Below are 115,343 nucleotides of genomic sequence, written 5' to 3'. Positions count from 1 at the left end.
GTCGACCCGCCCTTCGAGGTCGCCGACACCACCCTCGAGACGACCGACGGTCAGCCGTTCACGCTGGCCACCGACGCCGACAAGCCGCTGACGCTGCTCTTCTTCGGTTACACCTCGTGCCCCGACATATGCCCGCAGGTGCTCAACTCCCTGGCCTCGGGGCTGCTCAAGCTCGACGAGGAGCAGCGCAGCGAGGTCGACGTGGTCTTCGTCAGCACCGACCCGAAGAAGGACACCCCGGCGGTCATCGACGACTACCTCGGCAACTTCGACCCCTCCTTCACCGGCCTCACCGGAGACCTCGACGCCGTCAACCAGCTCGGGGAGTCGGTCGGCGTCTACGTCGACGACGGCGAGGCGCTGCCCGGCGGCGGCTACGACCCCAACGCCCACGGCACCTACGTCATCGCCGTCGACCAGGACGGCGAGGCCCCGGCGATCTGGGGCCGCGAGACCTCGCCCAGCCAGTTCGCCGACGACATCGGCTTCCTGCTCACCGGCGAGGTCCGCCAGGGCTGACCCGGCCCGTACGCCGCACCGCACCGGCCGCCCGCCCGCCCGCGCCCGCCCGCGCCCGCCCGCGCCCGACCGCCCGCGCCCGACCGAGGCGGTCCGACCGTCCGAGGCGGCCTGCCCGGCCTCGACGTCCGGCGCCGCCTGGATGAGCCTCAGCCCGGCGAGGACGGGCTCGCGGCCGGTCGGCGCCGCCGCGGGGAGTGACGCCGCAGCAGCAGCCCGGTGACGACGGTGAGGCCCACGACGGCCGACAGGATGCCCGCACTGCCGAGCGGACCGTAGGCAGCGGCGAGCAGCACGGCGATCCAGGCCACGCTGGCGAGGGTGGCTCCGGCCACGACTCCGGCCAGGGCGAGCACGACCGGCGAGGTCCGTGTCCTCGCCGCTCGGGGGCGGGTGCGAGGGGTGGTCACGGCGCCCAGGCTAGCGGCGCGTCACGCAGGGTGACCGCGCCTCAGTGCCTCAGCGCCCGGGCACGTGGTCGAGCCCCTCGAGCACCTCGGCGCGCGAGTGGAACGGCCCGACGTGGACGGCCACCACCTCGCCGTCCGTGACCATCGCGGAGGCGGGCAGCCAGACCAGCGACGCCCGGCCGTCGAGGGAGCGCAGGAAGGACAGGTCGGCGTCCTGCCAGCTGTCGAAGGCGACACCGAGGTCGGCGATCAGGTCCTCGCCGTCGTCGGCGAAGCGATCGCGCGAGAGCCCGACGACCTGCAGGTCACCGGAGGCGTCGACCCGGTCGAGCAGCGGCATCTCCTCGCGGCAGGGGCCGCAGCTGCTGGCCCAGACGTTGACCAGGGTGGGCTCGTCGAGGTCGGGCGCCGTCGCCGGTGCCGCGCCCAGGGGCGCGTCGGTCGGCAGCGTCACCGCGATCGGGTCGACGGCGATCCAGCCCGACTGCGGGAGGTCGGCGGGGCGGGTGTCGGGGGAGGTGTCGACGTAGGTGGTGGAGCAGCCGGCGAGCAGGAGCGCGGCGCCGACCGTGACGAACGCGGCGAGGGCGGCGGGCCGGGGCCGCCGACCGGTCCTGACGGCACGGGCGGGGCGCGGCATCAGCGCGCGGGCACGTAGTCGAGGCCGTCAAGCACCTCGGCGCGGTCGCGGAACTCGCCGAGGTGCACGGCCACGACCTCGCCGTCGACCACCATGGCCGAGGCGGGCACGCTGTTGAGCGGCATCCGGCCGTCGAGGGCGACGGCGAACTCCGCGTCGGCGTCGAGCCAGCTGTCGAAGGTGACGTCGAGGTCGTCGATCATGGTCTGGCCCTGGGCGGCGGTGACGTCGCGGGAGAGGCCGAGCACCTGGAGGTCGCCGGAGCGCGACACCTCGTCGAGCAGCGGCATCTCGGCCTGGCAGGGCTCGCACCAGCTGGCCCAGACGTTGACCAGGGTGGGCTCGGTGAGGTCGGCGCTGGTGGCGTCGGTGCCGCCGAGGGGCTGGTCGGTGGGCAGCTCGGCCGCGATCGGGTCGACGCGGGTCCAGCCGGCCGCGACCGGGGCGTCCTCGTCGGCGCCGTCGGGGGTGGAGTCGACGTAGGTGGTCGAGCAGCCGGCGAGGGTCCAGACCGCGGCGGCGGTGAGGGCGGCGAGGGGTCGGAGCAGGCGGCGCGGCACGCCTCCACGGTACCGGGCCGCGCGCGCCCGGCCCCGCCCGCGCGCCCGGCTCAGGTGGGTGCGGGCCCCGTCGAGCGGCGTACGACGAGCGGGGTGGGCAGCCTGACGTCGCGAGGCCCGTTCCGGGGCCGGGGAAGTGCAGGCGCCGGCGTGCTAGGGGGAGGGGCACGACCGTGCCCCTCCCCCTAGCACGCGAGCAAGTCGCCCCGGGCCGGGTGCGGTGCGGCCCGCGACGCTGCCGTCCCGCCCTATGCTCGCCGCCATGAGCGAGCCCGTCCCCGACCCCGCTATCGCCGCGCCGGCGGGTCGGCGGCGCGGTCCGGGCGAGGACTTCGTGCAGTCCCTGGCGCGGGGGCTGGACGTGATCACGGCCTTCGACGCCGACCACGGCTCGATGACGCTCAGCCAGGTGGCGGCCCGCACCGGGCTGAGCCGGGCCACCGTGCGACGGCTGCTGCTGACCCTGGTCGAGCTCGGCTACGTGCGCCTCACCGGCACCAGCTTCTCCCTCACCCCGCAGGTGCTGCGTCTCGGCACGGCGTACCTGTCGGGCATGGGGCTGCCCCAGGTCGCCCAGCCGCACCTCGAGCGGCTCTCGGCGCAGGTGGGGGAGTCGACGTCGGCGGCGGTGCTCGACGGCGCGGAGATCGTCTACGTCGCGCGGGTCGCGACCCGGCGGCTGATGACGGTGGGGATCACCGTCGGCACCCGCTTCCCGGCCCACGCGACGTCGATGGGGCGGGTGCTGCTGGCGGCCCTGTCCGACGAGGCGGTCGCGGCCCACCTCGACGCTGCCGCCCTCACCCCGCTCACGCCGCACACCGTGACCGAGGCGAGCGTCCTGCGGGACCGGGTCGAGGAGACCCGCCGGCAGGGGTGGGCGCTGGTGGACCAGGAGCTCGAGCTCGGCCTGCGCTCCCTCGCCGTGCCGCTGCGCGACGCGCACGGCGCCGTGGTGGCGGCCCTCAACATCTCCACCTCGGCCACCGGGCCCGACCCGCTGACCCACCTCGAGGCCCTGCGGGAGACCGCCGCGGCCGTGGCGGCCGACCTCGCCCTCACGGCGGGTTGAGCGGCGGGCTGAGGCGCTTGCGCAGCTGCGTCGTGGCGGGCTCGTCCCACGGCCGGGCCCCGGTGGGTCAGAGGACGTGCTCGCCGTACATCTCGCCGAGCGGGTCGGCGATGAGCTCGATGCGCGCGCCGTCGGGGTCGCGGAAGTAGATCGAGACCCCGGAGTGGACCTCGTGCTCCACGCCGGCCTCGGTGAGCCGCGCCCGCAGCGCCTCCCAGCGCTCGGGCTCCACCGAGATGGCCAGGTGGTGCAGGCCGCCGAGCACCTCCGCGTAGGGGCCGACGTCGAGACCGGGGAAGTCGAAGAACGCCAGCAGGTTGGAGTTGCCGATGTCGAAGAAGAAGTGCGAGGAGCCGGCGTAGTCGCGGTTCTCGATCAGCTCGGTCAGCGGGAAGCCGAGGACGTCCTGGTAGAAGCGGACGGTGCGCTCGACGTCGCTGCTGATCAGGGCCGTGTGGTGCAGACCCCGTGCGGTGGAGGCGGGTCGCTCGGCGGCCGGACGCAGGTGGGTGTCGCGGATCCGGGTGCGCTCGGCCTCGATGGCGACGAGGTCGCGGTCCTGCTCGCTCACGGGGGGCTCCTTCTCTCGGTGCGGTGCGGTGCGGTGCGGTGCGGTGCTGGTGCTGGTGCGGGGGAGGTGTGGGGAGGGCGAGAACGCCCCGGACGGGCTCAGGCCGCGATCGTGGCGTGCATCTCCCACACCAGGATCTCGGCCGCCTCGGTGGCGGTCACCTTCTGGCCGCCCGTGGCGGTGAAGCGCACGGCGTCGCCGGTCGCGAGCGGGCCGGCGCCCTCGAGCACCACCTCACCGCGCGGCACGAAGAGGTGCAGGAAGGGCGCGTCGGGCATCTCGACGCTCTGGCCGGGCTGGAGCCGCGCGGCGTGGAGCGCGGCGTAGCGGTTGCGGATGCGGATGGCCGAGGCGCCGTCGTGCTGCTTCATCCCGGAGGCGACCGGCACCAGGCTGCCGCTCATCAGCTCGGCGTCGATCTCGAGCTGCTCGTAGCCGGGCACGACGCCCGACTCGTCCGGCACGACCCACATCTGCACGAAGTGCACCGGGTGGGTGTGGGCCTGCCCCTCGAGACGCCAGGAGTCGTTCTTCTCCGAGTGCAGGATGCCCCGCCCGGCGCTCATGCGCTGGGCCAGGCCGGGGTAGATGATGCCGGAGTGACCGGTCGAGTCCTGGTGGACGAGCGAGCCCTGCATCACCCAGGTGACGATCTCCATGTCGCGGTGCGGGTGGGTGTCGAAGCCCGTGCCCGCGTCGACCACGTCGTCGTTGTTGACCAGCAGCAGCCCGTGGTGGGTGTTGGCCGGGTCGTGGTGGTGGCCGAAGGAGAACGAGTGCTTGGAGTCGAGCCAGCCGAAGCTGCTCGCGAAGCGGTCGGAGGAGCGTCGGACGTCGAGGCCCTCGTCGAGCCGGGCGGCGCTGCTGCGGGGGGTGCTGCGGTCGCTCATGGGTGGTCCTTCCGGGGACGATGGGTAGATGATACGTCAACTACCAGAGGAGAACCTAGGTGATATGTCAACTATTCCGTAGGGTGTCCCCATGACCACCTCTGCCGCCGATGCCGACGCCGACGCTCCGTGGCTCGACGACCGCGAGCAGGCGGTCTGGCGCCAGTGGATCCGGGTGTCGGGCCGCCTGCCCGCGGCCCTGCACCGCGACCTCCAGCGCAGCAGCGACCTGTCCCTGCCCGACTTCGACGTGCTGGTGCGGCTGAGCGAGAGTGACGAGGGTCGCATGCGCGTCTCGGCGCTCGCCGCCTCGCTGCAGTGGGAGCGCAGCAGGCTCTCGCACCACGTGGGTCGGATGGGGCGCCGCGGACTGGTCGAGCGCGAGGACTGCGTCGACGACGCACGCGGAGCGTTCATCGCGGTCACCGACGCCGGTCGCGCCGCCATCGAGCGCGCCGCCCCAGACCACGTGCGCACGGTGCGCTCGCTCGTCTTCGACGCCCTGAGCGAGGACGAGGTCGCCGCCTTCGGCGAGGTCATGACCCGGATCCTCTCGCGCTTGGACGCCGTGGAGGGGTAGCCTGTTCGCAGAGCGAATTAATGTTCGTCATGCGAACGCCGCCGGACGTCGCGCTCGGAACAGGAGCCCGCCATGCCGTCCTCGCCCGCCCCGGCCTCCGGGGCCGCCACCTCCCACCTCTACGCCGCGGCCCGCACGCCCTTCGGCCGCTTCGGTGGCGCACTGGCCCAGGTGCGCCCCGACGACCTGGCCGCGACCGCGCTGCGCGGCGTGCTCGACCGGCTGCCCGACCTCGACCCCGCGCGCATCGACGACGTGCTGTGGGGCAACGCCAACGGCGCCGGTGAGGACAACCGCAACGTCGGGCGGATGGCCGTCCTGCTCGCGGGCCTGCCCGTCTCCGTGCCGGCCACCACCGTCAACCGCCTCTGCGGCTCCAGCCTCGACGCCGCCATGCAGGGCTCGCGCACCGTGGAGACCGGCGACGCCGACGTCGTGGTCGTCGGCGGCGTGGAGTCGATGACCCGGGCGCCCTGGGTGCTGCCCAAGCCCTCGCGCGCCTTCCCCGCCGGCAACGTCACCGCCGTCTCGACCACCCTGGGCTGGCGCCTGGTCAACGAGCGGATGCCCGCGGAGTGGACCGTCTCGCTCGGCGAGAGCAACGAGATGCTCGCCGAGGAGCTCGGCATCGACCGGGCCCGTCAGGACGCCTGGGCCGCCCGCTCGCACGTGCTGGCCGACGAGGCGTGGGCCGCGGGGCGCTACGACGACCTCGTCGTGCCGGTGCCCGGCGTCGACCTGGCCCGCGACGAGGGCATCCGCCCGGGCTCGACCGCGGAGTCGCTGGCGGGCCTCACGCCGTCCTTCCGCAGCGCCGAGGCGGGCGGCACGATCACCGCCGGCAACGCCTCGCCGCTCAACGACGGCGCCTCGGCCCTCGTGCTCGGCTCGGCGTCGGCCGCCGAGCTGCTCGGCGCGGAGCCCCTCGCGCGGGTCGCGGGCCGCGGGGTCCACGCGCTCGAGCCGCAGCGCTTCGGCTACGCCCCGGTGGAGGCCGCGCAGAGGGCCCTCGACCGCGCGGGCGTCGCGTGGGGCGACGTCGGCGCCGTGGAGCTCAACGAGGCCTTCGCCGTGCAGTCGATCGCCTGCGTCGACGCCTGGGTCGCGCGCGGCCTGCGCGACGCCGAGGTGGTCAACGCCTGGGGTGGCGCGATCGCGATCGGCCACCCCCTCGGCGCCAGCGGTGCGCGCATCCTCGGCACGCTCGCCCACCGCCTGCGCGCCAGCGGCGAGCGCTGGGGCGTCGCGGCGATCTGCATCGGCGTCGGGCAGGGCCTGGCCGTGGTGCTGGAGAACGAGCACGCCGGGACGGGCCGGGCGTGAGCGCGACGACCGTCCACGAGACCCACGACGAGGCCGTCGCCGGGGTCGAGGACGGGTCGACGGTGCTGATCGGCGGCTTCGGCATGGCCGGCATGCCCGTCGACCTCGTCGACGCCCTCATCCGGCAGGGCGCCTCCGACCTGGTGGTGGTGTCCAACAACGCGGGCAACGGCGACACCGGCCTGGCCGCGCTGCTGGCCGCCGGGCGGGTGCGCAGGATGGTCTGCTCCTTCCCCCGCCAGTCCGACTCGTGGGTCTTCGACGGGCTCTACCGCTCCGGGCGGATCGAGCTGGAGGTCGTGCCCCAGGGCACCTTGGCCGAGCGGATGCGGGCCGCCGGCGCCGGCATCGGGGCGTTCTTCTGCCCCACCGCCGTCGGCACGCCCCTGGCCGAGGGCAAGGAGACCCGCGAGATCGAGGGCCGCACCTACGTGCTCGAGCACCCGATCAGGGGCGACTACGCGCTGATCGGCGCCCACGTGGCCGACGCGATGGGCAACCTGGTCTACCGCAAGACCGCGCGCAACTTCGGTCCCGTCATGGCCACCGCGGCCCGCACCACCATCGCCCAGGTCTCCCGCGTGGTGCCCGTCGGCGGGCTCGACCCCGAGCACGTCGTCACCCCCGGCATCTACGTCGACCGCGTCGTCGCCGCCCCCGGGGCGGGCCCCGGCGTCACGGCCGGCGACCCCCAGCAGCAGGAGCAGGCATGACCCTCGAGCACACCGACCGCGGCCCGCTGGGCAGGGCGGAGATGGCGGCCGTCGTGGCCCGCGACATCCCGCCCGGCTCCTACGTCAACCTCGGCATCGGCCAGCCCACCCTGGTCGCCGACCACCTGCCGGAGGGCTCCGGCGTGGTGCTCCACACCGAGAACGGCATGCTCCACATGGGCCCGGCCGCCACCGGCGGACCCGACGACCCGGTCGACCCCGACCTCACCAACGCCGGCAAGGTCCCCGTCACCGAGCTGCCCGGCGCCTCCTACTTCCACCACGCCGACTCCTTCGCCATGATGCGCGGCGGCCACCTCGACGTGTGCGTCCTCGGCGCCTTCCAGGTCGCCGCCGGCGGCGACCTGGCCAACTGGCACACCGGGGCGCCCGACGCCATCCCCGCGGTCGGCGGGGCCATGGACCTCGCGATCGGCGCCAAGCAGGTGCTGGTGATGATGAGACTCTTCGCGAAGGACGGCTCGCCCAAGCTGGTCGAGGCCTGCACCTACCCCCTCACCGGCGCCGGCTGCGTCGACCGGGTCTACACCGACCTCGCGACCTTCCGCGTCGGCACCGGCCCCGACGGGCGCGGGGTCGAGGTGCTCGAGACCTGGGGCGCGACGTACGACGAGCTGGCCGCGCGGCTCGACGTACCGCTGGTGCGGGCCTGACCGCCCGGCCCCGACCGGGCCCGCGCGTCGGGCACCCGAAAGGGTGGACTTCGCCCGGAGGGGGTCCGATCGGCGGCGCGGTCTGGGACCATCGGCCAATGCCCATCTCCGGGGACGCGCCCCAGCGCGCGTCTGCGACCGCCTCCACGCCCGTCGACGGCACCCTCGGTCTCAGCGAGTCCAGCCACCCGCCGGCCACCGTGCTCGCCGTGGTGGGCGAGGTCGACGTCCGCACCGTCGGCTCCCTGCGCACCCGCCTCACCGACCTCCTCGTCGAGGGCAGCCCCCGTCTCGTGGTCGACCTCAGCGGCGTCACCTTCATGGACTCCTCGGGCCTCGGTGCGCTGGTCAGCGCGCAGAAGCGGGCCCGGGTCTTCCGGGGCACGCTCGTGCTCGTCGTGGTCAACGACGCGATCCTGCGGGTGCTGCGGCTGACCGCGCTCGACCGGGTCTTCACCGTGCACGCGACCCTCGAGGAGGCCCTGGCCTCCGCCCGCGAGGACGCACGCGAGCCGGTCGCGCCCGAGAGGGTCGCGGAGCCGGAGCCGCGGGGGTGACCCCAGAGGGGCCCGGGTCGACGCCGCCCGCCCGCGTGGCGCCGGCGGCCCTGCCGCCGGCCTGGTCGATGCGCGACGTGCTCGCCGCCGGGGGACAGGTCGGCCGCGACCTGCTCGACGTCGACTGGGCGACCACGTCGGTGGGCGAGCCCGACGACTGGCCGCTGAGCCTGCGCAACGCGGTGAGGATCCTGCTCACCTCGCGCTTCTCGATGTGGATGGCCTGGGGCGCCGACCTCACCTTCTTCTGCAACGACGCCTACCGCCGCGACACGCTCGGGGAGAAGTACCCCTGGGCGCTGGGTCGCCCCGCCGCGCAGGTGTGGTCGGAGATCTGGGCCGACATCGAGCCGCGCATCGACCACGTGATGACCAGCGGCGAGGCCACCTGGGACGAGGCCCTCCAGCTCTTCCTGCAGCGCAGCGGCTACGTCGAGGAGAGCTACCACACGTTCTCCTACAGCCCGCTGGCCGACGACGACGGGCTCATCGCCGGCATGCTGTGCGTGGTCGCCGAGGTCACCGAGCAGGTGGTCGCGGAGCGCCGGATGACCACCCTGCGCGACCTGGGCGTCCGCTCGGGCGCCGCGCGCACCGAGGCGGCCGCGGTGGCCGAGGCCTGCGCCCACCTCGAGAGGGGCGCCGCGTCGCTGCCCTTCGTGGCGGTCTACCTCTTCGACGACGACGGCCGCACCGCGGTGCGCGCCGGCACCGCCGGCATCTCCACCGACCACGCCGCCGCGCCGTCGGCGCTGGTGGTCGACGACCCCGCCTCCCCCTGGCCCGCGGCCGCGGCCCGGCGCGGGGAGACCTCGGTGGTCGACCTCGACCCCGCGGTCGACCCGACCTGGGCCGACCTGCCCACCGGCGCCTGGGCCGAGCCGCCGCTGCGGGCCCTGGTGGTGCCCGTCACCGCGCAGGGCGCGAGCGGCCACCCCTACGGCCTGCTGGTCGTCGGGCTCAACCGCTACCGCCCCCTCGACGAGGGCTACGCCGGCTTCGTGGAGCTCGTGGCCGCCCACCTGTCCTCCGCGATCAGCGACGCACGGACGATCGAGGCCGAGAAGGAGCGCGCCGAGGGCCTCGCGCGCCTCGACCAGGCCAAGACCGACTTCCTCACCAACGTCAGCCACGAGCTGCGCACGCCCTTGACCCTGCTGCTCGGCCCGGCCGAGGACGCCCTGGCCGACACCGAGACGCCGCTCGGGCCCCCGCAGCGCGACCGTCTCGAGGTCGTGGCCCGCAACGGCCAGCGGATGCTGCAGCTGGTCAACACCCTGCTCGACTTCTCCCGGCTCGAGGCCGGGCACACCACCGGGCGCTTCGAGCGCGTCGACCTGGTGCGCGAGACCACCGAGCTGGTGGGGATGTTCGCGTCCGCCACGGCCCGGGCGGGCCTCGCGCTGCGGGTGAGCGGCGAGGTGTCGTCACCGACCTACGTCGACCGCGAGCACTGGGCCACGATCGTGCTCAACCTGCTCAGCAACGCCGTCAAGTTCACCTTCGACGGTGCGGTGACCGTGACCCTCGTCGAGGCCGACGGCCGGGTCGAGCTGCGGGTCGCCGACACCGGCGAGGGCATCGCCGCCGAGGAGCTCGAGCGGCTCTTCGACCGCTTCCACCGGGTGCGCGGCGCGCGCTCGCGCTCCCACGAGGGGTCGGGGGTCGGGCTCGCGCTCGTCGCCGAGCTGGCCGCGCTCCACGGCGGCACCGTGGCGGTGGCCTCGGAGGTCGGCGTCGGCACCACCTTCACCGTCACCCTGCCGACGGGCTCGGGCCACCTCCCGCTCGACCAGGTCGCCCACGAGCCCTCCGGTGGCGACCACGCCGTGGCCGGCACCCAGGCCCGCGGCAAGGTCGCCGAGACCATGCGGTGGCTGGCCGAACCGGCCGCGGCCGTCCCGGGGCAGGGCGACGGGGCGCCCTCCGACGCCGACTCCCGGGACGCCCGGGACGCCCGGGACTCCGGGGCCGGCAGCGCCGAGGCGCAGGCGGGCGTCGCGCGGGTGCTCGTGGTCGACGACAACGCCGACATGCGCGGCTACGTCGGCGACCTGCTGCGCGGCGCGGCGTACGACGTGAGCGTGGCCGTCGACGGTGTCGACGCCCTCGAGCAGATGACCCGCGAGCGGCCCGACCTCGTGCTGACCGACGTGATGATGCCCCGCCTCGACGGCTTCGGGCTGCTGCGCGCGATGCAGGCCGAGCCGCTGCTCGCCACGGTGCCGGTGGTGATGCTCTCGGCGCGCGGCGGCGAGGAGGCGACGCTGGAGGGGCTCGAGGCCGGTGCCGACGACTACCTGGTCAAGCCCTTCTCCGCGCGCGAGCTGCTCGCGCGGGTGCGGGTCAACCTCGAGCTCGACCGCGCCGAGCGGGTGCGCGACGCGCTGCTGCGCAGCGAGGAGCTGCTCGACCAGGCGCAGGGCCTGGCGCGCATCGGCAGCTGGGAGATCGACCTCGAGCGCGACACGATCATGGCCTCGCGCACCTTCCTCGAGCTCATGGAGCACACCCAGGAGGACTTCGACCGGCTCGGCACGGCCGCGGTGATCGGCACCCTGGTGCACCCCGACGACCTCACGCGGGTCACCGCCGAGCTGGCCGGGGCCGTGCCCGGTCACCTCATCGAGTACGAGACCAGGATCGTGCTCCCCTCCGGCGGCGAGCGGCTCTTCCTGCTGCGCGGTCGGGCCGAGGAGCCCGGCGAGGGCACCCGCGTGCTGCGCGGCTCCTTCCAGGACATCACCGAGCAGCGCGCCACCCAGCGACGCCTCGTGGCCGCCGAGGCCGAGACCCGGGCCGCCGCCCGCGAGCGCCTCATCGCCGACGAGCTCCAGCGCAGCCTGCTGCCCGACGACACCTTCGCCGTCGAGGCCCTCGACCTCGCCGCCTTCTACCGCTCCGGCACCGAGGGCACCCACGTCGGCGGCGACTGGTACGACGTCGTCGACCTCGGCGCCGGCCGCACCGCCCTGGTCGTCGGCGACGTGATGGGCCGCGGGGTGCGCGCGGCCGCGGTCATGGGCCAGCTGCGCGCGGCCGTGCGGGCCTTCGCCCGGATGGGCCTGACCCCCGCCGACGTGCTCGAGCAGCTCGACGGCCTCGTGCAGGACCTCGCCGGCGAGCAGATCGTCACCTGCGTCTACTCCGTCTTCGACGCCTCCGACCAGACCCTCTCGTGGGCCAACGCCGGGCACCTCCCGGTCGTGCTGGCCCACCCCGACGGGAGCTCGCTGCTGCTCGAGGCCAGCGGCCCGCCCCTCGGCGCCGGCTTCTTCGGCGCCGAGACCCGCGTCGAGCAGGCCCACGCCGGCAGCACCCTCGTGCTCTACACCGACGGGCTGGTCGAGCGCCGCGACGGCGACCTCGACGCGACCATCGGCCACCTCGTCGAGCACGTGGTGGAGCGGGTGGTCGGGCAGGCGGTGTCCGACGGACCGCGGGCCGGGTCGGCGCGGGCCGCGTCGGCGCCGGCCGGGGCTGCCCCGGGCGGCCCGACCGAGCTCGCCGACGGCCTGGCCGCGCGCTTCGCCGGCGACGCCGCCGACGACGACATCGCGGTCGTGGTGGCGCGGGTGGTGGGCTCGCCGTACGTCGACGTGCTCCAGCAGCGCTTCGCCCACCGCGACGTCGCCCCGGCGCAGGCCCGTCACGCCGTCGCCGAGCGGCTGCGGGCGTGGGGTGTGCCCGCCGAGCGGGTCGACGACCTCGTCCTGGCCACCAGCGAGCTGGTCACCAACGCGCTGGTCCACGCCCGACCGCCCATCGACCTGCGGCTGCAGCGCACGGAGCACGAGCTGCTGCTCGAGGTCTCCGACCACACCGTGCTGCGCCCGCGGCGACGGCGCCCCGACGACGCCGACGAGCACGGTCGCGGGCTCAACATCATCGAGGCCGTGTCCGACGACTGGGGCACCCGGATCACCCCGGTCGGCAAGGCCGTGTGGTGCTCGGTGCGCTGGGCGGGCCCGGAGGAGCCCTAGGGGCACCCGGCCGGTCGCTCAGTCGGGGTGGACCTGCACCACGATCCGCCCGGGCTCGTCGGCGCGGTCGCCCCACACGGTGAGCCTGACCGCGCCGGGCTCGACACCGGCCGACTCGAAGCCGCGGTTGTAGACGTCGCGCACCGAGAGCTGTCCCTCGGTGACGAGGGTGAAGGTGCCGAGGTCGACCGTGGCGTCGCCCGGCGCGGCGCCGGCGAAGTCGACCACCAGCGGGCTGCTCACCACCACCGCGACGCAGTCGTCGGAGGCCGCGCAGGAGAGACCCTCGAAGGTGGTGGGGGGCGTGAACTGCTCGCTGCCCACCACCAGGACCACGGAGCTCGGGACGTCGATCGGCTCGCTCATGCCGCCCATCGTGCCCGCCCCCGCCGACAGCCCGGGCCCGCCCCGTCGTACCGCCGGCCGCGCTCGGTGAGCACGGGGGCTGACCCGGGCCGCCCGCGCTAGGTTCGGTGCATGAGCCACGGCGAGGACGAGCAGGCCGACCGCCCCGACGACGCGACCACGCCCGGAGCCGGGCACGACCCCGACCGGGTCGAGACCCGCGCCGAGCTGCTCCCCGAGGAGCAGGAGGCCGGCAGCGACGACCCCGAGGCGCAGGCCGCGGCGATCCTCGCCGACTCCGACGAGCGCACCGAGGCCCCCGAGGAGACCCGGCACGGCTCCACCCCGACCCCCGACTGAGCCCGGTCGGTCGCCGCCCGGTCGGTCGCCGCCCGGTCAGTCGCGTCTCAGCCCGTCGGCCAGCCGGTGTAGCACTCGGCGAGGTGGGTGGAGGCGGCGCGGGAGGAGGCGAGGGTCTCGAGCTCGGCGAGCTGGCGGCGCTCGTCGAAGGCGCTGGCGCCGGGCAGGCGGTGCAGCAGGGTGGTCATCCAGTAGGAGAAGTGCTGGGTGCGCCAGACCCGCTCGAGGGCGCGGGCGGAGTAGTCGTCGAGGGCGTCGGCGTCGTCGCCCAGGAGGGTCCGCTCCAGGGCCTCGGCGAGCACGCGGACGTCGGCCAGCGCCAGGTTGAGCCCCTTGGCCCCGGTCGGCGGCACGGTGTGGGCGGCGTCGCCGGCGAGCACGAGGGCGCCCCAGCGCATCGGCTCCTGCACGAAGCTGCGGAAGGGCAGCACCGTCCGCTCGAGGATGGGCCCCTCGGCCAGCGCGAGGCCGTCGTCGCCGGCGACCCCCGCCTGCAGGGTCGACCAGATGCGGTCGTCGGACCAGTCCTCGACGCGGTCGGCGGGGTCGCACTGCACGTACATCCGCTGCACGTCGTCGGTGCGCGAGCTCACCAGCACGAAGCCCTCGGGTCCACGGGCGTAGACGAGCTCGTCGAGGGTGCGGGGCGCCTGCGCGAGGATGCCGAACCACGCGAAAGGGTACTCGCGGAACGAGCGTCGCCGCGAGGCCTCCGGCACCAGGTCGCGGCAGATGCCGCGCGAGCCGTCGCTGCCCACGACCACCTCGCAGCGCACCTCGCGCCGCCGCCCCTCGGCGTCGGTGAAGGCGACGACCGGCCGGTCGGCGGGGTCGCGCGTGACGCCCCTGACCTCCACGTCGGTGACGCCCCAGCGCACGTCGCCGCCGTCGCGCTCGCGGGCGTCGGCGAGGTCGAGGAAGACGTCGGTCTGGGGGTAGAGCCACGTCGAGGCACCCACCAGGTCGGCGAAGTCGACGCGGTGGCTGGCGCCCCCGAAGCGCAGGTCGATGCCCCGGTGCTCGTGGCCGTCGCGCAGCACCCGGTCGAGCCCTGCGTCGACGAGCATCCGCACGCTGTCGCGCTCGAGGATGCCCGCGCGGTGGGTGCGCTCGATGACCGCGCGCTCGCGCACCTCCACCACGACGGAGTCGATGCCGGCCAGCGCCAGCAGGTGCGACAGCATCAGGCCGGCGGGCCCGCCGCCGACGATGCCGACGCGGGTGGTCTCGGGGGTGACGGCGTTCACACCGCGACCGTACGGCGCCTCCGGCCCGGCCCCCGTCGTCTGCTTCCGGTGGGTGGAAGCCGCCGCCGCCCGAGCCGCGGCGGGCGGCGCGCCCTTGCCGCCGTACCCGCCGCCGTACCCGCGGTCGCCCCGCCCGCCTCGCCCGTCACACCGGTCGGCCCGGAACCGCACCTGTCGGCCGACCAGTGCGGGTTTCACCAGCCGGCTGGCGAAACCCGCGCCCACGCGGCCAGCCGCCACCTCCCGGGCCGGGGCGGGCGGCGCGCCCTTGCCGCCGTACCCGCGGTCGCCCCGCCCGCCTCGCCCGTCACACCGGTCGGCCCGGACCCGCACCTGTCAGCCCACGCGTGGGCCGACCAGTGCGGGTTTCGCCAGCCAGCTGGTGAAACCCGCGCCCGGGCCCGCCTACTGCACGAAGCGGAACAGCGGGCTGTCGGGGGCGACGACCTCGACCCGCAGGGGCGAGGCATCCATGCGGGCGAGCAGGGCGGGCAGGTCGGCGGCGTCCTGGAGCTCGACGCCGACCAGCGCGGGGCCGGTCTCGCGGTTGCTGCGCTTGACGTACTCGAAGAGTGTGATGTCGTCGTCGGGGCCGAGCACCTCGTCGAGGAAGCGGCGCAGGGCGCCGGGCTCCTGGGGGAACTCCACGAGGAAGTAGTGCTTGAGCCCCTCGTGCACGAGGGCGCGCTCCACGATCTCGGCGTAGCGGCTGACGTCGTTGTTGCCGCCGGAGACCACGGCGACCACGGTCGAGCCGGGGGCGAGGCCGGCCAGCACGGGGTCGGCCAGCAGCGGGTCGGCGCCCAGGCGCAGCGCGGCGGTGGCCAGCGCCCCGGCGGGCTCGGCGATGATCCCGTCGGACTGGTAGAGGTCGAGCATCTCGACGCAGGCCAGCCCCTCGGGCACGGCGAGCAGGTGCGGGGCGTGGCGGTGCACGACGTCGAAGGTGTGGCGTCCGACCTGGCGCACCGCGGCGCCGTCGACGAAGCCGTCGAGGTCGGCGAGCTCCACGGGCTCGCCGGCGGCCACGGCGGCCGCCATGCTGGCCGCACCCGCCGGCTCGACGCCGACCACCTGCACGCCGGGGGCCCGCTCGGCGAGCACGGTGAGCACCCCGGCGACCAGCCCGCCCCCGCCGACGGCGACGACCACCGCGGCCGGGTCGGGGCGCCCCGCCGCGGCCAGCTGTGCGAGCACCTCGGTGGCCACGGTGCCCTGGCCGGCGATGGTGCGGGGGTCGTCGAAGGCCGGCACCGGGGTGGCGCCGGTGGTCTCGGCGAAGTGGCGGCTGGTGGCCGCGGCGTCGTCGTAGGTGTCGCCGCCGATGACGACCTCGACCATGTCGCCGCCCAGGGCGGCGACCCGGTCGCGCTTCTGCCGCGGCGTGGTGCGGGGCAGGTGCACCCGGGCGCGCACGCCCGCGCGGGCGCACGCGAAGGCCACGCCCTGGGCGTGGTTGCCGGCGCTCGCGCAGGTCACGCCACGGGCACGGGCGTCGTCGTCGAGCTGGCTGATGAGGGTGTAGGCGCCGCGCAGCTTGTAGGAGCGCACGGGCTGGAGGTCCTCCCGCTTCAGCCACACGTCGAGGCCGGTGAGCGCCGAGAGCCGGTCGCTGCGGTGCAGCGGGGTCGGGTCGACCACCGAGGCGAGGCCCACCGCCGCGCGGTCGACGTCGGCCGGGGTCACCGCGGGGGCGCCGCGCTCGCCCGGGGCGGGGGCGTCGGGGCCGGAGGCACCGGAGGTGCCCGGCGTCACAGGGGGCTGGCTCATGGGTCCATGATGTCGGCACGTGCCGCCGACCCCTCGGGAGGACCCCGTGACCACGCAGCCCCACTCCGCCTGGACGCCCCCCGCCGACCTGGTCGAGGCCAGTGTGCTGCGCGACTACCAGGCCTGGCTCGTGGCCCACGGGCTGCGGCCGGCGGGCGCGGAGACCGAGCCCTACGCCGACCTGCACCGCTGGTCGGTCGAGCGGCCCGAGGAGTTCTGGGGCTCGCTGGTCGACTACTTCGACGTGCCCCTCGAGCGGCCCCCGGGCGCGCCCGTGCTCGGCTCGCGCGCCATGCCGGGCGCGCAGTGGTTCCCCGGCAGCACCCTCAACTACGCCGACGTCGTCCTGCGCCACCGCGGCGACGGCGTCGCGGTCGTGCTCGTCGTCGAGGACGGCACCCGCGCCGAGCTCACCTGGGAGGACCTGCGCGGCCAGGTCGGCGCCGTCGCGGCCTGGCTGCGCGAGCAGGGCGTCGGGCCCGGCGACCGCGTCGCGGGCTACCTGCCCAACCTCCCCGCCGCCGTCGTCTGCTTCCTGGCCACCGCCGGCCTCGGCGCGACCTGGTCGGCCTGCTCGATGGAGTACTCCCCGGCCGGCGCCGCCGACCGCCTGGCCCAGCTCGACCCGGTCGTGCTCGTCACCGCCGACGGCTACCACTTCGGCGGGCGCCGCCACGACCGCACCGCCGAGGCCGACCAGCTGGCGGCCGCCCTGCCGAGCCTGCGCGCCCGGCTGCTGGTGGGCCACCTCGACCCGGCCGCGGGCGGTGCGCGCGGTGCGTCGTACGACGAGGTGGTGGCGACGCCGGTGGAGCCCGCGCCGCTCCCGGTGCCCTTCGACCACCCGCTGTGGGTGCTCTACTCCTCCGGCACGACCGGGCGTCCCAAAGGCATCGTGCACGGCCATGGCGGCATCGTGCTGGAGCACCTCAAGTGGGCCGCGCTCCACCTCGACCTGCGCCCCGGCAGCCGCTTCCACTGGTTCACCACCACCAGCTGGATGATGTGGAACGCCCAGGTCGCGGGGCTGCTGCTCGGCGCCACGATCGTGCTCTACGACGGCAGTCCCACCTGGCCCGCGCCCGACGCGACGTGGCGCCTCGCCGAGGCCGAGCGGCTCACCTACCTCGGCACGAGCGCGGCCTACCTCGCCGGCAGCCACAAGCAGGACCTCGACCTCGCCGGTCTCGACCTCGCGTCGCTGGTCGGCGTGGGGTCGACCGGGTCGCCGCTGCCGGAGTCGACGGCCGCCTGGGTCAACGAGCGGCTGCCCGCGGTGTGGCTGGCCTCGGCCACGGGCGGCACCGACGTCTGCTCGGCCTTCGCCGGCGGGGTGGCGACGCTGCCGGCCGTGCCCGGCGAGATCCAGGCCCCCCTGCTCGGCGTGGCGCTGGAGTCGTGGGACACCGAGGGCCGACCGGTCGTGGGCGACGTCGGCGAGATGGTGGTCACCGCGCCGATCCCCTCGATGCCGGTCCTCTTCTGGGACGACGCCGACGGCTCGCGCTACGCCGACGCCTACTTCTCGACCTACCCCGGCGTGTGGCGCCACGGCGACTTCGTGACCGTCACCGAGCGCGGCAGCCTGGTCGTGCACGGCCGCTCCGACGCCACCATGAACCGCTACGGCGTGCGCATGGGCTCCGCGGAGATCTACGAGGTCGTCGACGCCTTCGGCGAGGTCGCCGACTCCCTGGTCATCGGCCTGGAGGAGCCCGGCGGCGGCTACTGGATGCCGCTCTTCGTGGTCGCCGCGCCCGGGGCGGTCGTCGACGACGACGTGGTCGCCCGACTGCGCACCGCGATCCGCACCGACCTCTCCCCGCGCCACGTGCCCGACGACGTGGTGGTGGTCGAGCGGCTGCCCCACACCCTCACCGGCAAGCGCATGGAGGTGCCGGTCAAGCGGATCCTCTCGGGGCTCCCTTCCGAGGAGGCGGCCAATGCCAAGTCCGTCGACGACCCCAGCGCCCTGGAGCAGTTCGTCGGCCTGCGCCGCTGACGGGCCCCGATCGCCGGCCGGGGTCTGGGTGGTCCGAGCGGGTGGGGTGGGCCGGCGGGCTGCTGGAACGGCGCAATTGCGCGGGCAGTCATCGACCGGGGGTCGGGGTTTGCGCGGTCTCGACGGGTGGGTGGGGCGGTCGGCTGCTGCAACGGCGCAATTGCGCGGGCGGCCGCCCGTCGGGGTCGGAGTTTGCGCGGTTCGAGCGGACGGGCGGGCCGGCCAATTGCTGGAACGGCGCAATTGCGCGAGTGGTGCTCGACCGGGGTCGAGGTGTGCGCGGTCTCGACGGGCGGGCGGGTCGGCCAGTTGCTGGAACGGCGCAATCGCGCGAGCGGCCACCGCCCCGCCCGCCGCACGCCGACCGCCGTACCGCTGCGGACCCGGCCGGCGCGCTCAGGCCAGGGTGATCTGGCCGCCGGGGTCCTTGTCGAGCGAGCGGCCGATGACCATGCGCTGGATCTGGTTGGTGCCCTCGAAGATCTGCATGACCTTGGCCTCACGCATGTAGCGCTCGACGGGGAAGTCGCGGGTGTAGCCGTAGCCGCCGAGCACCTGGACGGCGTCGGTGGTGACCTTCATGGCCTGGTCGGTGGCGACCATCTTGGCGATCGAGGCCTCGCGGCCGAAGGGCAGGCCGGCGTCGCGCAGCCGCGCGGCGTGCAGGGTGGTGGCGCGCGCCGACTGCACCGCGGCCTCCATGTCGGCGAGCACGAAGGCCAGGCCCTGGTGGTCGATGATCCGCTTGCCGAAGGTCTCGCGCTCCTGGGCGTAGGCGACGGCCTTGTCGAGCGCCCCCTGGGCCAGGCCCACGGCGACGGCGGCGATGCCGAGGCGTCCGGAGTCGAGGCCGGCGAGGGCGATGCGCAGGCCCGCGCCCTCGTCGCCGAGGCGCCGCTCGACGGGCACGCGCACGCCGTCGAAGCGCATGGTGGCGGTGGCCGAGCCGGTGAGGCCCATCTTGCGCTCGGGGGCGTCGGCCGAGAGCCCCTCGGCGTCGGCGGGCACCAGGAAGCAGGAGATCCCGCGGGCGCCCTCGTCGCTGGTGCGGGCCATCACCTTGTAGAAGTCGGCCTGCCCGCCGTGGGTGGTCCAGGCCTTGGCCCCGTCGAGGACGTACTCGTCGCCGTCGCGCCGAGCAGTGGTGCGCATGGCGGCGGGGTCGGAGCCGGCGTGGGCCTCGGAGAGGCAGTAGGCCCCGAGCAGGTCGCCACCGAGCATGTCGGGCAGCCACTGCTCGCGCTGGGCGTCGGTGCCGAACTGCGCCAGGCCGAAGCACGACAGGGCGTGCACCGAGACGCCCACGCCGACGCTCGACCAGACCGCGCCGATCTCCTCGAGCACCTGCAGGTAGACCTCGTAGGACAGCCCGGCGCCGCCCTGCTCCTCGGGGTAGGGCAGGCCCAGCAGCCCCGAGCGGCCGAGCAGCCGGAAGACGTCGCGCGGGAAGGCCTCGTCGGCCTCGGCCTCCGCGGCGCGGGGGGCGAGCTCGTCGGCGGCGATCTGCCGCACGAGGCGGAGCAGGTCGACGGACTCCTCGGTGGCGAGGACGCGGCGTGCGGGCATGGGGGCCTCCAGGGCTGGGGTCGGGCGGGGGACGAGCGCTGCGTCGGGCGAGGACGCTGGTGAGTACCAGAGTACGCCGCTGAGTACTGATCGCCAGCCGGAGCGGCCGTCTCCCGGCGCTACCCTCGGCAGGTGACCCCGACCCGTGTGCAGCCCGACCGGGCCCGCGTGCGCCGCGACGAGCTGCTCGACGGCCTGGTCGACCTCTACCTCGCCGAGGGCTTCCTCACCCTGGGCGTCGGCGACCTCGCCGCCCGGCTGCGCTGCTCGCGCTCCACGCTCTACGACGTGGCCAGCAGCAAGGAGCAGCTGATCCAGGCCGCCGTGCGGCGCTACTTCCAGCGCGCCGCCGAGCGCATCGCCACCCGTGTCGACGCCGAGCCCGACCCCGGGGAGCGGATCCCGGTCTACCTCGCCGCGGTCGCCGAGGAGCTCGAGCCGGCCTCGGCGCGCTTCCACGCCGACCTCGAGGCCTACGCGCCGGCCGGCGAGGTCTACCGCGACAACACCCGCCACGCCGCCCGCCGCGTGCAGGAGCTCGTCGCCGACGGGGTCGCCGCGGGTGCGCTGCGACCCGTCGACGCCACCTTCGTCGGCGCCGCCACCGCGCAGGTGATGACCGCGATCCAGTCCGGCGCGATCGGCGAGGCCACGGGGCTCGACGACGCCTCGGCGTACCGCCGCCTGGCCGACCTGGTGGTGCACGGTTTGGAGCGGCGCGCGCTGCCTGGCTAACATTCCTCCCGAGGGGAGTACCCCACCCAAGGCCCATCCGGTCAGTACGACGTCCCCGCGGACGTCCCGGTTGGACGCCCGGAGCGATCCGGGCGGGGGAGACCTCAAGCCACCATGCTTGAGGAGACCTGTGTCCATCACCCTTCCCGCCGCACCCTCGGTGCTGGCCATCGACACGATCGGCACCCCGACGCTCTGGGCGGTCACCATCGCCGCCGTCGTCGGCCTGCTCGTGCTCGACTTCATCGCCACGCGCAAGCCCCACGAGGTCACGATGCGCGAGGCCACCCTGTGGTCGATCTTCTACGTCGCCCTGCCGCTGGCCTTCGGTGGCTACGTCTGGTCGCAGCACGGCAGTGAGCGCGGTGTGGAGTACTACACCGGCTACCTCGTGGAGAAGGCGCTGAGCGTCGACAACCTCTTCGTCTTCATGCTGCTGCTCGCCGCCTTCGCGGTGCCCAAGGCGCTCCAGCAGCGTGTGCTGCTCTACGGCATCGTGGGCGCGCTGGTCCTGCGCGGCATCTTCATCGCCCTCGGCGCCGCCGCGCTGTCGGCCTTCGACTGGGTCTTCCTCGTCTTCGGCCTCGTGCTGCTGCTCACCGGCGCCAAGCTGCTCAAGGACGCGCTGTCGGGCAACGAGCACACCACCGACGTCGCCGACATGAAGATCGTCAAGCTCACCAAGCGGCTGATGCCCGTCACCGACGAGTACGTCGGCCCCAAGCTCACCGTCAAGCAGGCCGGCAAGCGGGCCCTGACCCCCTTCGCGCTGGTCGTCGTCGCGGTCTTCGCCACCGACGTGGTCTTCGCCATCGACTCCGTGCCGGCCGTCTACGGCATCACCGGGGACCCCTACCTCGTCTTCGCCACCAACGCCTTCGCCCTGCTCGGCCTGCGCGCGCTGTACTTCGTGCTCGAGGGCGCCCTGGCCAAGCTCGTGCACCTGTCCTACGGCCTCGCCGCGATCCTGGGCTTCATCGGCGTGAAGCTGGTCCTGCACTGGGCCCACATGGAGTGGAGCTCGGTGCCCGAGATCCCGACCCTGGCCTCGCTCGGCGTCATCGTCGGCATCCTGGTGTTCACCACCGTCACGAGCCTGATCGCCTCCTCCAAGGCCGAGAAGGCCGCCGGGGAGAGCGCCACGGCCGACGCCGCCGCGACCGGCCCGGTCGACGAGTTCGCCGGCGACCTCGACGACCCCGACACGCTCAGCCGCCGCTGAGCCGGCGCCGGTCAGGCACCCCCGGACCGGCCCACCGCACAGCACGAGGCCCCGTCGACCGCAGTGGTCGGCGGGGCCTCGTGCGTCGTACGGGTGCGCCCGGCGGGCGACGGGCGGCGGGGGTCGCGACGGGGTCGCGCCCGGGTCAGAGCGGCAGGCAGATCGGGGGCAGCGGCAGGCCCAGCTCGGGCAGGCAGAGACCGGGGTCGTCGGTCGGGGTGGCCGTGGGCGACGTCGTCGGCGACGCGGTGGGGGAGGGCGGGTTCTGCTCCTCGCAGCGGCGCAGCTCCTTCTGCCGCTGCTCCAGGGCCTTCTCCTTCTGCCCGACCTGCACCTCCGACTGCTCGCGGTTCTTCCTCGCCTGCTCCAGGTTGGCGCGCGCGGCCTTCTTCTCCTTGGCCGTGTCGGCCGCCTTCAGCCGGGCCTTCGCGCGCACGACACGCTCCTGGGCGCGCTCGTAGCGGGCCTGCGCGGTGTCGTACTCGGTCTGGGCCCGGTTGACGGCCTCGGCCTCCTCGGGGCACGTGCTCGACGACGTCGGCGTGCTGGTCGCGGTCGCGGCGGCGCGCGGGCTCGACCCGGTGTCGGCCACCGCGATCGCGCTGACACCGCCGACGACCGCCCCGCTGAGGAGCAGGACGCCGAGCAGCGCCGAGACGGCCGCCGGCCGACCGGTGCGGCGCCGGAGGGCGACGGGTGCGATGGGTGCGTCCGGGGTGGGGCGGGGGGTCCGTGCGGGCTCTGGTGTCATGGCGCGGCTTCCTGGGGGTCGCCGCGCGACGTCGGACGCCGGCGGCGGTGGACTGGGGTTCTTCGCAGGGTAGGCCCGCCGGAGCGGTCGCGTGGGGCGTTCGGCCGGATCGGCCGGACACGCTGCCTCAGGTGTGGGGAGCGACGAGGAGGACGACGTCGTCGGCCAGCCGGTAGGGCTGGGTGGACACCAGGGCGCCGACGCTGCGGCGCAGGCGGGAGACCTCGGCGCGCACGGTGACGAGGTGCTCGGCGTCGCCGTAGAGCGCGGTGCTCAGGGCGGCGGCGGTGAGGCCGTGGGGGTGGCGGGCCAGCAGCACCAGGATCTCGGCGTGGCGCCGGGTGAGCGGGGAGCGCCAGGCGCCGCTGCCGGCGTCGACCTCGAGCACCGGCCGCCCGGCGGCATCGTCGACGAGCCGGGCCGTCACCGGGGCGGTGCCGCCGCGCGGCCGCACGAGCCAGCCGCCGGCCAGCCGCTCGGGCACGCACGAGCCCAGGCCCGGCACGGCCAGGGCGCGGTGGGCCACCGGCACCTCGATCCGGTCGCGGGCGGCGATGCCGGCGTGGTGGGCCACCCAGCCGTGGTCGTCGACCACCAGCAGCGGCCCGGTGAGACCGCCGACCACCGGCTCGACGGCGCGGCGCAGGTGCTCCAGCCCCTGCTGGTGGTGGCGCCACAGCTCGGCCTCGGCGAGGCGCACCGCGCTGTCGACCAGGGCGCCGAGCGCGGGGTGGAGGGTCAGCGCGGGCCCGGACACGTCGACGACGCCGAGCAGCTCGCCGGTGCGGGGGTCGTGCACGGGCGAGGCCGTGCAGTACCACGCGTGCTGCTTGTGCTCGAAGTGCTCGGCCGAGAACAGCTGCACCGGCGCGGCCTCGGCCAGCGCGGTGCCGATCGCGTTGGTGCCGACGACCTCCTCGGTCCAGGTGGCGCCCTCGGAGAAGCCGAGCCCGTCGGCGTGCAGCTGCACCCGGGCGGCGCCCTCGCGCCACAGGATGACCCCGTCGGCGTCGCAGACGACCACGAGGAACTGCGAGGCGTCGGCGACGCTGGTGAGCACCCGACGGACCTCGTCGACCACCAGCGCCAGGCGCGACGTACGTCGACGCAGCTCCAGGTCGGCCGTCGGCAGCGGGTCGCGCGCGTTGTCGCCGTCGGGGTCGAGCCCCAGGCGCATCACCCGCGACCACGAGCGGGCCACCAGCGCGCGGGGTCGCTGCGGCGGGCGCGACCCGCCCAGCACGGCGTCGTGGATGCGGGTCAGCGCGCGGGCCTGCTCGGCCAGGTCGGCTCCCGACGCCTGCGCGTGCACCACGCTCCACCTCCCACCCGGTCCGCCCCGTCACCGCGATCGTAGGTCGCGGGCGTGACGCGCGCCACAGGCCGGACGGCCCCTGTGGACGGGCCGGTGGACGTCCGCGCCGGGGCGGTGCCCGCTCCGCCGGGGGCGGTGCAACGCGCTGCAACCCTTCCGCTGCGCCGTCGCGCGCGGTGTGCTGTGGGTCACAGGCCCCACGCCACGCGTCCGGGACCCGTGGTCCCGATCCGTCCGCGCACCACCGGAGGCAGCATGACCCAGACCGTCGAGCCGGCCATCGAGCCGGCCACCGAGCCGCCCACCTCGACCGAGCCGGCCGGGGGCGAGGGCCAGCGCCTCGCCACGCAGTGGCTGCAGCGCTTCGAGTCGGCCCTGCGCGCCCGCGACGTGCGTGCGGCCACCGACTGCTTCGCCACGACCAGCTTCTGGCGCGACCTGGTCTCCTTCACGTGGAACCTGGTCACCGTCGAGGGCCGGTCCGGGGTCGCCGACCTGCTCGAGCGCAACCTCGAGCGCACCGACCCCACCGGCTTCACGACCGCCGAGCCCGCCGACCTCGCCGACGGCGTGGTGACGGCGTGGATCGAGTTCGAGACCGCGGTGGGCCGCGGGCGCGGCCTGCTGCGCCTGGTCGAGGAGGAGGGCGAGTGGCGCGCCTGGACGCTGCTCACCACGCTGCACGAGCTCAAGGGCCACGAGGAGCCGCGCGGGCTGCGCCGTCCGCCTGGTGCGGAGCACGGCGCCCGCAAGGACCGCACCACCTGGGCCGAGCGGCGCCAGCAGGAGGCCGAGAGCCTCGGCTCCACCGAGCAGCCCGCGGTGCTGGTGGTCGGTGGCGGCCAGGGCGGCATCGCGCTCGGCGCCCGGCTGCGCCAGCTCGGGGTGCCGAGCCTGGTCATCGACAAGCACCCCCGCCCCGGCGACCAGTGGCGCAGCCGCTACAAGTCGCTGTGCCTGCACGACCCGGTCTGGTACGACCACCTGCCGTACCTCAAGTTCCCCGACAACTGGCCGGTCTTCGCCCCGAAGGACAAGATCGCGGACTGGCTGGAGTCCTACACCAAGGTCATGGAGGTGCCCTACTGGTCCTCGACCGTGGCCACCTCGGCCAGCTGGTCGGAGGAGACCCAGGAGTGGACCGTCGAGATCGAGCGCGAGGGCACGCCGCTGACGCTGCGACCGAAGCAGCTCGTCCTCGCCACCGGCATGTCGGGCAAGCCCAACCTGCCGTCCTTCCCGGGCCAGGACGTCTTCCGCGGCGACCAGCACCACTCCTCGGCCCACCCCGGGCCCGACGCCTACGCCGGCAAGAAGGTCGTGGTGGTCGGCAGCAACAACAGCGCCTTCGACATCTGCGGCGCGCTGTGGGAGCACGGCGCCGACGTGACGATGGTGCAGCGCAGCTCGACCCACATCGTCAAGAGCGGCTCGCTGATGGAGCACGGGCTGGGCGACCTCTACTCCGAGCGGGCCCTGGAGGCCGGGGTGACGACCGAGAAGGCCGACCTGATATTCGCCTCGCTGCCCTACCGGATCATGCACGAGTTCCAGATCCCCGCCTACCAGGCGATGGCCGAGGACGACAAGGACTTCTACGAGCGCCTCGAGCGCGCCGGTTTCCGTCACGACTGGGGCGACGACGGGTCGGGGCTGTTCATGAAGTACCTGCGCCGCGGCTCGGGCTACTACATCGACGTCGGCGCCGCCGAGCTGGTCGCCGACGGCGAGGTGAAGCTGGCCCACGGCCAGGTCGACCACCTCACCGAGGACTCCGTGGTGCTCGAGGACGGCACCGAGCTGCGCGCCGACCTCGTCGTCTACGCCACGGGCTACGGGTCGATGAACGGCTGGGCCGCCGACCTCATCAGCCAGGAGGTCGCCGACCGGGTCGGCAAGGTGTGGGGCCTGGGCTCCGACACCACCAAGGACCCCGGCCCCTGGGAGGGCGAGCAGCGCAACATGTGGAAGCCCACGCAGCAGCCCGGGCTGTGGTTCCACGGCGGCAACCTGCACCAGTCGCGCCACTACTCGCTCTACCTCGCCCTGCAGCTCAAGGCCCGCCACGAGGGCCTCGACACCCCGGTCTACGCCCTGCAGGAGGTGCACCACCTGAGCTGACGCGCTGGGCCGACCAGCCGGGCCGACCAGCTGGGCCGACCAGCCGGGCCGGCTCCCGAGCCGGCGCCCGCGCGTCAGGGCCGGGTACGCCGCGAGCGCCGCCACCCCCTCGGGTGGCGGCGCTCGGTCGTGCCAGGTGCGGTGGTGCGGGTCGGTCAGTCGCTCACGGGAGCAGGTCGCAGACCGGTCCGAGGAGGGCGTCGCCCAGGATCGGCACGGTCTCCAGCAGCGTGCACGCGGAGTCGAGGCCGCCCAGCCCGCCCGGGGGCAGGCTCGGCAGGCCCTCGAAGCCACCGAAGGGATCGATCGGCAGGCCCGAGACGCCGGGGATGCCCGGCAGGCCCGGCAGGCTCGGCACGTCGCCGGCGGCGAGGTCGCAGATGGCCTGGGGCAGGCCGGCGTCGCACAGCGGCTGGATGGCCGCGGAGCCGTCGGGCAGGTTGGGCGCGCTGGCGGCGTCGCAGATGGCCTGCGGCAGGCCCAGGTCGCACAGGGCCTGGATCGGGCTCGGGCCCCCGGTGCCGCCGGGCAGCGGCAGCGTGGCCAGGGCGTCGCAGACGGCCTGCGGGATCCCGGCGTCGCAGACCGGCTGCACGGGGCCGGTGCTGGTCGGGGTGCTGGTCGGGGTCGCGGTCGGCGTGGTGCTGCTCGACGGGCTGCTCGACGGGCTGGTCGACGGGCTGGTCGACGGGCTGGTGGAGGAGGTCGGGCTGGTCGAGGAGGTGGGGCTGCTGGTCGGGCTCGCCGTCGGCGAGGCCTGGCAGGCCTCGAGCTCGCGCTGGCGCCGCGAGAGCTCGGCCGCGCGGTCCATCTTGGTGTCCAGCGCGGCGCTGCGGGTGCGCTTGGCCTGGGCCAGCTGCCGCTTGGCGGTGGTGCGCTGCTGCCGGGACTCGGCGGCGCGGACCTTCTTCTGGGCCGCCTTCACGCGCTTGGTGGCCTGGGCCACCGCCCGCTTGGCCTGGGCCAGGCGCTCCTGCGCGCTCGCGACGTTCTGCTGCTCGGCCGTGCACGACGCCGCGGCGGCGGTGGTGCGGCCGGGGCTCCCGGCCCAGCCGGCGGTCGAGACGGTGGCGAAGCCGACGACCATGGCGATGCCGAGCAGCGCCGTGACCACCGCCTTCGTGCTGGTGCGGATCATGGGGTTTCCCTCCTCGCCGACGTGTGCCGGCCCGTGGTGTCCCGAGACTGTCCGTGGTGTCTGAAGACGGTCTAGCGGCCCGGAGGCCGGTATTTCTTTGCTTTCGGGCGAGTCGCCGCACCGGTCTGGACCAGCGCGGGTCGCTCAGACCCCGGCGTACGACGACGCCGCCACCCGGTGGCGGTGTGGCGGCGTCGTCGTGGGTCGTCGTGGGTCGTCGTGCGTCGAACGGGGTGGATCAGGGCAGCAGGTCGCACACCGGCTGCAGGGCGGCGCCGACGACCGGGAGGTCGCAGACGGCCTCCAGACCCGGGAAGTCGGCCGGCAGCAGGGCGAGCAGCAGGGTGCTCAGCGCGTCGAGGTCCTCCAGCCCTGGGAAGGCCGGGAAGCCGGGGATCGCGGGCACGTCGGTGCCGTCGGTCGGGATGCCGGGCAGGCTCGGCAGGGTGGGGATGCCGCCCGCGGCGAGGTCGCAGATCTGCTGGGGCAGGCCGGCGTCGCAGAGGGCCTGGATCGGGCTGTCGCCGCCGCCCGGCGTGCTGGGCACGGAGGGGAGGCTGGTGGCGGCGTCGCAGATGGGCTGGGGCAGGCCGAGGTCGCACAGCGCCTGGATGGGGCTCTCGCCACCGGTGCCGCCGGGCGTGGGCAGGGTCGCGAAGGCGTCGCAGATCTCCTGGGGCAGACCGGCGTCGCAGGCGGGCTGGAGGGCGTTGGCGGGCTCCGGCTCGGTGCCGGCCTCGCAGGCGGCGAGGCGCCGCTCGGCCTGGGCCACCCGCTGCTGCTGGGCCTTCTTGCCCTTCGTGGTGGTGGCCTTGCGCTCCTTGGCCGCCGTGACCTGCTTGCGAGCCTGGGCCTTCTCGGCGCGGGTGTCGGCACGGTCGGCCCGGCGCTGGGCGCGCTCGACGGCGCGGGCCGCGCGGCGGTCCTTCGCCCGGGCCTCGGCCAGCTTGGCGCGGGCCTTGTCGACCTGGGCCTGCTGGGTGCTGCAGTCGGCGGCCCGCGCGGCGGTGAGGCCGCTGGGGGCGGCGGCCGGGGCGGCCGTGGCGGTGCTGGTGGCGGCGCTGAGCAGGCCGACGGCGAGCAGGATGCTCGCGCAGGCGGCCAGGCCCAGGCGCAGGATGCTGCGGATCATGGTTCTCCCTCTCCCGTCCGGCTCGGGGGGCCGGCGACCCGTCGGACGTTACGACCGCGTGACGGGGCGCGGGCGAGGTCGCCCACATCACACCGGGTGGTCTGGACCGCGCCGGCCCGGCGCGCGCCGCTGACGCGCCACGGCCCGGTCGCGGGTGCGACCGGGCCGTGGCGAGGGGCTGGCGGGAGGGGCGGCCGGGCCCCTCGCGGGGTCGGGCCGACGCGTCGACCAGGCGGGCGTCAGGCGGGGATCAGGCGGGGGTGAGGCTCTGCTCGTCGGTCATGGCGGCGAGCTCGCGCGAGAGGCGCTCCTGCTTGACGGCCCACACGATGCCGGCGATCCACAGCACGCCCACCACGATCGCGACGGCGACCACGGTGGTGCCGGAGGCGCCGAAGGACTCCACGATGGTCTTGGAGTTGGTGAGCACGATCAGGCCGCCGGCCGCGACGCCGAGCACGCGGGCGGCGAGCTTCTTGACCAGCCACGCGGCGATGGGGGCGGCGATGACGCCGCCGACCAGCAGCGCCGCGGCGTAGGACCACATGATGCCCTGCGAGCCGAGGGCCAGGATGAAGCCGAGCGAGCCGCCGACGGCGACGACGAACTCCGAGGTGTCGATCGAGCCGACGACCTTGCGGGGCTCCAGGCGACCCGAGGAGAGCAGCGTGGTGGTGCCGACCGGGCCCCAGCCGCCGCCGCCGATGGCGTCGAGCGCGCCGCCGACGACGCCCATCGGGGCCAGCATCTTGGCCGAGGGGCGCGACTTGAAGGTGGGGCGGCGCCCGCCGAGCACCAGGAAGCGCCAGATCACGTAGATGCCGAGGGCGAGCAGGATGCCGGCGACCCACGGCTTGGCCGTGTCGCCGTCGAGGCTGGCCAGGAAGGTCGCACCGACGAAGGCGCCGCCGAAGCCGGGGATGGCCAGGATCGAGACCGTGCGCCAGTCGACGTTGCCGAGCTTGTGGTGGGAGAAGCCGGAGACCAGCGAGGTGCCGATCTCGGAGAAGTGGACGGCGGCGGAGGCGGCGGCCGGGGCGACGCCCGCGGCGAGCAGGAGCGTCGAGGAGGTGACGCCGTACGCCATCCCGAGCGAGCCGTCGATGAGCTGGGCCAGGAGGCCCACGAATCCGAGGACCAGGAGCTTGCGCATGAGTGAGCCAATCGGTGAGTTCGGACCCGCACCCAGGCCCGACGTGGTCGATGAGAGATGTAAAGCGTAGTGAATTACTAATCATTATGCAGTGCATCGCTCCGATAGGGGAAATCCCTCGGCGCGTCGCGCCCCCGCCGCCTGCCGCTCCCGCGCCGTTCACCGACGTCGGCCACCGTGTCCGGATGCCCGTCACCCCCGCGCCCGTGCGCCGCGTCCTCGTGTCGGGCGCGGGCTGGCTGCTGGTCGCCCTCGGCGTCGTGCTCTTCCCGCTGCCCGGTCCCGGGCTGCTGCTGCTCGGTGTGGGCGCGGCGCTCCTGGCCCGCCACGACCCGTGGGCCGCGGCGCGCCTCGAGCCCTGGCGGCGCCTCGCGCTGCGGGAGGCCGCGCGCGGTGTGGCGACCTGGCCGCGCACGCTGACGACCGTCGCGGTCACCACCGCCCTCGGGCTCAGCGGGCTGCTGTGGCTCTGGGCGCCGCCGCAGCCCGCCTGGTGGGTGCTGCCGGCGTGGACCTGGCTGCCGGGCGGCGCCTGGGCGGGCGTCGGCCAGCTGGTGTCGGGCGCCGTGGCCCTGGGGCTCACCGTGCAGGCCCACCGCCGCTTCCACGGCGTCCCCGAGGCGCTCGGCGCGCGCGGTGCGGGGGCGTCGGGGGCGTCGGGAGCGCCGCAGGACGCGCCGCCGCACCGGTCGCCGGACCGGTCGCAGGGCCGGCGCAGCGGGGCGGTCGGGTGAGGTCGTCGCCCCGCCGTCGCACCCTTCTGGTGAGGTCGTCGTGACGGTCTCGGAGGAGAGGGGCGCGGGAGTTGGCCTCTTCTGGGATGCTCGTGCCATGCATCGTGCAGGAGTCAGGCCGTGAAGGGCGCCGCCAGGCGCGTCACGCTCGAGGTCGTGGGCTGGACCCTCCTCGTCGTCGGCATCGCCGCCCTCGTCCTGCCCGGCCCCGGGCTGATCCTGATGTTCGCCGGGGTCGCGGTGCTCTCCCAGCAGTACGAGTGGGCCGAGCGCCGCCTCGAGCCGCTGAAGTACCGCGCGCTCAAGGGCGCCGCGGAGAGCGTGGAGACCTGGCCCCGCATCGTCGCCTCGACCCTCGTGGCCCTGGTCGTCGGCGCCTGCGGCGTGCTGTGGATCAGCGATCCGCCGCCGCCGAGCTGGTGGACCCTCGCCGACAGCTGGTGGCTGCCCGGCGGGCTGGCCACCGGCATCACCCAGGTCGCCTCGATGTTCATCGCGCTCGGCCTCATCGTGTGGAGCTACCGCCGCTTCCACGGCAAGCCCGAGGCCGTCGAGGCCCTCGAGGGCGACATCGACGAGGCCGACAAGGCGTCACCGCTCACGAGCGGCTGAGCGGGCCCCGGACCGCTCGGGCCCGCACCGAGCCCGCACCGAGCCCGCACCGAGCCCGCGTGGAGCCCGGCCTCGAGCCTGCGTCGAGCGCTCGCCGACCGGTCCGCCCGGCCTGTCGGCACCGGCGGCTAGGGTGCGCCGCATGGCCCTGACCCTGCACCGTGCGCCCCGCGCCGACGTGCTGGCCGACGGCCTCGCCGAGCTCCTCGCGACCCCCCTCGCCGACCCCTTCGCCACCGAGGTCGTGGTGGTCCCGGCCCGCGGCGTGGAGCGCTGGCTGAGCCAGCGGGTCTCCCACCGGCTGGGTCGCGCCCCGGGCCGCGAGGACGGGGTCTGCGCTGGCGTCGACTTCCGCTCGCCGACCTCGCTGGTCGCCGAGGTGACCGGCACCCGCGACGACGACCCCTGGGCCCCCGACACCCTGGTCTGGCCGCTGCTGGCCACCCTCGACGCCTCGCTCGACGAGCCGTGGGCGCGCACGCTCGCGCTGCACCTGGGGCACACCGCCCCCGGGCAGGGCGACACGCCGGGCGAGGAGGGCGACCTGCGGCGCGGCCGCCGCTTCGCGGTCGCACGGCGGCTGGCCCGCCTCCTGTCGTCCTACGCCGTGCAGCGCCCCACCCTCGTCGCCGACTGGTCGGCGGGGCGCGACACCGACGGCGCGGGCCGCCCGCTGGCCCCCGACCTGGCCTGGCAGCCGGAGCTGTGGCGCCGGTTGGTGGCCCGGGTCGGCTCACCGCCGCCGCAGCGCCACGCCCAGACCGTGGCCAGGCTGCGCGAGGACCCCGCGGCCTGCGACCTGCCCCCGCGGCTCTCCCTCTTCGGCCACACCCGGCTCCCGCTCACCGAGGTCGACCTGCTCGCGGCGCTGGGGGAGCACCGCGACGTGCACCTGTGGCTGCCGCACCCCTCGGCCGCGCTGTGGGACGCCCTGGCCGCGGAGACCGCGGGCGGCCCGGTGCCCCGCGCGCTCGACACCTCCCACCGCCGCGTCGAGCACCCCCTGCTGTCCACCCTGGGCCGCGACACCCGCGAGCTGCAGCGCGTGCTCGCCACGGTCGACCTCACCGACACCCCACCCGCGCCCTCCCCGCCCGTGCTCCCGCCCGTGCTCCCGACGGGGTCGCGCCCGTCGCTGCTGGGGTGGCTCCAGGAGGACCTGCGCGCCAACGCCGTCGGCCCGGCGGGCGGGCGCGTGCTCGCCCCGGGCGACCGCTCCGTGCAGGTGCACGCCTGCCACGGGCAGGCCCGCCAGGTCGACGTGCTGCGCGAGGTGCTGCTCGGCCTGCTCGCCGACGACCCCACCCTCGAGCCGCGCGACGTGCTGGTGATGTGCCCCGACATCGAGTCCTTCGCGCCGCTGGTCGGTGCCGGCTTCGGGCTCGGCGACGTGGTGGGGGCCGACGGCCACCCGGCCCACCGGCTGCGGGTCAGCCTCGCCGACCGCTCCCTGGCCCGCACCAACCCGGTGCTGGGCGTGGCCACCCGTCTGCTCGACCTCGCCGGCGGCCGCGCCGGCGCGGGCGACGTGCTCGACCTCGCCCACAGCGAGCCCGTGCGCCGCCGCTTCGGCTTCAGTGACGACGACCTCCAGCAGCTGACCGAGTGGGTGCGCGAGTCGGGGGTGCGCTGGGCCTTCGACGCCGAGCACCGCGAGGAGTTCGGGCTCGCCGACTACGTCTCCGGCACGTGGCGCTTCGGCCTCGACCGGCTGCTCGCCGGGGTCGCGATGTCGGAGGACGCCGGCGCCTGGCTCGACCGCACCCTGCCCCTCGACGACGTCGGCAGCGGGCAGGTCGAGCTGGCCGGGCGGCTGGCCGAGCTGGTGGCGCGGCTGCAGCGGGTGACCGACGACCTCGTCGGCGTGCACCCCCTCGAGCACTGGCTCGACGTGCTCGCCTCCGGGCTGGGTGACCTCACCGCGGTGGCGGGCGACGAGGCGTGGCAGTCGGGGCAGGCCCTGCGCGAGCTGGCCCGGGTGCGCGAGGACGCCGCCGGCCTGGCCGCGACCGAGCTGCGCCTGCCCGACGTGCGGGCGCTGCTGGAGGACCGCCTCGCCGGGCGGCCCACCCGGGCCAGCTTCCGCACCGGCACCCTCACGGTCTGCACGATGGTGCCGATGCGCTCGGTGCCCCACCGGGTGGTGTGCCTGCTCGGGCTCGACGACGGCGTCTTCCCCCGCGCCGGGGCCGTCGACGGCGACGACGTGCTCGCCCGCGACCCGGTCACCGGGGAGCGCGACGCCCGCAGCGAGGACCGCCAGCTCATGCTCGACGCCGTGCTCGCGGCCACCGAGACCCTGGTCGTCACCTACGCCGGCGCCGACGAGTACTCCGGCCAGGCCCGCCCGCCCGCCGTGCCCCTGGGCGAGCTGCTCGACGCCCTCGACCTCACCGCCACCGTCCCCGCGGCCACCGGGGCGCAGGCCCGCCGGGTCAGCGACGTGGTGCGGGTGCGCCACCCGCTGCAGCCCTTCGACGCCCGCAACCTCACCCGCGGCGCTCTCGTGCCCGACGCCGGGTTCACCTTCGACCCCGCGGCGCTCGCGGGCGCCCGCGCCGCGGCGGGTCCGCGCCGCGAGCCCGTGCCCTTCGTCCCCGGCGTGCTCCCTGCGCGCGGCGCCGACGACGACGTGTCGCTGGAGGAGCTGGCCACCTTCCTCAAGCACCCGGTGCGCGACTTCGTGCGCCAGCGCCTCGACGTCGCGCTGCCCCTCGACGAGGAGCCGGTCGACGACGGGCTGCCGGTCGAGATCGACCAGCTGGCCCAGTGGGGGGTCGGTGACCGGGTCGTGCGCGACCTGCTGGCCGGTCTCGACCCCGCGCGGGCCACCGAGCGCGAGTGGCGACGCGGTGTGCTGCCTCCCGGTCGGCTCGGCTGGCGGCTGCTGCGCCAGGTCGTCGAGCGCGCCGCCCCGCTGGCCGCGGAGGGCCTGGCCCAGCGCCGAGGCCACGAGGCCCGGGCCGTCGACGTCGACGTCGACCTGGGCCGCGGCCGCCGCCTGCGCGGCACCGTGCCGGAGGTCTTCGGCGACCGGCTGGTGCCGGTGAGCTACTCCCGCCTGGGGGCCACCCACCGCCTCCAGTCGTGGGCGCAGCTCCTCGCGCTCAGCGCCAGCGACCCCGACCGCAACTGGACCGCCCACACCCTGGGCCGTCCCTCCAACGGCCGCTCGCGCGACGCGGTCGGCCGCTCGCTGCTCGGCCCCGTCGACCACACCGCGCTCACCCACCTGCGCGACCTCGTCGCCCTGCTCGACCAGGGGCGCCGCGAGCCGCTGCCGCTGCCGGTGAAGTCGTCCTTCCGCTACGCCACCCAGCGCCGCACCCGCGCCCCCCAGGACCAGGCCCTCGAGAAGGTGTCGTGGGACTGGGACGACGACCGCTTCCCCGGTGAGTGCTCCGACCCCGCCCAGGTGCGGGTCTGGGGTCCGGGGGCTCCGGTGCCGGGTCTCGACCAGGCCCCCCGCGAGGGCGAGGAGCACGACGGCGAGACCACCCGCTTCGGCGCCCTGGCCCTGCGCCTGTGGAGCCCGTTGCTCGACTCCGAGCAGGGCGCGTGGTGACCCCGGGCGAGGCCGGCACCCCGGCGAACGACCGCGCCGGGGCCGACCACGGCGTCGGTCCCGGCGTCGGTCCCGGGGCCGCCCCCGGGGCGGGCACGAGCGGTGCGATGGCCCCCTTCGACGTGACCGGCCCGCTGCCGACCGGCACCACCCTGCTCGAGGCCAGCGCCGGCACCGGCAAGACGTGGACCGTGGGCGCGCTGGTGACCCGCTACGTCGCGGAGGGCCTGGCGCGGCTCGACGAGATGCTGGTCATCACCTTCGGCCGCGCCGCCAGCCAGGAGCTGCGCGAGCGGGTGCGCGAGCAGCTGGTGGCAGCCGAGCGCGCTCTCGGCGACCCCGCGCACGTCGCCCCCGACGACGCCCTGCTCACGCTCCTGGTGCACGGCACGGCGTCGGCGCCCGTCGACGACGCGGAGCGCGCGGAGCGCCGCCACCGGCTGCGCGACGCCCTGGCCGGTTTCGACGGCGCGACCATCGCCACCACCCACCAGTTCTGCCAGCTCGTGCTGCGCTCCCTGGGGGTCGCCGGCGACACCGACACCGGCGCCACGCTGGTGGAGTCGATCGACGACCTCGTGGTGGAGGTCGTCGACGACCTCTACCTCGCCCGCTTCGGCCACCTCCCCGAGGCGCCGCCCTTCGACCGCGCCACCGCGCTCGAGCTGGCCCGGGCCGCGGTCGGCGACCCGCAGGCCCGGCTCGTGCCCGACGGCGGCCCCGGCTCCGAGCCCGCCCCCGACCCGGGCACGCCGGGCGGCGCCCGGCTCGTCTTCGCCGGCGCCGTGCGCGCGGAGGTCGACCGGCGCAAGCGCCGCCTGGGGGTGCTCGGCTACGACGACCTGCTCAGCCGGCTCGCCGGCGCCCTCGAGGCCGACGACGCCCCGGCGCGCGAGCGGATGCGCGCGCGCTGGCGGATCGTGCTCGTCGACGAGTTCCAGGACACCGACCCCGTGCAGTGGCAGGTGCTCGACCGCGCCTTCTCCGGCGCCGCCACCATGGTGCTCATCGGCGACCCCAAGCAGGCCATCTACGCCTTCCGGGGCGGCGACGTCGTCGCCTACCTCGCGGCCGCCTCCACCGCCACCCACCGCGCGACCCTCGCCACCAACTGGCGCAGCGACGACGGGCTCGTGCGCCGGCTGCAGACCGTGCTGCGCGGCGCCGCGCTGGGCCACCCCGAGATCGTGGTGCGCGACGTCGCGGCCCACCACGGTGCCGACGGCGCCCCGCCCCGCCTCGCCGGCGCGCCCCACCCCTCGCCCTTCCGGCTGCGCCAGGTCCTGCGGCCGGGCTTCCGGCTGCTGCGCTCCGGCGACATCCGTGCCGCCGACGCCCGCGAGCACGTCGCCCGCGACTGCGCGGGCGACATCGCCGCGCTGCTGGCCTCCGACGCCACCTGGGAGGGCCGCCCCCTGCGCGCCGCCGACGTGGCCGTGCTCGTGGCCACCCGCGACCACGGGCTGCTCGTGCAGCGTGCGCTGGCCGGTCGCGGGGTGGCCTCGGTGGTCGCCGGTGGCGGCCACGTCTTCGCCACGCCCGCCGCCGACGACTGGCTGGCGCTGCTGGAGGGCCTCGAGCAGCCGCACCGCTCGGGCCGGGTGCGGGCCGCCGCGCTCACCTGCTTCCTCGGCCACGACGTGGCCGACCTCGACGCCGACGGCGACCCCCGGGCCGACTCCCGGGCCGACTCCCGGGCCGACTCCCTCACCGACGCCGTCTCCGACACCCTGCGCGGGTGGGCGCTGCTGCTGCGCGGCCGGGGGGTGGCGGCCCTCGTGGAGGCCGCCGAGGAGCGCGGCCTGAGCGCCCGCGTGCTCGCCGGGGTCGACGGTGAGCGGCTGCTCACCGACCTGCGCCACCTCGCCCAGGTGACGCACGAGGTCGTCGTGCGCGAGCAGCTCGGGCTCACCGCGCTGCTGCAGTGGTTCCGCGACGAGCGGCGCCGCACCGCCGGCACCGAGCGCCCGCGCCGCCTCGACAGCGACCTCGCGGCGGTGCAGATCGTCACGGTCCACGGCAGCAAGGGGCTGCAGTACCCCGTGTGCTACCTCCCCTTCCTCTTCCAGACCTTCGTCCGCCCCGTCGAGGTCGCCCGCTTCCACGCCGGCCACGACCGCGCCCTCGACGTCACCGGCTCCGGGCCGCACTGGGCCGCGAGCGCCGCCGCCCACCAGCGTGAGGACGCCGGGGAGGAGCTGCGCGACCTCTACGTCGCCCTCACCCGCGCCCAGGGCCAGGTGGTGGCCTGGTGGGCCCCGACCAGGAACACCGCCGACGGCGGCCTGCACCGTCTCCTGCTCGGCCGCCAGCCCGGGGTGGCGGTGGTGCCCGACCAGCAGCCCGTGCGCGACGACGACTACGTCACCCGCGTCCTCGGGCTGCTCGAGGAGCTCGGCGGACCCACCCGCGAGGAGTCGGTGGTCGCCGAGGCCGCCGTCACGGCCCGGGCCACCGACGATGCGCCGCTCAGCCTGAGGCGCTTCGGGCGCGCCGTCGACGCCGAGTGGCGCCGCACCTCCTACTCCGGCCTGATCCGGGTCGAGGAGGAGCAGGCGGGCCCGGCCGGCCCGGCCACGCCGGGCGTGGTCAGCGAGCCCGAGGAGCCCGGTCTGCAGGACGAGGCGACGCTCGCCGGCGACGCCCTGGCCGCGGTGTCCGCCGCGGACGCCGCCGCGGCCCTCGAGCCGGGCGACCCGGTCGCGGACGCCGAGGCGGCCGTGGTCTCGCCGATGGCCGACCTGCCCGCCGGAGCCGGCTTCGGCAGCCTGGTCCACGCGGTGCTCGAGCACGCCGACCCCGACGCGCCCGACCTGCTGGCCGAGCTGCGCGGGCACACCGTCGAGCAGCTGCGCTGGTGGCCCGTCGACGTGCCCGCCGACGACCTCGCCCAGGCCCTCGTGCCGCTGCACCGCACGCCGCTCGGCCCGCTGCTCCCGGGGCTGACCCTGGGCGACATCGGTCTGGGAGACCGGCTGCGCGAGCTCGACTTCGAGATCCCGCTCGACGGTGGCGACGTGCGCGGGCGGCCCGCCGAGGTGCACCTGCGCGGCCTCGGGCGGCTGCTGCGCCAGCACCTCCCGGCCGACGACGCGCTCGCGCCGTACGCCTCGCGGCTGGAGCAGCCGCTGCTGGGCGGGCAGGTGCTGCGGGGCTACCTCTCGGGATCCATCGACGTGGTGCTGCGCGCGGAGGTCGACGGGGCGACACGCTTCGTCGTGGTCGACTACAAGACCAACCTGCTCGGCGAGCCCGGGCGCCCGCTCACCGCGGCCGACTACGCCCCCGACCGGCTGCGCGAGGCGATGCTGCACTCGCACTACCCGCTCCAGGCGCTGCTCTACTCCGTGGTCACCCACCGGTTCCTGCGCTGGCGCGTGCCCGACTACGACCCGGCGGTGCACCTGGGCGGCGTGGCCTACCTCTACGTCCGCGGCATGTGCGGACCCGGGACCCCCGTCGTCGACGGCCACCCCGCCGGCGTCTTCAGCTGGCGCCCGCCCGCCTCCCTCGTGGTGGCCGCCTCCGACCTGCTGGCGGGTGCGCCGTGATCGAGCTCTTCGACGTCGAGGACCCCCACGACCCGCGCCTGGCGCGGGCCGCCACGGGGCTGCTGCGCGACTTCAACCTCGCGGGGGTGCTGACCGCCGCCGACGTCCACGTCGCCGAGCGCGCGTGCGCACTGGCCGGGGAGACCGACGAGGAGGTGCGCCTCGCGCTGGCCCTGGCCGTGCGGGCCGTGCGTCACGGGTCGGTCTGCGTCGACCTCGCCGACCTGCTCGACCCCGCCGACCTCGTCGCCGCCCCCGAGGTGGCCGACCTGCCGTGGCCCGAGGCGACCGGGTGGGCCCAGCGGGTCGCGGCCGGGCCGCTGGCCGCCGCCGGGGTGGTGCGCGTCGAGGGCAGCCTGCTCTACCTCGACCGCTACTGGCGCGAGGAGGGGCAGGTGCGCGACGACCTGCTGGCCCGCGCCGGGCGCGCGGCGCCGACGGTCGACGAGCGCACCCTGCGCGCCGCGGAGGTGCGGGTCTTCCCCCACGACGGCTTCGACGAGCAGCGGGCCGCCGCACGCACCGCCGCCGGACGCTGGACCACCGTGCTCACCGGCGGGCCCGGCACCGGCAAGACCACCGCGGTCGCGGGCCTGCTGGCCATGCTCGCCGAGCAGGCCGAGGCCACCGGCTCCCTCCCGCGGGTGGCGCTCACCGCGCCCACCGGCAAGGCCGCCGCGCGGCTCCAGCAGGCGGTGGCCGAGGCCTCGCTGACCCTCGACGAGGAGGACCGGGCGCGCCTCGCGCCGCTCGCGCTCACCGCCTCCACCTTGCACCGCCTGCTGGGCTGGCGCCCGGGCTCGCGCACGCGCTTCCGCCACCACCGCGGCAACCGGCTGCCGCACGACGTGATCGTCGTCGACGAGACCTCGATGGTGTCGCTGACCCTCATGGCCCGCCTGGTCGAGGCCGTGCGGCCCGAGGCCCGGCTCGTGCTGGTGGGCGACCCCGACCAGCTGGCGTCGGTCGAGGCCGGGGCCGTGCTCGCCGACCTCGTGGGCGGGCTCGCCGAGCGCGACCCCGGCGCCGTGGTCGCGCTGCGCACCTCCCACCGCTTCGGCGCCGGCATCGGGCGCCTGGCGGAGGCCGTGCGCGTCGGCGACGCCGACCGCGTCCTGGCGCTGCTCGCCGACGGCGGCGAGGAGGTCGAGTGGATCGACCCGGGGCCCACCGCCGCCGGCGAGCCCCCCGGAGCCGCGGCGGCGCAGGCACCGGGGCCGGGGACGGCCCTGCTGCGTGAGGTGCTGCTGCGCCACGCCCTCGACCTGCGCGAGGCCGCAGCGGCGGGCGACGTCGAGACCGCGCTGGCCGTGCTCGAGCGCCACCGGCTCCTCTGCGCCCACCGCCAGGGCCCCTACGGCGTGCAGCACTGGAACCGTCAGGTCGAGCGCTGGGTCGCCGAGGCCACCGAGACGCCGGTCGGCCCCGGCTGGGGCCAGGAGTGGTACGTCGGACGCCCCCTGCTGGTGACCGCCAACGACTACGGCCTGCACCTCTTCAACGGCGACACCGGTGTCGTGGTCGCCGGGCCCGAGGACCCCGACGGGTCCACGTCGCAGGACCAGACCGCGGGGCGGGCCGACCGTCGCGGTCGGGGCGGGCCCGCCCTGCGCGCGGTCGTCGCCGGGGTGGGCGACCACCTCGAGCTCAGCCCCTCGCGCCTGGGTGACGTCGACACGATGCACGCGATGACGATCCACAAGAGCCAGGGCAGCCAGGCCGACGAGGTGACCGTGCTGCTGCCGCCGGAGGACTCCCCGCTGCTGAGCCGCGAGCTGTTCTACACCGCGGTCACCCGGGCCCGTCGGCGTGTGCGCGTGGTCGGCACGGAGTCGGCCGTGCGGTCCGCCGTCGAGCGCCGCGCACGGCGCGCCACGGGCCTGCGCCAGCGGCTGGCCGGTGCCGACACCCCCGCTGCGGAGGGGCCCGCAGTGCGGACAGCGGGAAATCCGCCGGCAACACCGACGCACTAGGGTCGCGGCGTGTCCTTCCTGTTGCGTGTCGAGCTGCCCGACGTCCCCGGATCGCTGGGACGCCTCGCGGGCGCCATCGGTGAGGCCGGGGGCGACATCGAGGCGATCGAGATCGTCGAGAAGCGCCACGACGGCACCGCCCTCGACGACGTGCTGCTCGAGCTGCCGCCCACCGCCATGCCCGACACCATCGTCTCGGCCTGCAACGCGCTCGCCGGGGTGCGGGTGGTGTGGATCAGCCGCTACGGCGCCGGTGGCAACCTCTTCCTCGACCTCGAGGCCGTCGAGGACCTCACCACCAACCCGAGCGAGGCCCCCGACCGGCTGGTCGACCTGCTGCCGGTGGTCTTCCGCTCCGACTGGGCCGCGCGGGTGCACCGCTCGCAGGGCGTCACCTACGCCACCGCGGCGGCCCCCGCCGTGCTCCCCTTCGTCGAGGTCGAGCGCGCGGCGCGCCTCGAGGTCGAGGGCGAGGAGACGACCATCCACGTCGGCGCCCGGCTCTCGGGCAACGAGATCGTCGTCGTCGGGCGCCGCGGCGGCCCGGAGTTCCTCGACTCCGAGGTCGCCCGGATCGGCCACCTGGCCGGCCTGGCCATGACCATCGCCCGGCCCTGACCCGGTGACCCTCACATGGTGGGCCTGACCCGGCCCGAGCGGGCCGGGTCTCAGTCGGTGCGCTCGAGCAGGAAGACCGGGATCTCGCGGTCGGTCTTCTCCTGGTACTCGGCGTACGGCGAGTAGACCGCCACCGCCCGCTCCCACCACACGGCGCGCTCCTCGCCCTCGGCCACGCGCGCCCGGTAGGTGTGGGGCTCGGGGCCGTCCTGGAGCTCGACCTCGGGGTGGGCCAGGAAGTTGTGGTACCACGTCGGGTGCTCGGGGGCGCCGCCCTTGGAGGCGACCGCGGCGTAGACGCCGTCGTGCTCGACGCGCATCACGGGGTTCTTGCGCAGCTTGCCGGACTTCGCGCCCCGCGAGGTGATCACCACGATCGGCCAGTCGGGGCGGTCGGGCAGCGTGTTGGCCTCGGCGCCGCCGGTGGCCTCGTAGCGCTCGACCTGCTCGCGGACCCATTTCTCGGGGCTCGGCTCGTACTCTCCACTCAGTGCCATGGGGCCAGGAGACCACGCGGCGCGGCGGTATTCCAGACCCCGGCGGGTCGCAGCGGCCCGCGGCGATAGCCTGCCCGCATGAGCGCCATCGACGGGGTGTCGGAGATCTTCGACGCCGAGGCCTGGGACGTCGTGCCCGGCTTCGAGGACCTGACCGACCTGACCTACCACCGCGCGCGGGCGCACGGCACGGTGCGGGTGGCCTTCGACCGCCCCGACGTGCTCAACGCCTTCCGCCCCCACACCGTCGACGAGCTGCTGCGGGTGCTCGAGCACGCCCGCACCACCAGCGACGTCGGCTGCGTCCTGCTCACCGGCAACGGCCCGGCCGAGCGGCACGGCAAGTGGGCCTTCTGCACCGGCGGCGACCAGCGCATCCGCGGCCGCGCGGGCTATCAGTACGCCGAGGGCGAGACCGTCGAGACCGTCGACAAGGCCCGCCTCGGGCGCCTGCACATCCTCGAGGTGCAGCGGCTGATCCGCTTCATGCCCAAGGTCGTCATCTGCGTCGTGCCGGGCTGGACCGCCGGCGGCGGCCACAGCCTCCACGTCGTGTGCGACCTGACCCTGGCCAGCCTCGAGCAGGCCCGCTTCAAGCAGACCGACGCCGACGTCGGCTCCTTCGACGGCGGCTTCGGCTCGGCCTACCTCGCCCGCCAGGTGGGCCAGAAGGTCGCCCGCGAGATCTTCTTCCTCGGCCAGGAGTACTCCGCCGAGGACGGCGTGCGCATGGGCACCGTCAACCGCGCCGTGCCCCACGCCGAGCTCGAGGCCACCGCCCTGGAGTGGGGCCGCCTGGTCAACGGCAAGTCGCCCACCGCCCAGCGGATGCTGAAGTACTCCTTCAACGCCATCGACGACGGCCTCGTGGGCCAGCAGCTCTTCGCCGGGGAGACCACCCGCCTGGCCTACATGACCGACGAGGCCCAGGAGGGCCGCGACCAGTTCCTCGAGAAGCGCGAGCCCGACTGGTCGCCCTTCCCCTGGTACTACTGAGCCGCGCCGCGATCGCGTCCTACTGATCGTTGCGACCACTGGCAGGGCGTCATGACTGTCAGGTAGAGGTCGCAACGGTCAGTAGGACGCGCGCCGCCCGTCCGCGGGCCGGCGCGGGGGACGGCTAGACCGGGTGGACCGGGCGCGGCGTTCGGGCCCGGCGGGGGCGCGGACGGCTCCATACTGGCGCGGGCCCGCGATCGCGGGCAGCCAGGTCGACCGCCGAGGTGTCCCGTGCCGCGTCCCACCCGTCAGCCCTCCACGTCGTCGCCCGCCCGTCGCGCGGGCCTCGCGCTCGCCGCGGCCGTCGCCCTGCTGGCCGCGGGCTGCAGCGGCTCGGTCAGCGCCGGCACCGAGACGGCGACGGTCGCCCAGGAGGAGCTCGAGACCCAGGTCGCGGGCTTCATCACCGGAGCCGACGCCGACACGATCGACGTCACCTGCGAGGGCGACCTCGACGCCGAGGAGGGCGCCTCGCAGGAGTGCGTCGCCACCGCCGAGGGCGACCCGCAGGAGACCAACATCCGTGCCACGGTGGAGACCGTCAACGAGGACGACGTCGACTTCTCCATCGACCTCTACGTCACCGCCGCGGCCCTGGCCGACTTCGTGGCCGACTACGTCGAGGACCAGGGCATCACCGTGGACTCCGTCGAGTGCTCCGACGACCTCTCGGCCACCCCGGGCGACACCTCGCGCTGCGAGATCGCCTCGCCCGACGGCGAGGGCGCCGTGGAGGCGACGTCGACGGGCAACGACGGCCTCCAGGTCATCTTCGACATCGTCGACGCGGGCTGAGCGGCCCACGCCCGGACGAGGGGGCTCCCGGGTCGGGCGCGGTCGCTCCGCGGACGCAGCGGGGCGCCCCGCGCGCAGGGACCCCCTAGGGTGGCGGCCGTGAGGATCGTCGTGCTGACCGGGGCGGGCATCTCCGCCGAGAGCGGGGTGCCGACCTTCCGCGACGCCGACGGGCTGTGGGAGGGCCACCGCGTCGAGGACGTCGCCACGCCGGAGGCCTACGTCGCCGACCCGGTGCTGGTCCACGAGTTCTACGACGCACGCCGCGCCGCGCTCGCCGGCGTCGTGCCCAACCCCGCCCACCGCGCGCTCGCGCGGCTGGAGGAGGCGCTGGGCGACGACCTGCTCGTGGTGACCCAGAACATCGACGACCTGCACGAGCGCGCCGGCTCCACCCGGGTGCTGCACATGCACGGCGAGCTGCTCAAGGCGTGGTGCCTGGCCTGCGAGGGCCGTCACCCCTGGGACGGCCCGATGGGCGGCGACCCCGCCTGCCCCGGCTGCGGGGCCCCGGCGCTGCGGCCCGACGTGGTGTGGTTCGGGGAGATCCCCTACGAGATGGACCGCATCCTCGACTCCCTCGGCCGCGCCGACCTCTTCGTCTCCATCGGCACCTCCGGCGCGGTCTACCCCGCCGCCGGCTTCGTGCAGCAGGCCGCCCGCCACGGTGTGCGCACCCTCGAGCTCAACCTGCAGCCCAGCGAGGGCACCGCGTGGTTCCGCGAGGCCCGTCACGGCCCCGCCGGCGTCCTCGTGCCCGCCTGGGTCGAGGACCTCCTCGGCCCCGCCGCCGACTGACCCGCCCCACGCCGCCACCGGTCACGCCGCGCCGCCCAGCGCTCACGCCCCGTCAGCGCATCTGCCGCCCGTCACGACGGGCCGGCAGAGGAGGCGACCCGGCGTCACAGCTGCGCGGGGGGAGCGGGCTCGGTGCCCGACCAGGCGGCCCAGAGGCGGGCGTAGGGGCCGCCGGCGGCCACGAGGTCGGCGTGGGGGCCGTCCTCGACGACGCGACCGGCCGCCATGACGACCACCCGGTCGGCGCTGGCGGCCTGGGTGAGCCGGTGGGCGATCGTCAGCGAGGTGCGGCCACGGGTGACGGCGAGGGCAGCGGCCTCGAGGTCGCGGGCGCCGGCGGAGCCGGCCTCGGCGGTGGCCTCGTCGAGCACGACCACCAGCGGGTCGGCCAGCACGACGCGGGCCAGCGCGAGCTGCTGGGCCTGGGCCGGGGTGAGGGGGTGGGCGGAGGCGCCCACCGCGGTGTCCAGCCCCTCGGGCAGCGCCCGCACCCAGCCGAGGGCGCCGACGGCGTCGAGGGCGTCGACCACCTCGGCCTCCTCGGCCCCGGGGTGGGCCAGGGTGAGGTTGTCGCGCACGCTGCCGGTGAAGACGTGCACCTCCTGGCTCACCAGCGCCACGGTCGGTCGGCCCGCGCGACCCGGCGCGACGACCCGGTCGGCGGCCAGGCCCCCGACCAGCACCTCCCCGCGGGTCGGGGCGAGGCGCCCGGCGACCACCGAGCCGAGGGTGGTCTTGCCCGCGCCGCTGGCCCCGACGACGGCCACGCGCTGCCCGGCGGGCACCCGCAGCGAGACCCCGTCGACGGCCGGGCGGCCCTCGGCGTACTCGTGGGTGAGGTCGCGGACCTCCAGGGTGGTGTCGGTGCCGGCGCGGGTGCCGTGGGGCGGCACGCGCGCGGGCAGCAGGGCGAGGCCGGCGAGGCGGGTCAGCGAGGCGCCGGCCGACTGGGCGGCGTCGAAGAGGAAGAGCACGGCGCCGATGGGGTTGAAGAGCCGGTGGAAGTACAGCCCCGCGGCGGTGACCTCGCCGACGCTGGCCTCCCCGGCGCGCACCAGCAGGAAGCCCGCGACGAGCACGAGCAGCAGGCCCACCAGCTCGGCGCGGTTGAGCCGCAGCCCGAAGCGGGTGAAGAAGCCGACCACGTCGAGGGAGATCCGCGCCGAGGCCCACGAGGCGGCGTCGACCTGCTCCTGGTGGGCGGCGGAGAGGCCGTGGGCGCGCAGGGTGCGGCTGCCGTGCACGCCGGTGAGGAAGGCCTGTGCGCGCACGCCGTTGGCCTCGCGCTCGCGCTGGTAGAGGGGGGCGGAGCGGGGGAGGTACCACCGCAGCGCCCGCACGTACGCCGGGGCCGTCAGCAGCCCGGCCAGCCCCAGCCGCCAGTCGAGCGCGAAGAGTCCGCCGGCGGTGAGCACGATCGCGAGCGCCGAGCCCACGAGCAGCGGCACCACCTCGGTGAGCGACTGCGCGACGAGGCGCACGTCGTCGCCGACGCGGCTGAGCAGGTCGCCGCTGCCGGCCTCCTCGACGGTGGCGCCGTCGAGGTGCAGCGCCCGGTCGAGGGCCTGCTCGCGCAGCTCGGCCAGCGCCGGCTCGCCGGCCCGTGCGAGGCGGCCCGTGGCGAGCGCGGTGCCGACCATGACCACGACGGCGGCGCCGAGGATCCACAGCGCCGAGCGCACGACGTCGTCGCGGCTGCCGCCCTCGGCGACGGTGTCGACGACGGCGCCGAGCTGCCAGGGCGCGACGAGACCGGCCAGCCCGACGAGCACGTAGAGCCCGGCGGTGAGCGCGACGTCGAGGCGACGACGGCGCAGCAGGGTCAGCGTCAGCCGGGCGGCCTCGCGGGGGGTGGAGCGGGGGAGCAGGGTGGTCATCGCAGCACCGCCTCGCGGTAGGCGCTGTCGTCGCGCACCAGCTGCGCGTGGGTGCCGGTGGCCCTCACCCGCCCCGCGTCGAGGTGCACGACGCGGTGGGCGCGCGCCAGCAGCACCGGGCTGCTCGTGAGCAGCAGCGTCGTGGGCGCGCCACTCGTGGCGGCCGCCGCCCCCTGCTCGCCCGGGTGGCGCTCCGCGACGAGGGCGGCGGCGATGCGGTGCTCGGTGACGGCGTCGACAGCGGTGGTGGGGTCGTGGAGCACGAGCACGGGGGCCGGTGCGGCGAGGGCGCGGGCCAGCCCGACCCGCTGGCGCTGCCCGCCGGAGAGCGTGGTGCCGCCGACCGTGACCGGCTCCTCCAGCCCGCCCGCGCAGTGGGCGACCACCTCGTCGGCGGCCGAGGCGACGAGCACGGCTGTGAGGCGCTCGTCGTCGAGGCGGCCGCCGGGGTCGACGTTGCTGCGCAGGGTGCCCTCGAAGAGGTCGACCTGGTGGTCGGCGACCAGCAGCAGCCGGCGGGTCTCGGCCAGGGTCAGGTCGGTGAGCGGTGTGTCGCCGAGGCGCACCTCGCCGCGGTCGGGTCGCAGCTCGCCACGCAGCAGCCGCACCAGGGCGGCGGCGTCGGCGGGGTCCTCGGCCACGACGGCGACCAGCTCGCCGGGGGCGGCGCGCAGGTCCACGCCCCGCAGCGTGCCGCTGTGGACGTCGTGGAGGGCGAGGTCGGCCGGGCCGGTGGCCGCGGCCTCGCCCGCGAGCAGCAGCCGGGGCGTGGCGAGCACCGTGACGAGGCGGTCGGCCGAGGCCCGCGACTGGGCGAGCTGGGCCACGAAGTAGGCCAGGGTCTGCAGCGGCTCGGCCACGAACTGCGCGAGGCCGACGACCGCGATGAGCTCCCCGATGCTCAGCGCCCCGTCGAGGGCGCGCGAGCCAGCGACCAGGGCGACCACCACCAGCACGACGCCGCTGAGCCCCTGGGTCGCGCCGTACAGCAGGCCCTCCCAGCGGGCGGCGGCGACGCTGGCCTCGGCGGCGCGGTGGCTCTCGTGGCGGTAGCGCGCCAGCGCGACGTCCTCGGCGCCGATGCCCTTGAGCGGGCGCAGGCCTGTGACGAGGTCGGTGGCGATGCCGGTGGCGCGTCCGAGCGCCTCCTGGCGCACCGCGCTGCGGCGGGTGAGGGGGCCGGCCAGCAGGTGGTTGACGAGCAGCGCGACCGGTACGCCGACCAGCACCACCAGCGTCAGCACCAGGTCGATGCGGGCCAGCACCACCGCGGTGACCGCGAAGCCGACCACCGCCGCCACCGCGAACCACGCCTGGCGCAGCACCGCCGCGGCCTGGTCGGCGTCGCCGGTGGCCACCGCGAGCAGGTCGCCGGGCACCTGGTCGGCGCGGGCGCCACGGGGGTCGAGCAGGTGGCCCGACACCTCCGTGCGCAGCCGGTGCCCCTCGCGCTGCAGCGCGCCCTCACCGACGATCGCGCCGCCGCGGTAGCTGAAGGCCAGGGTCGCGAAGAGCGCGCAGAGCACCCCGCCCCACAGCGCCAGCGCCGACCACGAGCCGGTGGCGACGGCGCGGTCGACGACCACGCCGATCATCACCGGCACCATCGCCTCGCACACCTGCCACACCGCGATCAGCGCCGACGCGCCGCCGAGCCGGGGGGCGTTGCGCCGCAGCGCCCGCCGCAGCAGAGCCCCGCCGGTGGCCGGCGCGGGAGCGGGGGTCGTCGGCACCGGGTAAGGCTAGCCTTACTTGTCCGCCGCCGAGCGGGTGGGGCGTGCCGAGGACGCGTCAGACCGGCTCGACCACCGCGCCCGCGTGGGCGGGCAGGGTGAGCGTGCCGGAGGCGTCGAGGACGACCCCGTCGGCGGTGGCCAGGAGCACCTCGCCCGGGCCGGTGGTGACCACGACGGGCCGGTCGCCGAGGTTGGCGACCACGCGCAGCGAGCCGCGGCCCATGGTGACCAGCCGGGCCGCCTCGTCGACCTCGCAGGTGGTGGCGCCGAAGGCGGGGTCGGTGAGCTCGGGCCGGGCCCGGCGCAGGGCGACGAGGCGGCGGTAGAGGTCGAGCACGCGGGCGTGCACGCCGTCGCCGGCCGCGGGGTCCTCGACCTGCGACCAGTCCAGCTTCGAGCGCTCGAAGGACGCGGGGTCCTGCGGGTCGGGCACGGCGTCGGGGTCCCAGCCCATCTTCGCGAACTCCGCGATCCGTCCCTCGGCGGTCGCCTTGCCCAGCTCGGGCTCGGGGTGGCTGGTGAAGAACTGGAACGGCGTGGAGGCCGCCCACTCCTCGCCCTGGAACAGCATCGGGGTGAAGGGGCCGGTGAGCGTGAGCAGCGCGGCCAGACCGAGGCCGCCCTCGTCGAGGTGCTCGGTGAGCCGGTCGCCGACGGCGCGGTTGCCGATCTGGTCGTGGTTCTGGTTGCAGACCACCAGGCGCCAGGTCGGCATGGTCGCGGTGTCGACGGGCCGGCCGTGGTCGGCCTCGCGGAAGGAGCTGTAGGTGCCGTCGTGGAAGAAGCCGCGGGTGATCACCTTGGCCAGGGCCTCGAGCGGGTCGAAGTCGGCGTAGTAGCCGGTGGTCTCGCCGGTGAGCGCGACGTGCACGGCGTGGTGGAAGTCGTCGCTCCACTGCGCGTCGAGACCGCGCCCGCCGCCCTCGCGGGGGGTGACCATGCGGGTGTCGTTGAGGTCGGACTCCGCGATGAGCGTGAGGGGGCGGCGCAGGTGGGCCGACAGCGCGGCGACCTCGAGGCCCATCTCCTCCAGCAGGTGCACCGCGGAGGTGTCCTGCAGCGCGTGCACGGCGTCGAGGCGCAGCGCGTCGACGTGGTAGTCCTCGAGCCACATCGCGACGTTGTCGAGGATGTAGCGGCGCACCTGCGCCGAGCCCTCCTGGTCGAGGTTGACCAGGTCGCCCCAGGTGTTGCGGCCCTCGGTGAGGTAGGGGCCGTAGAGCGGCAGGTAGTTGCCGGAGGGACCGAGGTGGTTGTAGACGACGTCCTGCACCACGCCGAGCCCGGCGGCGTGGCAGCCGTCGACGAAGCGCTGGTAGGCCTCGGGCCCGCCGTAGGACTCGTCCACGGCGTACCAGGCGACGCCGTCGTAGCCCCAGTTGTGGGTGCCGTTGAAGGCGTTGACCGGCATCACCTCGACGAGGTCGACGCCGAGGTCGACCAGGTGGTCGAGGCGTCCCAGCGCGGCGTCGAGGGTGCCCTCGGGGGTGAAGGTGCCGACGTGGAGCTCGTAGACGACCGAGCCGGCGAGCTGGCGCCCGGTCCAGGCGCCGTCGCCCCAGGCGTACGCCGAGGGGTCGAAGCTGCGCGAGAGGCCGTGGACGCCGTCGGGCTGGCGCCGCGAGCGCGGGTCGGGACGCGGGGTGTCGTCGTCGTCGAGCAGGTAGCCGTAGTCGACGGGTCCGGCGTCGGCGCCGGGCACCGCGCCGGCGGGGGTCCACCAGCCGTCGTCGCCGCGGGTCATCGCCACCGGCTCGGCGCCGGCGACGTGCAGCCGCACCCGCTCGGGCACGGGCGCCCAGACGTCGAAGGGCCCGCGCACGGGGGCGCGGGTCGTGCCGGTCGTGGATCCGGTGGTCCCGGTCATGTCAGTCCTCCCTCACCAGCAGCGCGACGGGGTAGGTCGCGAGCACGTCGTCGAGCGCGAGCCCCTGCTCGTCGGCGGTCACGACGCGGTCGGAGACCACGTCGCGCCACGCGCCGGCCGGCAGCTCGAGCCGGGTGTCCTGCCAGCCGCCGCGTCCGGCGAGCCCGGCGGGCAGCCGCGTGGCCACGGTGACCGCGCCGCCGCGGTCGAAGGCGAGCACGTGGTCGGCCGCGGGGCCGCTCGCGCGCACCCCGTCGTACGACGAGAAGAGCTCGGGCCGCCCGCGGCGCAGGCCGAGGGCGCGGGCCGTGACGCGGAGCTTGGCCGCGCCGTGGTCGTCGACCGAGGCGGTCAGCGGCGGAGCCCCGGCGCCGTCGGCGGCGACCTCGGCGAGCAGCGCGACGCGGTCGTCGAAGTCGACGGGGCGCCGGTTGTCGGGGTCGACCAGCGACTGCTCCCACAGCTCGGAGCCCTGGTAGACGTCGGGCACGCCGGGCATGGTGATCGCCACGAGCTTGGCGGCCAGCGCGTTGCTCCAGCCCGGCCCGGTGACCTGCGCGAGCAGGCCGTCGAGCACGGCGCGGACCTCGGCGGAGTCGATCGCGGCGTCGACGGCGGCGTGGACCGCCGCCTCGTAGGCCTCGTCGGGCTCGGTCCAGGTGGTGCGGTCACCGGCCTCGCGCATCGCCTTCATCGCGTAGCCGTGGAGGCGCTCGCGCAGGTCGGCGGGCACCTCGCCGGTGACCCCGGCGCCGTCGGAGCTGGCCGGCCAGGCGCCCAGCACGGCCTGCCACAGCAGCGAGCCGAAGCCGGGATCGGGGAGCGGCGCGAGGGCCAGCAGCCGCTCCAGCGCGGCGGCCCAGTCCTCGGGGCGCTCGGCGAGCACGGTGATGCGGGCGCGCACGTCCTCGCCGCGCTTGGTGTCGTGGGTCGACAGCGTGGTCATGGCGTGGGGCCACTCCCGCTGCCGCTCGGTCATCGCGTCGTGGAAGGCGGTGACGGGCAGGGCGAAGACGCTGGGGTCGCCGCCGACCTCGTTGAGGGAGGTCAGGCGCGACCAGCGGTAGAAGGCGCAGTCCTCGACGCCCTTGGCCATGACCATGCCGCTGGTCTGCTGGAAGCGGCGCGCCGGCGGGTGCCAGATGTCGCCGAGCACGGGGCGCAGCACGTCGAGGGTGCCGGCCAGGTCGGGGCGGTGCTCGCGGGCCAGCGCGAAGGCCTCGTCGAGGTGCTCGACGCCGTCGGGCAGGTAGGAGCGGTAGACGGGGAAGCAGGCCAGCAGCTCGGCCACGGCGTCGACGACCGCGGCCTCGGGGGCCTCGGTGGTGACCCGGCGCACCTCGCGGGTGATCCGGCGGACCTCGCTGCCGAGGATGCCGTCGGCGACCTCGCGCTTGGTGTCGTGGATCATCGCGGCCCAGTCGACCTCGTGGCCGCGCAGGCGGGTCTCGAGCGCGTCGAGCGGCGCCTGGCCGGCGGGGTCGGTGAGCACGCGGTCGAGGTGGCCCAGGGCGTCGTAGCCGGTGGTGCCGTCGGTGGCCCAGGAGTCGCTGAGCCGCTCGCCGGGCTCGAGGATCTTCTCGACGAGCACGTAGGCGCCGCCGGTGAGGTCGCGCAGGTCGTCGAGGTAGCGCTGGGGGTCGCGCAGGCCGTCGGGGTGGTCGACGCGCAGGCCGTCGACGAGGCCCTCGGTGAACCAGCGGCGGATCTCGCGGTGCGACTCGGCGAAGACCTCGGGGTCCTCCACGCGCAGCGCGGCGAGGGTGTTGACGGCGAAGAAGCGGCGGTAGTTGAGCCCGTCGTCGGCGGTGTGCCAGCTGACGAGCTCGTAGTGCTGCAGCGCGTGGACGGCCTGCGGGTCGTCGCCGCCCGCGGTGCCGGGGCCGGCCGTGCCGGGGGCCACGGGGTAGTGGTTGTCGTGGTAGAGCAGCTCGCCGCGGTCGGGGGAGAGGGTGAGGTGGCCGATGGGTCCGCCGTCGCCCTCGGGCAGGTCGTCGTCGCCGACGACCGGGATCCGGATGCGGCCGTCGCCGGCGGCCCAGTCGACGTCGAAGGCGGTGGCGTGCTCCGACTCGCGGCCGAGCTTGAGCACGTCCCACCACCACTGCTCGTCGGTGGGCGTGGCCACGCCGACGTGGTTGGGCACGATGTCGACGAGCACGCCCAGCCCGAGCCGGCGGGCCTCGGCCGACACCGCGGCCAGGCCCTCGGCGCCGCCGCGGGACTCGTCCACGCGGTCGTGGGCGACCACGTCGTAGCCGTGGTCGCTGCCGGGCTCGGCGGCCAGCAGCGGCGAGAGGTAGACCCAGTCGACGCCGAGGTCGCGCAGGTACTCCAGCCGCCCCGCAGCGGTGTGCAGGTCGAAGTCCTCGGTGATCTGCAGGCGGTACGTCGACACCGGTCGCCGGGTGCCGCCGGCGGGGGTGGCCCCGGGTGCGGACCCGGGGGAGGTCCCGGCCATCAGACGCCCTCGGGGCCGCCGGCGGCGGTCTGCTCGGTGGTGGTGGTCAGCGCCTTGACCGAGGCGGCCACGGAGCTGTCGGGCTCGGGCTCGACGTCGGCGTGCTGCTGGAGCACGACGACGCTGCGCCCGGTCAGCGGCAGGGCGGCGCCGGCGTCGAGGGACTGGCCCCGCTCGTGGCCGCCCGCGGTGTCGATGACGATGCTCCAGCGCTCGGCGTACTCACCGGGGGGCAGGGTGACCTCGACGTCCTCCGCGCAGGGGTGGAAGTAGAGCAGGAAGTGGTCGTCGACGATGCGCTGGCCGCGGGCGTCGAGACCCGCGATGCCCTGGCCGTTGAGGTACATGCCGATCGCTCGGCAGCCGCCCTCGGCGTCGCCGGCCTCCCAGTCGCCGTCGCCCATGGGGCGGCCCTCGGTGTGCAGCCACACGATGTCGTCGAGGCGCTCGCCGTCGTCGGAGCGCACCTCGTTGCCGGTGAAGAAGCGCTTGCGGCGGAAGGTCGGGTGCTCGGCGCGCAGCCGCGCGACGGAGGCGGTGAACTCCACCAGCGGCTCGTCGAGGCGGTCCCAGTGCATCCAGGCGATCTCGGAGTCCTGGGCGTAGGTGTTGTTGTTGCCGTCCTGGGTGCGGCCGGCCTCGTCGCCGTGCAGCAGCATCGGCACGCCCTGGGAGAGCAGCAGGGTGGTGAGGTAGTTGCGCTGGGTGCGGGCGCGCAGCTCGAGCACGGCCTCGTCGTCGGTGGGGCCCTCGACGCCGTGGTTCCACGAGCGGTTGTGGCTCTCGCCGTCGTTGTTGTCCTCGCCGTTGGCCTCGTTGTGCTTCTCGTTGTAGGAGACGAGGTCGCGCAGCGTGAAGCCGTCGTGGGCGGTGACGAAGTTGATGCTGGCGAAGGGGCGGCGACCCGAGTGCTCGTAGAGGTCGGAGGAGCCGGCCAGGCGGCTGGCGAAGTCGCCCAGGGAGGGCTCGCCGCGCCAGAAGTCGCGCACGACGTCGCGGTAGGCGCCGTTCCACTCCGACCACTGGGGCGGGAAGCCGCCGACCTGGTAGCCGCCGGGGCCGACGTCCCAGGGCTCGGCGATGAGCTTGACCTGGCTGACCACCGGGTCCTGCTGCACGAGCTCGAAGAAGGTGGCGAGGCGGTCGACCTCGTAGAACTCGCGGGCCAGGGTGGAGGCGAGGTCGAAGCGGAAGCCGTCGACGTGCATCTCGGTGACCCAGTAGCGCAGCGAGTCCATGATCAGCTGCAGCGAGTGGGGGTGGCGGACGTTGAGGCTGTTGCCGGTGCCCGTGTAGTCCATGTAGTAGCGCTGGTCGTCCTCGACCAGGCGGTAGTAGGCCTGGTTGTCGATGCCCTTGAAGCTCAGCGTGGGGCCGAGGTGGTTGCCCTCGGCGGTGTGGTTGTAGACGACGTCGAGGATGACCTCGATGCCCTCGGCGTGCATGGCCTTGACCATGGCCTTGAACTCCTGCACCTGCATCCCGCGGCCGTGCTCGTCGCGCGCGGCGGCGGCGTAGTCGGCGTGGGGGGCCAGGAAGGCCAGGGTGTTGTAGCCCCAGTAGTTGCGCAGGCCCTTCTCGAGCAGCGTGTTGTCCTGGATGAACTGGTGCACCGGCATCAGCTCGATCGCGGTCACCCCGAGCCGCTTGAGGTGGCTGGTGACCGAGGGGTGGGCCAGGCCGGCGTAGGTGCCGCGCAGCGCCTCGGGCACGTCGGGGTGCAGCTCGGTCAGGCCCTTGACGTGGGCCTCGTAGATGACCGTCTCGTTGTAGGGCACGTGCGGCTTGCGGTCGCCCTCCCAGTCGAAGAAGGGGTTGATGACGACGCCGAGCATCATGTGGGCGGCGGAGTCGTCGTCGTTGCGCGACTCCTCGTCGCCGAACTCGTAGGCGAAGAGGCTGGGGTCCCAGTCGATCTCGTGGGTGGTCGCCTTGGCGTAGGGGTCGAGCAGCAGCTTGTTGGGGTTGCAGCGCAGGCCCTGCTCGGGCGCCCAGGGGCCGTGCACGCGGTAGCCGTAGCGCTGGCCGGGCTGCACCTGCGGGAGGTAGCAGTGCCAGACGTGGGCGTCGACCTCGGTCAGCTCCAGGCGGGTCTCGGTGAAGTCCTCGCCGCTGCCCTCGAAGAGGCACAGCTCCACGCGCTCGGCGACCTCGCTGAAGAGGGCGAAGTTGGTGCCGCTCCCGTCGTAGGTCGCTCCGAGCGGGTAGGCGTGGCCGGGCCAGATCTCCATGGGTACTCCGTGCTGGTTCTCGAGGGTGCAGGTGGGGGTCCAACCTTGGATCGATCAAAGCACGACCGGCCGGCAGCAGGCCCACCCCTGAGGGGGGCAGGGCGTGATCCACCCCTCTCCCGGGGCGTCTTCACCCCTCGGTTACCCACCGGTAGCCTGGCGCCATGAAGCGCGCGATCTACGACGAGGACCACGAGGCGTTCCGGGCATCGGTGAAGGAGTTCGTCGACCGCTCCGTCACCCCGCACGCCGAGGAGCACCTGGAGGCCAAGGGCCTGCCCCGCGACTTCTGGCTCGAGGCCGGCAAGCAGGGCCTGCTCGGGCTCGAGGTGCCCGAGCAGTACGGCGGCATGGGCGCCGGCGACTACCGCTTCAACGCGGTGCTCACCGAGGAGCTGTCGAAGGTCAACGCCTCGCTGCCCTCCTGCGTGGGCATCCACTCCGACATCGTGGCGCCCTACCTCGTGGAGCTGACCACCGAGGAGCAGCGCCAGCGCTGGCTGCCGGGCGTGGCCAGCGGCGAGCTGCTCACGGCCATCGGCATGACCGAGCCCTCCGGCGGCTCCGACCTCGCCGCGCTCAAGACCACCGCGGTGCGCGACGGCGACCAGTGGGTGCTCAACGGCTCGAAGACCTTCATCACCAACGGCTACTCCGCCGACCTCGTCGTCGTGGCCGCCCGCACCTCCCCGGAGAAGAAGGCCAAGGGCATCACGCTCTTCGGCGTCTCCACCTCGCTGCCCGGCTTCTCGCGCGGGCGCAAGCTCGACAAGGTCGGCCAGCCCGAGTCCGACACCGCCGAGCTGTTCTTCGAGGACCTGCGCCTCACCGACGACGACGTCGTGGGCGAGCTCGACCAGGGCTTCATCCACATGATGCAGAACCTCCCGCAGGAGCGGCTCAACTGCGCGGTCTCCAACCTGGCCCACGCCAAGCAGATCCTCGCCGAGACCATCGTCTACGCCCAGGAGCGCAAGGCCTTCGGCCAGGGCATCGGCTCCTTCCAGCACAACAAGTTCCTCCTCGCCGAGCTGGTGACCCAGATCGACGTCACCCAGTCCTTCGTCGACGAGTGCGTGCTCGCCCACACCCGCGCCGAGCTGACCCCCATCGACGCCGCCAAGGCCAAGTGGTGGACCTCGCAGGTGCAGAACGACGTGCTCGACCACTGCGTGCAGCTGCACGGCGGCTACGGCTTCATGAACGAGTACCGCGTGGCCCGCGCCTGGAAGGACGCCCGCGTCTCGAAGATCTGGGCCGGCTCCAACGAGATCATGAAGGAGCTCATCGGCCGCGACCTCGGCCTCTGAGCGCCGCGGTGCGGCTCCGGCCGGCCCGCCGAGGGGTGCGGGCAGCCCAGCCTCGCCTTGCTTGTCGTGGGCGGCGGCCGGGGTCATGATCGGCGCGTGACCACCGACCTGGACCACGGCGCCGACGGGCTCCCCGGCGAGCCCCAGCCCGGCCCCCACGCCGACGAGCCGCACGTCGAGGGCCGCAACAACCGCCTCAACTGGCTGCGCGCCGGGGTGCTCGGGGCCAACGACGGCATCGTGTCGACCGCCGGCATCGTGATGGGCGTGGCCGGCGCGACCACCGACCGCACCGCGATCCTCGTGGCCGGCGTCGCCGGCCTGACCGCCGGCGCGCTCAGCATGGGCGCGGGGGAGTACGTCTCGGTCAGCACCCAGCGCGACGCCGAGGAGGCGCTGCTGGCCAAGGAGGAGCGCGAGCTGCGCGAGGACCCGGAGGACGAGCTGGCCGAGCTGGCGGGGCTCTACGTCGACAAGGGCCTCTCGCAGGACCTCGCGCTCCAGGTCGCTCGCCAGCTCACCGCGCACGACGCCCTCGGCGCGCACGCCGAGGCCGAGCTGGGCATCGACCCCGAGGACCTCACCAGCGCCTGGTCGGCGGCCTTCGCCTCGATGGTCGCCTTCACCCTCGGCGCGCTGCTCCCGCTGCTGACCATCACCCTCGTGCCGGCCTCGCTGCGGATCTGGGTCACCGTCGTCTCGGTGGCCCTCGCCCTGGCCCTCACCGGCTGGACCAGCGCCCGCCTCTCCGACGGCCCCCCGCAGCGCGCCCTGGCGCGCAACGTCGCCGGCGGCCTCTTCGCCATGGGCGTCACCTACCTCGTCGGCGCCCTGCTCGGCACCCGCATCGGCTGAGCGAGCACCGGGGGCCCTGCCGGAAACCCCGTCGACCCCGCGGGCGGTCGGCTCCTAGCATCGCCGGGTGCCCCCGGCCCCGCTGCTCCTCCCCGTCGCGCCGACGCTGCCGACCTCGCCGGCCTCGACGGTCCCACCCGCCCGGTCGGCCACCTCCGGGCCCCGCGCGTGAGCGGGCGCGACCGCGGCGCCCGGCTGCGGCTCTTCGTCGCGCTCGTGCCGCCACCGGAGGCGCTCGAGCACCTCGACGCGTTCCTCGAGCCGCGCCGCGCGGCGGCACCCTTCCGCTGGAGCGCCGCCGAGCAGGTGCACCTCACGCTCGCCTTCTGCCCGGCCGCGCCCGAGCGCGTGCTCGACGACATGGTCGAGGCGCTGGCGCTCGCAGCGGCCCGCCGTACGCCGCTCCGGGCGCGGGTCGCCGGCGGCGGCGCCTTCCCCGATCCGCTGACGGCGCGCGTGCTGTGGGCGGGCCTCGACCTCGACGACGACGCGCGTGCCGAGCTCGACCGGCTCGCCGCCGGGGTGCGGGGCGCGGCCTCGCACGTCGGCGCCGCGCCCGAGGGCCAGCGCTTCCGACCCCACCTGACCGTGGGCCGCCTCGGCGCGCCCGCCGGGGTGCTCGACTGGGTCCGGCTGCTCGACACCTACGCCGGCCCGGCGTGGACCGCCGACGAGGTCGCGCTGCTGTCGTCCCACCTCGGGGAGGGCCCGCGCGGGCGACCGCGCCACGAGGTGCTCGCGACACTGCCGCTGGGCGGCTGAGGCCGGCCCGACCACGCCCGCCGGTGCGGCGTGGGGGGCGCGCAAGGGGTGCCGGCGGGGCTACGTTGCCCGGGTGAGGATCGCCGTGGCCCGCGAGACCCGACCCGGGGAGACCCGGGTCGCGCTGGTGCCCGAGCTCGTGGGCGCGCTCACCGCGCTGGGCTACGACGTGGTGGTCGAGCCGGGCGCGGGCCTGGGCGCGCTGGCCGAGGACGCCGACTACGAGGCGGCCGGCGCCACGGTCGAGGACCGTGCCGTGGAGGACGCCGACGTGGTGGTCTCGGTGCAACCGCTGGAGCGCGCCACCGCGCGACGCCTGGCCAGCGGCTCGACCACGGTGTCGTTCCTGCCCGCGGCCCAGGAGCTCGACCTGGTCGCCGACCTGCGCGACCTGCGGATCAGCAGCTTCGCGATGGAGCTGGTGCCGCGGATCTCACGGGCCCAGTCGATGGACGCCCTGAGCTCGCAGTCGCTGGTCGCGGGCTACCGCTGCGCCGTGGTCGCCGCCGGGCTGCTGCGGCGCTTCCTGCCGCTGAACATGACCGCCGCCGGCACGGTCGAGCCCGCCCAGGTCGTCGTGCTCGGCGCGGGCGTGGCCGGGCTGCAGGCCATCGCCACCGCCAAGCGGCTCGGCGCGGTCGTGCGGGCCTACGACGTGCGTCCCTCCTCCGCGGAGGAGATCGCCTCGATGGGCGCCCGCGCCATCGACCTCGACCTCCCGCCGCTCGAGGGCAGCGGCGGCTACGCGCGCGAGATGGACGAGGAGCGGGCGCGGCTGCAGCGCGAGCTCCTGGCGCCCCACGTCGCCGCCGCCGACGCGCTCATCACGACCGCCGCCGTGCCCGGCCGCACCGCCCCGCTGCTGGTGACCCGCGCGATGGTCGAGGCCATGGCGCCCGGCTCCGTGGTCGTCGACCTGGCCGCCGACTCCGGCGGCAACGTCGAGGGCTCGGTGCCCGGCGAGCTGGTGCGCGTCGGCGCCGCCCAGGTCTGGGGCGGGCGCAACGTGCCGGCCCAGATGCCCCAGCCGGCCTCGCGCCTCTACGCCCAGAACGTCGTCAACCTGGTGGCCCTGATGACCCGCCCGGCCACCGCCGACGCGCCCGCGGCCCTCGCCCCCGACCTCGCCGACGAGGTGCTCGACGCCGCCTGCGTCACCCACGACGGCGTGGTGCGCCACGGTCCCACCCGCGCCCTGCTCGAGGGCCCGTCCGACGGCCCACCCGTCGGCCCGTCCACCGGAGGAGCACCGTGACCGACGACCCGATCGTGTGGCTGACCGTCTTCGTGCTCAGCGTCTTCGTCGGCATCGAGGTCGTCGGCAAGGTCTCCTCGACCCTGCACACCCCGCTGATGTCGGGCGCCAACGCCATCCACGGCGTCATCCTGCTGGGCGCGGTGCTCGTCACCGGCACCGCCGAGAGCACCCTGGGCCTCGTCGTGGGCCTGGTCGCGGTGGTGCTGGCCACCGTCAACATGGTCGGCGGCTTCGTGGTCACCGACCGCATGCTGCAGATGTTCGTGCGCCGCCGTCCCGGTCCCGGGTCGCAGGCGCCGGACGCCCCCCGGCGCGGGGGCCGGGCGTGAGCACCGCGGCCGAGCTGGTCTACCTGCTCTGCGCGGTCGGCTTCATCCTCGCACTCAAGGGTCTCTCGGGGCCGCGCACGGCGCGCGCCGGCAACCTGGTCGGCGCCGCGGCGGCCGTGGTGGCCGTGGCGGTGCCCTTCGTCGACTCCGGGGTGCCCGGCGGCCTCGACCACGTGCCGCTCATCCTGGCCGCGGTCGCGCTCGGCTCCGTGGTGGGCGTGGTCGGGGCCCGGCGGGTGCAGATGACCCAGATGCCGCAGATGGTGGCCCTCTTCAACGGCGTCGGCGGCGGCGCTGCCGCCCTGGTGGCACTGCTGGAGCTCGACCACCAGGCCGCCCTGGCGGCCACCGCCCCCGGGTCGACGGGGTGGTTCGACGTCGCCGCCACCGTCTTCACCGTCGTGGTCGGCTCGGTCTCGCTGGCCGGCTCCGTGGTCACCTTCGCCAAGCTCCAGGAGCTGATGACCTCCCGCCCCGTGCTCTTCCGCGGCCTCCCGGTGGTCTTCGCGGTCGGGCTGGTCGCCGCCGTGGTGCTCGCCGTGCTGTGCGTGCGCGACCCCTCGGTCGGCCTCGGGATCGGCCTGGGCGTGCTCGGGCTCGCGCTCGGCGTGCTGCTGGTGCTGCCGGTCGGCGGGGCCGACGTACCGATCGTGATCTCGCTGCTCAACGCCTTCACCGGGCTGAGCGTCGCCGCCGGCGGCTACGTGCTGGCCAACACCACCCTGCTGGTGGCCGGCACCCTCGTCGGGGCCTCCGGCACCTTCCTCACCCTGCTCATGGCCCGCGCGATGGGCCGCTCCACCGCCCACGTGCTCTTCGGCGCCCTGCGCGGCGGCTCCACCCTCGGCGCGGGCGAGGCCTCCGACCGGCCCGTGCGCAGCGCCGGGCCCGCCGACGTCGCGATCCTGCTGGCCTACGCCGAGCGCGTCATCGTCGTGCCCGGCTACGGCCTCGCCGTCGCGCAGGCCCAGCACACCCTGCGCGAGCTCGTCGACGTGCTCGGCGCGCGCGGCACCCGCGTCGACTACGCCATCCACCCCGTCGCGGGGCGCATGCCGGGCCACATGAACGTGCTGCTCGCCGAGGCCCAGGTGCCCTACGAGCAGCTGGTCGAGATGGACGACATCAACGCCGACTTCCGCGAGACCGACGTCGTGCTCGTCGTCGGCGCCAACGACGTGGTCAACCCCGCCGCCCGCACCACCCCGTCGGCGCCGATCTACGGCATGCCGATCCTCGACGTCGACCAGGCCCGCCAGGTCGTCTTCCTCAAGCGCTCGATGCGCCCCGGCTTCGCCGGCATCGAGAACGACCTGCTCCACGAGCCGACCACCACGCTGCTCTTCGGCGACGCCAAGGACTCCCTCACCAGGCTGCTCGCCGCCCTCAAGGCGCTCTGAGCGGCTCCCACATCGCGAGACGTGGGGCGAGGTCGGGGAAGAGACCGCGGGGGCGACGTGTTGGAGCGGGCATGACCAACACACCGGAGAAGATCGTCTACACCGCCCGCGCCTCCGTCACCGGCGGCCGCCAGGGTCGCGCGACCTCGGAGGACGGCGTCCTCGACCTCAGCCTCACCGCCCCCAAGGAGGTCGGCGGGCCCGGCACCGGCACCAACCCCGAGCAGCTCTTCGCCGTCGGCTACGGCGCCTGCTTCCAGGGCGCGCTGACCATGGTGTCGAAGGCCCACGGCGTCGACGCCTCGGGCTCGCAGCTCGAGATCGCCGTCGGCTTCGGCCCCGAGGGCGACTCCTACGCCATCACCGCCGACATCGAGGTGACCATCCCCGGCGTCGACGACGCCAAGGCCCAGGAGCTGGTCGAGGCCGCCCACCAGGTGTGCCCCTACTCCAAGGCCACCCGCGGCAACGTGCCCGTCACCGTCGTCGGCAAGGGCGCCTGACCCTCGCACCGGATCCACTCCCGCCCTCGGGCGGGACCTCGCACGAGCCGCTGCCCTCCGGGGTGGCGGCTCGTGCCGTCTCCCGGTGGTGATTGGCGGTGCCGGGTGGCGGGCGGTGCCGGGTGGCGGGCGGTGCCGGGTGGCGGGCGGTGCCGGCTGACGGGCGGTGCCGGGTGGCGCCGTCAGCCGTGCGTCGCCCCGGGCGCTCGGGTCAGTGGGCCACGCCGTACAGCCGGTCGCCGGCGTCGCCGAGCCCGGGCACGATGTAGCCGTTCTCGTCGAGGCGCTCGTCCATCGCGGCGGTGACGACGGTGACCGGCACGCCGATGTCCTCGAGCTCCTGCTCCAGGCGCGCGCAGCCCTCGGGGGCGGCCAGCAGGCAGATGGCGGTGATGTGGTCGGCGCCGCGGTCGGTGAGGAAGCGGATGGCCGCGGCGAGCGTGCCGCCGGTGGCCAGCATCGGGTCGAGCACGTAGCACTGGCGCCCCGAGAGATCCTCGGGCAGGCGCTCGGCGTAGGTGGAGGCCTCGAGGGTCTCCTCGTTGCGCACCATGCCCAGGAAGCCGACCTCGGCCGTCGGCAGCAGCCGCATCATGCCGTCGAGCATGCCGAGACCGGCGCGCAGGATCGGCACCACGAGCGGCTTGGGGGAGGCCAGGCGGACCCCGGTGGCGGCCGAGACGGGCGTGCGGATCTCGACGGTCGCGACGCGCACGTCGCGGGTGGCCTCGTAGGCCAGCAGCGTCACCAGCTCGTCGGCCAGGGCGCGGAAGGTCGGGGAGTCGGTGCGCTCGTCGCGCAGCGTGGTGAGCTTGTGGGTGACGAGCGGGTGGTCCACGACGTGGGTGCGCATGCGCGAAACCCTAGGGCACGCCGACGGCGCCGGCTCAGCCGTCGGTCAAGCCCGTCGCGCAGGGGTGGCCCCGGCCACCCCGGTCTGTCACGCTGGGGTCGGGCCACCTCCGGCGACCCGCACCACTCCAGCCACCACCCGGTCATCCCTCGGGCACCGCCCGGGCGCCGACCGGGGCCACGGACGCAGCGGACGGGAGAGCACCGTGAGCGAGCAGATCGACGCGGTCGACTTCGCGGTGGCGGCCTACCGCGAGCAGGGCCGCTGGAGCGTGCAGGAGATCACCCACCACCACCTCGACGACGTCGAGACCCTGGCCGAGGCGCTGCGCCGCCTGCCCGGCGAGGGCGGCGCGATCGGCATGGTGGCCGTCGACGAGGACTGGTTCCTGCTGCTCCGGGTCGCCGGCACGTCGGTGCGCCTGCTGCTCTCCGACGTCACCGCCGCCGACGACTGGGACCTCGCCGACTCCGCGCTGGAGCACCTCGGCCTGCCCGACCTCGGCGACGACGACGAGCAGGTGCCCGCCGGTGACCTCGGCCTGCTCGCCGACCTCGGCATGCACGAGCTCGACCTGGGGGTGCTGCTCGACGACGTCGACCTCTACCCCGACGAGATCCTCTCCGACGTCGCCCGCCGCCTCGGCTTCGGCGAGCTCTTCGACGACGTCGTCGGCATGGTTGACGTCTGACCCACCCCGGCGTACGCCGCCCCGCGCCCACTCGGCCCCGCCGCCGCTCACTCGGCCCGTCGCCGCCCGCGCCGCCCCGGGCACGCGGCCTGCCCCGCGCCGCCCCGCGCCCACTCGGCCCCGCGCGGTCGGACGACCCGGCATGATGCCGCCATGACCTCCTCGCCGGCCGCCCGCACCGCGTGGGAGCCCGCCATGCGCGAGGCCCTGGCCGAGGCCCGGGCCGCGCTGGGCACCGGCGACGTGCCGATCGGCGCGGTGGTCCTCGACGGTGACGGCGCCGTCGTGGGGCGGGGCCGCAACGTGCGCGAGGCCGAGGCCGACCCGACCGGCCACGCCGAGGTGGTCGCGCTGCGCGAGGCCGCCCGCGCCCGCGGGGAGTGGCGCCTCGACGGCTGCACCCTCGTGGTCACCCTCGAGCCGTGCACGATGTGCGCCGGCGCCGCCGTGCTCAGCCGGGTCGACCGCGTCGTGCTCGGCGCCTGGGACGACAAGGCCGGCGCCGTCGGCAGCCTCTGGGACGTCGTGCGCGACCGCCGGCTCAACCACCGGCCCGAGGTCGTCGCCGGCGTGCTCGCCCCCGACTCCGCCGCCCTGCTCGAGGACTTCTTCCGCGCCCACCGCGCCTGACCCCCGCGCCTGACCCCCGCGCCTCGCGGCGCCTCACCCGCGCGCCTCCGGCCTGTCCCTTCCGCCCCGCCCGTCACACCGGTCGGCCCGACCCCGCACCTGTCGGCCCACGCACGGGGCGACCAGTGCGGGTTTCGCCAGCCGGCTGGTGAAGCCCGCGTCGCGGCGTACCCGTCCCAACGTCGCTCCCGGTGGCGACCACTGCCTCCGGCCTCGGCGCCGTCCCGCCAGCCCCGCCCGTCACACCGGTCGGCCCACCCCCGCACCTGTCGGCCCACGCACGGGCCGACCAGTGCGGGTTTCGCCAGCCGGCTGGTGAAACCCGCAGACGGCCCCACCTACCCCGTCGTCGAGGCCCGGGCGACCAGCTCGGGGGTGAAGAGCACCTGGCGGTGGGTGTGGGTCTCGTCGGTGGCCTCGGCGAGGACGAGGGCGGCGGCGGTGCGACCGAGCTCCTGGCGGGGCTGACGCACGGAGGTGAGGGGCACGGCGGCGGCAGCGGCGAACTCGATGTCGTCGTAGCCGACGATGGCAAGCTGCTCGGGCACCCGGGTGCCCGAGCCGATGGCCTGCTGCAGCAGGCCGAGGGCGAGCAGGTCGTTGGCGCAGAAGGCGGCGGTGGGGCGACGGCGGGCGGGGAGCCCGGCGAGGCGCTGGCCGGCCTCGCGGCCCTCGCGCACGTCGAGGGCGGCGGTGGTGACGACGAGCAGGTCGTCCTCGGGGCGGCCGGCCTCGGCCCAGGCGCGCCGCGCGCCGGCGAGCCGCTCGCGCACCTGGCCGAGGGTGGCGGGTCCGCCGATGAAGGCGATCCGCTCGTGGCCGAGGTCGAGCAGGTGCTCGACGGCGATGCGGCCGCCGAGCTCGTCGTCGACGGAGACCGAGCACAGCGAGGCGTCGGGGCGGGTGCGGTCGACGATGACCACGGGGGTCCCGCGCCGCACGAGGTCGTCGAGGGTGGCGGAGTGGGGGTCGACGGGGGTGACCAGCACGCCCTGCACCCGCTGCTGCTCCAGCAGCGTGAGGTGGGCGGCCTCGCGGTCGGCGCGGTTGGCGCTGTTGCACAGCACCACGGTGAGGTCGACGTCCTCGGCGGCGACCTCGATGCCCTGGGCCACGTCGGTGAAGAAGGGGTTGCCGGCGTCGAGCATGACGTAGGCCAGCGTCCGGCTGGTGCCGGCGCGCAGCTGGCGCGCCGACTCGTTGCGCACGAAGCCGAGCTCGCGCATGGCGTCCTGCACGCGGGCGCGGGTGGCGGGGCTGACCCGGTCGGGGCGGTTGAGCACGTTGCTGACCGTGCCGAGGGAGACCCCGGCCGCCGCGGCGACGTCCTTGACCGAGGCGCTGCGCGCAGCGTCGCTCACACCACCACCCCTGCCTGCTCCTGCGGGTGGTCTGGACCCGCTGCTTGAAACGATCTAGGGCAGCCTAGTGCGCCGATGATCCTGTGTCCCGTGTCCGCTGACCGGACTTTTCCCCCCGAATTGCGGTAGAGCGCTTGACGGCTGTGACAGCAGTCACCTACGGTCTGGACACCGGATTGAAACCTTTCAAAACAGATGGTCCGGACGACGGAAGTGAGGAAGCCATGGCCGCAGCGGCACCCGCCGATGCCACCCTGGTGCTGCGCGACGTGGCCAAGTCCTTCGGGGCCGTGGCGGCGCTGCGCTCGGGGAGCCTGGCCGTGAGCCCGGGCTCGATCCACGCCCTCGTGGGGGAGAACGGCGCCGGCAAGTCGACGCTGGTCAAGATCGTCGCCGGTGTGCACCGCCGCGACTCCGGCGTCTTCGAGCTGCGCGGCGAGGCCGTCGACTTCGGCTCCACCGCCGAGTCCAAGTCGGCCGGCGTCGCGGTGATCTACCAGGAGCCGACGCTCTTCCCCGACCTCTCGGTCACCGAGAACATCTTCATGGGCCGCCAGCCCCTCGGTCGCGGTCGCCGCATCGACCGGGTGCGCATGCACGCCGAGGCCGAGGCCATCTTCGCCCGCCTCGGCGTCGGCCTCGACCCGCGCCGCCTGGCCCGCGGGCTGTCGATCGCCGACCAGCAGATCATCGAGATCGCCAAGGCCATCTCCCTCGACGCCCACGTGCTGATCATGGACGAGCCGACCGCCGCGCTCAGCGGCGTCGAGGTCGACCGCCTCTTCGCGGTGGCCCGCAGCCTGCGCGACGAGGGTCGGGCCCTGGTCTTCATCTCCCACCGCTTCGAGGAGGTCTTCGACCTCTGCGACACCGTCACCGTCATGCGCGACGGTGAGTACGTCGGCACGCGCGCCATCGCCGAGACCACCGTCGACCAGGTGGTCGCCCTCATGGTGGGCCGCGAGGTCACCGACCTCTTCCCCAAGACGCCCGCGCCGATCGGCGACGTGGTGCTCGACGTGCAGGGGCTGACGACGCCCGGGGTCTTCCACGACGTCACCTTCCAGGTGCGCGCCGGCGAGATCGTCGGGCTCGCGGGCCTGGTGGGTGCCGGGCGCAGCGAGATCGCCCGCGCCGTCTTCGGCGTCGACCCCTACTCCGCCGGCAGCGTCAGCCTCCACGGCGCGCCGGTCCCGCCGCGCAAGCCTCGCGCGGCGATCCGCGCCGGCATGGCCTTCATCCCCGAGGACCGCCGCAAGCAGGGCCTGGTCACCGACGCCTCGGTGGCGCGCAACGTCGCCGGCGTCATCCGCCGCGGCCTGGCCCACGCCGGCCTGCTCACCGCCCGCGACGAGAACAGGGCGGCGGGCCCGTGGGCCGGTCGCCTCGAGGTGAAGACCAGCGCGCTCGACATGAAGGCCTCCACCATGAGCGGGGGCAACCAGCAGAAGGTCGTCATCGCCAAGTGGCTGGCCACCGAGCCCACGCTGCTCATCATCGACGAGCCCACCCGCGGCATCGACGTCGGCACCAAGGCCGAGGTCCACCGGCTGCTCTCCGACCTGGCCGGTCAGGGCCTGGCCATCCTCATGATCTCCTCCGAGCTGCCCGAGGTGCTCGGCATGGCCGACCGGGTGCTCGTCGTCTGCGAGGGCCGGCTCACCGCCGACCTCGACCGTGACGCCGCGACGCCCGAGACCGTCATGCACGCCGCCACCCACCGCGAGGGCCACCTCGCCGGCGGTGCCTCCACCGACCCCGACGCCGCCGGCGCGAGCGGACCCGACACCCACCTCAAGGAGGTCTCCGCGTGAGCGCCACCCTGGTCGAGCCCAGCTCGGTCCCGCCCGCCCGGCGCCTGCTCGGCACCCTGCTGCGCTCGCGGGAGATGGCGGTGCTGACCGTCCTGCTCCTGCTCGTCGCGCTGACCACCGCGTCGAGCAGCTCGTTCCTCTTCAGCAGCGGGGGCTGGCGCGACCTGCTGCTGACGCCCTCGATCCTGCTGGTCCTGGCCGTCGGCCAGACGGCGGTCATCGTCACCCGCAACGTCGACCTCTCGGTCGGCTCGACCCTGGGGCTCACCGCCTACCTCGTGGGCAAGGTCTTCCTCGCCTACCCCGGCATCCCGGTGGTCCTGGTCTTCGTGATCGGGCTGGCCTTCGGGGCCGCCCTGGGCCTGGTCAACGGCGTGCTGGTCGCCTTCGGCAAGGTGCCCGCCCTGGTGATCACGCTCGGCACGCTCTACATCTACCGCGGCATCTTCCTGACCTGGGCCGGCAGCGACCGCATCAACGCCTCCGACCTCCCCTCGGGCTTCCTCGCCCTCGGCACCCGTCAGGTGCTGTCGATCCCCGTGCTCATCCTCATCGCCGCGGTCGCCCTGGTCGTGGTGGGCTACTACCTCCACACCGCCCGCGGCGGTCGTGAGCTCTACGCCATCGGCTCCGACCCCGACGCCGCGACGCTCTACGGCCTCAAGGTCAACCGGCGCGTGCTGGCGGCGTTCGTGCTGTGCGGCGCGCTCGCCGGCCTCGCCGGGGTCTTCTACGCCGCCCGCTACGGCTCCATCAGCTCCGGGGCGGGGCGCGACATCGAGCTCCAGGCGGTCGGCGCGGCCGTGATCGGAGGTGTCGCCATCTTCGGTGGCAGCGGCACGGTCTGGGGCGCCGCCATCGGCGCCTTCCTGCTCGTGACCATCAACCGCGCCCTGCCCGTGCTCGGCATCTCCGACTTCTGGCAGCGCGCCGTGGTCGGCGCCCTCATCCTGCTGGCGATCGTGCTCGACCGCGTGCTCCTGCTCCGCCAGGAGCGACGCCTGGTCGCCGCGCGCGACGAGGCGCCGCCGGGCGGCCCCGGACCAGGCCCGGGATCGAGCCCCGGCCCCCACGACCCCAGCGACCGGACGCAGGTGACGGCATGAGCACGACGACGACCCCGGGCGGCCCGGCGCTGAGCGAGCGGGAGACCCGCACCTACCGCGCCTACTCCCGACCGCTGTGGATGCGCGCCCTGCTGACCCGCGAGTTCGCGGTGATCTTCCTGCTCGTCGCGGTCTTCCTCTACGCCCGCGGCAGCATCGAGTTCTTCGACGGCCCGCTGACGCTGTACTACCTCTTCCTCGAGACCGCCCCGATCCTGCTCATCGCGCTGCCGATGACGATGGTGGTCATCACCGGCGAGATCGACCTCTCGGTGGCCAGCGTGGTGGGGCTCAGCTCGGTGCTCGTCGGCATCCTGCACGTCGACGCCGGGCTCTCCCTCCCGGTCGCCGGGGCCATCGCGATCGCGGTCGGCGTGGTGTGCGGTGCCTTCAACGGCTTCCTGGTCGCCTACGTCGGCCTGCCGTCGCTGGCCGTCACCATCGGCACGCTGGCGCTCTACCGCGGCATCGCGGTGGGTCTGCTCGGCACCGAGGCAAAAACCGACTTCCCGGAGAGGTGGACCGACCTGGCCCGCGAGCGCATCAGCGAGGGGTCGTCGTACCCGCTCGTGCTCGTGCCCATCGCCGTGCTGGCCGTGCTCTTCGTGCTGGTGCTGCACTTCACCCCCTTCGGGCGCGGCGTCTTCGAGATCGGGCTCAACGACGAGGCGGCGCACTTCACCGGGGTCGACGTGGCCCGCACGAAGTTCGTCACCTTCGTGCTGGCGGGCGCCATCTCCGCCTTCGCCGGCATCTACTTCACGCTCTACTACGGCAGCGCCCGCGGCGACAACGCCACCGGCATGGAGCTGCAGGTCATCGCGGCCGTGCTCCTCGGCGGCGTGTCGATCTTCGGCGGCAAGGGCGCGCTGCACGGCGTGCTGGCCGGCGTGCTCCTCATCGGCGTCATCAACTCCGCGATGCGCCTCGAGGGCTACACGGTCAACGTGATCAACATCGTGATCGGAGTGCTCCTGGTGCTCTCGGTCATCTCCTCCAGCCTTCTCTCCTGGGTCTCGGCTCTGACCTCAGGGAGGAACACCGGCCTGCTCCGCAGGCGGTCGGCAGCTACCGGCAAGCGGTCACTGCCCGAGAACACCCACGAAAGGGACGCACGATGACGCACAACCTTCGGCGCACGACCACGATCGCCGCGATGGCGCTGGTGGCCGGTCTGGGCCTGACCGCTTGCGGCAGCGACGACAGCTCCTCGTCCTCCGGCGGCGGTGGCGGCGACGCCACCTCGGTCACCTTCCTGCCCAAGAACCTGGGCAACCCCTACTTCGACACCAGCGACGCCGGCGGCGAGAAGGCCGTCGACGAGTTCGGCGGCACCTTCGAGGAGGTCGGGCCCGACACCGCGACGCCCGACGCGCAGGTGCCCTTCATCAACACCGCCGCCCAGCAGGGCGTCAACGCGCTGGTCATCTCGGCCAACGACCCGACCGCCATCTGCGACGCCCTCGACGAGGCCAGCAGCGCCGGCACCAAGATCGTCACCTTCGACTCCGACACCGACGCCGAGTGCCGCGACCTCTACATCAGCCAGGCCGACGCCGAGGGCATCGCGAAGGCCCAGGTCGACCTCATCGCCGAGCAGATCGGCGACGAGGGCGAGATCGCCATCCTCTCCGCGGCCGCCAACGCCACGAACCAGAACGAGTGGATCGACCTCATGGAGGCCGACCTCGAGGAGAACCACCCCGACATCGAGCTCGTCGACACCGTCTACGGCGACGACGACGACCAGACCTCCTTCGACAAGACCGCCGCGCTCCTGCAGTCGCACCCCGACCTCAAGGGCATCGTCTCGCCGACCACCGTCGGCATCGCGGCCGCCGCCCGCTACATCTCCACCTCCGAGTACAAGGGCAAGGTCGCCGTCACCGGTCTCGGCACCCCGAACCAGATGCGCGAGTACGTCAAGGACGGCACCGTCACCGCCTTCGCGCTGTGGAACCCCGAGGACCTCGGCTACCTGGCCGCCTACGCCGCCAAGGCCCTCGCCGACGGCGACATCGACGGCGCGGAGGGCGACACCTTCGAGGCCGGCGACCTCGGGGAGTACACCGTCGGCGCCGACGGCGTCGTGCTCCTCGGCGAGCCCTTCGTCTTCGACGAGTCGAACATCGACGACTTCGACTTCTGAGTCGGCCCCCGGTCGACACGACCGATCCGTCCGGCCGGCCCACCTGCCCGGGCCGGCCGGACCCCGGCACCACCCGTCACCAGACCACCACCCGACTCGGAGGGCCCGTGCAGCGCGTCTGCTTCCAGCTCCAGGTCCGTCCCGACCGCATCGACGAGTACCGCCGCCGCCACGCCGCGGTGTGGCCCGAGATGTGCCGGGCGCTGCACGAGACCGGCTGGCACAACTACTCGCTGTTCCTGCGCGAGGACGGACTGCTGATCGGCTACCTCGAGACCCCCGACCTCGCCGCCGCGCAGGCCGGCATGGCCGCCACCGAGGTCAACGCCCGCTGGCAGGCCGAGATGGGCGAGCTCTTCGTCGACCTCGAGGGTCTCGCCCCCGACGAGGGCTTCCTCGTCCTGGAAGAGGTCTTCCACCTCGAGGACCAGCTCCCGGACCAGCTCCCGGACCAGCTCCCGGACCAGCTCCAGGGCCAGCCGCCCGCCACCGCCACCGCCCGCACCCCGGGCCCCACCCCCGTCACCACGTCGCACACTCCCGAAGGCAGCTGAACCATGACCGACACCACGCCGCGCTTCGCCGGCATCGCGCACCAGCTCGACGGCCAGGCCATCGAGCTCCCGTCCTGGGCCTTCGGCAACTCCGGCACCCGCTTCAAGGTCTTCGGCACGCCGGGCACCCCGCGCTCGATCCAGGAGAAGGTCTCCGACGCGGCGACCGTGCACCGCTTCACCGGGCTCGCGCCCTCGGTGGCCCTGCACATCCCGTGGGACCTCACCGACGACTGGGCCGCGCTGCGCGCCCACGCCGAGGAGCAGGGCGTGGCCCTGGGCACGATCAACTCCAACACCTTCCAGGACGACGACTACAAGTTCGGCGCCCTGACCCACACCGACGCCAAGGTCCGCCAGAAGGCGATCGACCACCACTTCGAGTGCATCGACGTCATGCACGCGACCGGGTCCCGCGACCTCAAGATCTGGCTCGCCGAGGGCAGCAACTACCCCGGCCAGGCCGACCTGCGCGGGCGTCAGGACCGCCTCGCGGAGTCGCTCGCCGCGATCTACGACCGGATCGGCGAGGAGCAGCGGCTGGTGCTGGAGTACAAGTTCTTCGAGCCGGCGTTCTACCACACCGACGTGCCCGACTGGGGCACCTCCTACGCCCAGGTCAGCGCCCTGGGCGAGCGGGCCGTGGTCTGCCTCGACACCGGCCACCACGCGCCGGGCACCAACATCGAGTTCATCGTCATGCAGCTGCTGCGGCTGGGCAAGCTCGGCTCCTTCGACTTCAACAGCCGCTTCTACGCCGACGACGACCTCATCGTCGGCTCGGCCGACCCGTTCCAGCTCTTCCGGATCCTCTTCGAGGTCATCCGCGGCGGCGGCTACGGCCCGGCCAACGCCGACGGCCGCAGCGACGTCGCCTTCATGCTCGACCAGTGCCACAACGTCGAGGACAAGATCCCCGGCCAGATCCGCTCGGTGCTCAACGTCCAGGAGATGACGGCCCGCGCGCTGCTCGTCGACCGCGCCGCGCTCGCGGCGGCCCAGGAGGCCGGAGACGTGCTCGGCGCCCACGAGGTCTTCATGGACGCCTACAGCACCGACGTGCGCCCCGACCTCGCCGCCTGGCGCGAGGAGCGCGGCCTGCCCGCGTACCCGATGAAGGCCTACGCCGCCTCCGGCCACCAGCAGCAGATCGAGGCCGCCCGCGTCGGCGGCGCCCAGCTGTCCTGGACCTGAGCCGCACCCGACCCGCCCTCCCGCCGTACTCCACGTCGAACCCCACGTCGAACCCCACGTCGAACCCACCGAGGACTGACACCACCATGACCCACCCCGCGGCAGCCGACCTGATCGCCCGCTCCAACCGCCTGGGCTCCGACCCCAAGAACACCAACTACGCCGGCGGCAACACCTCCGCCAAGGGCACCGAGACCGACCCCGTCACCGGCCAGCCCGTCGAGCTGGTCTGGGTCAAGGGCTCCGGCGGCGACCTCGGCACGCTCACCGAGCAGGGCCTGGCCGTGCTCCGCCTCGACCGGATGCGCGCGCTGGTCGACGTCTACCCCGGCCTCGAGCGCGAGGACGAGATGGTCGCGGCCTTCGACTACTGCCTGCACGGCAAGGGCGGGGCCGCGCCGTCGATCGACACCGCCATGCACGGCCTGGTCGACGCCTCCCACGTCGACCACCTCCACCCCGACTCCGGCATCGCCGTCGCCACCGCGGCCGACGGTCAGGAGCTCACCTCGACGATCTTCGGCGACAAGGTGGTGTGGGTGCCGTGGCGCCGCCCCGGCTTCCAGCTCGGCCTCGACATCGCCGAGATCAAGGCGAAGAACCCCCAGGCCATCGGCTGCATCCTCGGCGGCCACGGCATCACCGCGTGGGGCGAGACCAGCGACGAGGCCGAGCGGGCCTCGCTGTGGATCATCGACACGGCCGCGGCCTACATCGCCGAGCACAGCCGGCCCGAGCCGTTCGGCCCGCCGCTGGCCGGCTACGCCCCGCTGCCGCAGGCCGAGCGCCGCGCCAAGGCCGCCGCCCTCGGCGCCACCATCCGTGGCATCGCCTCGCAGGACCGGCCCATGGTGGGCCACTTCACCGACACCGGCGAGGTCCTCGACTTCCTCGCCTCCTCCGAGCACCCCCGTCTCGGGGCGCTGGGCACCTCCTGCCCCGACCACTTCCTGCGCACCAAGGTCAAGCCGCTCGTGCTCGACCTGCCCTCCGACGCACCCGTCGAGGACTGCGTGGCGCGGCTCAAGGAGCTCGCGGTGGCCTACCGCGAGGACTACCAGGCCTACTACGACCGTCACGCCACCCCGGCGTCGCCCGCCATCCGCGGCGCCGACCCGCTCATCGTGCTCGTGCCGGGCGTCGGCATGTTCAGCTTCGGCAAGGACAAGCAGACCGCCCGCGTGGCCGGGGAGTTCTACGTCAACGCCATCAACGTGATGCGCGGCGCCGAGGGCCTGTCGACCTACGCCCCGATCGACGAGGCGGAGAAGTTCCGCATCGAGTACTGGGCGCTGGAGGAGGCCAAGCTCCAGCGGATGCCCAAGCCCAAGCCGCTGGCCACCCGCGTCGCCCTGGTCACCGGCGCCGCCGGCGGCATTGGCAAGGCCACCGCCAAGAAGCTCGCCGCCGAGGGCGCCTGCGTCGTCATCGCCGACCTGAGCCTGGAGAAGGCGCAGGCCGCCGCGGCCGAGATCGGCGGCTCCGACGTCGCCGTCGGCGTGGCCGCCGACGTCTCCGACGAGGACGCCGTGCAGGCCATGGTCGACGCGGCCGTGCTCGCCTTCGGCGGGGTCGACCTCGTCGTCAACAACGCCGGGCTCTCGCTGTCGAAGTCGCTCATGGACACCACCGCCGCCGACTGGGACCTGCAGCACAACGTGATGGCCAAGGGGTCCTTCCTGGTCTCGAAGGCGACCGCCAAGGTGATGGTCGAGCAGGAGATGGGCGGCGACATCGTCTACATCTCCTCCAAGAACTCCGTCTTCGCCGGCCCCAACAACATCGCCTACTCCGCGACCAAGGCCGACCAGGCCCACCAGGTGCGGCTGCTGGCCGCCGAGCTCGGCGCCCACGGCATCAAGGTCAACGGCGTCAATCCCGACGGCGTCGTGCAGGGCTCGGGCATCTTCGCCAGCGGCTGGGGCGCCAACCGCGCCGCGGTCTACGGCGTGGAGGAGAAGGACCTCGGCAAGTTCTACGCCCAGCGCACCATCCTCAAGCGCGAGGTGCTGCCGGAGAACATCGCCAACGCCGTCTTCGTGCTCTGCGGGCCCGACATGACCCACACGACCGGCCTGCACGTGCCGGTCGACGCGGGCGTGGCCGCGGCGTTCCTGCGGTGAGCCCGGGCACCCCGGCGAGCCCGGTGGCCGCCAGCGGCGCGCCGCTGCGGGTCGCCGCCGTCGACCTCGGCGCCACCAGCGGCCGGGTCATGGCCGCCACCGTCGCGCCGGGCCACCTCGCGCTGAGCGAGGTGCACCGCTTCGCCAACGGCGCGGTGCCCGTGCGCGGCTCGCTGTACTGGGACGTCGTGGGCATCCACCGCGAGGTGCTCGCCGGACTGCGCGCGGTGGCCCGCTCGGGCCCGCTGCACGGCATCGGGATCGACTCCTGGGCCGTCGACTACGGCCTGCTCGACCGCGACGGCGCGCTGCTGGGCAACGTGCACAGCCACCGCGACCGCCGCACCGACGGCGTGGCCGCCGAGGTGCTGCGCACCGTGCCCGCCGAGGAGCTCTACGCCGTCACCGGGCTCCAGCAGCTGCCCTTCAACACGATCTACCAGCTCGTCGCCGCCCGCGGCACCGCGGCGCTGGAGTCGGCCGAGACCCTGCTGCTGCTGCCCGACCTGCTGGCCTACTGGCTCACCGGGGAGGTCGGGGCCGAGCGCACCAACGCCTCCACCACCCAGCTCTACGACGTGAGCGCCCGCGAGTGGTCCACCGACCTGGCGCGCCGTGTCGGCGTGCCGTGGGCGATCCTGCCGCCGCTGCGCGACGCCGGCGACCGGATCGGCTGGGTCAGCCCCGACGTGGCCGCCGGGCTCGACCTCGCCCAGGACGTGCCGGTCATCGCCGTCGGCTCCCACGACACCGCCTCCGCGGTGGTCGGGGTGCCGGCCGGCGAGGAGGAGTTCGGCTACATCTCCTCGGGCACCTGGTCGCTGGTCGGGCTCGAGCTGGAGAAGCCCGTGCTGAGCGAGGCGGCGCGGGTCGCCGACTTCACCAACGAGGGCGGCGTCGACGGCACCGTGCGGTTCCTGAAGAACGTCATGGGCCTGTGGGTGCTCTCGGAGTGCGTGCGGTCCTGGACCGAGCAGGGCCTCGCCGGCACCGACCTGCCGACCCTGCTGGCCGGGGCGGGGGAGGCCCCCGCGCTGCGCACCGTGGTCGACATCAACGACCCCGCCCTGCTCGCGCCGAGCACCGCGCTCGACCCGATGCCCGACCGGGTCGTGGCGCTGGCCGCGCGGGCGGGGGAGCCGGTGCCCGAGCACCGGATGGCGCTGGTGCGCTGCGTGCTCGACTCGCTCGCCCTGGCCTACCGTCGCCACCTGCGCACCGCCGCCGACCTGGCCGGGCGCCGCCTCGAGGTCGTGCACGTCGTGGGCGGCGGGTCGCAGAACGCGCTGCTGTGCCAGCTCACCGCCGACGCGTGCGGGCTGCCCGTGCTCGCCGGGCCGGCCGAGGCGGCCGCCCTCGGCAACGTGCTGGTGCAGGCCCGCACCCTGGGCGCCGACCTGCCCGACCTGGCGGCGATGCGCGCACTCGTGCGCGCCACCCACGGGCTGCGCCGCCACGAGCCCCGCGGGGGCCACGACTGGGACGCCGCCGAGGCGCGCCTGCCCTGCGGCTCCTGACCCGCCCCCGTGCCGACCGCCGCCGACCGGCGTACGGTCGCGGAGGGAGCACGGCCCCGCACCCACCACTCCCTCCCCCCGCAGCACCGACCCGAAGGAGACACCGTGCGCGTCGCGCTGATGGTGACCTGCGTCAACGACGCGATGTTCCCCGAGACGGGGCAGGCGGTGGTGCGGCTGCTGCGGCGCCTCGGCGTCGACGTCGACTTCCCGGCGGCGCAGACGTGCTGCGCGCAGCCGATGGTCAACACCGGGTACCTGGACGAGGCGGTGCCGGTGGTGCGGACGTTCGTGGACGCCTTCGCGGGCTACGACGCGATCGTGACGCCGTCGGGCTCGTGCGCGGGCTCGGCGCGTCACCAGCACGGCATCGTGGCACGGCGCAGCGGCGACCGCTCGCTGGAGCGGGCGGTGGAGGCGACCTCGCCGAAGGTCCACGAGCTCTCGGAGTTCCTGGTCGACGTGCTGGGGGTGACCGACGTGGGGGCCTACTTCCCGCACCGCGTGACCTACCACCCGACCTGCCACTCGCTGCGGATGCTGGGCGTGGGCGACCGCCCGCGCCGGCTGCTGGAGGCGGTGCGGGGGATCCGCCTGGTCGACCTGCCGGGCGCGGAGGAGTGCTGCGGCTTCGGCGGCACCTTCGCGGTCAAGAACGCCGACACCTCGGTGGCGATGGGCTCCGACAAGGCCCGCCACGTGCGCGAGACCGGCGCGGAGGTGATGGTGGCCGGTGACAACTCCTGCCTGATGCACGTCGGTGGCCTGCTCTCGCGCGAGCGCTCGGGGGTGCGGGTGATGCACCTGGCCGAGGTGCTGGCCTCCACCGAGGAGGGCGCCGTCCTGGCCGCTCCTGCCGAGACCACCCCGGTCCAGGCCCCGATGCCGACCTCCAGCCCGAGCGGAGACATCGCATGAGCCGCACGTTCGTGGGCATGCCGCCCTTCCCGACCGCCGCGCGCGAGGCGCTCGGCGACACCCAGCTGCGCCACAACCTGGCCCACGCCACCGGCACCATCCGCGCCAAGCGGGCCAAGGTCGTCGCCGAGGTCGAGGACTGGGAGGAGCTGCGCCTGGCCGGCGCCGCCGTCAAGGAGCGCGCCCTGCGCTCCCTCGACACCCACCTGGTGCAGCTCGAGGCGACCCTGACCGCGGCCGGTGCGACGGTGCACTGGGCGCGCGACGCCGCCGAGGCCTGCGCGATCGTCGCGCAGGTCGCGAGGAGCCACGGGGTCGACGAGGTCGTCAAGGTCAAGTCGATGGCGACCGCCGAGATCGACCTCAACACCGCACTGGCCGCCGAGGGGATCGCGGCCTGGGAGACCGACCTGGCCGAGCTGATCGTGCAGCTCGGGGACGACCTGCCCAGCCACATCCTGGTGCCCGCGATCCACCGCAACCGCGCCGAGGTCCGCGAGATCTTCCGCGACCACATGGGCGAGGCCGGCCGCCCCGCGCCCGAGGGCCTCACCGATGTGCCGGCCGAGCTGGCCGGTGCGGCGCGGCTGCACCTGCGCGAGAAGTTCCTGCGGGCCAAGGTCGGCGTCTCCGGCGCCAACTTCGCCGTCGCCGAGACCGGGACCCTGGTCGTGGTGGAGTCCGAGGGCAACGGCCGGATGTGCCTGACCCTGCCCGAGGTGCTGGTCTCGGTCGTGGGCATCGAGAAGGTCGTGCCGACCTGGGCCGAGCTCGACCCGCTGCTGCGGCTGCTGCCGCGCTCCTCGACCGGGGAGCGGATGAACCCCTACACCTCCACCTGGAGCGGCGTCACCCCCGGCGACGGCCCCCAGGAGGTCCACGTCGTGCTGCTCGACAACGGGCGCACCAACGCCCTGGCCGACGAGGTCGGGCGCCAGGCGCTGCGCTGCATCCGCTGCTCGGCCTGCCTCAACGTCTGCCCCGTCTACGAGCGCACCGGCGGTCACTCCTACGGCTCGGTCTACCCCGGCCCGATCGGGGCGATCCTCAACCCGCTGATGAAGGGCACCGGCCCCGAGGGCCCCGGCGGCGCCGCGGGCGCCCAGACCGACTCGCTGCCCTACGCCTCCTCGCTGTGCGGAGCCTGCTTCGAGGTCTGCCCGGTGCGCATCGACATCCCCGAGGTGCTGGTCCACCTGCGCTCCAAGGTCGTCGACGGCCACCGCGGCGACCGCGTGCCCAAGGCCGAGGCCGTGGCCATGAAGGCCGCCGCCTGGGCCTTCACCGACGCCCGCCGCCTCGGCCTGGTCGAGAAGGCCTCCGGTCTCTCCGGCAAGGTCCTCACCCGCCTGTCGCGTACGTCGCTGCCCGGCGGTCGTGCCACCGCCGGCCGCCTCCCCGGGCCCGGCGCCGCCTGGACCGGCGCCCGCGACCTGCCCGCCCCGCCCGCCGAGTCGTTCCGCGCCTGGTGGCAGCGCACCGACGGCGGACGCACCCCCACAGGACCCGTCCCGACTGGACAGGACCGGACAGGACACGGCGATGACTGACCCCGCCACCGCACCGACCCCGCAGCCGACCTCGACACCCACCTCGGCGCGGGAGGAGATCCTGGCCCGGGTGCGCGCCGCGCTGGGCGACGTCGTGCCCGAGGCCGCAGACGCCTCGCCGGTGGTGCCGCCGCGCGCGACCCCGGCGACCCACGAGGGTGCCCACGCCGCGCTGGTGGACCTCTTCGACGAACGCGTCGCCGACTACCGCGCGGTGGTCGAGCGCTGCACCGCCGCCGAGCTGGAGGAGCGCATCGCCGCCGCCCTGCCGGTGCAGGGCCGGGTGGTCGTGCCCGCCGGGCTCGACGTACACGTGCCGCGTGCCGTGGTCGACGACCCCTCGCCCGACGCCACGTCCGACGCCTCGGACACCGCTGGGCAGGCCGGCGTGCTCAGCGCCGCCGAGCTCGACGCCTGCGTGGCCGTGGTCACCGCCGCCCGCGTCGGCGTCGCCGAGACCGGCACCATCGTGCTCGACCACACCCCCGACCAAGGCCGCCGCGCGATCACCCTCGTGCCCGACCTCCACGTCTGCATCGTGCGCGCCGACCAGGTCGTCGCCGACGTCCCCGACGCCGTGGAGCTCCTCGACCCCGCCCGCCCGCTCACCTGGATCAGCGGCCCCAGCGCCACCAGCGACATCGAACTCGACCGCGTCGAGGGCGTCCACGGCCCCCGGACCCTGCACGTGCTGCTCGTGGACTGAACCCCCCGTCGGCCGCCGAGCGGCCTGCCCCACCGGCACCACCCGTCACACCGGTCGGCCCGGACCCGCACCTGTCGGCCGACGCGTGGGCCGACAGGTGCGGGTTTCGCCAGCCGACCGGCGAAACCCGCGCCCGCCTCAGAGCAGCGCCAGCGAGCCGAGCAGGGCGGTGACCGCGGTGGTGGCGAGGAAGCCGACGACGAGCACACCGGCGATGGCGGCGACGCCGAGTAGCCGGCGCGGGCCCGAGGCGCCGGCGGGCAGGGTGGCCTGCTTGGCCCGCGCGAGGGCGCGACCGAGCAGGGCGAGCGCGTGGCGCGCCCAGGGGTACTCCACCGCGAGCAGCGCCAGGCCCAGCGCGATGACCACGAGCCCGGGGCCGGGCAGCACCAGCATGGCGACCCCGGTGAGCACCACGAGCGGCCCGGCGACGGTCACCGCCGCCTTGACGGCCAGCGAGCGGGCCAGGCTGCGCGCCGACCACGCCTCCATGCGGGCGAGGAGGGCGTCGGCGCGCGGGGCGAGGGTCAGGTCGGTCACAGGTGGCTCCGGGGTGCTCCGGGGGTACGGCGGCGGGCGGCCAGTCTCACCGGTCCGCCTGAGTGGCGTCTGAGGAACGCCGCGCCTCGCGCCCGACCCCCACCCCGACCGACCGGCCCTGCCCGGCCAAGCCCGACCCCGACCCCGACCCCGACCCCAATCGGGTCAGCCCGACCGCCCCGCCCCGGGCAGGGTCAGCCCGTGATCGCGGCGGCCACCCGCCGCGCGGCGGACGGGTCGAAGAGGATCGTGTAGTGGTTGGACCCCGCGAGGGTCTCGACCCCCAGCGCCGGCACCTCGGCGTCGTAGGCCGCGACCGCCTCGGCCGGCAGCAGCCCGGGCGCCTCCCCGAACATCCCCAGCGGCGCGACGAGCAGCGTCGTCGGCGTGCGCAGGCCGCGCAGGGCGGCGTCGAGCCGCTCGCCCAGCACCAGCAGGTCGCGCCCGTCGGCGCGCACGGCGTCCTCGACCGCACGCGAGCGCACCCCGGCGTCGGTGGTCAGCGCGTCGTAGCGGGCGTAGGTCTCGACGTCGTCGTTCCAGTGCGGGGCCAGCGCGGGGTGGGCGCGGAAGACGTCGACGTAGGCGTCGTCGTCGGGGAAGGTCTGGCTCAACCGGGCCAGGGCGGGGCCGAGGGTGGCCTCGAGCACGACGTCGGGGTCGGCGCCGGCCGGCACGGGCAGCGGCACGGCCCCGTCGACCAGCACCACGCGCGCGAAGGCGTCGGGGGAGTCGGCGGCCAGGAGCAGGCCGACGTAGGCGCCCATCGAGTGGCCCAGCAGCACCAGGTCGCCCGAGCCCTCCGGGTCCAGGCTCCGTACGACGGCCCAGAGGTCGGCGACGTGGCGGTCGAGACCGGTCGGGCCGGGCAGGTCGCGGGAGGCGCCCCGACCGCGCAGGTCGACGGCCACGAGGGCCCAGTCGTCGGACAGCGACCGCGCGACCGCTGGCCACGCCCGCGAGCTGGCCGTGATGCCGTGCACGGCCAGCACCGTGCGCGCGGGGGGTGCGCCCGGGGCTCCGTACCGGAAGGTGGCGAGGGCGCCGCCCTCGACTTCGACGTCGTGGCGGTCGGGCTCGTGGTCGGGCCCGTGGCCGGTGCCAGTGTTGGCGTCGTGGCGGGGGCCGGTCTCGCTGCTCGGGGTCACGGCCCGATCATGCCGCGCGGACCCGAGCCGGGGTCGTCCCGACCGCCGTGGCGGCGGGCCCCGGGACGACGTCCGGCCGGATTCGCCCTGACCCACCCCCTCCGGTACATTCTCCCGCGGTGGCGTGTCCGAGCGGCCGAAGGTGCATCACTCGAAATGATGTGTGGGGTTAAACCCACCGTGGGTTCAAATCCCACCGCCACCGCCAATGGGTTTCGCAAGTCGTGACCCGAGAACGACGAAGCCCCGTGCGGACTGGATCTGCGTGGGGCTTTGTCGTCTCCGGTCGCCCCGCTGAGTCAAGCGGTACGCGCCTTCGACAGTCCCACTTTGTTGCCGAGAGCTTGTCGGCTGATTGTCCTGTCGTAGTGAGCCGCGAGGACGAAGTTCCCAAGCGGAGCCTGCGGGTGGTGTTCCCTACGCCGTCACTCGTGCCGTAAGCCGCGTCGCGACGTTTTAACTGGCTCTCTGCGACGCTGCAGGTTCGACCTGATGTCGTCGACCGATCCGGCGAGGCAGCGATGCGGGGTGCTCGAAAGTGTCAGCCCTCTCGGACATGATGCGTTTCAGCACCCACCCTGGAACTCGACAGAACGGCCTTTCATGAATCGCATAGCTCTCGTAATTTCCGCCGCGGCCCTGGCTCTCGCCGCAGGTTGCGGCGGCGCGCCTGCTATCGATGACCCGATATCCCCTGAGTCAGATGCATCGTCAGAGTCCGTCAGTGCCTCACCTTCTGCGACCGGTTCGCCGGAGCCGGCGTACAACGTACTGTCGGAAAGCGCCCTCACAGCGGCGCTCTTGACCATTCAGGATCTCCCTGTCGGCTACAGCCAAGACCCGCCCAGTGAGCCGGGGAACAAGACCTTCTGCGACTACCAGGCCCCGGAGGAGGACGCCTTCGTCTTTCATGAGTTCACCAAGGGTGGCGGCGTGTCCGGGCAGATCCTGCGCACGGGTCTTCGTCAGTACGAGACCCCTGATCGGGCCCGCGCAGCGTTCGAGGCCCTCACTACAGCGCTCGACGCCTGCGAATCCGAGACGTTCCAGGGAACCCGACTGGTGTACGCCGCCATGTCAGCGCCCAGGGTCGGTGAAGATTCGGTCGGGGTTCGCATTGATGCCGAGGGCACTGTCCTGTTGCAGAACTACGCCCTTGTCGGCCCCACCATTGTCGTTACGGCTGGCGGTGGTCTTCTGTCATCTGACGCCGACGTGATAGCCGGACTCTTCGAAACCCAAGTGAAGGACTACCAGGCCGCAGCCACCGAGTAGGAACCCACAAGAATGAGTACCTGCTTCAGGGCAGCAAGCCCCGCAAACCCGGAGTCAGGTTCAGAATGACCACTGTGGGTTTGCTGCGGACTGGGCCACCCAAAATCCAGGGAAGGCACAAGCCGCCCTTTCCCCTGGGGTCGCGTGGCGTAGCCGCCATCCTGGGGTCGGCCCAAACCCTGCGACGGCGTCTGCGGCTGGTCGCGGGCGGCAGACCCGCCGGGCAGGGCGTCAGCAGCGTGCGGCGACGGCCCGGCGCGGCAGGCGGTCGCGGCTGAGGGTCTCCTCACCGGTGGTGATCGGGAAGCCGCGCTGCCAGTCGGAGATCAGCCCGGTGTGGTCCATCTCCTGCGCGCCGTCGCCGACCAGCGAGAGGCGCAGGGTGAGCGGCACGCCCGGCACGACCTCCTCGCCGGTCACCGTCCCGACAGGGACGCCGTTGACGAACCAGGTGACGTGGTCGCGGCCGACCTCGACCGCGACGGCGTAGGCGAAGCGCGTCGGGGTGTCGGGGCCGGTGACCCGGCCCGACCAGCGGTGCTGCGCCGACTGGGCGCCGAAGCGCACGACCCGGGAGTGGGGCGAGATCCGCGCCAGCCTGATCGTGCCCGCTCCGCAGTCCTGGTCGCCCACCGCGGCGGGCACCAGCTCGGCGAGCACGTCGTAGGGGTGGCCGGTGCGCTCCGCGGCGTCGCGCACGCGCATCCGCGCCTCCCAGCGGCCGTAGGTCATGGCGTTGCCACGCAGGGTCGCGCGGGTGGTGCCGAAGTCGCCCGGGCCGGCCGCGGCGAGGCGCTTGCTGTCGATGGCCAGGCCGCCGTTGACCTTGCTCACCCGGCCCGCCCCGTCGGAGTGGTCGACCCACCCGCCGGCCAGGCGGGTGCCGCGCGCGGGCAGGCTGGTCAGCGACTGGCCGAACTCCCAGGCGAAGTCGAAGAGCGCGGGGAACCACCGCAGGCGCTGGCCCGCCGTCGCCCCCGGCGCGGCCTGCAGGGCCCGGCCGGCCGTGGCGGTCCGGGTCGCCGGGGCCGCAGCGGCTCCGACGTACGACGGGCGGGGCGAGGTCGTCGTCGGGTGGTCGCGGTCCCAGGCCTGCTGGGCCTGCTCGCCGACGAGCACGTAGAGGGGGAAGGACTGGGTCCAGCCGATCCGGTGGCCGCCGGTGAGGTGGTCCTCGGCGCGGACCCGGTAGACGGCGACGCCCGCGTCGGCCTCCAGGTCGGGGAAGCGCGTGGCGCCGTCGGCGGGCACGGTCGTGGTGGCCAGGGTGTCCCAGGTGTCCCCGTCGACGCGGCGCTGGAGGGTGAGGGTGCGGCCCTCGAAGACCGGCAGGCCGCGGGAGGTGGGCCCGCGCAGCTCGTCGGGGGTGGTGTCGACGGCGATCGCGAACGGGCGACCGGCCTCGACCCGGCCGGGCGGGTTGGCCGCGTCGGCGCGTGTGCCGGCGACGCGGATGGTGAGGTCCTGGGTCTTGGCGAGGAACGTCAGCGGGGCGGAGACCGCGGAGCCGCCCCTGACCCGGTAGTGGATGTTCATCATGCTCGGCGCCTCGTGCACGAAGGAGAAGCTTCCGTCGAGGGCGCTCGTGCCGACCACGCCGGGCTCGGTGACCCACGCGTCGCCGGGTCGACCCATGTGGTGCTCCAGCACCAGCGCCCGCGCACCGGCGACCCCGAGGCTGCCGGTCCAGGTCACGGCCTGGCCACCGACGTAGCTGGTCGGTGACACCGCCAGCGCGGACGGCGCGGGAGGCAGCGACGCCGTCGCGGTGCCGGTGGCTGCGCTCAGGGCACCCGTCAGGAGGCTCAGCACGCCGAGGAGCACGGCGACCAGCGCCCGTCGGCGTCGAGGGCGCGGGTCCGCGGGGACGGCGCCGCGGGGGGCGGGGCGGGTCAGGGGGTGGGCGCGAGGGCCTCGGGGGGAGCCGGTCACGGTCTGGTCCATCGGCCCGTGGGGGCCCGACCTGACCCGACCGCGCCGGCTTTCCGCCGCGTCGGGTCAGAGGCCGGGAGTCGGGATCAGCCGCGTCGCGCGCTCGCAGGTGCGGTCCTCGGCCGGGCCGGCGACGGTGCACCGCACCACCGCCGTCCTGCGGACCCCGTAGACCGTGATCAACGCGGTGCGGTCGTCCTCCCAGACGAGCGGACCGAACGTGCCCCGCGTGCCGTAGCCCCCGAGCAGCCGGCCCGCGGCCCCGCGCACGGCGACCTCGCTCAGCGGGCCGTCGAGCAGCAGCGGCACGGTCAGCAGGCGACCGGCTCCGGGGGAGGCGGCCACCTCGATGTCGTCGCAGAAGCGCACAGGGTGCGGGCCGGGTCGCTGAGGGGGGTGATCCGGCTGCAGCCGCCGTCGTAGGGGTCGCCGGAGAAGGTCGAGAGCCGGTCGGCGGCCAGGTCGGCGCGGTAGCCCTGGCGGCTCACGATCCGGGTGGTCTCGTCGGTGGCGGTGTCCCAGGAGACGGTGCGGCGCGGCGCCGTGCCGCCGAGCACGGCCACGCCGTCGGCGGCGTCGAGCACGTCGACGAAGCCGGGGAAGCCGCGGCGGGCGGTGACCTCGCCGGTGGTGGTGTCGAGCACCCGCACCACGGTGCGGTCGCGCCCGCGGGTGACGACGTCGAAGAGGTGGCTGCCGTCGCTCGAGAGCTCGTTGAGGCCGATGTTGCTCTCGCGCAGCACCCGGGTGGACCCGTCGGGGGAGACCCGCTCGATCACGCCGCCGCTGGCGTCGTAGGCCACCACGACGTAGTCGTCGCCGGCGGGGCCGAGCAGGTCGATCTCGTCGGCGTCGACCGGCACCTCCAGGGAGCCGTCGACGATGGAGGTGCCGAGCACCCGGGGCACCCGGGGGCCCGCTCCGCGCTCGAGCTGCCCGGGGTTGAGCACGGTCTTGGGCACGGCGCGGTCCGTCGCCGTCGACACCGTGGAGGTCGGCGCCCCGCCGCCGGCGGGTGGCAGCGCCGTCGCCGTGACGGGCGCCAGGACCGCCAGCCCTGCCAGCCCTGCCAGCCCTGCCAGCGCCGTGAGCCCGGTGGCTCGCACGACCCCGGGGCTGCGCCGGGCAGGGACGTGTGCTGGGACGTGTGCTGGGGCGGGTGCGAGGACGGGTACGGGGGCGGGTGTGCGAGGGGTCGGGTGGAGGTGGGCGGTCATCGGGGGTCCTTCGCGGGAGGGTGGCGCGACGGGCCGGCGGTCGGCCGTCCCCTTGTCGACGCGCCCCGCGTCGGTTTCGTTGTGGGCCGCCGACGGTCCTTCCCGACGACCCTCATGCCGCCGGCGGCGGGCAGGGTGGTGGTCGGAGCACCCGCCCGCCCCGCAAACCCCACTTGATCACTAGACTTCGACGGGCCGCACGACCGCCCGCCCGCACCGACCCCGAGGACGCCGATGAGCCAGCGCGACGCACGCTCCGCCGACGTGGTGCCGCTGCGGGAGGCCACGCGCGCATGGTTCCTCATCTCGCTGCAGACCTTCGGCGGACCGGCCGGCCAGATCGCGGTCATGCAGCGCACGCTGGTGGAGGAGCGCCGCTGGATCGGCCAGCAGCGGTTCCTCTTCGCGCTGTCCTACTGCACCCTGCTGCCCGGCCCCGAGGCCCAGCAGCTCGCCACCTACGTCGGCTGGCTGCTCAACGGCGTGCGTGGGGCCCTGGTCGCCGGCATCCTCTTCGTGCTCCCCGGCGTGGTCACGCTGCTGGCCCTGTCGGCGCTCTACGTCGGCTACGGCGAGACCACCCTGCTCGAGGGCCTCTTCCTCGGCCTGGCCGGGGCGGTGGTCGCCATCGTCGTGCAGGCCGTCACCCGCCTCTCGCGCAAGGCGCTGCGCCACCCGGCCCTGGTGGGCCTGGCGCTGGCGTCGTTCGTGGCGCTGAGCGTCTTCGGAGTGCCCTTCCCCGTGGTCGTGCTCGCCGCCGGCGTGCTCGGCTGGGCCCTCGGCACCCGGCTGCCCGGGCTGGGCGCCGCCCCGCCGCCGCACGCCGACGACGGCCCCGCCCCGCTGATCGGCGACGAGGCGCTCCACACCGAGCGCCCCTCCACCGCCCGCTCGCTGCGCGTGCTCGGCCTCGGTCTGCTGCTGTGGGCCGCCCCCGTCGCCGTGGCGGCGGTGCTGGCCGGGCGCGACAGCGTCTTCGTCGACCAGGGGCTCTTCTTCGGTGGCACGGCCGTCATCACCTTCGGCGGGGCCTACGCCGTGCTGGCCTTCGTGGCCCAGCAGGCGGTCAACGTCTACGGCTGGCTGGCCCCCGGCGAGATGGTGCGCGGGCTGGCGCTGGCCGAGACCACGCCGGGGCCGCTGGTGATGGTGGTGCAGTTCGTCGCGTTCGTGGGCGCCTACCGCGATCCCGGCACGCTCGACCCCTGGCTCGCGGCGGTGCTGGCGGCGCTGCTGACCACGTGGGTGACCTTCGTGCCCTGCTTCGTCTTCATCCTGCTCGGCGCGCCGTACGTCGAGCGGCTGCGCGGCAACCGCGCCCTGCGCACCGCCCTCACCGGGATCACCGCCGCGGTGGTCGGGGTGATCGCGAGCCTGGCGGTCTACTTCGCGGTGCACACCCTCTTCACCGACACGGTGCGCGTGGACCGCGGGCCGCTCGCCCTCGAGCTGCCCGTGCCGGCCTCGCTCGATCCCGCCGCCCTCGCGGTCACCGCCCTCGGGCTGCTGCTGGTGCTCGGCCGGGGCTGGCCCGTGCTGCGGACCCTCGGGGTCTGCGCGGTCGCGGGCGTGGTCGTGCACCTGCTCGCCGGCTGAGCCGTGGGGCGGGGGGCGCGCCCGCCGCGCGCGGCGGGCCCGGGAGAGTGTGGAATGGCTCCATGCCGCTCTACGAGTTCGAGGGCAAGCGCCCCACCGTGCACCCCGACGCCTTCGTCGCCCCCACCGCCACCCTCATCGGCGACGTGACCGTGGAGGCCGGCGCGAGCATCTGGTACGGCGCGGTCCTGCGCGCCGACATCTGCACGATCGTGGTGCGCGAGGGCACCAACGTGCAGGACGGCTCGGTGCTCCACGCCGCGCCCGGCGAGACGCTCACGGTCGGCCCGAACGCCTCGATCGGCCACTCCTGCGTGGTCCACTGCGCGGAGGTCGGCGAGCAGGCGCTCATCGGCAACGGCAGCACCCTGCTCGACGGCGCCCGCGTCGGCGCCCGCACCCTGGTCGGCGCCGGCTCGGTGGTCACCCCCGGCGCGGTCATCGAGGGCGGCGTCGTGGCCACCGGCGTCCCCGCCCGCGCGGTCAAGCCCGTCGCCGGCAGCAGCTCCGAGCCGTGGATCGAGTCCGACGCCCGCTACTACCAGGACCTCGCCCGCCGCCACGCCGCCGGCGCCGGCCCGCTGGGCGATGACTGAGCGGGCCGGTCCGTCGCGGGCGTCATACGAGGGGTGGATGCGCATCCACGGTGCGCATGACGTCCTGCGGCGGGCGCGGCGGGGTGGCGGTGACGTCATGCGAGGGGTGGATGCGCATCCACGGTGCGTATGACGTCCCGCGGCGGGCGCGGCGGTGACGTCATACGAGGGGTGGATGCGCATCCACGGTGTGCATGACGTCCGGGGGCGGGCGGTGCGGGGGTCGCGGCGGGGTGGCGGGGATGTCATACGAGAGGTGGATGCGCATCCACGGTGCGCATGACGTCCGGGGGCGGGCGGTGCGGGGGTCCTACGCTGCCGGCATGAGCGCTCCCGCCGTACGCGTCGAGACCGAGGGGCCGGTCACCACCGTGGTGCTCCACCGCCCGCACGCCCGCAACGCCGTCGACGGTCCCACGGCCGCCGCGCTGGCCGCGGCCTTCCGGGCCTTCGACGCCGACCAGACCCAGTCAGTGGCGGTGCTGTGGGGCGAGGGAGGCACGTTCTGCGCCGGAGCCGACCTCAAGGCGGTCGGCGGCGAGCACGGCAACCGGGTCGACCCCGTCGACGAGGACGCCCCGATGGGTCCCACCCGGATGCGGCTGGGCAAGCCGGTGGTCGCCGCGATCGAGGGGTACGCCGTCGCGGGCGGGCTCGAGCTGGCTGCGTGGTGCGACCTGAGGGTCGCCGCCGAGGACGCCGTGCTCGGCGTCTTCTGCCGGCGCTGGGGCGTGCCGCTGATCGACGGCGGCACCGTGCGGCTGCCCCGCCTGATCGGCGCCTCCCGGGCCCTCGACCTGGTGCTCACCGGCCGCCCGGTGGGCGCCGTCGAGGCCGAGCGCATCGGCCTGGTCAACCGCGTGGTCGCCCCGGGCGGGGCGCGCGCCGCGGCCGAGGCTCTCGCCCGCGAGCTCGCGGGTCTCCCCCAGGAGTGCCTGCGCCACGACCGGCTCTCGCTGCTGGAGCAGGACGGACTGCCCGAGGCCGAGGCCCTGGCCGTCGAGCTCGACCACGGCCGGGCCTCGCTCGCGGCGGGAGCGCTGGAGGGCGCCGCCCGCTTCGTGTCCGGGGCCGGGCGGCACGGCGCCTTCTGACCCCTCGACGGTGGGTCCTGGCAGCGCGCCGGGCCGGCGGGTCCTGGCGGCGGGTCCTGGCAGCGGGTCCCGGCAGCGGATCCCGGGGTCAGTCGCCGGGGCCGGGGACGGTGACGGCGGCCTGGCGCGGCCCGCCCGGACCGTCGCCGCCGGTGCCGGCCGACCCGACGCCCTGGCCGCTGCCGAGCGGCAGGCCGACCAGCAGGATCATCAGCAGCGTGAAGACCGTGGCCTTCACGGCTCGCACCGCGGTGACGGCGGCGGCGGGAGGACGGCGTCGCATGACGGTCCAACGAGCCTCGGGTCCGGGGGTGACGGCCCCGGCCGTGGATCCCCGTGGCCTGCGCCGGGCGGGCGGTCCGGCACGACGAACGGTCGCCACGAGGCGCCGCCGGTGAGCAGCGGGCCTCAGCGCGGGGCGGGCCCGAGGCACACGGCGACCAGCTCACCGGGGGCCTCACCCGTCCACGCGGCCCAGCCCCGGTCGAAGCCGGTCACCCGGACCACCCCGTCGCGCCCGCGCAGCAGCGCCTGCGCGGGGATGACGTCGGGCCCGAGACCCTGGGTGGAGCAGCGGTGGCGGGCCATCAGTGCGTCGACCCGGTCGGGCACGTCGGCGACGGGCTCGGCGCTCAGCCCCGGGGCCGACCCGGACGGCTCCGTCGTACGCGGGCCGAGCACGAGCGCCACCACGAGCGCGGCCAGGAGCACCACCACCGCGAGCCGGACCCCGACCAGCAGCCGGGCCACCAGCGGCGGCGGGGTCGACGGCGGGGGCGACGGCGGGGCGACGTCGGCGGAGGGGTGCATGGCGGGCTCCTGGGGGAGGGCCACCGGCGGCGGCGACCGCGGAGGTGGGTGACGGGGGGAGGGGGAGCTGCGGGTCCCGGAACCACGCCCACGGACCCCGCCGGGGCTCGTGGTCCCCTCTCAACGACCCGCGCGCACCGAGGTGACCCTCGCGACCGGCGAGGCACCGGCCGGTCCAGACCGGTCCCGCGCCCGGAAGCACCGCCGGTGGGACAGGATGGGGCCATGACCTCCTCCTGGTTCTCCTCCCCGGCGCAGGCCGTCGAGCGGCTCGCCGCGGCGGGCTACCTCGCCGACACCCCCACCGCGACGACCTCCTACCTCGCGGGGGCGCTGGAGAAGCCGCTGCTCGTCGAGGGCCCGGCGGGGGTGGGCAAGACCGAGCTGGCCAAGGCCGTCGCGCGGGCCTGCGACGCCGAGCTGGTGCGGCTGCAGTGCTATGAGGGCCTCGACGAGGCCCGCGCGCTCTACGAGTGGAACTACAAGAAGCAGCTGCTGCGCATCCAGGCCTCGCAGGGGGCCCAGGAGGGTGCGCAGGAGTGGAGCGCCACCCACGACGACATCTTCACCGACGAGTTCCTGCTGACCCGCCCGCTGCTCACCGCCATCCGGCGCGAGGAGCCCACGGTGCTGCTCATCGACGAGGTCGACAAGACCGACGTGGAGGTCGAGGGGCTGCTGCTCGAGGTGCTCTCGGACTTCCAGGTCACGATCCCCGAGCTCGGCACGGTGACCGCGGTGCGCCGGCCCTTCGTCGTGCTCACCTCCAACGCCAGCCGCGAGCTCTCCGAGGCGGTCAAGCGCCGCTGCCTCTACCTCCACCTCGACTACCCCGACGCGGAGCGGGAGCGTGAGATTGTCTCCTCGCAGGTGCCGGGGCTCGACGACCGCGTCGCCGAGCAGCTGGTGGCCATGGTCGGCCGGATGCGCGAGCTGGAGCTGAAGAAGGCGCCGTCGATCGCGGAGTCGGTCGACTGGGCGCGCACCCTCATCGCCCTCGAGATCCGCGACCTCGACGACAAGGCCGTCACCGACACCCTCGGGGTCGTGCTCAAGCACGCCTCCGACCACGACCGCGCGGTGCGCGAGCTGCGGCTGCGGGCGTGACCGCGGCCGGCACGAGCGGCCTCCTCGAGCGGCACATCGCCTTCCTCGAGGCGCTGCGCGCCGCCGGCCTCCCGGTCTCGCTCGCCGAGGACCTCGACGCCATCGCGGCGCTCACCGCGCTGAGCTGGGACGACCGCGCCCTCGTCCGTGAGGGGTACGCCGCGACGCTGGTCAAGCGTCGCGCCCAGCGACCCACCTTTGACGCCCTCTTCGACCTCTACTTCCCGCGCCTGGTCGGCGACGGCGGCCTCGGGCTCGACGGCACCCCCGGCGGCTCGACCGCCGACACCTCGCCCGACGGCGAGCCCGACGGGCCCGACGCTCCCGACGGCCCCGACGCCGCGGGGGAGGGCGTGCGCGACAACGCCGCGGCGCTCACCGACTTCCGCGAGCGCCTGCTCGACGCGCTGCTGGCCGGCGACGACGACGCCCTCGCGCGCATGGCCGCGGAGATGGTCGGCCGCTTCGGAGCGATGCCGGGCCGCGGCCCGGGACTGTCCTCGTGGTCGGCCTACACCGCGCTGCAGCGCGTGGCGCCCGGCGAGCTGGTCGACAAGATCGTGGCCGGGCTGGTCGCGGGCGGTCGCGGCGACGAGGAGGCCGACCGCGCGGCCGCCCAGCGCATCGGCGCCTTCACCCGCACCGTCGAGGCCGACGCGCGCCGCCGCATCGGCGAGGAGAAGGGGCCCGACCACGTCGCCTCGGTGGCGATGCGGCCCACCATCGACCGGCTCGACTTCCTCTCCATGCGTCGCGCCGACCTGGAGGAGATGCGGCGCGAGATCCACCCGCTCGCACGTCGCCTGGCCAGCCGGCTGACCCAGGAGCACCACTCGCGACGTCGCGGCCCACTGGACTTCCGGCGCACGGTGAGGGCGTCGATGTCGACCGGTGGCGTGCCCCTGACCACCCACCACAAGCCGCGCCGGCCCCACCGCACCGAGCTGGTCGTGCTGTGCGACGTGAGCGGGTCGGTGGCCCACTTCGCGCAGTTCACCCTGCTGCTGGTCTTCGCGCTGCGCGACCAGTTCCAGGCCGTGCGCGCCTTCACCTTCGTCGACGACGTGCACGAGGTGACGCCGTACTTCCGCCCTGGCGCCGACCTCGTCGACGTGATGGGCGACCTGGCGGCCAGCGCGGCCCACGCCGCCCGCTTCGGGCGCACCAACTACGGCCGCGCCCTCACCCGCTTCGCCGAGGAGCACCCCGACGCGCTGGGTCCGCGCTCGTCGCTGCTGGTGCTGGGCGACGCCCGCTCCAACTACGCCGACCTCCGCCTCGACGTGCTGCGCGAGCTGACCGCCGGCATCCGTCACTCCTGGTGGCTCAACCCCGAGCACCGGCGCCACTGGGACACCGGTGACTCCGCCGCGTCGCGCTACGGCGAGGTCGTGCCGATGGTGGAGTGCCGCAACCTGACCCAGCTCGGGGAGTTCGTCCACCAGGTGCTGTGAGGCGGCCCGGGTCAGCCGGCCAGGTAGCCCAGCCCCTGGATGCGCTGGATCTCCGCGCGCAGCTCCGGGTGGGTCGCGCTGTCGGCGGCCCGGGCACCGGCGAGGTAGACGCTGGTGCCGTCGGCGCGGGCCGAGGCCCCCTCGAAGACCACCGTGACGCGGTGCGGCAGACCGGCGTTGACCAGCGACCCGAGCAGCGCGACCGGGTCGGAGCGGTCCTCCAGCGACAGCACCCGTGTGGTCTCCGGCACGCGCGTCACCTGCGCGCCCGGCGCGCCGGCGGTCACGACCTGGTCGACCACGAAGTGCGGCGAGGCGACGGTGGCGGCGATCTCGGCGGCGGTCACACCGCCCTGCGCCGACCCGACGAGCATCACGCGCGCGCCCTCGTCGCCGGCCACGGCGCGCTCCACCGCGGCCACGACCTCGGCGTCGTAGGCGGTGTGGTCGCCCCCGACCAGCCGCAGCCGGCCCTCCCCGGCCTCGGGGCCGGGCAGGTAGGCGATGTAGCGCTGCGGGCCGACCCGCTGCACGGTGACGCTGCGCCGGCTCGCGGCCAGCGCGGTCAGCAGCTCCTCGATGCTGCGGGGTGCGCGCTGCACCGGGTCGTCCGCGCCGGGGACGCCGGGCCCGTCCGCGCCGCCGGCCTCCGGCGCGTCCGCGACGACGGGAGCCCCGCCGTCCACGAGGCCGCCGGCGACGTCGCGCAGGGCGGAGCCGAGGTCGGTGGGGAAGTCGGCGACCCCGGCGGCGCGCAGACCGCCGGCGGCCGCGACCCGCTGCGTGTCGCCCGCGAGCACGCCGACCGTGAGCATCGAGCGCATCTGCAGCCCGTCGAGCAGGCCGCCGCCGCCGCTGCTCACGTGGTCCATCAGCTCGGGGTTGTTCTCGGCCAGCTCGTTGAGGTAGGCCGCCACGCCGTCACGGTCGAGGGCGTCGGTCTCGATCAGCCCGGCCGACACGATCGCGCCACCCAGGGCCACGCCGGGGGCGAGGTAGCCGATGGCACGACCGGCGATGGAGCCGAGGGTCTCGTAGGCCGCCGACTGCAGCTCGTCGATCCACCGGTAGGTCAGCACCGTCGCCCGGAGCACGAGCGCGTCGGCGTCGAGCTCGATGGAGCGGGTCAGCAGGCCGTGCTTGCCGGCGGTGGCGGCGCGGATGTCGTCCTCGGCCCGCGCCCAGGTCGACCGGGAGAGGTCGGCGGAGTCGGCGACGTCGGGGTCGCGCAGGATCTCCACGCCGAGGCGGGCCCGCTCGCGCACGTGCTGGCCGGCCGCGTCGAACTCGTCGGCGAGCCGCATCATCTGGTCGTACTTGTCGGCGAGGTCGGCGTCCTCCACCGCCGAGCGCGGCGCGGGTGTCGCCGCTCCCGCGTCTCCCGCGTCTCCCGCGTCTCCCGCGGCCCCGTCGGGCCGCCGGCCGAGGAGCTCCCCGAGGAGATCGCCGCCGGGTCCGCTGCCGGGTCCGCTGCCGGGTCCGCTGCCGGGTCCGCTGGCGGGCGTGCCCTGGTCGGGCAGGTCCCCGGTCACCGGGTCACCTCGGCGAGCACGGGCGCCAGCTCGGCGGCGAGGTCGGGCGGCTCGACGCGGTGCACGCCCACCCGGTGCTCGTCGTCGACGTGGCGCGGACGCAGCGCGCGCCAGCCGTCGGCGAGCAGCACCCAGGAGACGACGCCGACCACGCTGGTGCTCGCGCCGGAGACGTCGGCGACCAGCGCCCGCAGGCGGCCCCGTGCCTCGGTGGTCAGGGCGCCGAGCGCGCCGACGGTGGCGGCGTCGTCGAGCGTCGTCTGCCGACCGGCCCAGCGCTCGTCGGCGCCGGTCCCGCTCATCGAGCGGGTGCGGCCGGTGTGCTGCGCGACCAGCACCGGCAGCAGGTCGCTGCGCCCCGAGCGCACCGCCTCGCCCGCGGCGTCGACCAGCGCGAAGGGTGCGTCGAGCACCGCCGGCACTTGCGAGGTGGTCAGCGCGAGGTCCTCGGGCGCCACGGCCACCCGGGCCAGCTCCATGGCCCACTGGGAGACCGGGAACCACGCCAGCTCGAAGACGATGCCGTCGGCCGTCGCCAGGGTGGCGACGGCGTCCCCGGCCTGGCGGTGCCAGGCCTTGCAGCGCAGGGGGCCGACCGCGAGGTCGACGTCGAGGGCGACGGCCGGCGTGGCGAGCAGGCCGACGGCTCCGAGAAGGCCGGAGTCGACCTCGCCGCCCGCCAGCAGGCCACGACGGCCCAACGAGGCCTCGGGGTCGTGCAGGGACGACAGCGCCGAGGCGTACGCCGCGTCCTCCGTCGTGCCGCGGCTCGAGCCGAGGCGACCGTCCAGCCCGCCCGGGCCCGCGGCGGGCGCGGGCGTCGGGGCGAACGGCAGCGGAGCGCCTCCGGCGGCCTCGGCCACCAGGTGCAGCTCGGCCAGGGTGAGGGCCACCCGTCGCGGCAGCGCGTCGAGCAGGTTGGCCGCCGGGGGCGGCGGGTTGCTCAGGTCGATGGTGGGCATCGGCGTCCTCTCGAGACGGTGTCGGGGGGTGGGCCGGACGGGGTCACGGGCTCACGCGGCCCGGGGGCCCGGGTGGGGGGAGGGTCACAGGCCCGGGAGCTCGACGCTCAGCCAGTCGCGGTGCCCCGCGGGTGGCCCGTCGAAGCCGGCGACCTGCTCGTCGGCCGGGTCGGCGAGACGTCGCACCCCGAGGGCGGCGTCGGCGTCGGCGTGGGCCTGCACCGCGGCGACGCGGGCGCGGGCGTCGGCGACCAGCGTCGCCGCGCGTCGCTCGCGCTCGCCGATGGTCTCCTGCAGGAGGCCGACCTCCTGGGCGTGCCGCTCCAGGGAGTCGGCGGCGGCGTCGTGGTCGGCGGCGGCGTCGCGCAGGTGCCCGGCGCGCTCCCTGACCCGCTCGCGCATCGCCTCGGCGGCCCGTCCGCTCCAGCCGACGGCCTCGGTGCGGGCGACCAGCCGGTCGGCCAGGGCGCGGATGTCGCCGCCCTGCTCGCGCAGCTGCAGCACCCGCCTGCGCATGACGTCGGTGTCGCCGTACATCGTGCCTCCCTCGCCTCTCCTCGTGCGCTCGCTTTCCCCGGGCCCGGGGCGGCGAAACCACGGCCCCGGCCCCGCGTCGGGGCCCGTGGTCGGCCCGTGGTCGGCCCGTGGTCTCAGCGCTCGGCGACCACCTGGAGCACCTGGCTGGAGGCGGTGGAGTGGCCGCCGGGGTCGAGGAAGCCGGCGGCGGTGAGGCTCTGGACCTGCTCCACGACGCCGGGGTGGGTCGAGGCGTCGAGCGCTGCGGCGCCGGCGACGTAGGCCGGCAGTCCGTGGTGGCCCACCACGCCCGCGCCGCCGGCGTCGAAGCCGACGGTGAGCTGCTCGGCGGTGTCGGGGTTGTCCTCGCCGTCGAGCAGGGGCACGACGTCGCCGTGGTTCTCCAGCGACACCACGTGGGCACCGGCCGGGAAGCCGTCGAGGTGGGCGGTGGGGGAGCCGGCGGTCACGACGTGGGTGACGTCGTAGGGGCTGCCCTGCGCGAGCAGGGCCGCGGCGGTCATGCCGCCCTGGGAGTGACCCACGAGCAGGACCGGCTCGTCGGGCTGCACCCCGGCCTGCTCGAGCGCGGCGACCACACCGTCCTGGTAGGCGTTGCCCTCCCCGGCGAGCAGGAGGTAGTTGGTCGCCATGTCGCGCACGTCGGAGTCCTGGGTCCACGGCAGCGTGCCGAGGTCGTCGGTGCCGGGCAGGTAGACGACGTGGCGCACCTGGCCGTCGGGCCCGTGGAGCGTCTGCACCTCCACGGCCCCCGGGGCCCCGCGCCCGTCGGGCCCCGACAGCGCGGCGACCTGCTGGAGGTGGGTCAGCAGCCCGGCGAGGGTGGCCGGGGCGACGGCGCCGAGGCCCACCGCGAGGTCGCCGCGCGGCACCGCGACACCGGTGCGGTCGTCGTAGAGCGCGGCGAGCAGGCCCGCGGCCGACTCGGTGTCGGGGGTCGACGACGGTAGCCCGAAGGGACCGCCCGGTGTCGCCGGCGTGAGCCCGTCCCAGAGGCCGTCGAGCAGCCCGCCGCCGCCGTTGGCGAGGTGCTGCACCAGCCCGGGGTGCTCGAGCAGCCACTGCTCGGTGAGCCGGCCGACCCCCGTCAGGCCCCGGTCGAGGTCGCGCCGCACCGACGGCGGCACCGCCGGCCGGAGCAGCGTCGGCCAGAGCAGGGCCGCCGCCCCGCCCACGACCACGGCGCCGGGCAGCCACAGCGGGGCCGAGGCGGTCAGCGTGAAGCCCACCGCCCGGCCGGCGAGCAGGTCCACGGCCTCGAAGGTGGCCCGCACCAGCTCGTCGCTCTCGCGCAGCCAGTGCAGAGTCACCCGCACCATCACGGCGTCGGTCTCCCAGGCCGCGGAGGCGGCCAGCGCCCCGTCCGGTCCGGCGCAGGCGGCCACCACGGCGGCCTCGGCCGCTGCGAACGTGCGCGGCGCCAGCGGCGCCGAGGCCAGCAGGTCGGCGTCGAGCAGGACCCGCGACCCCTCGCCCGCCCAGTCGCGCAGCCGGTCCCCGGAGGCGTCGTACGCCGAGGCCAGCGCGACCAGCTGCGGCCAGCTCGCCGCGAGGCCGGTCGCGCCGCCGGTGAGCGACGTCAGGGGCGGGAGGGCGCGGCCCGGTCCGTCGGTGACCGTGGGGGTGGCCGTGGGGGTGGCCGTGGGGGTGGCCCTGGGGTCGCCGGGGGCGCTCACGACGCGACCCCGGCGACGAGCCGGGCCACCTCGCGGCCCAGGGCGGAGGGCTCGACGTGGTGCACCCCGACCTGGGACACCCCTGAGTCCACGTGGGGACGCAGGGTGCGCCAGCCGTCGCTGAAGAGCAGCCAGCTCACCCAGCCGACCTTGCGACGGCCGTCGTCGCCCTGGCCGGAGACCACGGCGCGCAGGCGTCCGACCACCCCGGAGTGCAGCAGCTGCACCTGCTCACGGGCGTCGGCGCCCTCCGGCACGCGCATGTGCGGCAGGTGACGGCGCAGCAGCTCCTCGGTGAGCCGGGGGGCGTCGGTGCGGCGCGCCACGCCCACGCCGAGCATGAGCTCGTGGGGCAGGGTGAGGTCGCGCGCCGGCGGGGTGGGCGCCAGGGTGCTGCTGACCGCGGCGACGCGGGCCAGCTCCGCGGCCCACGAGCGGTCGTCGAACCAGCCGATCTCCACCTGCGCGCCCGCGGTCGCGACCGCGGTGACCCGCCCCGCGCGCCGGCGGTGCCAGGCGCGCAGCTGGACGTCGGTCGACCCACCCGGCCCGGCGCCGTCACCCGGGGCGGCGACCGGGGCGGCGCCCGTCGTCGGGCGGCGCACGACGAGGTCGAGGTCGACCGCGGTCTCGGGGCGGGCCAGCACGTCGAGGGCGCCGGGCAGCTCCGGGAAGAGCCGGCCCGAGGCGTCGACCAGGCCGAGCCCGCCGAGCTCCTCCCACGGGTCGGTCGTGTCGTCGGGGTCGTGGGGCGGCACGGGCGCCGGACGCATCGAGCCGTCGAGGGTCCGGTCGGGGCCGGTGCGGCGGGCGACCTGCCACGGCATCGGTGACTCCAGGCGCCGGCCCAGGGCCTCGGCCGCGCGCCGCGAGACCCGCACCCGGCGCGGGTCCTCGCTCTCCTGGCCGGCTCCGGCTGCGGCTGCGGGTCCGGCCTCGTGCTCGGCCCCGGCGCCGTCGAGACGACCGAGGTCGATCCGGGTCGTCATCAGGCCGCACTCCCGAGGCCGGGCAGCAGGCCCGGCAGCTCCAGGTCGAGCCAGTCGCGGTGGCCCGGGGGCGGTGGGGTGATCCGCTCGAGCCGGTCGGCCAGTCCTCCGGTCCAGTCGTCGAGCCGCCCGCCGAGCGGGTCCAGCCAGTCGTCGGCGCGCTCGCGCACCGCGTCGAGGAGCCCGGCGAGGCGGCGCTCGGCCGCGGCGATGAGCTCGCGCAGCCGGTCGACCTCGCGGGCGTGGCGCTCGAGGGCCTCGGCGGCGGCGTCGTGGAGGGCGGCCGTGCGCCGCAGGTCGCCCGCCCGCTGCCGGGCCCGTTCGCGCACGGCGTCGGCGGCGACGCCGGTCCAGGCGGTGGCCTCCGCCCGACCCACCAGCCGGTCGGCCTCGGCGCGGACGTCGCCCGCCACGTCGCGCATGCGGCGGGCGAGACCGAGGAGGGCCGAGGGGTCGCCGTACATCGTGGACCTCCGAGGGGGGTGGGCGGTGGGCCGGGTGCCGTGGCAGGACCGTGCCCGACCTCGACGGCGCGGAAACGTCACGGGCGCAGGGCTGTGGAGAGCCGGGCTAGGCCCTCCTCGACCACGGCGGTGGGGCCGGCGAAGCTCAGCCGCACCGAGCGGTGGCCCTCGACCACGTCGAAGTCGACGCCCGGGGCCACGCCCACGCCGGTGCGGGCGAGCAGGTCGCGGGCGAAGGTCATGGAGTCGTCGGTGAGGTGGGAGACGTCGGCGTAGACGTAGAACGCCCCGTCGGCGGGCGCGAGGCGGCTCAGTCCCAGCCGCGGCAGCCCGTCGAGCAGCAGCCGCCGGTTGTGGGCGTAGCGCTCCACGTGGGCGTCGAGCTCGGCGTAGGTCTCCTCGGTGAAGGCCGCGAGGCACGCACGCTGGGCGAGCACGGGCGGGCAGATGGTGAAGTTGCCGGTGAGCACGTCGACGGCGCGCCGCAGGTCGCGCGGCACGAGCATCCAGCCGATGCGCCACCCGGTCATGGAGAAGTACTTGCTGAAGCTGGAGAAGACCACGGCCTGGCGGCTGGTCTCCCACGCCGAGCGGGCCAGCCGGGCCTGCGGGCCCTGCTCGAGCGGGGCGTACTCGATGCCGTGGTAGATCTCGTCGGAGATCAGCCGCACCCCGTGCTCCTCGGCCCAGCGGGCCAGGGCGGCGAGCTCCTCGGGCAGCAGCATGGTGCCGGTGGGGTTGGCGGGGCTGGCCACCACCAGGCCCGAGAGCCCCACCTCGGCGTGCAGCGCGTCGAGCTGCTCGACCGTGGGCTGGAAGCGGGTCTCCGGGCCGGTCGCCACCTCGACGACCTCGCAGCCGAGCGCCGTGAGCACGTTGCGGTAGCAGGGGTAGCCCGGGCGCGCGATCGCCACGCGGTCGCCGTGCTCGAAGGCGGCGAGGAAGGCGAGCAGGAAGCCGCCGCTGCTCCCGGTGGTGACGACGACGTCGTCGGCCTCGACGTCGATGCCGTGGGTGCGCCGGTGGTGGCCCGCGATGGCCTCGCGCAGCTCCAGCACCCCGGTGGCCGGGGTGTAGCCCAGCGGGTCGCCCGACCCGAGCAGCCGCACGGCCTCGGCGGCGACCGGGCCGGGGGCGCCGGTGCTGGGCTGGCCGGCCAGCAGGTCGACGAGGTCGCCGTGGGTGCGCCGGCGCTCCGCCGCCGCGGCCAGCATGTCCATCACGTGGAAGGGGGGTACGGCGGCGCGGCTGGCCACCTGCATCCGGTCGGTCACCCTGCGACCCTAGAAGGGGACCCCAGTGGGGACCCTGGAGGGCGTCCGGGAGCGGTCGCGGCGCTCCGCGGCGGCCTCCCGCGCCGATAGACTGCGTGCCCGCCACCCCACGCGCAGAGGTGACATGACCTTCGACGTCCACCAGCTCGACCAGTTCGTGCTGGTCGGCTCGGCCGTCACGCTCCTGGCGATCCTGGCCGTGCGGATCTCCTCGCGCGCCGGGCTGCCCAGCCTGCTGTTCTACCTGCTGATGGGCGTCGCGCTCGGCGAGGCAGGCCTCGGCATCGGCTTCGAGGATGCCGAGCTGGCCCACGCCCTCGGGTTCGCGGCCCTGGCCGTCATCCTGGCCGAGGGCGGGCTCACCACCAGCTGGCGCGAGGCGCGACCGGTGATGCGCCTGGGCCTGTCGCTGGCCACGGTCGGCGTCGCGGTCTCGGTCGCGGTGGTCGCCGTCGGGGCGCACTACGTGCTGGGCCTGCCGTGGGAGCTGGCCGTGCTGCTGGGTGCGGTGTGCTCGCCCACCGACGCCGCCGCGGTGTTCTCGGTGCTGCGGGTCGTGCCGTTGCCCCGCCGGCTCACCGGCACCCTGGAGGCCGAGTCGGGCCTCAACGACGCCCCCACGGTGGTGCTGGTCACCCTCATCTCGACCGGGGCGGTCGGCGAGCACCCGCCGCTGGTGGTGCTCGCGATCATCGTCTTCGAGCTCGCGGTCGGTGTGGCCCTGGGGCTCGCCGCGGGCTTCGGCGGCGCCTGGACGATGCGCCGCGCCGCCCTGCCCTCCTCCGGTCTCTACCCCCTGGCCGTGCTCTGCCTGACCTTCCTGGCCTACGGCGGCGCCACGGCGCTGCACGGCAGCGGCTTCGCGGCCGTCTACGTCGCCGCGCTCGTGCTCGGCAACTCCGAGCTGCCCCACCGCGCGGCCACCCGGTCCTTCGCCGAGGGCGTCGCCTGGCTGGCCCAGATCGGACTCTTCGTCATGCTCGGTCTGCTGCTCTCGCCGGGCCGCATCGACGCCGCGACCGTGGGTCTGGCGGTGGTGGCCGGGTTGCTGCTGACCTTCGTGGCCCGACCGCTGTCGGTGGCGGTGAGCGCCCTGGCCCAGCCGATGCCGCCGCGGCAGCTGGCCTTCCTGTCCTGGGCCGGGCTGCGCGGTGCCGTGCCGATCGTGCTGATGACCATCCCGCTGTCGGAGGGGGTCGAGGGGGCCGAGCGGCTCTTCGACATCGTGTTCGTGATGGTGGTGCTCTACACCCTCCTCACCGGGCCGACCCTGCCCTGGGTGGCGCGCGTGCTGCGGGTCGCCCGCCGCTCCGAGCCGCGCGACCTCGAGCTCGAGGCCGCGCCCCTCGAGCGGGTGGCCGCCGACCTGCTCCAGATCACCATCAGCCCGGTCTCGCGCCTGCACGGCGTGGAGGTGGGCGAGCTGCGGCTGCCCGTGGGGGTGTCGGTGTCGATGGTCATCCGCGACGGCCGGACGCTCGTGCCCGACCCGCGCACGGTGCTGCGACGCGGCGACGACCTGCTCGTCGTGACCCCGCGCAAGCAGCGCGAGCTCACCGAGGAGCGGCTGCGCCTGGTCAGTGCCTCGGGCCGCCTGGCGCGGTGGAGCAGCCCGGAGCAGGGTCCGCGGGGCTGAGCCGCCGGTCAGGCGTCGGGCGGCACGCAGACGGTGGCGTCGCCGCGGACCTTGACCTGCTGCTTGCCTGGCAGGAGCTCGTCGAAGTCGTCGCCGACGACCACGACGACGCCGTCGACCGGGGCGTCGCGGCGCACGACCTCGGTGTCGGCGCCGAGGTGGGTCCGCACCAGCCGCACCGCGGGGTTGGTGGGGTCGTCGGTCCAGATCTGGGCGCGGGCCACGTCGGCGTCGCCCGGCGCGTCCTGACCGCTGCCCCGGGCGAAGCCGGCGTCGACCAGTCCCTGCAGCGTCCGCCCCGCCAGTCCCGAGCGGTCGCCGGCGTTGAGCACGCTGACGAGGACCTGGGCGCTGCTCAGCGTCGAGCCGCGGGCCACGTCGGTCTCGACGCAGGCGCTCGAGGAGGCCTCGTCGGAGTCGGAGAAGGGGGCGGTGACGGCCGAGAGGCCCCACGCCGCCCCGGCCACGAGCAGGACGGCGAGCACGGTCAGCGTGATCGCCGAGCGGGCCTGGGCGCTGTTCACGACGGGGTACCCGCGCCGGTCCCGGCCACGGCGTGCACGCGCGCGTGCAGCACGGTGCGCTGCTGGAGCGCGGCGCGCAGCGCGCGGTGCAGACCGTCCTCGAGGTAGTACTCCCCGCGCCACTCCACGACGTGGGCGAACAGGTCGCCGTAGAAGGTGGAGTCCTCGTCGAGGAGCGCGGCGAGCTGGAGGGTGTCCTTGGTGGTCACCAGCTGGTCGAGGCGCACCTGGCGCGGCGGCACGTCGGCCCAACCGCGCGAGGACAGGCCGTGGGCGGGATAGGGACGGCCCTCGCCCACGCGCTTGAAGATCACGCCGCGACTATAACCAGCCCGACGTGCGCCGTGGCCGCGGCGAGGCGGCCCCGGCGCACCCCGGACGGGTCAGGCCGACCAGCGCAGCGAGTCGTCGACCAGGTCGGCGAGGGCGTTGACGCCCCGCAGGTCGGCGCGCTCGCCCATGAGGCGGGCGAGGGCCTGCGAGTGGCGGGTCTTGAGGTCGCGCTGCTGGCGCGCACGCTCGAGGTCCCGGTCGGACACGGTGGGGTTCTCCATCATCGGCCTCCCTGACTGGTGCCTGTCGGCGTGACCGGGACCCGTGTCCCGGTCGGAGGCTCCAGCGTGGGGTGCGTCGATGGCCGCACTGTTGAGCGCGGGTTACGAGCAGGTCTCACGTGCCGTGACGTACGACTCGCGGTCGACCGCGCCGTTCCGCCCCGCCCCCGGCCGTCGTGTGCTGCCGACGGTCGCGGGACGGGCGCGGGACGGGCGAGGGGCCCTACAGGGTGGGCTCGCTCCAGGCGTTCTGGATGACCTCGACGCCGCGGTCGCGGGTGACCAGGCGGGCCCGGCCGGCCGGGGCGGGCAGCGGCCGCAGGTTGCGGATGAGCGGCCCCTCGTCGGGGCTGCCCGAGAGCAGCATGCCCGGCATGGCCAGGTCGCGCAGCGACTGGATGACCGGCTCGTAGAGCGAGCGCGAGGCGCCGCCGGAGCGGCGGGTCACCACGACGTGCAGACCCACGTCGCGGGCCTGGGCGAGCATCGGCTGCAGCGCCTGGAGCGGGGAGCTCTGCTGCGTGGCGACCAGGTCGTAGTCGTCGACGAGCAGGAACACCTCCGCGCCGGCCCACCAGCTGCGGTTGCGCAGCTGGTCGGGGGTGACGTCGGGTCCGGGGATGCGGTTCTCGAGGTAGGTCGCGAGGTCCTTGAGCACCGGCGTGGCCTGGGTGGCCGAGGTCATGTAGTTGAGCAGGTAGTCCTCGGGCACCTCCCCGAGCAGCGAGCGGCGGTAGTCGACGAGGAAGATCTGGGCCTGCCGGGGCGTGCGGGTGCGCACGATCTCCTGGGCGTAGGTGCGCAGCAGGGCGCTCTTGCCCGACTGGCCGTCGCCGAAGACCAGCAGGTGCGGCTCGGCGTCGACGTCGAGCCCCACCGGGGCCAGCTCCTTCTCGTTGATGCCGAGCAGGATCGGCCCGCCGGGCTTCTCGGCCGCGGGGTCGACCTCGGCGAGACCGGCGAGGCGGCGCACCTGCTCGAGGTCGATCCGCTCCGGCAGCAGCCGCAGCTTGGGACCGGCAGGGCCGGTCCAGGCGTCGGCCACCCGGGTGATGAGGTCGTCGACCCCGTCGCCGAGGTTGTCGGCAGAGGCGTCGCCGTCGATGCGGGGCAGCGCGCCGAGGAAGTGCAGCTTGCTGCTGACCAGGCCACGGCCGGGCCGACCGGCCGGCACGAGGGCGGCCACCTTGCGGTCGATCTCGGAGTCGATGTGGTCACCCAGCTTGAGCTCCAGGCGCGTGCCGAGCACGTCGCGCATCGCGGCGCGCATGTCCGACCAGCGCGCGGCGCCCAGCAGCATGTGCAGGCCGAAGGTCAGGCCGCGCCCGGCGAGCTGCTGGAGCTCGATCTCGATGTCGTCGAAGTCGGCGCGCAGCGTGCTCCAGCCGTCGACGACGAGGAACACGTCGCCGTAGCCGTCGTCGGCACGGCCCTGGGCGCGGCGGCTGCGGTAGGTCTCGATGGAGTCGATGCCGTGCGCGCGGAAGTAGGCCTCGCGCCGGTCCACGATCCCGACGACCTCGGCGATGATGCGCCGGATCACGTCGGGCTCGGAGCGCGTCGCGACCCCCGAGACGTGGGGCAGGCGGGCCAGCGGGGTGAACGTGCCGCCACCGAAGTCGAGCACGAAGAACTGCGACTCGGTGGGCGTCGTGGTCAGCGCCATGCTGGTCACGACGCTGCGCAGCAGGGTGCTCTTGCCCGAGCGCGGCCCGCCGACGACCACGACGTGGCCGGCGGCGCCGGTGAGGTTGACGGTGAGCGTGTCGCGGCGCTGCTCGCGCGGGCGGTCGACGGTGCCGAGGGGGATCGTGAGGCCGGGCAGCTCGCGCCAGCGGCGCGAGACCAGGCCGAGCTCGGGGTCGGCCTCCAGGTCGCCGAAGAGCTGGTCGAGGGTGTCGGGCACGTCGAGCGGCGGCAGCCAGACCTGGTGGGCCTCGGGGCCGTGCCCGACCATGCGGTCGACCGCGATGTCGAGCAGGGACTTCTGCTGGCCCTCCTGCTTGGCCGCGGGCCGCGGTGCCTCCTCCGGCTCGGGCGCGCTCGGCACCTCGAGCATCTGCACCTCGGAGACGGTGAAGGGCAGGATCCCCTGCACGTGGCCGCCCTCGTCGCGGATCACCCGGGTGCGACCCGACGGCGGGCCCGAGACGTAGGCGGCCTTGAAGCGCACCATGCTGGTCGGGTCGGGCTTGAGGTAGCCCAGGCCGGGCACGGCCGGCAGCTCGTAGGCGTCGGGCACGCCGAGCACCGCACGGGACTCCTGGGCGCTGAAGGTGCGCAGGCCCACGCGGTAGGACAGGTGCGACTCCAGGCCGCGCAGCCGGCCCTCCTCCAGGCGCTGGGAGGCCAGCAGCAGGTGCAGCCCCAGCGAGCGGCCGAGGCGGCCGATGGCCACGAAGAGGTCGATGAACTCCGGCTTGGCCGAGAGCATCTCGGAGAACTCGTCGACCACGATGAAGAGCGAGGGCATCGGCTCGAGGTCCTCGCCGGCGGCGCGGGCCTTCTCGTAGTCGCGGATCGAGGCGTAGTTGCCGGCGGCGCGCAGCAGCTCCTGGCGGCGCACCATCTCCCCCGACAGGGCGTCCTGCATGCGGTCGACGAGGGTGAGCTCCTCGGAGAGGTTGGTGATGACCGCGGAGACGTGGGGCATCTCCGACATGCCGGCGAAGGTCGCGCCGCCCTTGAAGTCGACCAGCACGAGGTTGAGCTGCTCGGGGGAGTGGGTCATCACGAGACCGAGCACCAGCGTGCGGAGGAACTCCGACTTGCCCGATCCCGTGGCCCCGATGCACAGGCCGTGGGGTCCCATGCCCTGCTGCGCCGACTCCTTGATGTCGAGGTGCACCAGCCCGCCGCCCTCACCGTTGCCGATCGGCACCCGCAGCCGGTCGCGCGCGGGCCGGGCGCGCCAGGCCACCGCGGGGTCGAAGGTGTGCACGTCGCCGAGCGAGAGCAGCTCCATGAAGTCGGTCGGCCCGGTGATCTCGCCGCCGGAGGGCGCGGCGTCGCCGCCGGTCGCGGCCACCGTGTGCAGCGGGGTCAGGCGCCGCGCGAAGGCCTCCGCGGTGGCCAGGTCGCACTGGTCGGCGCGCGCCCGGATGGGCTCCTCGCGCAGGCGCAGCGCCTCCACCGGCACGCGGCCGTCGGCGCCGACCTCGCCGCCGAAGAGCAGCCGCAGGCTGCTGGCGTCGTCCATCTCGTCCCACCGCGAGGGCAGGTCGAGCACCGTCACGCCGTGCAGGCCGTCGGGCGGGATGACGTGGTTGCCCGGAGGCAGCGTGGCGCCGTCGAGCACCAGCAGCAGGTGGGGCGTGGCCGGCCGCTCGTCGGCCCCGAAGCGGGGCCGGTCGGAGAGGTCCTCGGGCAGCAGGGCCGCGAGGTCGTCGAGGGAGGTGCTGACCATGCGCATCGGCCCGACGGCGTCGGTGGCCCGCGGGCTCAGGCTGTGGGGCAGCCACTTGACCCAGTCCCAGTGGGCCAGGGTGCGCTCGGAGGCCAGGACCGCCACCACGAGGTGGTCCGGCGACTGGAACGCCGTGGCCGAGCAGATCAGCGCCCGGGCCAGCGCGCGGGTGGGGTCGTCGGGCCCGCACAGCTCGAGGCGGTCGAAGGCGCGCAGGTCGACCGACGCGGGGAGGTCGGGCTGCAGCCGGTGCACGACGAGCAGACGGTGCAGCGCCGAGGCGGCGGCCGGGTCGACCTGGTCGATCGGCGCCGACTCGGGCGGCACCAGCTCGAGCCCGAGCGGCTGGGCGCACACGCCGTACCGGACGTGGAGGAACTGGGGGTCGGCGGTGCCGTGCTCCCAGACCCGCGAGCGCTCCTCGGCGATCGCGGGCAGCGAGGAGGGCTCGGGGTGGTGCCAGGTCAGCGCGCGGCGCTGCTGGTCGGCGGCGTCGCGGGCGATCTTGCGCACGCCGGCGAGGTAGCGCAGGTACTCGGTGCGCGAGCCCGTCACGCTCTGGGCGCGCTGCTTCCGCTGCCGGTCGATCTGCACGACGATGAAGCCGAGGGTGGCGAAGAGGAACATGCCGGCCGCGATGTAGGAGCGCCCGCCGGTCTGCCCGCCCATGCTGGCCACCAGCACGATCGAGCCGAGGCTGCCGAGCATCGGGATCGCGTTCATCAGGACGCCGCCGGCGCCCTCGCTGTCCTCGATCTCGGGCGGGGCCTGCAGGACGATCTGACCGGAGGGCATCTCCGGCTCCTCGAGCCGGTGCCCGCGCAGCGTCGTGGTCAACGAGGTCCCCTCGGGGTCGGTCTGGCCGGGTGACGGGGCTCCGACCGGGCCGCGCCGCGCGACCGGGTGGGGTGGTCGGGCTGAGGTCCAGCGATGATAGGCGCCGCACCGCCGACCGACTACCCTGCGTGCGACCGGGCCAAACCGCCCGGGCACGCCCCCTGGTCCGGCGCCGGCCGGGGGGCCCGGGCGCCAGGCGCGTGGAGCAGCCGTGGCCGGAGCGAGCAGCAACGTCGGTGACAGCGTCGCGCTGACCGTGCACGGGCCCCGCGGGTCCCTCGACCTGGTCGTGCCCACGGCGGTCACCGTGCTCGACGTCGCCCGGGAGTACGCCACCCAGGCCGGCCTGGCCGACGTGCCGCCGCTGGGCACCCACCGCGGCGCCACCCTCGAGCCCGGCGCCTCCCTCGCCGGGTCGGGCGTGCGGGCCGGCGACGTGCTCGTCGCCCTCACCGCCCCCACCACGGCCCCCTCGCCCTCCCGGTCACGGCGCGGCTCCACCGGACCCTCCGACGCGCCCGGCGCCCTGGCGGTGGTCTGGCTGGCGCTCGCCGCGGCGACCGCGGTGCTGGCGGGGCTGCTCGCCACCCGCGCCGACGGCACGACCCGCGACCTCACGGTGGGGCTGCTGGTCGCCGCCGCCGTGGTCGGCGTGATGCCCGTCGGTCGTCTCGCGGGCCACCGTGCCCTGGCCGCCCCGGTCTTCGCCGGCGCCGCCGCGCTCGCGGTCGTCTGGGACCCCGAGCCGGCCCGGCTGCCCACGGTCATCGGCCTCGCCGCCCTCGTCGCGGCCCTCACCGCGGCGGTGGGCCGCTCGCTCGACCAGCGGCAGGAGGAGGGGCTGCGCGTCTGGATCGTCGTGGGCTCCCTGGTCTTCGTGCTCGCCACCGGCTGCGCGCTGGTCGGCTTCGAGCCGCCGGTGGTCTGGTCACTGCTGCTCGTCGTGGCCGTGCTGGCCCCCCGCTTCGTCCCCGCCTACGCCGTGGACGTGCCCGACCAGCTGCTCGTCGACCTGGAGCGCCTCGCCGTGAGCGCCTGGTCGGCGCGGGAGCGTCCGCGCGGGCGGCGCGGTCGCACCGTCGTGCGCCCCTCCGCGGTCGAGACCGTCGCCGAGCAGGGCGCCCGCACGCTGACGGCCTGGTCGGCCGCGGTGCTGGTGCTGGTCGCGGTCGCGGCCCCCCTGCTGCTGGCCTCGGCCACCCTGCCGGTCGACCGGGTGGGTGCGCGCGTGCTCGTCGGTCTCAGCGGCGCCGCCCTGCTGCTGGCGGCCCGCAGCTACCGCCACGTCGCGGCGCGGGCCCTGCTGCGGTGCGCAGGCCTCGTGTGCTGGCTCGTGCTGCTCGTCGCGCTCGTCGGGGCGCTGCGCGAGGGCGCCGGCACCCTGCTCGCGGTCGGGTCCGTGCTGCTGGCCGCGCTCGTCGTGCTCGTCGCCGTCGCGACCGGCCGGGGGTGGCGCTCGGCCTGGTGGTCGCGGCGGGCCGAGGTGGCCGAGGGTCTCGTGGGGGCCGGGGCGCTGGCCAGCGTCGTGGTCGCGGTCGGGATCTTCCGCGTGCTCTGGGAGAGCATCAACCTGCCGGGCTGACCCGTCGTGGGGACCCGGCGCGAGGGCCGCGCCGCCACGGCGAGCCGCGCCCGACACGCCGCTGCGGCCGGGGTCCTGCACAGGTCTGCGGCGGGCCAGGTTTAGCCCCAGGGGCCCCGGGTAGACCGATGCGTGTCCGCCACCGGCGCCGCGCAGGACGTCTTAGTGCTCGTCCCGCGTCGCTCCGGTCCCGGGCCCCGGACCACGGCACAGCGACACCCCCACCCCCGCGCGGCGAGACGGCCGCACCCCCGAAAGAAGGAGTTGGCATGTCCAACGAGTACGGCCAAGGCGAAAAGGTCCTCTCCCGCGCAGCCGGCATGGTTGCGGAGGCCAAGGGCGACTTCGACAACATCTCCAAGACCCTCATGGGCAACGTCGAGCAGCTCAAGTCCCAGTGGGGCGGCCAGGGCTTCCGCGCCTTCGACACGCTCTCGCAGGAGTGGCAGGCCAAGCAGAACAAGATCCTGAGCGCGCTCAACGTCTTCGAGTCCAACCTCCAGACCACGGAGAAGGACAACGTCGCCACCGACGAGTCGCAGTCCTCGACCATGGCGTCCATCAGCGCCGGCCTCGACGCCGCTCCCGGCGTCTGACCCCCCACAGACCACAGCAAGGAGACACAGCCATGTCGCTCGACGGAATCAAGGTCAACCACGCCGGACTCGACACCGGTGCGCAGGACCTCGCCACCGGCGTGAAGAACATCGAGAACCGCCTGCAGCAGCTCGAGGACGAGCTCAGCGAGCTCAAGGGCGCCTGGGTCGGCAACGCCCGCCTCGCCTACGACGACGCCAAGCGCAAGTGGGACCAGGCCATCCTGGAGATGAAGGACCTGCTCGCCCGCACCAGCAACGCCGTCGCCACCGCCAACACCGAGTACCGCGAGGCCGACAAGCGCGGCGCCGGCCTCTTCGGCGGCTGAGCCCAGCACCCACCCCGAGGGGGTCGGCACCGTCCGGTGCCGGCCCCCTCGTCGTGCCGCCCGCCCCCGTCGCGCGGCACCGCTAGCATCACTGCCGGTCTGGACCGGGGAGTCCGCGGACCACCACGGGGTAGACCGGTGGGCGATCGACCCAGCGCACAGCACCGGAGGGACCTCCGGTGAGGAGAAGGAGACGCCGATGAGCCAGGCGCCAGTGAGCGCGACCGGCCTGGTGCGCGTGACCGTCGCCTCCGGCACCCGCCGGGTCGACCTGGTCCTGCCCGGCTCGGTGCCCGTGGCCGAGCTCGTGCCCGAGCTGGCCCGCAGCGTCGGCCTGCTCGACGCCCTCACGGTCTACGGCGGCTACCGCGTCGTGACCGCGGAGGGTCGCGAGCTGGCCCCCGACTCGGGCCTGGTGATGCAGGGCGTCGAGGACGGCGGCCTGCTCACCGTCACGGCCGGCATCGACGCCCCCGCGCCCCGGGTCTACGACGACGTCGTCGAGGCGATGACCGACGTCGTCGAGCGCGACCTCAAGCCGTGGTCGCCCGCCTCGGGACGCCGCACGGCGCTGAGCGCCTCGGGGCTGCTGATGGCCCTCGGCGCCGTGGCGCTGCTCGTGCAGAGCGACGCCCGGCTGGCCGGCACCGCGGCCGCCGTGGTCGCCGCCGTGCTGGTGGCGGGCGCGGTGGTGCTCTCCCGCGCGCAGCGCGAGGCCGAGGCCGCCGTGGCCGTGGCGTGGATGGGCTGCCTCTACGCCGCCGTGGCCGGGCTGGTGCTCGCGGAGTCGGCGTACGACGCTCCCTCGGCGGTGGTCAGCGCCGGTGGCGCGGCCCTCGTGGCCGGGCTGGTCGCGCTGGTGGGGCTGGGGGAGGGGCGCACGCTGGTGCTGCCGCCGGTGGTGGTGGGGGCCGTCTTCGTGGCCACCGGCCTGCTGATCCGGGTCGCCGACCTCGACACGGCGGTGGTGCTGACCACCGCGATGGCCTTCGTCGTGCTGGCCGGCAGCGTCTTCCCGTGGCTGGCCCTCGGGCTGACCGGCACCACCGTCGAGCAGATCTACTCCGTCGCCGACATCACGACCGACCCCGACGAGATCGACCCCGTGCGCGTGAGCGCCGACGCCCGCGTGGCCCACGAGATCCTGGTGGCCATCTCGGCCACGGTGGGCCTGCTGCTGGTGCTGGTCGTGCCGCTGGCGGTCGGGCTCGGCCTGTCCGGCACCCTGCTGGCCGTGGTGGCCTGCCTCGTGGTCATGCTCCGCACCCGCCAGTACCGCACCGGCTCCGAGGTGCTGGTCGGCCTGGTCAGCGGCATCGTGGGGCTCGGCGCGGTCGCGCTCTCGCTGATGTACCTCCAGCCCGAGTGGCGGCCCACGACCGCGGTCGTCCTGGCCGCCGCGGGCGCCGTGCTGCTGGCGGTGACCCTCCTGCCCCGCACCCCGTCGGTGCGCGGCGGCCGTTTCGGCGACGTGGTCGAGACCGTGGCGCTGCTGGCGATGCTCCCGCTGCTGGTGCTGGCCAGCGGCCTGTTCTCCTCGATCACGGGCTGACCCGGTGGCGACCAAGAAGGACCTCGTCGAGGCCCACGCCTTCAGCCGGCGCCGGCTCGTCACCGCCTTCGTCTCCGGCGCCCCCGGCGGCCGCGAGGTCGAGCCGGCGCGGCCGGGCCGCACCCTCATCGGCGGCGCGGCGCTCGCCGTGCTCCTGGTGGCCGGTGCCGCCATCACGGGCATCTTCACCGACCGCACCCCCGAGGGCTGGGACGAGCCGGGGCTGCTGATCTCCGAGGACGAGGGAGCCTCCTACGTCGTGCTCCTCGACGGCGAGGGCAACCCCGAGGCGCGCCCGGTCGACAACGTGGTCTCCGCGCGCCTGGCGCTGCAGGGGCAGCTCGACGAGCCCACCACGATCGCCCAGGACACCATCGACACGCTGCCGCTCGGGCCGGAGATCGGCATCCTCCAGGGGCCCGAGACGCTGCCGGGCTCCGACGAGATGGTCGAGAGCGGGTGGACGGCCTGCACCGGCCCGGCCAAGGCGCTCCAGGTCGACGTCTCCGCTCGACCCGACGCCACCCCGATCGGCGAGGGCCAGGCCTTCGTGGTCAAGAGCGAGGGCGAGGTCTGGGTGGTCGCGACCGCCCCGGCCACCGTCGACACCCCGGCCCAGGCCTACCGGTACCTGCTGTCGATGGACAACGGCCGCGACTTCTTCCTCAACGAGTTCGGGCTCTCCACCCAGGCCCAGGCCACCGCGGTCAGCGGCGACTGGCTGCAGCTCTTCCCCGAGGGCGACCCCCTCGACCTCGACTCCTTCGACGTCGGCGAGGTCGGCGGCGAGGTGCCCGGGCTCTCCCGCGCCGAGGGCGTGGCGGGCGACTACGTCGCCACCGACGACGGTGGCGGCTACGTCCTCACCAGCGACGGCCCCGGCCTGCTCGACCCCTTCGCGCTCGCCGTCTACGCCAACGCCGCGCGCGGCACCGACCGCGAGCCGCTCGACATCGCTCCGCCCGACGTGGACCAGAACCGCGACGTCTACGCCGGTGCGCGCTGGCCGACGGCGGCGCCGGAGCAGGCCGTGCCCAGCGGCCAGTGCGCGCTGCTGGAGACCGACCCCGAGGGCGCCCCCCGCGCCCAGGCCTACGCCGAGCCGGGCGAGGACGCCAGCGCGGCCGACCTGCCGCGGGCCGAGCGCGACGTCCGGGTCGAGCCCGGCGCGGGCGCCATCTTCGTGGTGGGCGACTGGTCGGGCGCGCCCAGCACCAGCACCTTCGTCGTCGACTCCACCGGCACGGCCTTCAACCTCGAGGGTCCCGACACCCTGACCTACCTCGGCTACGGCGACATGACCCTGCCGGTCGTGCCCGACGCGTGGCTCGACATGTTCGACACCGGTGTCGTCCTCTCACCCGAGCTGGCCCTGTGCCCGCCGCAGAGCGTCGAGGAGGCCACGGAGTGCGCGTGACCCGGCGGTCCGCCCGGGCCGGCTCGACGAGCAGGCCCGAGCGGCGGCACCGCTCGCGGGTCGTGGTCGGCGGGCTCGCCGTCACCGCGCTGCTGGGCACGCCGCTGCTGCCGCCGCCGGCCGGGGCCGCCAGCCCCTTCGGGCAGGGCTGCGACCAGGCCTTCGAGGAGGGCACGGAGGTCAGCGAGCCCCTGACCGGCGACAGCCTGCCCCTCGAGGCGATGGGCGTGCCGGCGGCGCAGGAGGAGCTCGCCGCCCGGGGCGTCGAGCCCGGGGCCGGGGTCACCGTGGTGGTGCTGGACTCGGGCGCCGTCGAGGTCCCCGCGGTGCCGGCCGGCGCCGTGCTGCCGAGCCAGGCGGGCGGCGGACGCCCGCTCGACCACCGAGGCACGACCTTCGCCGGCATCGTGGCCGGGGCGTCGTTCACCGAGGAGGGCGCCGAGCGGCCGACCCCGATCGGCATCGCCCCGGGGGCGCAGGTGGTCTCGGTGCGGGTGCTCGACGACGTCGACCCCGACGCCGAGGGCGTCGGGGCGACGACCGAGGCCCTGACCGCCGGGCTGCGCTCGGTGCTGCCGCTCGTGCGCGCCGCCGACCGGACGGTGGTGGTCGCGGTGCCCGTGGCGGTGCCGCGGGACCGCGCGCTCAAGGCCGCCGCCGAGGAGCTGTGGGACGCCGGGGCGATCGTGGTCGCCGGGGTCGGCGACCGCCCGGTCGTCGACGAGGCGCGCCCCGACAGCGCCGACGTGCCGCTGGCGCGGCCGTCGGCCACCGAGGACGCCGCCGACGTGCTGGGCCCGGCCGGCGCCGGGCACGTCGTGGGCGTCGCCGCCACCGACGTCGCCGACCCGCTGCGCTCCTCCGCCGTCGACGTCGCCGCCCCCAGCGTGGGCGCGTTGTCGTGGGCGGCCAACGGTGCCCCCTGCATCGCGCCGGGTCCCTCGACCACCATCGCGACCGCGGAGGTGGCGGGGGTGCTGGCCCTGCTGGTCTCGCGCTTCCCCGGCGACTCCCCGCAGCAGCTGGTCGACCGCCTGGTCGGCACCGCCGCCGGACGCGCCGACGTCGCGTCGCGGCTCACGGGGGCCGGGCTGGTGCAGGCCGCCGAGGCGGTCGCCCGGCCGCTGCTGCCGCAGCGCTCGGGCACCTCGGGGGAGACCGCCGTGGCCCGTGACACCGCCAGTGCGCTGGCCCCGCCGCCGGTGAGCGACCCGCTGGCCGGGGCGCGCGACGAGGCGCTGTGGTGGGGGTTGCTCGGAGGCGGCGCGCTCCTGCTCGCGCTGGTGCTGCGACCCGTGCTGGCCCGCCGCCGCTGACGGTCGGCCGGGAGCCCTGCCGGTCGGACGGGGCCGGCCGGGTCAGGAGCGGCCGGGTCAGGTGCGGTCGAGCTCCTGGCTCCCACCGGACGGGCTCGGGTCGGCCGGCGGGGGTGACGCGGGCAGCAGCACCGGCACCGCCGTGCGCAGGGCGGCGGGCAGCGCCGAGATCGTCACCAGCGCCACGAAGCCGCTGATCATCTTGTCGCCCAGCGACACCATCAGGTTGGCGACCGCGAGGGCGGCGAGCGAGGGGACGCCGAGGTCGAGCACCGAGTCGGTGACCATGTCGCCGCCGTTGCCGGTGCCGCCGTCGAAGCGCCAGACGAGGATGGGCACGGCCACGGCCGAGCAGGCCGCGGCCACGAGCACGTTGAGCCCCAGGAACCGCGGCAGGCTGCGGCCCAGGCCCCACCGCCGCGCGCCGTAGCCCCAGACCAGCGCACCGGCCACGTTGACCAGCGCGAAGGGCACCGACGAGGGGCCGCTCTCGGCCACGCCCAGCAGGTTGGTGGCCAGGCCCACCGCGGCGCCGCGCCACGGCCCGAGCGCCAGCGCCGCGATCGCGGTGCCGACCATGTCCAGGTGCACCGGCAGCTGCAGGAGCTCGACCAGCGAGCGGCCCAGCAGGTTGACGACGACGCACACGACCAGGAGCAGGAGCACCCCACGCGGCGGCACCCCCGCGCCGGCCCCGGACGACGGGCCGGGTCCGGACGGCGCGGGCGGGGGGTCGACGGGGCGGGCCGTGCCGTCGCCGCCCTCCGCGCCGTCCGCTGCGTCCGCCGCGTCCGCCGCGCCCGCCGCGTCGGGGGCGGAGAGCGCTGGGGGTGCCGGGGGTGCTGGGGACGCTGGGGGCGTGGGTGGCACGGAGGGTTCCGAGGGGTGGGCCGGGGCGGTCGGCCGCGGCCGCCGGCACTGCTCGACCCACGCGTCGACGCGCTCGTCCTCGGCGCCGAGCGCGTGGGCGATCTCGCGCACGAGCGGGAGGTTGACCCGGGTGCGACCGGTGCGGAAGGCGTCGTAGACGGTGGTGCGGGCGACCCGAGCGGCGTGGGTCGGCGTGCCCGCCGCCTCGCGGGCGCCGCTGACGCGGCGGGCGATCTCGGCGTACGACGGGTCGCCGACCCGGGCGCGCAGGGCCTGGAGCTCCAGGGCCAGACCGTCCCACCGCGAGGGGTCGCCCGACCCGCTGGGCCCCCCGGCCGTGTCCTGCTCCACCGATGGCCCCCCGAGTGACCCGACGACGTGCGGGCGCGCTCCCGGTGGGCCCGCCCGAGGCCGAAGCATACGGCGGTGTCGGGAGTCCCTCCGGCCCGCCGTCCCGGGCGCGGTCCGGCGTGCCGGGGGCCCTGCTGCGGAACCCGACGCTGTCCGGGATCGTCCGAGAAACCGCGTCCGGCCCCGCCGGGGCCCGACTCCGACGTAGAACTGCACCACTGACTCGTCTCCCTGCCCCCTCGCCTCCACCAGACCCGTCCCGGCGACACCGCCGCCCCGTCCGACGAAGGACCCCCCGTGCCGATCTACTCCGTGACCGACGACCGCGGCCGCACCCGCCTCGTCGCGTCGCTCGCCGACGCGCTGCGCCAGGCTGGTGGCAGCCGGCTGAGCGACGAGCAGCTGCAGCTGCTGCCGCCGGGGGTGCGCTCACGGCTGGCCGAGGAGGCGGGGGTGCGCACGGCGATCGCCGAGGAGTTCGCCCCCTTCGCCTCCCAGGCCCGCGAGGTCTGGGACGCCGCGGCGCGCGCCCACCGGGGCCGCTTCGAGGTGCTGCGCGCCTCGCTGCGCCGGCTCGAGACCGACGACGAGCACTACCGCACCGCCACGGAGGACGCCGCCCGGCTGGTGACGCACCCGGCGGTGGCGACGATGAGCGACGCCGACTTCCGCCGCGCCGCGCGGCTCTCGGCGAGCCGGCACGGTTTCGACTGGCAGGCCTACCGCGACCACTTCGAGTGGCACGTCGAGGCCACGGGCAGCCACCCGCGCTCGGCCGCTGCGGTGGTGGCCGAGATGGTGCGCGACACGGTCGCCTTCCACAACGAGGAGCAGATCGGACAGGTGCGTGACCGCGCCTCGCTCGAGCGGCTGCGCGACTGGGCCACGGTGCTGCTCGACACCGCCGAGGCCTTCGGGCTCGACGTCGACGACCTCATCCGCGAGAGCGCGGGCTGAGCGGGCCCCGGAGGCGGTGGCCTCGCGGGGCGACGGGTGCCGACAGACAGCGACGGCGCCGCACGAGTGCGGCGCCGTCGAGTGGCGGAGGATAGGGGATTCGAACCCCTGAGGGCTGTTAACCCAACCCGCTTTCCAAGCGAGCGCCATAGGCCACTAGGCGAATCCTCCGCGCAGGAGCGTACCCGTGGCGGTCCTCGCGGTGAAATCGCACCCCCGCGGGCGGCTCCGGACGGGCCCCGGGCCGGGACGGCCGGCCGGTCGCGGGCTCGTGTTGGCGCTGCTGCGGGCCTCACCTACACTCATGGCCAACCCCCCGTGTGGCGGCATCTCGCCGAACTCCCCCAGGGCCGGAAGGCAGCAAGGGTAAGCGAGCTCTGTCGGGTGCGCGGGGGGCCTTTTCATGCCCGCACGCGGAGGGCGCCGACCGCGTCCGCGTGGGTCGCTCCCGCGGTCGCGCCGCCGCCCGTGGTGGTTGTCGGAGCGGCCGTCTAGGGTCGGGGCGTGGACTCACCGCTCGCCCTCTACCGCCGCTACCGGCCGGAGTCCTTCGCCGAGGTCATCGGCCAGGACCACGTGACCGAGCCGCTGCGCGCGGCGCTGGCCAACAACCGGGTGAACCACGCCTACCTGTTCTCCGGGCCCCGCGGCTGCGGCAAGACCACCTCGGCGCGCATCCTGGCCCGGGCGCTCAACTGCGAGCAGGCGCCCGTCGCCGACCCGTGCGGGGAGTGCGACAGCTGCCGCGACCTGGCCCGCGGCGGCACGGGGTCGATCGACGTGATCGAGATCGACGCGGCCTCCCACGGCGGCGTCGACGACGCCCGCGACCTGCGGGAGAAGGCCTTCTTCGCGCCCGTGCGCAGCCGCTACAAGGTCTACATCATCGACGAGGCCCACATGGTCACCACGCAGGGCTTCAACGCCCTGCTGAAGCTGGTCGAGGAGCCCCCGCCCCACCTGCGCTTCATCTTCGCGACCACCGAGCCCGACAAGGTGCTGCCGACCATCCGCTCGCGCACCCACCACTACCCCTTCCGGCTGATCCCGCCGCGGCTGCTGTCGTCGTACCTCTCCCAGCTGTGCGAGCAGGAGGGCGTGCCGATCGAGCCGGCGGCGCTGCCCCTGGTGGTCAGGGCGGGTGCGGGCTCGGCCCGCGACACGCTCTCCGTGCTCGACCAGCTCCTGGGCGGCTCGGGCCCCGCCGGTGTCACCCACCAGCTGGCGACCGCCCTGCTCGGCTACACCCCCGACGCGCTGCTCGACGAGGTCGTCGACGCCTTCGCCGCGGCCGACGGCAGCGCGGTCTTCGGGGTGGTGGACAAGGTCGTCGAGACCGGCCAGGACCCCCGCCGCTTCACCGAGGACCTGCTGCGCCGCCTGCGGGACCTCGTCATCGTGGCCGCGGTGCCCGACGCGCCGGCGACCGGTCTGATCGACGTCTCCGAGGACCAGGGCGAGCGGCTGGTGGCGCAGGCCGCACGCTTCGGCAGCGCCGAGCTGACCCGTGCCGCCGACCTCGTGGCCGCGGGCCTCACCGAGATGCGCGGCGCGACCGCGCCGCGGCTGCTGCTCGAGCTCATCTGCGCCCGGGTGCTGCTGCCCGCGGCCGACCACTCCACCGAGGGCCTCATGGCGCGCCTCGACCGCCTCGAGCGCCGGGTGGCCATCAGCGGCACCCCCTCGGCAGCGGCCTCGCCGGTGCGCGCGGGCGCGCCCGTCCAGGACCGCCCGCACCGCGAGGCCTCCCGGGTCGAGCCGCCGCTGGAGCCGGAGCCGGTCGCCGCCCCCGACGCCGTCGTGCCCCGCATCAGCTCCGAGGTGGTCGTGCCCCCGGTGGAGGAGTCGGCCGTCCCCGGCACGGAGCACGAGCGCGCGCCGGCGCCGAGGCCGCGGCGGTTGAACTCGTACGGTTACGGAGTGGCTATGCAGTGGGACGACACGCTCGTCATAGGGGTCGCTTCGAG

General features: G+C 75.2%; 98 protein-coding genes, 2 tRNA genes and 1 other RNA gene (1 of these 101 running past the window's edge). 59 read left to right on the top strand and 42 right to left on the bottom strand.

Annotated elements, in window-relative coordinates; translation table 11 throughout:
* Window positions 1-519, top strand: partial view of an SCO family protein gene (locus LPA27_RS01575; RefSeq protein WP_162242264.1) — the 3' portion only. Its footprint begins 141 nt before the window's first position; the window shows 519 of its 660 coding nt (coding positions 142-660); its start codon lies off the left edge, out of view; it ends in the stop codon at window positions 517-519.
* 149 nt (window positions 520-668) lie between these two features.
* Here LPA27_RS01575 and LPA27_RS01570 read toward each other — a convergent pair whose 3' ends face one another.
* From LPA27_RS01570 to LPA27_RS01560, 3 genes are read right to left on the bottom strand one after another with little or no spacing between them, the layout of a single operon-like run.
* Complete coding sequence (locus tag LPA27_RS01570; protein WP_228941261.1) at window positions 669-929, bottom strand: hypothetical protein; 261 nt, start codon at window positions 927-929, stop codon at window positions 669-671.
* Between the two features lie 49 nt (window positions 930-978).
* Window positions 979-1,569 (bottom strand): TlpA family protein disulfide reductase, encoded by a 591-nt coding sequence (locus LPA27_RS01565; RefSeq protein WP_228941260.1) that lies wholly within the window; start codon window positions 1,567-1,569, stop codon window positions 979-981.
* Window positions 1,569-2,129 (bottom strand): TlpA family protein disulfide reductase, encoded by a 561-nt coding sequence (locus LPA27_RS01560; protein WP_056863083.1) that lies wholly within the window; start codon window positions 2,127-2,129, stop codon window positions 1,569-1,571. Before LPA27_RS01560 ends, LPA27_RS01565 begins: the two co-directional genes overlap by 1 nt.
* A 262-nt stretch (window positions 2,130-2,391) precedes the next feature.
* Between LPA27_RS01560 and LPA27_RS01555 the strand changes: the two genes are divergently transcribed.
* Complete coding sequence (locus LPA27_RS01555; protein ID WP_228941259.1) at window positions 2,392-3,201, top strand: IclR family transcriptional regulator domain-containing protein; 810 nt, start codon at window positions 2,392-2,394, stop codon at window positions 3,199-3,201.
* 67 nt (window positions 3,202-3,268) lie between these two features.
* Here LPA27_RS01555 and LPA27_RS01550 read toward each other — a convergent pair whose 3' ends face one another.
* A complete protein-coding gene (locus LPA27_RS01550) occupies window positions 3,269-3,772 on the bottom strand; it encodes a VOC family protein (protein WP_056903146.1) in 504 nt (167 codons plus the stop codon).
* A 98-nt stretch (window positions 3,773-3,870) separates the two neighbouring features.
* A complete protein-coding gene (locus tag LPA27_RS01545) occupies window positions 3,871-4,662 on the bottom strand; it encodes a pirin family protein (RefSeq protein ID WP_228941258.1) in 792 nt (263 codons plus the stop codon).
* 91 nt (window positions 4,663-4,753) lie between these two features.
* Here LPA27_RS01545 and LPA27_RS01540 point away from each other — a divergent pair, with 91 nt between their 5' ends.
* The 6 genes from LPA27_RS01540 to LPA27_RS01515 all read left to right on the top strand — a co-directional run bounded on the left by LPA27_RS01540 (window position 4,754) and on the right by LPA27_RS01515 (window position 12,492).
* The gene (locus LPA27_RS01540; RefSeq protein ID WP_228941257.1) at window positions 4,754-5,242 is read left to right on the top strand and encodes a MarR family winged helix-turn-helix transcriptional regulator; all 489 of its coding nucleotides are present in this window, start codon (window positions 4,754-4,756) and stop codon (window positions 5,240-5,242) included.
* Between the two features lie 72 nt (window positions 5,243-5,314).
* Entirely contained in the window at window positions 5,315-6,565 is a 1,251-nt protein-coding gene (locus LPA27_RS01535; protein WP_228941256.1) for a thiolase family protein, read from the top strand.
* The gene (locus tag LPA27_RS01530) at window positions 6,562-7,278 is read left to right on the top strand and encodes a 3-oxoacid CoA-transferase subunit A (RefSeq protein ID WP_228941255.1); all 717 of its coding nucleotides are present in this window, start codon (window positions 6,562-6,564) and stop codon (window positions 7,276-7,278) included. Before LPA27_RS01535 ends, LPA27_RS01530 begins: the two co-directional genes overlap by 4 nt.
* Window positions 7,275-7,952 carry a 3-oxoacid CoA-transferase subunit B gene (locus LPA27_RS01525; RefSeq protein WP_228941254.1) on the top strand — a complete coding sequence of 226 codons (678 nt, stop codon included), beginning with the start codon at window positions 7,275-7,277 and terminating at the stop codon, window positions 7,950-7,952. Before LPA27_RS01530 ends, LPA27_RS01525 begins: the two co-directional genes overlap by 4 nt.
* Window positions 7,953-8,050: 98 nt before the next feature.
* Window positions 8,051-8,509 (top strand): STAS domain-containing protein, encoded by a 459-nt coding sequence (locus LPA27_RS01520; protein WP_228941253.1) that lies wholly within the window; start codon window positions 8,051-8,053, stop codon window positions 8,507-8,509.
* Entirely contained in the window at window positions 8,506-12,492 is a 3,987-nt protein-coding gene (locus tag LPA27_RS01515; protein ID WP_228941252.1) for a SpoIIE family protein phosphatase, read from the top strand. Before LPA27_RS01520 ends, LPA27_RS01515 begins: the two co-directional genes overlap by 4 nt.
* 18 nt (window positions 12,493-12,510) lie before the next feature.
* Here LPA27_RS01515 and LPA27_RS01510 read toward each other — a convergent pair whose 3' ends face one another.
* Complete coding sequence (locus LPA27_RS01510; protein ID WP_228941251.1) at window positions 12,511-12,858, bottom strand: hypothetical protein; 348 nt, start codon at window positions 12,856-12,858, stop codon at window positions 12,511-12,513.
* A 111-nt stretch (window positions 12,859-12,969) separates the two neighbouring features.
* Between LPA27_RS01510 and LPA27_RS01505 the strand changes: the two genes are divergently transcribed.
* Window positions 12,970-13,197 (top strand): hypothetical protein, encoded by a 228-nt coding sequence (locus LPA27_RS01505; RefSeq protein ID WP_056903154.1) that lies wholly within the window; start codon window positions 12,970-12,972, stop codon window positions 13,195-13,197.
* 47 nt (window positions 13,198-13,244) lie between these two features.
* On the opposite strand, the gene LPA27_RS01500 is transcribed toward LPA27_RS01505, so the two are convergent.
* Complete coding sequence (locus tag LPA27_RS01500; RefSeq protein WP_228941250.1) at window positions 13,245-14,444, bottom strand: 4-hydroxybenzoate 3-monooxygenase; 1,200 nt, start codon at window positions 14,442-14,444, stop codon at window positions 13,245-13,247.
* Between the two features lie 405 nt (window positions 14,445-14,849).
* Window positions 14,850-16,214 (bottom strand): threonine ammonia-lyase IlvA, encoded by a 1,365-nt coding sequence (ilvA, locus tag LPA27_RS01495; protein ID WP_082502604.1) that lies wholly within the window; start codon window positions 16,212-16,214, stop codon window positions 14,850-14,852.
* A 46-nt stretch (window positions 16,215-16,260) separates the two neighbouring features.
* On the opposite strand from ilvA, the gene LPA27_RS01490 reads away from it, so the two are divergent.
* Entirely contained in the window at window positions 16,261-18,216 is a 1,956-nt protein-coding gene (locus LPA27_RS01490; protein ID WP_228941249.1) for an acetoacetate--CoA ligase, read from the top strand.
* Window positions 18,217-18,612: 396 nt separating this feature from the next.
* Here the strand turns inward: LPA27_RS01490 and LPA27_RS01485 are convergent, their stop codons facing one another.
* Window positions 18,613-19,782 (bottom strand): acyl-CoA dehydrogenase family protein, encoded by a 1,170-nt coding sequence (locus LPA27_RS01485; protein WP_056863097.1) that lies wholly within the window; start codon window positions 19,780-19,782, stop codon window positions 18,613-18,615.
* Between the two features lie 132 nt (window positions 19,783-19,914).
* Between LPA27_RS01485 and LPA27_RS01480 the strand changes: the two genes are divergently transcribed.
* Window positions 19,915-20,517 carry a TetR/AcrR family transcriptional regulator gene (locus LPA27_RS01480; protein WP_228941248.1) on the top strand — a complete coding sequence of 201 codons (603 nt, stop codon included), beginning with the start codon at window positions 19,915-19,917 and terminating at the stop codon, window positions 20,515-20,517.
* A 130-nt stretch (window positions 20,518-20,647) separates the two neighbouring features.
* The gene (locus tag LPA27_RS01475; protein ID WP_228941247.1) at window positions 20,648-21,739 is read left to right on the top strand and encodes a TerC family protein; all 1,092 of its coding nucleotides are present in this window, start codon (window positions 20,648-20,650) and stop codon (window positions 21,737-21,739) included.
* A gap of 145 nt (window positions 21,740-21,884) precedes the next feature.
* Here LPA27_RS01475 and LPA27_RS01470 read toward each other — a convergent pair whose 3' ends face one another.
* The gene (locus LPA27_RS01470) at window positions 21,885-22,490 is read right to left on the bottom strand and encodes a hypothetical protein (protein ID WP_228941246.1); all 606 of its coding nucleotides are present in this window, start codon (window positions 22,488-22,490) and stop codon (window positions 21,885-21,887) included.
* Between the two features lie 127 nt (window positions 22,491-22,617).
* A complete protein-coding gene (locus tag LPA27_RS01465) occupies window positions 22,618-23,805 on the bottom strand; it encodes a helix-turn-helix domain-containing protein (protein ID WP_228941245.1) in 1,188 nt (395 codons plus the stop codon).
* A gap of 255 nt (window positions 23,806-24,060) precedes the next feature.
* On the opposite strand from LPA27_RS01465, the gene LPA27_RS01460 reads away from it, so the two are divergent.
* Window positions 24,061-25,926, top strand: coding sequence for a flavin-containing monooxygenase (locus LPA27_RS01460; protein ID WP_228941244.1), 1,866 nt, complete (start codon window positions 24,061-24,063; stop codon window positions 25,924-25,926).
* 163 nt (window positions 25,927-26,089) lie between these two features.
* On the opposite strand, the gene LPA27_RS01455 is transcribed toward LPA27_RS01460, so the two are convergent.
* From LPA27_RS01455 to LPA27_RS01445, 3 genes are all read right to left on the bottom strand, one after another.
* Entirely contained in the window at window positions 26,090-27,064 is a 975-nt protein-coding gene (locus LPA27_RS01455) for a hypothetical protein (protein WP_228941243.1), read from the bottom strand.
* A 238-nt stretch (window positions 27,065-27,302) separates the two neighbouring features.
* Window positions 27,303-28,196, bottom strand: coding sequence for a hypothetical protein (locus tag LPA27_RS01450; protein WP_228941242.1), 894 nt, complete (start codon window positions 28,194-28,196; stop codon window positions 27,303-27,305).
* Window positions 28,197-28,446: 250 nt separating this feature from the next.
* Window positions 28,447-29,349 carry a sulfite exporter TauE/SafE family protein gene (locus LPA27_RS01445; RefSeq protein WP_056903161.1) on the bottom strand — a complete coding sequence of 301 codons (903 nt, stop codon included), beginning with the start codon at window positions 29,347-29,349 and terminating at the stop codon, window positions 28,447-28,449.
* Window positions 29,350-29,534: 185 nt separating this feature from the next.
* On the opposite strand from LPA27_RS01445, the gene LPA27_RS01440 reads away from it, so the two are divergent.
* The 6 genes from LPA27_RS01440 (at window position 29,535) to LPA27_RS01415 (ending at window position 40,402) form a co-directional block, all read left to right on the top strand.
* Window positions 29,535-30,083 carry a PGPGW domain-containing protein gene (locus tag LPA27_RS01440; RefSeq protein WP_056863104.1) on the top strand — a complete coding sequence of 183 codons (549 nt, stop codon included), beginning with the start codon at window positions 29,535-29,537 and terminating at the stop codon, window positions 30,081-30,083.
* A gap of 120 nt (window positions 30,084-30,203) precedes the next feature.
* Window positions 30,204-30,695: a PGPGW domain-containing protein gene (locus tag LPA27_RS01435; protein WP_056863105.1), complete on the top strand. Its 492-nt coding sequence runs from the start codon at window positions 30,204-30,206 to the stop codon at window positions 30,693-30,695.
* A 142-nt stretch (window positions 30,696-30,837) separates the two neighbouring features.
* Window positions 30,838-34,260, top strand: a complete 3,423-nt coding sequence (gene recC / locus LPA27_RS01430; protein WP_228941241.1) for an exodeoxyribonuclease V subunit gamma — start codon at window positions 30,838-30,840, stop codon at window positions 34,258-34,260.
* 107 nt (window positions 34,261-34,367) lie between these two features.
* On the top strand, window positions 34,368-37,811 hold the full coding sequence (locus LPA27_RS01425) for a UvrD-helicase domain-containing protein (RefSeq protein ID WP_228941240.1): 3,444 nt from the start codon (window positions 34,368-34,370) through the stop codon (window positions 37,809-37,811).
* On the top strand, window positions 37,808-39,784 hold the full coding sequence (recD, locus tag LPA27_RS01420; RefSeq protein ID WP_228941239.1) for an exodeoxyribonuclease V subunit alpha: 1,977 nt from the start codon (window positions 37,808-37,810) through the stop codon (window positions 39,782-39,784). Before LPA27_RS01425 ends, recD begins: the two co-directional genes overlap by 4 nt.
* Window positions 39,785-39,793: 9 nt before the next feature.
* Entirely contained in the window at window positions 39,794-40,402 is a 609-nt protein-coding gene (locus LPA27_RS01415) for an ACT domain-containing protein (RefSeq protein WP_056863107.1), read from the top strand.
* 50 nt (window positions 40,403-40,452) lie between these two features.
* Here the strand turns inward: LPA27_RS01415 and LPA27_RS01410 are convergent, their stop codons facing one another.
* Entirely contained in the window at window positions 40,453-40,899 is a 447-nt protein-coding gene (locus LPA27_RS01410; RefSeq protein ID WP_056863108.1) for a nitroreductase family deazaflavin-dependent oxidoreductase, read from the bottom strand.
* Window positions 40,900-40,977: 78 nt separating this feature from the next.
* Here LPA27_RS01410 and LPA27_RS01405 point away from each other — a divergent pair, with 78 nt between their 5' ends.
* The 3 genes from LPA27_RS01405 to LPA27_RS01395 all read left to right on the top strand — a co-directional run bounded on the left by LPA27_RS01405 (window position 40,978) and on the right by LPA27_RS01395 (window position 43,491).
* Window positions 40,978-41,895 carry a 1,4-dihydroxy-2-naphthoyl-CoA synthase gene (locus LPA27_RS01405; protein WP_056863109.1) on the top strand — a complete coding sequence of 306 codons (918 nt, stop codon included), beginning with the start codon at window positions 40,978-40,980 and terminating at the stop codon, window positions 41,893-41,895.
* Window positions 41,896-42,129: 234 nt separating this feature from the next.
* A complete protein-coding gene (locus LPA27_RS01400) occupies window positions 42,130-42,693 on the top strand; it encodes a DUF4333 domain-containing protein (protein WP_228941238.1) in 564 nt (187 codons plus the stop codon).
* A 99-nt stretch (window positions 42,694-42,792) separates the two neighbouring features.
* A complete protein-coding gene (locus tag LPA27_RS01395; RefSeq protein WP_228941237.1) occupies window positions 42,793-43,491 on the top strand; it encodes an NAD-dependent deacylase in 699 nt (232 codons plus the stop codon).
* Between the two features lie 104 nt (window positions 43,492-43,595).
* Here LPA27_RS01395 and LPA27_RS01390 read toward each other — a convergent pair whose 3' ends face one another.
* From LPA27_RS01390 to glgX, 5 genes are all read right to left on the bottom strand, one after another.
* Complete coding sequence (locus tag LPA27_RS01390; protein WP_056903166.1) at window positions 43,596-45,368, bottom strand: ABC transporter ATP-binding protein; 1,773 nt, start codon at window positions 45,366-45,368, stop codon at window positions 43,596-43,598.
* Window positions 45,365-47,101 carry an ABC transporter transmembrane domain-containing protein gene (locus tag LPA27_RS01385; protein ID WP_228941236.1) on the bottom strand — a complete coding sequence of 579 codons (1,737 nt, stop codon included), beginning with the start codon at window positions 47,099-47,101 and terminating at the stop codon, window positions 45,365-45,367. Before LPA27_RS01385 ends, LPA27_RS01390 begins: the two co-directional genes overlap by 4 nt.
* A gap of 58 nt (window positions 47,102-47,159) precedes the next feature.
* Window positions 47,160-48,971: a malto-oligosyltrehalose trehalohydrolase gene (gene treZ / locus LPA27_RS01380; RefSeq protein ID WP_228941235.1), complete on the bottom strand. Its 1,812-nt coding sequence runs from the start codon at window positions 48,969-48,971 to the stop codon at window positions 47,160-47,162.
* Window position 48,972: 1 nt separating this feature from the next.
* Window positions 48,973-51,369, bottom strand: a complete 2,397-nt coding sequence (treY, locus tag LPA27_RS01375) for a malto-oligosyltrehalose synthase (protein ID WP_228941234.1) — start codon at window positions 51,367-51,369, stop codon at window positions 48,973-48,975.
* 62 nt (window positions 51,370-51,431) lie between these two features.
* Window positions 51,432-53,663, bottom strand: coding sequence for a glycogen debranching protein GlgX (glgX, locus tag LPA27_RS01370; protein ID WP_228941233.1), 2,232 nt, complete (start codon window positions 53,661-53,663; stop codon window positions 51,432-51,434).
* A gap of 164 nt (window positions 53,664-53,827) precedes the next feature.
* Between glgX and LPA27_RS01365 the strand changes: the two genes are divergently transcribed.
* The 7 genes from LPA27_RS01365 to LPA27_RS01335 all read left to right on the top strand — a co-directional run bounded on the left by LPA27_RS01365 (window position 53,828) and on the right by LPA27_RS01335 (window position 60,080).
* Window positions 53,828-54,973, top strand: a complete 1,146-nt coding sequence (locus LPA27_RS01365; RefSeq protein ID WP_056903171.1) for an acyl-CoA dehydrogenase family protein — start codon at window positions 53,828-53,830, stop codon at window positions 54,971-54,973.
* Window positions 54,974-55,069: 96 nt separating this feature from the next.
* Window positions 55,070-55,828, top strand: a complete 759-nt coding sequence (locus LPA27_RS01360; protein ID WP_228941232.1) for a VIT1/CCC1 transporter family protein — start codon at window positions 55,070-55,072, stop codon at window positions 55,826-55,828.
* 168 nt (window positions 55,829-55,996) lie between these two features.
* Window positions 55,997-56,590 carry an RNA 2',3'-cyclic phosphodiesterase gene (thpR, locus tag LPA27_RS01355; protein WP_228941231.1) on the top strand — a complete coding sequence of 198 codons (594 nt, stop codon included), beginning with the start codon at window positions 55,997-55,999 and terminating at the stop codon, window positions 56,588-56,590.
* A 73-nt stretch (window positions 56,591-56,663) separates the two neighbouring features.
* Complete coding sequence (locus tag LPA27_RS01350; protein ID WP_228941230.1) at window positions 56,664-57,845, top strand: NAD(P) transhydrogenase subunit alpha; 1,182 nt, start codon at window positions 56,664-56,666, stop codon at window positions 57,843-57,845.
* Window positions 57,842-58,177, top strand: a complete 336-nt coding sequence (locus LPA27_RS01345) for an NAD(P) transhydrogenase subunit alpha (RefSeq protein ID WP_056863120.1) — start codon at window positions 57,842-57,844, stop codon at window positions 58,175-58,177. Before LPA27_RS01350 ends, LPA27_RS01345 begins: the two co-directional genes overlap by 4 nt.
* A complete protein-coding gene (locus LPA27_RS01340; protein WP_056903172.1) occupies window positions 58,174-59,577 on the top strand; it encodes an NAD(P)(+) transhydrogenase (Re/Si-specific) subunit beta in 1,404 nt (467 codons plus the stop codon). The genes LPA27_RS01345 and LPA27_RS01340 overlap by 4 nt, the downstream gene beginning before the upstream one ends.
* 71 nt (window positions 59,578-59,648) lie before the next feature.
* Window positions 59,649-60,080, top strand: coding sequence for an organic hydroperoxide resistance protein (locus tag LPA27_RS01335; protein WP_228941229.1), 432 nt, complete (start codon window positions 59,649-59,651; stop codon window positions 60,078-60,080).
* Between the two features lie 211 nt (window positions 60,081-60,291).
* On the opposite strand, the gene upp is transcribed toward LPA27_RS01335, so the two are convergent.
* Window positions 60,292-60,933 (bottom strand): uracil phosphoribosyltransferase, encoded by a 642-nt coding sequence (gene upp, locus LPA27_RS01330; RefSeq protein WP_056903174.1) that lies wholly within the window; start codon window positions 60,931-60,933, stop codon window positions 60,292-60,294.
* Window positions 60,934-61,138: 205 nt separating this feature from the next.
* Here upp and LPA27_RS01325 point away from each other — a divergent pair, with 205 nt between their 5' ends.
* Window positions 61,139-61,624: a tRNA adenosine deaminase-associated protein gene (locus LPA27_RS01325; RefSeq protein WP_056863124.1), complete on the top strand. Its 486-nt coding sequence runs from the start codon at window positions 61,139-61,141 to the stop codon at window positions 61,622-61,624.
* A 195-nt stretch (window positions 61,625-61,819) separates the two neighbouring features.
* Window positions 61,820-62,254: a nucleoside deaminase gene (locus LPA27_RS01320; protein WP_228941313.1), complete on the top strand. Its 435-nt coding sequence runs from the start codon at window positions 61,820-61,822 to the stop codon at window positions 62,252-62,254.
* 338 nt (window positions 62,255-62,592) lie between these two features.
* Here the strand turns inward: LPA27_RS01320 and LPA27_RS01315 are convergent, their stop codons facing one another.
* Entirely contained in the window at window positions 62,593-63,615 is a 1,023-nt protein-coding gene (locus LPA27_RS01315) for a LacI family DNA-binding transcriptional regulator (RefSeq protein WP_228941228.1), read from the bottom strand.
* 224 nt (window positions 63,616-63,839) lie between these two features.
* On the opposite strand from LPA27_RS01315, the gene LPA27_RS01310 reads away from it, so the two are divergent.
* From LPA27_RS01310 to LPA27_RS01260, 11 genes are all read left to right on the top strand, one after another.
* Window positions 63,840-65,429, top strand: a complete 1,590-nt coding sequence (locus tag LPA27_RS01310; protein ID WP_228941227.1) for a sugar ABC transporter ATP-binding protein — start codon at window positions 63,840-63,842, stop codon at window positions 65,427-65,429.
* On the top strand, window positions 65,426-66,535 hold the full coding sequence (locus LPA27_RS01305) for an ABC transporter permease (protein WP_228941226.1): 1,110 nt from the start codon (window positions 65,426-65,428) through the stop codon (window positions 66,533-66,535). Before LPA27_RS01310 ends, LPA27_RS01305 begins: the two co-directional genes overlap by 4 nt.
* Entirely contained in the window at window positions 66,532-67,656 is a 1,125-nt protein-coding gene (locus LPA27_RS01300; RefSeq protein WP_228941225.1) for an ABC transporter permease, read from the top strand. The genes LPA27_RS01305 and LPA27_RS01300 overlap by 4 nt, the downstream gene beginning before the upstream one ends.
* Window positions 67,653-68,684: a rhamnose ABC transporter substrate-binding protein gene (gene rhaS / locus LPA27_RS01295; protein ID WP_228941224.1), complete on the top strand. Its 1,032-nt coding sequence runs from the start codon at window positions 67,653-67,655 to the stop codon at window positions 68,682-68,684. Before LPA27_RS01300 ends, rhaS begins: the two co-directional genes overlap by 4 nt.
* A gap of 107 nt (window positions 68,685-68,791) precedes the next feature.
* The gene (locus LPA27_RS01290) at window positions 68,792-69,238 is read left to right on the top strand and encodes an L-rhamnose mutarotase (protein ID WP_228941223.1); all 447 of its coding nucleotides are present in this window, start codon (window positions 68,792-68,794) and stop codon (window positions 69,236-69,238) included.
* A gap of 3 nt (window positions 69,239-69,241) precedes the next feature.
* On the top strand, window positions 69,242-70,432 hold the full coding sequence (gene rhaI / locus LPA27_RS01285) for an L-rhamnose isomerase (RefSeq protein ID WP_228941222.1): 1,191 nt from the start codon (window positions 69,242-69,244) through the stop codon (window positions 70,430-70,432).
* Window positions 70,433-70,518: 86 nt separating this feature from the next.
* A complete protein-coding gene (locus tag LPA27_RS01280; RefSeq protein ID WP_228941221.1) occupies window positions 70,519-72,555 on the top strand; it encodes a bifunctional aldolase/short-chain dehydrogenase in 2,037 nt (678 codons plus the stop codon).
* Complete coding sequence (locus tag LPA27_RS01275; RefSeq protein WP_228941220.1) at window positions 72,552-74,072, top strand: rhamnulokinase; 1,521 nt, start codon at window positions 72,552-72,554, stop codon at window positions 74,070-74,072. Before LPA27_RS01280 ends, LPA27_RS01275 begins: the two co-directional genes overlap by 4 nt.
* Window positions 74,073-74,192: 120 nt before the next feature.
* The gene (locus tag LPA27_RS01270; RefSeq protein ID WP_228941312.1) at window positions 74,193-74,990 is read left to right on the top strand and encodes a (Fe-S)-binding protein; all 798 of its coding nucleotides are present in this window, start codon (window positions 74,193-74,195) and stop codon (window positions 74,988-74,990) included.
* Window positions 74,987-76,540 carry a lactate utilization protein B gene (locus tag LPA27_RS01265; protein ID WP_228941219.1) on the top strand — a complete coding sequence of 518 codons (1,554 nt, stop codon included), beginning with the start codon at window positions 74,987-74,989 and terminating at the stop codon, window positions 76,538-76,540. Before LPA27_RS01270 ends, LPA27_RS01265 begins: the two co-directional genes overlap by 4 nt.
* Window positions 76,533-77,246, top strand: coding sequence for a LutC/YkgG family protein (locus tag LPA27_RS01260; RefSeq protein ID WP_228941218.1), 714 nt, complete (start codon window positions 76,533-76,535; stop codon window positions 77,244-77,246). The genes LPA27_RS01265 and LPA27_RS01260 overlap by 8 nt, the downstream gene beginning before the upstream one ends.
* Before the next feature lie 138 nt (window positions 77,247-77,384).
* On the opposite strand, the gene LPA27_RS01255 is transcribed toward LPA27_RS01260, so the two are convergent.
* Both LPA27_RS01255 and LPA27_RS01250 read right to left on the bottom strand, forming a co-directional pair.
* On the bottom strand, window positions 77,385-77,786 hold the full coding sequence (locus LPA27_RS01255; RefSeq protein ID WP_228941217.1) for a PGPGW domain-containing protein: 402 nt from the start codon (window positions 77,784-77,786) through the stop codon (window positions 77,385-77,387).
* A 194-nt stretch (window positions 77,787-77,980) separates the two neighbouring features.
* Window positions 77,981-78,934, bottom strand: coding sequence for an alpha/beta hydrolase (locus tag LPA27_RS01250; protein WP_228941216.1), 954 nt, complete (start codon window positions 78,932-78,934; stop codon window positions 77,981-77,983).
* 118 nt (window positions 78,935-79,052) lie between these two features.
* Here LPA27_RS01250 and LPA27_RS01245 point away from each other — a divergent pair.
* Both LPA27_RS01245 and LPA27_RS01240 read left to right on the top strand, forming a co-directional pair.
* Window positions 79,053-79,142: transfer RNA gene (locus LPA27_RS01245), tRNA-Ser, on the top strand.
* Between the two features lie 284 nt (window positions 79,143-79,426).
* The gene (locus LPA27_RS01240; RefSeq protein WP_228941215.1) at window positions 79,427-80,209 is read left to right on the top strand and encodes a hypothetical protein; all 783 of its coding nucleotides are present in this window, start codon (window positions 79,427-79,429) and stop codon (window positions 80,207-80,209) included.
* Window positions 80,210-80,440: 231 nt separating this feature from the next.
* Here LPA27_RS01240 and LPA27_RS01235 read toward each other — a convergent pair whose 3' ends face one another.
* The 3 genes from LPA27_RS01235 to LPA27_RS01225 all read right to left on the bottom strand — a co-directional run bounded on the left by LPA27_RS01235 (window position 80,441) and on the right by LPA27_RS01225 (window position 83,103).
* A complete protein-coding gene (locus LPA27_RS01235) occupies window positions 80,441-82,021 on the bottom strand; it encodes a hypothetical protein (RefSeq protein ID WP_228941214.1) in 1,581 nt (526 codons plus the stop codon).
* 186 nt (window positions 82,022-82,207) lie between these two features.
* Window positions 82,208-82,486 carry a hypothetical protein gene (locus tag LPA27_RS01230; RefSeq protein WP_228941213.1) on the bottom strand — a complete coding sequence of 93 codons (279 nt, stop codon included), beginning with the start codon at window positions 82,484-82,486 and terminating at the stop codon, window positions 82,208-82,210.
* On the bottom strand, window positions 82,453-83,103 hold the full coding sequence (locus LPA27_RS01225; RefSeq protein ID WP_228941212.1) for a hypothetical protein: 651 nt from the start codon (window positions 83,101-83,103) through the stop codon (window positions 82,453-82,455). Before LPA27_RS01225 ends, LPA27_RS01230 begins: the two co-directional genes overlap by 34 nt.
* A 489-nt stretch (window positions 83,104-83,592) precedes the next feature.
* On the opposite strand from LPA27_RS01225, the gene chrA reads away from it, so the two are divergent.
* The 3 genes from chrA (at window position 83,593) to LPA27_RS01210 (ending at window position 86,644) form a co-directional block, all read left to right on the top strand.
* The gene (chrA, locus tag LPA27_RS01220; RefSeq protein ID WP_228941211.1) at window positions 83,593-84,954 is read left to right on the top strand and encodes a chromate efflux transporter; all 1,362 of its coding nucleotides are present in this window, start codon (window positions 83,593-83,595) and stop codon (window positions 84,952-84,954) included.
* A 62-nt stretch (window positions 84,955-85,016) separates the two neighbouring features.
* Window positions 85,017-85,550: a gamma carbonic anhydrase family protein gene (locus LPA27_RS01215; RefSeq protein WP_228941210.1), complete on the top strand. Its 534-nt coding sequence runs from the start codon at window positions 85,017-85,019 to the stop codon at window positions 85,548-85,550.
* Between the two features lie 323 nt (window positions 85,551-85,873).
* Window positions 85,874-86,644, top strand: coding sequence for a crotonase/enoyl-CoA hydratase family protein (locus LPA27_RS01210; protein WP_228941209.1), 771 nt, complete (start codon window positions 85,874-85,876; stop codon window positions 86,642-86,644).
* A gap of 88 nt (window positions 86,645-86,732) precedes the next feature.
* On the opposite strand, the gene LPA27_RS01205 is transcribed toward LPA27_RS01210, so the two are convergent.
* Together LPA27_RS01205 and LPA27_RS01200 are read right to left on the bottom strand one after the other, a co-directional pair.
* Window positions 86,733-86,927 carry a hypothetical protein gene (locus LPA27_RS01205; protein WP_228941208.1) on the bottom strand — a complete coding sequence of 65 codons (195 nt, stop codon included), beginning with the start codon at window positions 86,925-86,927 and terminating at the stop codon, window positions 86,733-86,735.
* Between the two features lie 125 nt (window positions 86,928-87,052).
* Window positions 87,053-87,454 carry a hypothetical protein gene (locus tag LPA27_RS01200; protein ID WP_228941207.1) on the bottom strand — a complete coding sequence of 134 codons (402 nt, stop codon included), beginning with the start codon at window positions 87,452-87,454 and terminating at the stop codon, window positions 87,053-87,055.
* Between the two features lie 225 nt (window positions 87,455-87,679).
* Here LPA27_RS01200 and LPA27_RS01195 point away from each other — a divergent pair, with 225 nt between their 5' ends.
* Entirely contained in the window at window positions 87,680-88,561 is an 882-nt protein-coding gene (locus LPA27_RS01195; RefSeq protein WP_056903191.1) for an AAA family ATPase, read from the top strand.
* Window positions 88,558-90,015: a VWA domain-containing protein gene (locus LPA27_RS01190; RefSeq protein ID WP_056863140.1), complete on the top strand. Its 1,458-nt coding sequence runs from the start codon at window positions 88,558-88,560 to the stop codon at window positions 90,013-90,015. Before LPA27_RS01195 ends, LPA27_RS01190 begins: the two co-directional genes overlap by 4 nt.
* Window positions 90,016-90,026: 11 nt before the next feature.
* Here the strand turns inward: LPA27_RS01190 and LPA27_RS01185 are convergent, their stop codons facing one another.
* The 7 genes from LPA27_RS01185 to LPA27_RS01155 all read right to left on the bottom strand — a co-directional run bounded on the left by LPA27_RS01185 (window position 90,027) and on the right by LPA27_RS01155 (window position 97,449).
* Window positions 90,027-91,547 (bottom strand): hypothetical protein, encoded by a 1,521-nt coding sequence (locus LPA27_RS01185; protein WP_228941206.1) that lies wholly within the window; start codon window positions 91,545-91,547, stop codon window positions 90,027-90,029.
* The gene (locus LPA27_RS01180; protein ID WP_228941205.1) at window positions 91,544-92,509 is read right to left on the bottom strand and encodes a hypothetical protein; all 966 of its coding nucleotides are present in this window, start codon (window positions 92,507-92,509) and stop codon (window positions 91,544-91,546) included. The genes LPA27_RS01185 and LPA27_RS01180 overlap by 4 nt, the downstream gene beginning before the upstream one ends.
* Before the next feature lie 84 nt (window positions 92,510-92,593).
* Window positions 92,594-93,046, bottom strand: a complete 453-nt coding sequence (locus tag LPA27_RS01175; RefSeq protein ID WP_228941204.1) for a hypothetical protein — start codon at window positions 93,044-93,046, stop codon at window positions 92,594-92,596.
* A gap of 113 nt (window positions 93,047-93,159) precedes the next feature.
* Entirely contained in the window at window positions 93,160-94,722 is a 1,563-nt protein-coding gene (locus LPA27_RS01170) for a hypothetical protein (RefSeq protein ID WP_228941203.1), read from the bottom strand.
* Window positions 94,719-95,711, bottom strand: coding sequence for a hypothetical protein (locus LPA27_RS01165; protein WP_228941202.1), 993 nt, complete (start codon window positions 95,709-95,711; stop codon window positions 94,719-94,721). The genes LPA27_RS01170 and LPA27_RS01165 overlap by 4 nt, the downstream gene beginning before the upstream one ends.
* Window positions 95,711-96,175, bottom strand: coding sequence for a WXG100 family type VII secretion target (locus tag LPA27_RS01160; protein WP_228941201.1), 465 nt, complete (start codon window positions 96,173-96,175; stop codon window positions 95,711-95,713). Before LPA27_RS01160 ends, LPA27_RS01165 begins: the two co-directional genes overlap by 1 nt.
* A 77-nt stretch (window positions 96,176-96,252) precedes the next feature.
* Window positions 96,253-97,449 carry a pyridoxal phosphate-dependent aminotransferase gene (locus tag LPA27_RS01155; RefSeq protein ID WP_228941200.1) on the bottom strand — a complete coding sequence of 399 codons (1,197 nt, stop codon included), beginning with the start codon at window positions 97,447-97,449 and terminating at the stop codon, window positions 96,253-96,255.
* Window positions 97,450-97,573: 124 nt separating this feature from the next.
* Here LPA27_RS01155 and LPA27_RS01150 point away from each other — a divergent pair, with 124 nt between their 5' ends.
* Entirely contained in the window at window positions 97,574-99,085 is a 1,512-nt protein-coding gene (locus tag LPA27_RS01150; protein ID WP_056863146.1) for a potassium/proton antiporter, read from the top strand.
* Between the two features lie 8 nt (window positions 99,086-99,093).
* Here LPA27_RS01150 and LPA27_RS01145 read toward each other — a convergent pair whose 3' ends face one another.
* The 4 genes from LPA27_RS01145 to eccCa all read right to left on the bottom strand — a co-directional run bounded on the left by LPA27_RS01145 (window position 99,094) and on the right by eccCa (window position 104,406).
* The gene (locus LPA27_RS01145; RefSeq protein WP_056863147.1) at window positions 99,094-99,609 is read right to left on the bottom strand and encodes a LytR C-terminal domain-containing protein; all 516 of its coding nucleotides are present in this window, start codon (window positions 99,607-99,609) and stop codon (window positions 99,094-99,096) included.
* A complete protein-coding gene (locus LPA27_RS01140; protein WP_228941199.1) occupies window positions 99,606-99,923 on the bottom strand; it encodes a type II toxin-antitoxin system VapB family antitoxin in 318 nt (105 codons plus the stop codon). The genes LPA27_RS01145 and LPA27_RS01140 overlap by 4 nt, the downstream gene beginning before the upstream one ends.
* A gap of 69 nt (window positions 99,924-99,992) precedes the next feature.
* Complete coding sequence (locus LPA27_RS01135) at window positions 99,993-100,148, bottom strand: hypothetical protein (protein ID WP_162242262.1); 156 nt, start codon at window positions 100,146-100,148, stop codon at window positions 99,993-99,995.
* Window positions 100,149-100,386: 238 nt separating this feature from the next.
* Complete coding sequence (eccCa, locus tag LPA27_RS01130; protein WP_228941198.1) at window positions 100,387-104,406, bottom strand: type VII secretion protein EccCa; 4,020 nt, start codon at window positions 104,404-104,406, stop codon at window positions 100,387-100,389.
* 211 nt (window positions 104,407-104,617) lie between these two features.
* Between eccCa and LPA27_RS01125 the strand changes: the two genes are divergently transcribed.
* The 6 genes from LPA27_RS01125 to LPA27_RS01100 all read left to right on the top strand — a co-directional run bounded on the left by LPA27_RS01125 (window position 104,618) and on the right by LPA27_RS01100 (window position 111,198).
* On the top strand, window positions 104,618-105,988 hold the full coding sequence (locus tag LPA27_RS01125; RefSeq protein WP_056903199.1) for a hypothetical protein: 1,371 nt from the start codon (window positions 104,618-104,620) through the stop codon (window positions 105,986-105,988).
* Between the two features lie 269 nt (window positions 105,989-106,257).
* Window positions 106,258-106,584, top strand: coding sequence for a WXG100 family type VII secretion target (locus LPA27_RS01120; RefSeq protein ID WP_056863150.1), 327 nt, complete (start codon window positions 106,258-106,260; stop codon window positions 106,582-106,584).
* Window positions 106,585-106,616: 32 nt separating this feature from the next.
* A complete protein-coding gene (locus LPA27_RS01115; protein WP_056863151.1) occupies window positions 106,617-106,913 on the top strand; it encodes a WXG100 family type VII secretion target in 297 nt (98 codons plus the stop codon).
* A gap of 199 nt (window positions 106,914-107,112) precedes the next feature.
* Window positions 107,113-108,465 carry a type VII secretion integral membrane protein EccD gene (gene eccD / locus LPA27_RS01110; protein ID WP_056863152.1) on the top strand — a complete coding sequence of 451 codons (1,353 nt, stop codon included), beginning with the start codon at window positions 107,113-107,115 and terminating at the stop codon, window positions 108,463-108,465.
* Between the two features lie 4 nt (window positions 108,466-108,469).
* Window positions 108,470-109,882 (top strand): type VII secretion protein EccB, encoded by a 1,413-nt coding sequence (locus LPA27_RS01105; RefSeq protein ID WP_056863153.1) that lies wholly within the window; start codon window positions 108,470-108,472, stop codon window positions 109,880-109,882.
* Complete coding sequence (locus LPA27_RS01100) at window positions 109,879-111,198, top strand: S8/S53 family peptidase (RefSeq protein WP_228941197.1); 1,320 nt, start codon at window positions 109,879-109,881, stop codon at window positions 111,196-111,198. The genes LPA27_RS01105 and LPA27_RS01100 overlap by 4 nt, the downstream gene beginning before the upstream one ends.
* Window positions 111,199-111,255: 57 nt before the next feature.
* Here the strand turns inward: LPA27_RS01100 and LPA27_RS01095 are convergent, their stop codons facing one another.
* Window positions 111,256-112,419: a hypothetical protein gene (locus tag LPA27_RS01095; protein ID WP_228941196.1), complete on the bottom strand. Its 1,164-nt coding sequence runs from the start codon at window positions 112,417-112,419 to the stop codon at window positions 111,256-111,258.
* A 297-nt stretch (window positions 112,420-112,716) separates the two neighbouring features.
* Here LPA27_RS01095 and LPA27_RS01090 point away from each other — a divergent pair, with 297 nt between their 5' ends.
* Complete coding sequence (locus LPA27_RS01090; RefSeq protein WP_228941195.1) at window positions 112,717-113,376, top strand: hypothetical protein; 660 nt, start codon at window positions 112,717-112,719, stop codon at window positions 113,374-113,376.
* A gap of 82 nt (window positions 113,377-113,458) precedes the next feature.
* On the opposite strand, the gene LPA27_RS01085 is transcribed toward LPA27_RS01090, so the two are convergent.
* Window positions 113,459-113,547 (bottom strand) — tRNA-Ser (locus tag LPA27_RS01085).
* Between the two features lie 139 nt (window positions 113,548-113,686).
* Here LPA27_RS01085 and ffs point away from each other — a divergent pair.
* Window positions 113,687-113,777, top strand: an RNA gene (gene ffs / locus LPA27_RS01080) — signal recognition particle sRNA small type.
* A gap of 103 nt (window positions 113,778-113,880) precedes the next feature.
* Window positions 113,881-115,343, top strand: a 1,463-nt coding sequence (locus LPA27_RS01075) for a DNA polymerase III subunit gamma and tau (protein WP_228941194.1), incomplete at its 3' end; no start/stop codon positions are given.

The organism is Nocardioides sp. Leaf374 (assembly GCF_916862475.1).
Taxonomy (GTDB): domain Bacteria; phylum Actinomycetota; class Actinomycetes; order Propionibacteriales; family Nocardioidaceae; genus Nocardioides; species Nocardioides kribbensis.
This window is presented reverse-complemented; position numbering and strand designations above follow the sequence as displayed.

Coding starts and splice junctions, on each gene's coding strand:
- LPA27_RS01565 (WP_228941260.1), bottom strand. CDS start 1,569: ATGCCGCGCCCCGCCCGTGCCGTCAGGACCGGTCGGCGGCCCCGGCCC.
- LPA27_RS01555 (WP_228941259.1), top strand. CDS start 2,392: ATGAGCGAGCCCGTCCCCGACCCCGCTATCGCCGCGCCGGCGGGTCGG.
- LPA27_RS01545 (WP_228941258.1), bottom strand. CDS start 4,662: ATGAGCGACCGCAGCACCCCCCGCAGCAGCGCCGCCCGGCTCGACGAG.
- LPA27_RS01540 (WP_228941257.1), top strand. CDS start 4,754: ATGACCACCTCTGCCGCCGATGCCGACGCCGACGCTCCGTGGCTCGAC.
- LPA27_RS01535 (WP_228941256.1), top strand. CDS start 5,315: ATGCCGTCCTCGCCCGCCCCGGCCTCCGGGGCCGCCACCTCCCACCTC.
- LPA27_RS01525 (WP_228941254.1), top strand. CDS start 7,275: ATGACCCTCGAGCACACCGACCGCGGCCCGCTGGGCAGGGCGGAGATG.
- LPA27_RS01520 (WP_228941253.1), top strand. CDS start 8,051: ATGCCCATCTCCGGGGACGCGCCCCAGCGCGCGTCTGCGACCGCCTCC.
- LPA27_RS01510 (WP_228941251.1), bottom strand. CDS start 12,858: ATGAGCGAGCCGATCGACGTCCCGAGCTCCGTGGTCCTGGTGGTGGGC.
- LPA27_RS01505 (WP_056903154.1), top strand. CDS start 12,970: ATGAGCCACGGCGAGGACGAGCAGGCCGACCGCCCCGACGACGCGACC.
- ilvA (WP_082502604.1), bottom strand. CDS start 16,214: ATGAGCCAGCCCCCTGTGACGCCGGGCACCTCCGGTGCCTCCGGCCCC.
- LPA27_RS01485 (WP_056863097.1), bottom strand. CDS start 19,782: ATGCCCGCACGCCGCGTCCTCGCCACCGAGGAGTCCGTCGACCTGCTC.
- LPA27_RS01470 (WP_228941246.1), bottom strand. CDS start 22,490: ATGACACCAGAGCCCGCACGGACCCCCCGCCCCACCCCGGACGCACCC.
- LPA27_RS01460 (WP_228941244.1), top strand. CDS start 24,061: ATGACCCAGACCGTCGAGCCGGCCATCGAGCCGGCCACCGAGCCGCCC.
- LPA27_RS01455 (WP_228941243.1), bottom strand. CDS start 27,064: ATGATCCGCACCAGCACGAAGGCGGTGGTCACGGCGCTGCTCGGCATC.
- LPA27_RS01450 (WP_228941242.1), bottom strand. CDS start 28,196: ATGATCCGCAGCATCCTGCGCCTGGGCCTGGCCGCCTGCGCGAGCATC.
- LPA27_RS01445 (WP_056903161.1), bottom strand. CDS start 29,349: ATGCGCAAGCTCCTGGTCCTCGGATTCGTGGGCCTCCTGGCCCAGCTC.
- LPA27_RS01440 (WP_056863104.1), top strand. CDS start 29,535: ATGCCCGTCACCCCCGCGCCCGTGCGCCGCGTCCTCGTGTCGGGCGCG.
- recC (WP_228941241.1), top strand. CDS start 30,838: ATGGCCCTGACCCTGCACCGTGCGCCCCGCGCCGACGTGCTGGCCGAC.
- LPA27_RS01425 (WP_228941240.1), top strand. CDS start 34,368: ATGGCCCCCTTCGACGTGACCGGCCCGCTGCCGACCGGCACCACCCTG.
- LPA27_RS01410 (WP_056863108.1), bottom strand. CDS start 40,899: ATGGCACTGAGTGGAGAGTACGAGCCGAGCCCCGAGAAATGGGTCCGC.
- LPA27_RS01405 (WP_056863109.1), top strand. CDS start 40,978: ATGAGCGCCATCGACGGGGTGTCGGAGATCTTCGACGCCGAGGCCTGG.
- LPA27_RS01390 (WP_056903166.1), bottom strand. CDS start 45,368: ATGACCACCCTGCTCCCCCGCTCCACCCCCCGCGAGGCCGCCCGGCTG.
- treZ (WP_228941235.1), bottom strand. CDS start 48,971: ATGACCGGGACCACCGGATCCACGACCGGCACGACCCGCGCCCCCGTG.
- glgX (WP_228941233.1), bottom strand. CDS start 53,663: ATGGAGATCTGGCCCGGCCACGCCTACCCGCTCGGAGCGACCTACGAC.
- LPA27_RS01365 (WP_056903171.1), top strand. CDS start 53,828: ATGAAGCGCGCGATCTACGACGAGGACCACGAGGCGTTCCGGGCATCG.
- LPA27_RS01335 (WP_228941229.1), top strand. CDS start 59,649: ATGACCAACACACCGGAGAAGATCGTCTACACCGCCCGCGCCTCCGTC.
- upp (WP_056903174.1), bottom strand. CDS start 60,933: ATGCGCACCCACGTCGTGGACCACCCGCTCGTCACCCACAAGCTCACC.
- LPA27_RS01320 (WP_228941313.1), top strand. CDS start 61,820: ATGCGCGAGGCCCTGGCCGAGGCCCGGGCCGCGCTGGGCACCGGCGAC.
- LPA27_RS01310 (WP_228941227.1), top strand. CDS start 63,840: ATGGCCGCAGCGGCACCCGCCGATGCCACCCTGGTGCTGCGCGACGTG.
- LPA27_RS01300 (WP_228941225.1), top strand. CDS start 66,532: ATGAGCACGACGACGACCCCGGGCGGCCCGGCGCTGAGCGAGCGGGAG.
- rhaS (WP_228941224.1), top strand. CDS start 67,653: ATGACGCACAACCTTCGGCGCACGACCACGATCGCCGCGATGGCGCTG.
- rhaI (WP_228941222.1), top strand. CDS start 69,242: ATGACCGACACCACGCCGCGCTTCGCCGGCATCGCGCACCAGCTCGAC.
- LPA27_RS01280 (WP_228941221.1), top strand. CDS start 70,519: ATGACCCACCCCGCGGCAGCCGACCTGATCGCCCGCTCCAACCGCCTG.
- LPA27_RS01270 (WP_228941312.1), top strand. CDS start 74,193: ATGGTGACCTGCGTCAACGACGCGATGTTCCCCGAGACGGGGCAGGCG.
- LPA27_RS01265 (WP_228941219.1), top strand. CDS start 74,987: ATGAGCCGCACGTTCGTGGGCATGCCGCCCTTCCCGACCGCCGCGCGC.
- LPA27_RS01260 (WP_228941218.1), top strand. CDS start 76,533: ATGACTGACCCCGCCACCGCACCGACCCCGCAGCCGACCTCGACACCC.
- LPA27_RS01240 (WP_228941215.1), top strand. CDS start 79,427: ATGTCGTCGACCGATCCGGCGAGGCAGCGATGCGGGGTGCTCGAAAGT.
- chrA (WP_228941211.1), top strand. CDS start 83,593: ATGAGCCAGCGCGACGCACGCTCCGCCGACGTGGTGCCGCTGCGGGAG.
- LPA27_RS01215 (WP_228941210.1), top strand. CDS start 85,017: ATGCCGCTCTACGAGTTCGAGGGCAAGCGCCCCACCGTGCACCCCGAC.
- LPA27_RS01210 (WP_228941209.1), top strand. CDS start 85,874: ATGAGCGCTCCCGCCGTACGCGTCGAGACCGAGGGGCCGGTCACCACC.
- LPA27_RS01205 (WP_228941208.1), bottom strand. CDS start 86,927: ATGCGACGCCGTCCTCCCGCCGCCGCCGTCACCGCGGTGCGAGCCGTG.
- LPA27_RS01200 (WP_228941207.1), bottom strand. CDS start 87,454: ATGCACCCCTCCGCCGACGTCGCCCCGCCGTCGCCCCCGCCGTCGACC.
- LPA27_RS01195 (WP_056903191.1), top strand. CDS start 87,680: ATGACCTCCTCCTGGTTCTCCTCCCCGGCGCAGGCCGTCGAGCGGCTC.
- LPA27_RS01180 (WP_228941205.1), bottom strand. CDS start 92,509: ATGCCCACCATCGACCTGAGCAACCCGCCGCCCCCGGCGGCCAACCTG.
- LPA27_RS01175 (WP_228941204.1), bottom strand. CDS start 93,046: ATGTACGGCGACACCGACGTCATGCGCAGGCGGGTGCTGCAGCTGCGC.
- LPA27_RS01165 (WP_228941202.1), bottom strand. CDS start 95,711: ATGACGACCCGGATCGACCTCGGTCGTCTCGACGGCGCCGGGGCCGAG.
- LPA27_RS01160 (WP_228941201.1), bottom strand. CDS start 96,175: ATGTACGGCGACCCCTCGGCCCTCCTCGGTCTCGCCCGCCGCATGCGC.
- LPA27_RS01150 (WP_056863146.1), top strand. CDS start 97,574: ATGACCTTCGACGTCCACCAGCTCGACCAGTTCGTGCTGGTCGGCTCG.
- LPA27_RS01120 (WP_056863150.1), top strand. CDS start 106,258: ATGTCCAACGAGTACGGCCAAGGCGAAAAGGTCCTCTCCCGCGCAGCC.
- LPA27_RS01115 (WP_056863151.1), top strand. CDS start 106,617: ATGTCGCTCGACGGAATCAAGGTCAACCACGCCGGACTCGACACCGGT.
- eccD (WP_056863152.1), top strand. CDS start 107,113: ATGAGCCAGGCGCCAGTGAGCGCGACCGGCCTGGTGCGCGTGACCGTC.